The following is a 115,343-nucleotide window of genomic DNA, read 5'->3' as shown; positions in this document are numbered from 1 at the left end:
TCAGATTCCGAACAACTATATTGTCACCGGCTGCCTCATTGCAGTTGCTCCGTTGATCATCGCATTCATGTTCCTGCAGAAGTACTGGCAGTCTGGCCTTTCGGCTGGTGCAGTCAAGCAGTGAACCCTCGCCGCACGGTTATTGACGATCACCCATTCGTTGCTCTAATGACCGTGCGGCATCCACACCCATTTAAAGAATAACAATAAGACAGTAATTCATGACACACAAAGGAGTAATCATGAAGAAGATGACCAGAATCGTCAGTGCGCTGGCGGCGCTTACTATGGTAGCCAGCGTTGCGGCTTGTGGCTCAAGTACCGGTGCCAAGGACACTAAAACTGCAGTCACCGTAGAAGATATTAACAGCGCCCTCACTGATACTTCCAAAAAAGTTGAGCTGAACGTATGGGGTTTCTCCGGAAAGCAGATGGCAGGGCCGATTGAAGCTTTCCAGAAGAAGTACCCGCACATCAAAATTAAATTCACCAACACCGGCGCGGCAAGTGACCATTTCACCAAGTTCCAGAATGTCGTTGCTGCTAATAAAGATGTTCCGGATGTCGTGCAGATGAGTGCTGACCGATTCGAACAGTACGCTATTTCTGGAGCTCTGCTGAATTTCGCCAACGATGATATCGAAAAGGCGTGGAGCAAGCTTTATGCAAAGACCGCTTGGAGCCAGGTGCATTATGCTGGTGGCCTGTGGGGCGTGCCGACTGATGCCACTCCTTTGGCTATGTATGTGCGTAAGGACATTCTCGACGAGCATAATCTCAAGGTGCCAACCACTTGGCAGGAATTCTATGAAGAAGGCGTCAAACTCCACAAGGAAGATCCCAGCAAGTACATGGGTGTCCTCATCAATAACGATATCTCCTGCTTTACGGATTTGCTGCGTTCGGCTGGTGCACGCCCTTGGAAAGTCAATTCTGTCGATGACATCAGCCTGAGCATGACTTCTGGCACTACCAAGGAGTTCATTGAATTCCTGCAAAAGTGCCTTCAAGATGGGGTCATGGAGGCTGCTCCAGGCTGGACCGATGCGTTCAACCGTGCCACGAATGAGGGTACCTATGCCACTTATATTTCTCAGAACTGGCAAGGCAACTCCTACAAGGGACAGAATCCATCTCTTAAGGGTCTGATTCAGGTAACGCTGCCACCTGCATTCGGCGATTCTGCCGATGATTTCAAGTCTTCTTCCGTCGGCTCCATGATGAGTGTTTCCGCGGCATGCCCTAAGGACAAGCAGGCTGCAGCTCTTGCCTTCATCAACTGGCTCGATTCTGACAAGGAAGCAATTCAGTCTTGGCAGGATAACAACCATGGCAACTACTTCATGGCAGCTTCCGCTTACCAAGATAGCGAAGACATCCGCAATATGAAGGAAACAGATGGATACTTTGTCAATACTGACGTGAACTCTGTCTACTTCGAGTCCATGGACAAGGTCAATACTGATTGGGAGTATCTTCCGTTCATGTCTCAGGTTGGAGTCGTATACAAGGATGTCATCACTCCTGAAATGAAGGTTGGCGGTGACATGGTCGGCGCTATGGCCAAGGCTCAGCAGAAGCTCAAGACCTACGCAAAGGACAACGGCTTCAAGGTCACCACCGACGCCGACTGACATCCGGTTGCCCGCCACTGCTAGGGAGGGCGGCCGAATGGCCGTCCTCCCTTTTTGAGATTAAACATTTTTCCAAAGAAGGAAGCGCATCGTGAGCGTTATTACCAAAGTCACCACCTATGATTTCCGATTCCCGACATCGGCCACCTTCTCTGGCTCCGACGCCATGAACCCCGATCCGGATTATTCCTCCGCCTACGTTGTCATCGCCACGGATGCTGGTGATTCCGGCAATGGATTCGTCTTCACCATCGGCCGCGGCAATGATGTCGTCGTCCGAGCCATCGACTCCATGTCCGAAACCCTTATCGGACGTAACGTCGAGGAACTGCTCGACAACATGCGTCTCGCATGGGATCTGTTCGTGCGCGATTCGCAGCTGCGCTGGCTCGGCCCTGAGAAGGGCGTCGAGCATATGGCCATTGGCGCCGTGCTTTCGGCTCTGTGGGACCTCAAGGCCAAGCGCGCCGGCAAGCCGCTCTGGCTGCTCCTTTCCGAGATGGAGCCTGAAGAGCTCGTTGCGACTCTCGACTTCCGCTACCTGACCGATGCCCTCACTCCGCAGGAAGCCATCGAGATTCTGCGTGCCGCCCAGGAAGGCAAGGCGGAACGCATCGCCCACCTCAAGGAAGTCGGCTATCCGGGATATTCAACCGCAGCTGGATGGCTCGGCTATTCCGACGAGAAGATGGTCCGTTTGGCCAAGCAAGAGACCGAGGTCATGGGCTTCAAGCAGATCAAGCTTAAGGTCGGTCAAAACCTCGAAGACGATCTGCGCAGGCTCAAGCTCGCCCGTGAAGCGGTCGGCCCGGACATCGCCATCGCCGTAGATGCCAACCAGGTCTGGGATGTGCCACAGGCCATTGAATGGATCGGCAAATTCAATGACTACGATCTCGCGTGGGTTGAGGAACCGACCTGCCCGGATGACGTGCTTGGACATGCTGCAATCCAGAAGGCCATCGATCCAATTCCGGTGGCCACCGGCGAACAGATGCAGAACCGAGTCATGTACAAGCAGTACCTGCAGGCTGGCAGCTTCAAGGTCATGCAGATTGACGCGACCCGAGTCGCCGGTCCCCAGGAAATCGTCCTCGAATACCTGCTCGCCAAGAAGTTCGGCGTCAAGGTCTGCCCTCACGCGGGTGGTGTCGGCCTGTGCGAAGCCATCAGCCAACTTGCGATGTTCGATTACGTGTCCGTCTCTGGCGAGATGGAGGACCGCGTCGTCGAATACGTGGACAACCAGCATGAGTACTTCGTACATCCAACCGTCATCAAGAACGGACGATACGTTGCACCGCTCGCTCCGGGCAACGGCACGGAGATGAAGCTCGACGAATGCATGAAGTACCTGCACAAGGACTAGTCGGAAGGACCTGAGATGGACCTGCATCTTAAGAACAAGGTGATTATTGTCACCGGAGGATTCAAAGGCATCGGCAAGGGCATAACGCTGCGGCTGGCCGAAGAAGGCGCCATTCCGGTGGTGCTGAATCGTTCGGATGGTGCCGACGACGAATTCCGACAGGATATCGAACAGATCACCGATTCGTATGACACCTATCTGATTGACCTAAACAACACCGACGAGATCGCCCCCATTGTTGAATCGGTCATGAAGAAATACGGCCATATCGATGGTGTGGTCAACAATGCCGGAAGAAACGACAATCTCGCGCTCGAGACCACGTCATGGCGTCAGTTCGAGGAGTCTCTTCACGGCAACCTGACCCACTATTACGAGCTGGTTCATCAGTGCGTGCCAGCGCTCAAGGCCAGCAAGGGCTCAGTGGTCAATATCGGTTCCAAGACCGCATTGACCGGTCAGGGCAAGACTAGCGCCTACGCTGCGGCAAAAGGCGCGATTCTGGGCCTGACCCGCGAGTGGGCCGCTGCCCTCGCCCCGGACGAGGTTCGAGTCAATGCCGTTGTCGTGGCCGAAGCGTGGACACCGCTGTACGCGCAATGGATCAAGACGTTCGGCGACGAGCAGGCGCAGCGTGAGCAGTTGGCGAAGATCACCGACAGGATTCCTCTCGGTCACCGTATGACCGAGACTTCGGAAATCGCGGACACCGTGGTTTTCCTTCTGTCCGACAGGTCCTCGCACACCACCGGACAATGGGTCTTCCCCGACGGCGGATACGTCCACCTCGATAGGGCACTCGACTAGGACGCACGACATGCAGAGGATCATCGACTCGCATTTCCATATCTGGGACCCATCCGTCCAACCGCTTTCATGGCTCGACGGTACGGATGGGTCCATCACCCGCCGTTACGACATGGACTGCCTCAAACGCGCCTATGCCTCATACAATGAGCACCACCCAGACGCTGCGGTCAATTTCATCGGCGGTGTGTATGTGGAAGTCGACACGGAAGATACGTCATTGGAAGATCGGCTGCTGTCCGAAAACCATGATCCTCTGCTGTTGGCAACATCTATGCGGTCCACTGTCGGACCGGCCATGCGCGTGCCGCTGTACGCGCATGGCGTTCGTGAGCCATTGCATACGCCGACATCGCCGCGGTTCCGGTGCCTGCAAAATGACTTCATCCGCGGTTTGCAGCTTATGGCCGATAAGAACATGCCATTCGACGCATGCGTAAGAGTGGATGAGCTTGGCGATTTAGCTCAGGCTTGTGAGCAGGTGCCCGAAGCGACCGTCATCGTTGACCATATGGGCAACATATCCGATCTTCATAATCTCGAATCCTCATCCGATGCCCTGCATAGGCTCGGAGAGCTGCCAAACGTGTACGTCAAGGTATCGGGGTATCCCACCGATGACCTACGATTCGTCTCAACCCTGCTCGATCTCGCACAAGCCGCGTTCTCGAACAAGAGGTTGCTGTACGCGTCGAATTGGCCTGTCGTTGGTTTATATGCCGATTTCGACAGTCATCTGTCAATCCTGCTCAACCGTTTCGCGGGAAACGACGACTTCTTCCTCAATAACGCGCGGAACGCCTACCATATCGTCGAAAGGAAAAAATCATGACTTGCAACGCCCAATTCGAAGGCGTGTTCTGCCCCTCCATCACCATCACGAACGCGGATGGGACCATTGACTACGATAATTGGGGCAAGCACCTTGACCATCTCATCGACGCGGGCATCGACGGTGTGCTGCTGTTCGGCAGCATCGGAGAATTCTACGCCATCGACGTCAAGGCGAAGGCGGAAGCGGTGCGTTTCGCCGTCTCGAAAGTCGCCGGACGCATGAAGGTGCTCGTCGGCGTGGGAGACACCAACCTAGACAATGTGAGAACATTGGCGGCGGAAAGCGAAGCAGCCGGAGCCGATGCATTGGTTGCAGTATCCCCGTACTATTTCGGACCATCCCCGGATTGCGCGAAGCGCTACTTCTCTGCGGTGGCCAAAGCAACGACGTTGCCGGTCATTCTTTACAACTTCCCAGCCAGGACGGGCAACGACCTCACCCCTGAGCTGGTGGCGGATCTCGCAGCGGAGAACCAGAACATCATCGGCATCAAAGACACCGTCGACACCATCAGCCACACCAGGAAGGTCATCGCTGCCGTTCGTAAGGTGAATCCATCGTTCAGCGTGCTGTCCGGATTCGACGAGTACTACACCGTCAACCGAATCAGTGGAGGCAATGGCGTGCTGTGCGGATTGACCAATGTGGAGCCGGAGACTTTCGTCAGCCTGCATCATGCATGGCAGTCCGGTGATTACGCCACGGCCATCAAATCGGCTGAACGCATTTCCTATCTGATGCGCCTGTACGATACTGCCGACCTGTTCATCAGCGCCATCAAGGGCGCGGTCAAGGCGAAGGGATTGCCAATCGACACGTCCATCCATGAACCCGCCGTGCAGCTGACCGACGAACAGTACCGCAATATCCAGAGCATTCTCGGCAAGTAACAATCAAATAAGTCTGAAGACAAGCAGGAGCAGCTATGCTGAAAGGGATACCGTCGATCATACAGCCCGATTTATTGAAGATTCTCAGTGAAATGGGCCATGGCGATACTATAGTTCTCGCGGACGCCCACTTTCCCGCTGAGTCATTGGGGGTTCATTCCCATGTGATCAGATACGACGGTCAGCCCATCGAACCACTTCTCGATGCAGTGATGCAGCTTATACCGTTGGATCAATATACGGAGCATCCGGTGTTTTTGATGGATAAGGTTCCTGGAGACGCCGTCGACACCCCGATATGGGATCGGTATCGTCGGGTAATCGCCAAGCATGAGCCTGACAGGCAAACGGCTATTGGCATGCTGGAACGGTTCGCCTTTTATGATGAGGCCGAAAAAGCCTACTGCATCGTTGCAACAGGTGAGCAGTCACAGTATGCGAACATCATTATCAGAAAAGGCGTTATCCGTTAATTCCTGTGTAGGAGCAAAAATGAGCAATCCAACAAATGATGGTATCAACTTGAATTACCTCGCAAACGTACGTCCCTCGTCGCGGCAACTCGTCTGGCAGCGTATGGAGATGTATGCCTTCATACACTTCGGCATGAACACCATGACAGACAGAGAATGGGGTCTTGGACATGAGGATCCGGCGCTGTTCAATCCACAGAATGTAGATGTGGAACAGTGGATGGATGCGCTGGTAGCTGGTGGAATGACTGGTGTCATCTTGACGTGCAAGCACCATGATGGATTCTGCCTGTGGCCATCGCGTTACACGCAGCATACCATTGCCGCCTCGCCATGGAGGGGCGGGAAAGGGGATCTCGTTCGTGAGGTCAGTGAGTCAGCCAGACGTCATGGACTAAAGTTCGGCGTATACCTGTCTCCGTGGGATCGGACCGAAGACTCCTATGGCAAAGGCAAGTCATATGACGATTTCTACGTCGGACAATTGACTGAGTTGCTCACCCAATACGGACCGATTTTCTCCGTATGGCTGGATGGTGCCAATGGTGAGGGCAAGAACGGCAAGACTCAGTATTACGACTGGGATCGTTACTACAACGTCATTCGCTCACTTCAACCCAATGCGGTGATATCCGTATGCGGTCCCGACGTTCGTTGGGCTGGAAATGAAGCCGGACATGTACGTGACAACGAATGGAGTGTCGTGCCTCGTCGCCTGCGTTCGGCGGAGCTGACTATGGAAAATTCACAGCAGGAGGACGATGCATCCTTTGCCTCCACGGTCCGCTCTCAAGATGACGACCTTGGAAGCCGTGAGGCAGTTTCCGGATACGGGGATGACATCTGTTGGTATCCAGCTGAGGTCGATACCTCCATTCGCCCTGGATGGTTTTACCACAAGTATGAAGACGACAAGGTCATGACCGCAGATCAGCTTTTTGACCTCTGGCTTTCCGCAGTCGGCGGCAATTCGTCGCTTCTGCTCAATATTCCTCCGTCTCCAGAAGGACTGTTCGCAGAACCGGATGTGGAGTCACTCAAGGGGTTGGGAAGCCGTATCAATGAATTCCGCAAAGCATTGGCTTCGTCTTGTTGCGAAGTCAAGACCAGTAGCGCGAACGAAGCTGCAATGCGACTTATCGATGGGAATCAAGACACGTATTGGTCTCCTAGCATCGATGACGTGGCCCCTGCCATCACGCTCACTTTCCCGCAACTGACGACGATCAATGCCGTTGTAGTCGAAGAGGCCATAGAGTGTGGGCAGCGCATCGAACATATGCGCGTTACTGGTGTGCTATCTGACGGCACTGAGTGTGTACTCGGCCAGTTCGGCACAGTGGGATACCGCAGGATACTCCGCTTCGACGATGTCGAAGTATCTTCGGTTACCCTTCATGTGGATGATTCAAGGTTCACGCCAATGATCAGCCGTGCGGCTGTGGTGCGGATATAAGGCGGTACGTCACCATGAAACTCACATTCGATGGAATCTCTTCGTGCTGGGAAGAAGGCATCCCACTCGGCAATGGACGCATGGGAGCGGTCCTGTGCTCCGAACCGGAAACCGACGTGCTGTATCTCAACGACGACACCCTTTGGTCTGGATATCCACATGCGGAAACCTCGCCGGTGACGCCGGAGATTGTGGCCAAGGCACGTCAGGCGTCGTTGCATGACGATTACACCGCCGCCACGCGAATCATCAAGGAAGCCACACTGCAGGAAAAGGACGAACAGATTTACGAGCCATTCGGAACGGCCCGTATTCAGTACTCGACCCCTGCAGGCGGACGTGAGAGCATGAAACGCCAACTGGATCTTGCAAGGGCACTCGCCGGTGAAACATTCCAGATGGGTGATGCCAACGTTCATATCGACGCATGGTGCAGCGAGCCTGATGACCTGTTGGTCTACAGGATGTCATCGGATGCGCCGGTTGATGTGAATATCAGTGTCGCCGGCACTTTCCTCAAACAATCGCGCGCCTCGTTGGAAACGGTATCCGACGGCCATCGGGCCACCCTTATCGTCATGGGTCGGATGCCTGGACTCAATATCGGACTCCTGCCTCATCCTTCCGAAAATCCTTGGGAAGATGAGCAGGATGGAACTGGAATGGCGTACGCCGGTGCGTTCTCCCTTACCGTCACCGGTGGCGACATCAATGTGGGCGACAACAGTCTGCAATGCTCGAACATCACCGGATTATCGCTCCGCTTCCGCAGTATGAGCGGATTCAAGGGAAGCGACCAGCAGCCGGAACGAAGCATGACGGTTGTCGCCGACCATTTGGAGAAAACCATCGACGAGTGGTCGACTGATCTGCAGACCATGCTCGACCGCCACATCGAGGACTACCGCAAATATTTCGACAGGGTGGCTATCCATCTCGGTTCAGCCCATGATGACGATACGGAACTACCGTTCTCGGCGATCCTTCGCTCGGATGAGAAAAAAGAACCGCATCGTCTGGAGATGCTAGCGGAAGCGATGTTTGATTTCGGCCGGTATCTGCTTATTTCCTCGTCCAGGCCACACACCCAACCTGCGAATCTGCAGGGGATTTGGAACCATAAGGATTTCCCGAACTGGTACAGCGCCTACACGACGAACATCAACGTCGAAATGAACTATTGGATGACGGGCCCATGCGCCCTCCAAGAACTTATCGAGCCGCTCGTCTCCATGAATGAGGAGCTGCTAGTGCCGGGGCACGACGCTGCTGACAGGATTCTCGGCTGCCGAGGATCGGCGGTCTTCCATAATGTCGATCTCTGGCGTAGGGCCCTTCCTGCGAACGGCGATCCGATGTGGTCGTTCTGGCCATTCGGCCAGGCATGGATGTGCCGGAACCTGTTCGATGAATATCTGTTCAACCAGGATACATCGTATCTGTCCCGCATCTGGCCGATTATGCGGGACAACGCGCGATTCTGCATGGATTTCCTATCGGAGACGGAGCATGGACTGGCCCCGTCTCCTGCAACATCACCGGAGAACTGTTTCTTGGTGAACGGAGAACCGGTATCCGTTGCGCAAAGCAGTGAGAATGCCACGGCCATCGTGCGTAATCTGCTTGATGATCTAATTCAGGCTTCTTACGATTTGGAAAACCTTGACGAAGAGGACAGTGCTCTGGTCCGGGAAGCGGAATCCGTCCGTTCCCAACTGGCTGAAACGCGATTGGGAGCTGATGGAAGAATCCTCGAATGGAACGACGAATTCATCGAATCCGATCCGCAGCACCGTCATCTGTCCCACCTTTACGAACTGCATCCTGGTGCAGGTATCACGTCTAAGACCCCGCATCTGGAGGAAGCCGCTAGGAAATCCCTCGAAGTGCGTGGCGATGATGGTTCCGGCTGGAGCATCGTATGGCGCATGATCATGTGGGCGCGTCTGCGTGATGCGGAGCACGCCAAGCGAATCATAGGCATGTTCCTGCGGCCGGTGGATGCGAACGCTGAAACCAATCTGCTGGGCGGAGGCGTGTACGACAGCGGATTCTGCGCCCACCCGCCGTTCCAGATCGACGGGAACCTTGGATTCCCGGCGGCCCTATCGGAGATGCTTGTCCAAAGCCACGATGGCTGGATTCGCGTTCTTCCGGCCCTGCCGGAGGATTGGCATGAGGGGAGCTTCCATGCACTCCGTGCAAGAGGTGGAATCCAAGTGGATGCGACATGGACGGATCAGGCAGTGGAATATGCGTTGCGCTGTTCGAAGCCCACGGAGATTACGCTGAACGTTCTAGGGACTGATATGGGACGTGTCGCACTGTCTCCGAATAAGCCATTCAAGGGAACCATTCGGCGTTAACGTACTGCGTTATATCCGTTACGAAATGTTGCGGACCGTCTTTCCTAATAGGGGAGGACGGTCCGCAACATTTTTTGATGGGAAAGGAGATTTCGCCATTTTCCAATGAATTTCTAAGGCGAAACATGATAAACTTGTTACTAAATTTGTTTAGCTTTCATCTGCCAAGAGGAGGCAGATTGTCATGGCTACATCAGGGAGATTGCAGAAAGGGCTGGATTCTCCCTGGCAACCGTATCGAGGATACTCAATGATGATCCCTCGCTGTCGGTCAAGGAGTCTACCCGTCAAAAAGTTCTGAATGCCAGTCTTGAATTGGGATATGAGAATGTGTCGCGATACCAGCGTGTCACCATTCCTCAGGACATCGCCTTGTTGGACTGCTGTTCCGGACAAGAACTTGCAAGATAATATGCCGTCCCTCCTCCACAGGAAGGAGTAGAGGAGGGACACGCTATCCGATCGTCAGATCAGTTCGAGATCGACATCGAGGCTGATCGGCTGATCGGCGGGGATGTGATACTGGGAGTGAACCGGCGACATCCAGGAATCGTCGCCTCCGACACCCATCTGTGCGGCGAGCACGCGGAGGAACATGTGCTTCGGAGCCGGCAACTCGTCTTGGTGCTGGGCTTCTTCGATCATGAAGCTGGAATACGGCTGCAGGCTCACAGCGAACGGTGCGGCACCGTTCGCGCGGCTGACTCGCAGACCGTGTCCATTTTCATCGGTGATCTCCGCCCAACGGACCTCCTCGTGGTTGCCCGTCTCCTGCGGCATGAGATACGGAGCGTGATCCTTGAACGCATCGGTGCTCCACACGCCCAGCTTGGCGTGCTTGCGATCCTGGTACGTTTCCTCGGGACCAGCACCGAAGAACCTCAGGTTCGAATACTGGACCGGCAGAGTCCATTCGATGCCAAACGCAGGAATGGTGGGTAGCTCGCCGGACTCGCCCGGATATTCCACATGCAGGTTCAGACGGCCAGTGGTATCGGCGGTGTATCCGACGGTGACCTTGGTGCACTGTGGCGTGGCAAGCTCATACGTGTATACGGCCTTGAGCGTGTCTTCATCGACCTGTTCGATGACATTGTCCACGCAACGGGCGTAACGGCCGGCCGTCATCCACTGGGCTCGCTCGAATCCATGGCCGGCGCCACGATCGTTGTCCGTCAGCGCGCGGAATGTGGTGATCGCCGGGCGACGCAGCACGAATTCGTGACCGTCGAACGTGTAGGAGACCAAGCCGCCCTGGGTGCGAGAAAGAAGAATCTCTCGTCCGGAACCCTGAACACCCGCATTCCAACGACCAACAGTGACGATGCCGTCCGCAGGCAGGGCCGCGTCTTCGGCTGCCTTCGTTCCGGCCACAATAGTCTGGCCGAAGGCGAGTTCGTACCCGGCAGGAGCCCAATCGGTCGCCTCAGCGAGGCGCTGGGACACTTCAAGCACCAGCTCATCGGCATTGGCGCGGTAGAGATCCACCGGCCATTCGACATCGAACGTGCATGCTGAATCGGCGGGTACGTCGAAGCGACGCTCGGACTGCCATACCGGCTCTCCGTCAGCGAGGATGCGCAGCACGAACTGGTATCCGCCGGTCGAGATGAACAGATTGTCGTTCTTGATGGACACCGAACGATCGGTCACGTCGATATGGACGTTGGAGTACAGCTGCTTGACTTCCTGGGCCTTCGGCGCGGGAGTACGGTCGGCGAAGACCAGTCCGTTGCCGGAGAACTCGTAATCGCTCGGACGGTCGCCGAAGTCTCCGCCATAGCATAGACGGGTGGAGCCATCCGGCTGGGTGGCATAGATCGCCTGGTCGATGAAGTCCCAGATGAAGCCGCCCTGATAGTGCGGGTAACGCTCCAGTGCCGTGTATTCGTCCAGATTGCCGACCGAGTTGCCCATTGCGTGCATGTACTCGCAGGAGATGTACGGCTTCTGCGGATCGTTCTTGAGATATTCCTCAACCGCATCGGCATGCGCGTACATGCGGGTTTCGATGTCGGTCACATCGTCGTAGTCGCGGTTCTTCGTCACACCCTCGTAGTGCACGGGGCGGTTCGGATCGATGTCGTGCACGTGCTTGTACATGGCGCGGAACACATCGCCGGTGTAGGACTCGTTGCCGAGAGACCAAATGACCACGCTCGGGTGGTTGTAGTCGCGGCGCATCATGCTGTTGACACGGTCGACGCAGGCACCTTCCCAATGTGCCTTGCTTCCTGGAACCGCGGTTTCGGCGGTGACCACGTCGCCGGGCAGGCACCAGCTGCCATGGGTTTCGAGATTGGTCTCATCGATCAGGTAGATGCCGTACTCATCGCACAGATCGTACCAACGCTCCTGGTTCGGATAGTGCGAGGTGCGGATGGCGTTGATATTGTGGCGCTTGCAGAAAATCACATCATCGATCATGTCCTGCTCGGTGATGGAACGGCCGCGCTTGGCGTCGAACTCGTGACGGTCCGCGCCCTTGAACACGATGCGCTTGCCGTTAAGGGTCATGATGCCGTTTTCGATGCGGAAACGACGGAAGCCGACCTTCTGAACGACGGTTTCGACAATGTTGCCGGCCTGGTCGATGACGTTGACTTCAAGTTCGTACAGAGACGGGCTTTCGGCACTCCACGGCTTGAGGTCCTGCAAAGAACCGCTTGCGAACGTGGTATTGGCGTCGGCGTTGGTCGAGGCCTCCCATACCACGTTGCCTTCGGAATCCTTCAACGTGGCCGAGATGGTAGCGGCATCGGAGGCGTTGCGCACGGACAATGCGGCGTCAAGAGAGGCGGTGCCGGACTCGGCGTCCCAATCGGCTTCGAGTTGCATGTTCTCGACATGAACGTGGGGCTGCGCCGTCAGTTCGACGGAGCGGAACAGACCGTGCAGGCGCCAGAAGTCCTGGTCTTCAAGCCAGGATGCGCTGGAATACTCGTAGCAAGCGACCGCTACGACGTTCTCTCCGTCATGCAGCAGGTCGGTGATATCAAACTCGTTGGGAGTGAAGCCGTCCTCGCCGTAACCTGCGAACAGGCCGTTGACCCATACGTAGATCGCGGTTGCCATTCCATGGAAGACGATGGAGACGCTTCCTCCGGACTCCTTGGTATCCGCAAGACGCTTGGACACAACGAACTTCCTGCGGTAGAGCGCCACGTGATTGTTTTCCGGAACATTCGGCTCCAGCGGATTCTCGTGGCCGTCCCACGGATACTGGATATTCACATACTTGTTCTTCAGCAGACCCGCCATCTGCAGATGGCCCGGAACCTGGGCGCGGCAGAAAGCGGAATCATCGAAGTTCTCAGCAACGAATGGCTCTTCGCTGAAGTCGATGTCGGAAGCCTGTACGATTTCGACGCGCCATTCTCCGTCAAGGCTTTGCGTGAGATCGGAGTACTCACCACTCTGCGGATCACGCGTGAACCACTTGTGGTTGGAATGGGCCGGCGTACGGTTGACCTCGAACACAGTCGCGTCGGTCAGCCACGTCTCGGCTGCGTGCTCAACACGATTGCTGTTTGCCATGTTTCCTGCTTTCTTTCATTACTTCGTTGTGAATGATGTGGAAGCTAAACTTCCTTTACTGGTAATGATAAATGTTTTTTACTGAAAAAGCAAATCGTATTTACCGCCACGGTTTCCTCTGTTTTTCAAGCACTCCCATTAAACGTGTTTAAGTCGGTGACGGATGGGCTTGGCATTGTGGGAGCTATTGCAACACGCCGGCAAAAGCCTTGATTACTAATGTTTTTTACTTCCGTTTATAAAACGGCGTATAGTTGCACTACAGGATCAATGGGTGATCTCGGCTCCAACTATCTTAGAGGAGAAGAAAAAATGAGCAACGCATCAGCCGCGGACGGTGGAGTCCGCAAGGGAAAGCTCGGTCAGCGCATCGCCTACGCATGCGGTAACTTGGGCCAAGCTGCCTTCTACAACGCCATGAGCACGTACTTTGTTGTGTACGTGACCAGCTGCCTGTTCTCTGGCGTCGATAAGGCGCTGGCGGCCAAGCTTATCGGCGTCATCACCAGCCTTGTGGTGATTATCCGTATCGCAGAAATCTTCATCGACCCGTTGCTGGGCAACATCGTCGACAACACCACCACCAAGTGGGGACGCTTCCGTCCTTGGCAGTTCATCGGCGGTGCCGTCTCGGCCGTGCTGCTCGCCATCGTCTTCAGCGGCATGTTCGGTCTGGTGAATGTCAACACCACGCTGTTCATCGTGCTGTTCGTCATCACCTTCGTTGTGCTCGACGTGTTCTACTCCCTGCGTGATATCTCTTACTGGGGCATGATTCCGGCACTGTCCTCCGACTCCCATGAGCGTTCCACCTACACCTCTCTGGGATCCTTCACCGGTTCCATCGGTTACAACGGCATCACTATCTTCGTCATCCCGATTGTCACCTACTTCAGCTACATGTTCACCGGTAAGCAGGCTGAAAGCCAGAGCGGCTGGACCGCATTCGGCATCATCGTTATGCTGCTCGGCATCCTCACTGCTTGGACCGTTGCCTTCGGCACCAAGGAAAGCACCAGCGCCCTGCGCGCCAAGGCCCAGAAGAACGGCAACCCGCTCGAGGCATTCAAGGCACTGTTCCAGAACGACCAGCTGCTGTGGGTCGCCCTGTCCTACCTGCTGTACGCCATCGCCAACGTGGCCACTACCGGCGTGCTCCTCTTCCTGTTCAAGTTCGTGCTCGACAACCCGGCCGCCTACTCCGCGACCGGCGTCATCGCACTGGTGGCTGGCCTCATCATGGCTCCGCTGTACCCGATTCTGAACAAGCGCATCCCACGCCGCTACCTGTACATCAGTGGCATGATCTCCATGATTGTCGCTTACGTTCTGCTGGGTCTTTTCTCCACCAACATCGTCGTAGTGTTCATCGCACTGGTGCTCTTCTACGTGCCGGGCACGCTCATCCAGATGACCGCCATCCTCTCCCTGACCGACTCCATCGAATACGGCCAGCTGAAGAACGGTAAGCGTAACGAGGCCGTCACTCTGTCCGTCCGCCCGATGCTCGACAAGATCGGTGGCGCCCTGTCGAACGGCATCACCGGCTTCATCGCCGTCGCGGCAGGTATGACCGGCAGCGCCACTGCAGCCGATATGACCCCCGCGAACATCCACACCTTCGAAGTCTGCGCCTTCTGGACGCCGCTCGTTCTGATTGTGCTCAGCCTGCTGGTGTTCGCCTTCAAGGTGAAGATCAACGAGAAGATGCACGCCGAAATCGTCGAGCAGCTCGAAGCCAAGCTCGCGGCCGGTGAGGTCTCCGACGAGGAAGCCAAGACGGTCGAGACGGTTGAAGCCGTCAACGAAAAGGCTAAGACTCTGACTGAGTAAATAACCAATACTTGCCACTCCTTCCTTTCTCTCTGATGGAGGCCCCAATTTCGGTTGGGGCCTCCATTGGTATATGCACTGTTTTATAACCGCTCAAAGTTTGTCAAATGAACAGAATGACAGATGCCCCGGAGCATAATGCAACCAATGTCGTTTCGCTTTTTCGCTCAAGGCATATCTTGCCATGTTCAGAGGTGAACCATGTATTCTCGCGAATGACCAATCGAAGAATCGAATTAGATTTCATTGTTTCGGATGAGAAGATCCCAACTTTACAGGGGGTATTAATGACATTCATCTCACGGGCGGCGCGCTATGTGCTCAGAAAACGGGTGCGCACCGCGGTGCTGTTCATTGTGCTGACCATCATAACGGCGAGTATGCTGTCCGCGACCGCGGTTTCTCAGGCAGCTCAACATGAGGCTGGACAGATTGAGAAACAGGCGGTCGGCGGATTCGTGCTGGCCAGTAACCTGCAAGGCAGCATGCTGACACCTCGCGGAGGCGGAATGGTTCGTCCCGCTGATGTGCAACGAATCTCGAAGCTGTCCGGGGTTGACTCGTACATGGTCAGGCAGAACGCCACCGCCGATCTCGTGGGAGCCAGCGTGGTGAAGGTCCCTGGCGGCGATGATTACGATGCGGAGAAAGAACAGCAGTTCGGCAATACGGCTAACGTCATAGGCACAAACGATTCGTCAAAACTCAATGTGTTCACGTCTCACACACTCGGCATGGTCGAAGGACGTCATCTCAAGGCATCCGATAAGCATATGTCGATGGTCCATGAGGATCTCGCCAAAACCAATGGGCTTAAAGTCGGCGATACCCTCACGCTCAAGGCCAATCCATATGATGCCGACAATGAGTCGCATTCGACGGCAACTGTAAAAACCACCATCGTTGGAATATTCAAAGGGGACAGCGACCGAAAGGTATCCAGCCGCGCGGAACTCACCTCCAACACTGTGTACACCGATTTGGACACTACTAGTACTCTGTACCAGTACAAGGCCGGCAAGGAAATATACCAGGATGCCACTTTCGTTCTGGACAAGGGCGTCGACGTGGAGAAAACCATGGAAGAGGCGAAGAAGCTTCCAGTGGATTGGAACAACTACCAGATCACGCGCAATGACCAATATACGTCGAGCATGCTGAATGCTGCCCGAGGTGTGCGTTCCATGATGCGCAGCGCTTTGATCGGCGTGACTATTTCGGCCGTGATAGTTCTCAGTCTCATGCTCTTACTGTGGATGAACGACCGACGTCAGGAGATGGGCGTATTGGTGTCCCTCGGCATCGGCAAGCCATCCCTGATCGCCCAATATCTAACCGAGATGATTCTGATCGGCCTGCCGTCCCTGGTCCTCGGATGGTTGTGCGCACGAGGAATGGCCCAATGGCTTGGCACTTCGGCCCTCCGTTCCGTGAACGCCTCCGCGGCGAAGGAGCTGAGCAGCATGGGACAGGTCGGCGGCGATCTCGAGTCCAATATGTCGGTTCGCACCTTGGATTCGCTCACGGTATCAATCGACACAACCGCCGTACTGTATGTATCGCTCGGCCTGCTGGCGGTGATGCTGGTATGCGTTGCCATATCGTGCATACCGATGCTGCGCAAGTCGCCACGAAGCCTGTCGGAGCTCCGATGATGGGCATGAACGTGTGGAAGCGTGCCACGCTGGCAATCGTACGTAAACCGGTACGCAGCGGAATCATCGGACTGTTGATGCTGATGGTTTTCACCAGTCTTGTGGCTCAGGTCGGAGTGTCAACGGCGCTTCAGAAAATGTCCGACGATATCGGCAGAAGCATGGGAATAGGTTTTACCGTCGACACAGGCGAGAATCCTGCAAGTCTAAAGGAAGCGAGCCGGTTCTCGCGCATCCCCGGCGTAAGGAAAACCGTTTACGAGCGTAAGACCCTGGCAGGGGTGGATGGCGCGCATCCGGTTGTCCCCGAACATGGTCCTCGACTGGATTCCGGTCTATCTACGCAGGTCAGTGTGCTGGGCACTACTGACTCCTCGTTGTCCGAAGAGTTCCAAAGTGGTCTGTACCGGTTGGAACAAGGACACCACATTTCAAGTAATGGCCGGAATGTACTGATTCACCGGGATTTCGCACGTGAGAATGGACTATCGGTGGGATCAACGCTCCGGCTCAGTCAGGAAGACCGCGATTCCACCGTTCGCGTGGCCGGAATCTTCTCTGGCAATGTACAGGCACAGAGCCCTATGCCATCAGATGCATCGGAGAATCTTATCTATGCGGGTGCCCAAGTGGTTTCCGCGCTGACTGGAGAGGAACGGGTCGGCACGATCCGGTGCCTTTCGGATAGTCCGCAGGCTCTTTCCGCCGCAGTGGCCCAAGCAAAAAAAATCGCTGGAAACAAGTATGACGTCACCGATGACTCGGCGCGTCTTTCCGGCGTGCTGCAGTCGGTGGAAACGGTGCGCGATCTGGTCCGTATGGTGCTGCTGTCCGTTTGCTTGGCTGATGTGTTGGTACTGGGCATGGCGCTTGTCTTCTGGATTCGCTCACGTATCCATGAGATAGGCACCCTTCTGGCTCTCGGCGTCGGCAAGATGCAGATTATCGCCCAGTTCGCAATCGAAACCGGTCTCATGGCTGTAGTCGCCGCCCTGTGCTCGCTGGGCACGGGCTCCCTATTGTCTGGTTACGTGTCCTCGCTCCTGCTGCACGATTCGGGGGTCGCGCCTCTTGAATCATTGCAGGTGGAGGCTCTGCCGCCAGAACAGACGCTGCTCATCCTGCTGCTCGGATGCGCGGTCATCGCAATCGCGCTCGCCGTGTCGTGCGCCGCAGTGCTGGCCAAATCCCCGAAATCCATTCTTTCCTCTATGCGTTAGGAGATATTAATCATGACTATCTGTCTGCAATTGGACCATGTCAATTACTCATATGGCGCGGCGAAGATCCGCGTTCTTTCGGATGTGAACGTAGATTTCGAATCCGGAAAGATGTATGCGATAACCGGCCCATCGGGAGCGGGAAAGAGCACTTTGTTGTCCCTGCTGGCCGGTCTGGATGCCCCCTCTGATGGAGTGGTCCGTTTTGAGGGCGAGGATATAGCTACGACGGGTTATTCAAAGCACCGTCGCGAGCACGTGTCCTTGGTGTTCCAGGACCATAATTTGATCGACTATCTCACTCCCGAAGAGAATCTGCGCCTGGTCAATCCCAAGGCCGATATGAAGATCCTCGAAGATCTGGGGCTGAGCCGTGAGGAATCGAAGCGCAACATCATGCACTTGTCGGGTGGCCAACGTCAGCGGGTGGCGGTCGGCCGCGCCCTGGTGGCACCCGGCCGCGCGATTCTGGCGGATGAACCGACTGGTAGCCTGGATCCGGAAATGACTGATGAGGTGATTGATCTTTTGCGGCAGGCCGCTCATCAACTCGGTAAATGCGTCATTGTGGTGACGCATTCCAAACGTGTCGCCGATTCCGCCGATGCCGTTTACACCCTCAGACGTAAGAAGCTAGCCAAGGCATAGCTCGCTCGCACAGACCGCGTCTTCTGTCCGAATAGCGATTACCATCGATGGCCTCTCGGACTTCCATCGCGGCAGGGGCCCTCTTGACGCGTGGCTGCTGCGCCACGCAATGAACGCGTTGGGCCGCGGCATCGCCGCCGTTGCCCACGTGTTCATGGGCGGGGCGGCATGCTGGTCGGCTTCTACTCGCTGTCCGCGAACAACGTGGGCTGAGACGACGTGCACGGCATCGTGGATGGTTCGTTATTACAACGGCAGTTCTCGATAAACCAAATCATCACGGACTGCAAAGCCTTGACGTTCCCAGAAATCGTTGCCGGCATCGTTGTCTGCGGGCACTCCGACAGCGACTTTCGGCAGGCCGATCGCACGAAGCGTTTCAACCACGCGGTCCACCAAAATCGAGCCAATGCCTCTACCACGCGCGTCGGGATCGACTGCCGTGTGGTAGATGCGCGACCGTCTTCCGTCGTGGCCGGCAAGAATCGCGCCAATGATCCTTCCGCCATCGTCCTCGGCTACGAAACAGGTGTTGGGATTGCGTTCGAGAAACGTCTTTATCGCATCCTTGCAATCGTCTATATCTCTCATAGTGAAACCTGTGCATCGTATCCACAGTTCGTATACCAGCGGATAATCCTCGATTTTCATATGGCGTATGGTCATTGCTATCGGTTCGGTCATATTTCCTTCTTTTTTCTTGAACGTCAACTCCGATTCTCGCATCGTTCACGGTATTTTCTGTGCGGGTATACCATATTTGCGTTGCACGGCCGTTTGCAGCGCGCGTGTCAGGGAAGCCGTGGAAGCATCCTGAAGAATAATCCGCCGATTTTCGGGGATACTCCGGATGTGAACACACGGCAACGGCACGGTGAACTGTGCTTAACTGGAATCATGCATGTGAAGAACGGAAGTATCGCGAGAGCGGCGGCTGTGGTAATCGCAACCGCCATATTGTGCGGCATTGTGCCTATGATTGGCGTCGCACTACGCAATTCGGCAATCGCAACAATGCGTGAAACCAATATTTTGCAGGCTTTAGCGGCGCTACCAGAAGGGTTGCGCGACTGCTCCACGGTACTTGCGTACCTGTTTTCAACAGCAGGCTGCATCGCAATCGTTGCCGCGCTCGCCGCTGTCGATTTGCGTATTACCGGCAGTAGGCGCGTCGTCATCCGCGATGTCGTCGTGTCGGCGGCGCCGATACTGTACGTGACCGGCGTCAAATGGCTGGTCGAACGCCCCCGTCCGATCACGTCTGTCGGCAATGGTCTGTTGCCGGGCGATCCAAGTTTTCCGAGTGGTCACACGGCAGCCGCGGTGATCGTATCGGTCATGATGATTCTTACCGTGCGTAATTTCGCGCACAAATGCTTCCCCGACGGAGAAGATGACGGGCGTGCAAATAGAAGACGGGTGTTTCTCCGCAGGGCGATCGTCGGCGCTGTCGCGCTTGTCGTGGCGGTCGCCTGCTCGCGATTGCTGCTCGGCTTGCACTATCCGACCGACGTGATTATTTCCGCCACCATCTGTCCGCTCATTTCCTACGCCGTATGGTGTGTATGGAACGCATACGAAAGCGCGGGGAAGCGGTAAAAACGTATCTGCCATGTGAGTTCCTTTGATTCCGAAATCAGTTTCGGAATATCCGATTGTGCGGGCAAAACGACAGGTTGTGTAATACAGCAGTGGTGGTGTGGCGAAAGCTGGTTCAATCAAACTAGCGGCGAAAACCTGCGTGCGGCACGGCACGATGCAGCGCAGTGCGGCAGCGGGAAAATCGCAAGAAAAACCACAGTGGAGCCAAGCAATACAGACTTGGCGAAGCGGGTTTGCGACGTGCTTAGTGCAAGGGAGAACCAATGGAACTCGAAGAACTTTCGGTCGTTGAAAAGGCCGCAATGCTTTCCGGTGGATCCGAATGGGATTCGCGAGGCAACGCCCGCGCAGACATCCCCAGCTTCGTGATGAGTGACGGCCCCCACGGTGTACGCCGCCAGCTCGGCGAAGGTGACCATCTCGGCATCGGCGCATCCAAGCCGGCCACCTGCTTCCCGACCGCAGGAACCGTGGCTAATTCTTGGGATCCGGCGCTCGCCGGAGAAATGGGCGAGGCCCTCGGCAACGAAGCACACGATCTTGACGTGAACGTGCTGCTCGGCCCAGGCTTGAACATCAAGCGCAACCCGCTGTGCGGACGTAACTTCGAGTACTACTCCGAAGATCCGATTGTCGCCGGACGTATGGCAGCAGGCCTGATTCGCGGCATTCAGAGCAACGGCATTTCCGCATGCCCGAAGCATTTCGCAGTCAACAGCCAGGAGCTGCGCCGTCAGGCGAGCAACTCCGTGGTCGACGAACGCACCATGCGCGAACTGTATTTGACCGGTTTCGAAATCGCAGTGCGCGAAGCCAAGCCGCTGACCATTATGACCTCCTACAACGAGATCAACGGCGTCTACGCGCACGAAAACAAGCATTTGCTGCAGGAGATTCTGCGCGACGAATGGGGCTTTGACGGCATGGTCGTCTCCGATTGGGGCGGATCCAACTCCGCGGTCGCAGCAGTCAAGGCCGGCGGTTCTCTGGAAATGCCGTCTCCGGGCTTTACTTCCGTACGTGAGCTGGAAGGTGCGGTTAAGGCTGGAACCTTGTCTGAAGCCGACATCAACGCTCGGGCCGCAGAAGTCGCAAAGATCGCCGCAGCGACCAAGCTGGTCGGCGTCGGTCGCAACGACCTGCTCAAGGACGAAGTCGCAGCGGCCCATCATGAGGTGGCACGCAAGGTGGCTGAAGGCTCCAGTGTGCTGTTGAAGAACGATAACGCAACTTTGCCGTTCAAGGCTGGTACTCGCGTGGCCGTGGTTGGCGATATGGCGGCAACCGCACGTTACCAGGGATCCGGCTCCTCCAAGGTGAACGCCACCAAGGAAGAGAATATTCTTGAGGAAGTCAAGAACGCTGAAGGTCTGGTGCTTGCCGGTTACGAGCAGGGCTACGACCGTCAAGGCAAGGCTGATCGCGTGCTTGTGGAAGACGCCGTCGCACTGGCCGGTAAGGATGATGTGGATGTGGTGCTTGCGGTCGTCGGTCTTGATGAGCGTAGCGAATCCGAAGGTCTTGACCGTTCCACCATGGCGATTCCGCAGGTGCAGAACGATCTGGTTGAGGCGCTGAAGGGTACTGGCAAGCCGATCGTGATCGTGCTTGTTGCCGGTTCTCCGGTGGAACTGCCGTGGATCGATGATGTTGCCGCAGTACTTTACGTGGGCCTGTCCGGTCAGGCCGGCGCTTCCGCAACCGTACGTGCACTGACCGGCGAAGTTAATCCGTCCGGCCACTTGGCTGAAACCTGGCCGGTGCGTTACGAGGATTGCCCGAGCGCCGGTTGGTATCCGGCAATCGGCCGCGATGCGATCTACCGCGAAGGCCCGTTCGTTGGCTACCGCTATTACGAAACCGCCGGTGTGCCGGTGCGCTTCCCGTTCGGCTATGGCCTGAGCTATTCCAAGTTCACCTACAGCGCCGCAACTGCCGGTGAAAAGGGCGTTGACGTGATGGTCGGCAACGATTCCGACGTTGCCGGTTCGGCCGTTGTACAGCTGTATGTGCGCGGTCCGCAGGGTGGCGTACTGCGCCCCGATCGCGAACTCAAGGGCTTCGCCAAGATTTCGCTTGCCGCACATGAAAGTAAGAGCGTGCACATTGATTTCGATCGTTATACCTTCCGTCACTTCGACGTTGCCAGCAACGAATGGAAGACTGAATCCGGCGAGTGGACGCTGATGGTGGGCGACAATGTCGAGCATCTGCCTGTTTCGATTCCGCTCACTGTTGCCGGCGATATCGATCCCGTTGCCGCAGATGTTGCGCTCGGACATTACCTCATCGGTCACGTCAAGGAAGTGACCGATGCTGAAATGGCCATTCTGTTTGGTCATGAGGTTGTGGCTCCGGGCAGGCCGGTGACGTTCGATGTGAACGATCCGATTATGTCTTGGGTGGATTCAAAGGGCTTCGTGGCGCGTGCCGTCGCCAAGGCGCTCATCAAGCAGGAAGCCAAAATCCGCCAGAAGACCGGTGCTCCGGACCTTAATACCCTGTTCATCCTGAACATGCCTCCGCGAGCCATGAGCAAGATGACCCAAGGCATGGTCGATTCCGCGATGGTCGACGCCATCGTCAAAATCGCCAACGGCCACACCTTCCGCGGATTGGGCGGTGTTATCGCCGGCTTCTTCCGCAACCAATCCGCAAACAAACGCACTGCAAGGGAGCTGAACAATGACTGACGACAATGCAACGCAGCCGGACAGGAAGGTCGGTCCGATCCGCCAGTGGATCAAGGATCACCCGAACATCTGGGAATTCATCCTGTTCAACCTGCTGTCAAACATCTCCACCATCACCCGTTTCGTGGTGACGTGGATTGGCACCGCCATCTTCATCAGCGGCATGGGCCTGACTCAGCCGTTCCACTTTCTGATTTTCAACTACGACACCCAGGGCAACGGTCTGGGCGGCTTCCTCACCTTCCTGCTTGCCGAGGTGCTCGCCCAGATGGTGAATTTCTTCGTGCAGATGAAGTGGGTGTTCAAGTCTGACTCCAGCTTCAAGGACGCCGCTTGGAAGTATGTGATTCTCGCCGTAATCATCGTGGTTGTGAACCTCGTGCTGCCGGGCTATGTGACCGGTCTGTGCCAGGGTTGGGGCATGGGCGCTGGCATCGCCGGCACCATCGCTTCCGTGGTCAACACTCTGCTCGCCGTGATTGTGAGCTACCCGCTGCTCAAGTTCTGGGTTATGCCGAAGAGCAAGGACTCCAAGGAGGCCACTAAGTAACCTTTCATAGCTGACTTCCTTTTCTTCCCTTCCTCAACCCGCCCGGTCTTCCTTCTTTTCCCGGGCGGGTTTTCTTATGACCTTTTGCTGCTTTCCTGTAGTTTCTTATGATTTCTAAATATCGAAATGCAATCGTCAGCAGTGTTGCCGGCGTAAAATCGAAAACGATATTGGCGTAAAATCGAAAGTCAAGACAGCGTAAAATCGAAAATGCAATTGGCGTAAAATCGAAAGTGCGGAATAATGAGTGGTTTAAAAATGGCGGAATATCGTCCTCGCATTGCAGACCGGCGACTGGAAAAATTGCTGCGTGCTTTTGGTGCCGTTGAAATTGTAGGTCCAAAATGGTGTGGCAAAACGTGGACGGCTTTGGCGCATGCATCCAGTGTGGATCGTCTCGATGATCCCGCTACCTACGACGCCGCGTCTAACGATCCGAATTTGGTGCTCATGGGTGAGGAGCCGCATCTCGTGGACGAGTGGCAGGAGGTTCCGGCTGTGTGGGATGCTGCTCGCCGGCATGTTGACGATAATGCCAATCGTAAAGGGCAGCTAATCCTTACAGGTTCCAGCCAACCTAAGGAAACTGAGAAAATACATCATAGCGGAACCGGTCGCATTGCGAGACTTCATATGCGTCCGATGAGCTTGGCAGAATCCGGTGAATCAACAGGAAGCGTAAGCCTCGGCAAACTTTTTGAAGGCGAATTTGCACCTTCCAGAAACAAGACGGGCATTATGGATGTGGCTCGGTGGTGTTGCCGAGGTGGATGGCCGTCAAATCTTGATGTTGAAGACGAGTTCGCTTTGGAGACTCCGGCTGAATATGTACGAAGCATACTGGACGTCAATATTCCTAAGCTTGGTCTTAACCCGGAAATAATGCGGGTTCTCATGAAGGCACTTGCCATGAATGTGGCTCAGGCGCCTACCTACGAGACGCTGATGAAAGATATGTCATACGGTGATGAAGGCGTCAGCATCAGCGCTCCGACGCTGAAACGATATATGGATGAGCTGAAAAGTCTCTATCTGATTGACGATTTAGAAGGATGGGAACCTTCTCTTCGTGCAAAATCTCGAGTTCGCACGAAGCCGAAACGTTATTTCGTGGATCCGTCGCTGCCGAGCGCGTTACTGGGGGCGACTCCGGCTGTCCTTGCGCGTGACACGCAAACGCTGGGAGATTTGTTTGAAACATTGGTGATTCGTGATTTGCGCGTATATCTCGAATCGATGGGTGGTGCGAATCGAATCGCATATTATCGGGATGAAAAAGGTCTTGAAGTTGATGTGATTCTTGAATTGGTGGATGGTCGCTGGGCTGCGGTGGAGATTAAGCTGAGCGACTTGAAAGTCACGGAGAAAAATGTGGACAAACTACATGCTTTCAAAGAAAAAGTATGCGGAAATCCTCTATCTCAAGTTCGTGAGCCTGAATTCATGGCGTTTATTGTCGGGCGTGGTGATATTGCATACCGTCGTGATGATGGCATTCTGGTGCTGCCGATCGCCACGCTCGGGGCGTAACAGACGAACGCTGCGGCAGGTGGGACAATTGGGGTTGGACTGAACGAAGGAGACGGTGTGCAAGGAGTGCGGCAGATGCGGGAATCGCAGGAATCGCAAAAAACACGAGAATCGCAGGAGTCGCAAAATCCTCAAGGAACGCAGCCAAAGATCAGCAGAATTCCGGCGCTGATTGCGGCGGTGGTGATTGTGGGAGTGGCCATTGGTGCGGCCGCCGGTCTGCTGACGTTGATGCTGTACGGCGTCGAGCATCTTACGCTCGGCTATGTTGAGAATTCGCAGGAATCCGGCCCGTTCAACGTTCCTGTGATTCGTCGACTGATTTCCGTGACCGCGGGTGCGGCCATCGCGGCCGTGATTTGGTGGCTGTTGCGTACGCGCAGTACGAAAGTACCGTCCGTTAAAAAGGCGGTAGATGGCGATATTATGCCGATTTGGCAGACCGTCGTGCATGTGCTGCTGCAGATTTTCATTGTCGGTGCGGGCATGTCGATCGGTCGAGAAGTGGCGCCGCGCGAGTTGGGTGCGATGTTCGGTCAACGGTTCGCGCGTTGGGTGCATCTTGATACGAAAGACACTCGCATGCTGGTGGCGATCACGGCTGCGGCTGGCCTTGCGGGCGTGTATAACGCGCCGCTTGCGGGCACGTTTTTCGCGGTCGAGATTCTGCTCACCGATATAACCCTCGAAACGGTGACGCTCGCATTCGCCTGTTCCGCGCTGGCTTCGTGGGTGGCGTCGCTGGTCAAGGGCACGCACACGTTCTATTTGATCGGCGAAACCGACGGTTTGTTTACCCCCGATTACATGGCGTTCGCACTGGTTGCCGGCATGATTCTCGGCGTTGCCGGCGCGCTGTTCCGTCGCGGCTCGCAGTGGGCTGAGAAATCCAAGCCGTCGGGCGTTGACATTCTGTGGATGCTGCCGCTCGTTGGCTTGCTGACCGGTGTGGTGGCGATTTGGGCGCCGCAGGTCATGGGTAACGGTCGTGCCGCCGCGCAGTTGAGTTTCTCGTCCGACGTTGATTTGGCTGTGCTGCCGATTTTGTTGGTTTCATTCCTTGCGAAGGCGATTGTTACGCTGTTGACGATCCGTTCCGGCGCTTCCGGTGGTGTGTTGCAGCCGGGTATTGCGCTCGGTGCTTCGGGGGGTGCGTTGCTTGGCATTCTATGGATGCAGATATTCCACACGAACTCAATCGGCATGTATGCTCTGCTGGGTGCGTGCGCGCTGTTGGCTGCGTCCCAGCAGGCTCCGCTTATGGCGATTTGTTTGGTGATGGAACTTGCGGATGCTCCGATTAATCTGTTTGCGCCCATTGGCTTCGCGGTTGCGGTCAGTGCGTTCGTCGCAAGCCGTTTGGAACGCAAGTTTGATTAGTCGCTGTTCGTATTTCGGCAGTTTCGACGTCGCTTCGATCGCATTGTCGAGCGCGTTGCCGAACAACGACGCGATATCCATCGACGACATGCCACTTAACAGCGATCCGTCCGCGACCGCGGTGAACGTGATTCCGCGATCGGCGCAGGCGCGTTCTTTCGTGGTCAGAATAACGTCAAGTACCAGTTGGCAGCTTGCGGGGTCGTCCTCGACCACGCCGATTCGAATATTGCGCATTGCAACCTCCCTGTTCTGTCTTTCGCTTCGCACCATTGTCTTGCATGATGGCGATAAATGCGTGTATTTACTACGCTGTTAGCCCCTTTTGCCAGCGGAGACAAACAGCGCGACTCGCGACACGCATTGACAGTTTTAGCGTTGTATGTATCATGGAACGTGGCTCAACGAAGAGAACCTTCGCTAAACCAAAAAATAAATTAATGCTTTGAATTGTGGCTTTGTCGAAGTTGTAAGCCGCAAGGCGAGGCGCCGAAAGAAATCCCTTTACAACGGATCGTGAGGCACGTACCTGCCTCTGAAAGGATGACAAATCATGGCAGAAGTCGTATTCGACCATGTTACTCGTATCTACCCGGGCAACGATAAGCCGTCGGTGGATGATTTGAATATGGACATCAAGGACGGCGAGTTCCTGGTGCTGGTTGGCCCGTCTGGCTGCGGCAAGTCCACCACTCTGCGTATGCTCGCTGGTCTTGAAGAGGTCAACAAGGGCCGCATCCTCATCGGGGGCAAGGACGTCACCACGATGCAGCCGAAGGACCGCGACATCGCAATGGTGTTCCAGAACTACGCTCTGTACCCGCACATGACCGTGGCCGACAACATGGGCTTCGCCCTGAAGATCGCCGGCACCCCGAAGGAAGAGATCCGCAAGCGCGTCGAGAAGGCCGCTGAGATCCTCGACCTGACCGAGTACCTTGATCGTAAGCCGAAGGCTCTGTCCGGTGGCCAGCGTCAGCGCGTGGCCATGGGCCGTGCAATCGTCCGTGAGCCGAAGGTCTTCCTCATGGATGAGCCTCTGTCCAACCTCGATGCCAAGCTCCGCGTGCAGACCCGTACCCAGATCGCTGCTCTGCAGCGCCAGCTGGGTGTCACCACCCTGTACGTGACCCACGATCAGACCGAAGCTCTGACCATGGGCGACCGCATCGCCGTCATCAAGCTCGGCATCCTGCAGCAGGTCGGCGCCCCGACCGAGCTGTATGATCGTCCGGCCAACGTCTTCGTCGCTGGCTTCATCGGCTCCCCGTCGATGAACATCAACACCCACCCGGTGGTCAACGGCAAGGCAAAGATCGGTGAAGACACTGTGGATCTGCCGGCCGAGGCTGTCAACAAGCTCACCGCTGAAGACAACAACCAGATCGTCGTCGGCTTCCGTCCGGAAGACGCTTCCCTGGCTGCCCCGGATGACGCCAATGCCTTCTCCCTCAAGGTCATGAACGTTGAGGATCTGGGCTCCGACGGCTACATCTACGGCAACATCATCACCGATGGCTCCGCTGCTGAGGCATCCACCATGATGTCCGACCAGAACAAGCTCACCACGATCCGCGTGAACCCGCGTGCTCTCCCGAAGGTCGGCGATACCGTCAAGATCAAGATCGACCCGTCCAAGATGCACCTGTTCGCTCCGTCGACCGAGCTGCGTCTGAACTGAGCTGATACCGAGTAACCAACCGTTGGCTGTTTCTTCAGGGGAATATCCTTTGCGGAAATCGGCTGGCGGGTGGCTGAATAAAAGCTTGGCGGAAGCGCGAACTTCCGTCAACCATTAAACGAGACGTACTCTTCCTCTCTTACCGTCTCGTTGGAGAAGCCCCGCGTTGGTGCGGGGCTTCTTTTGTTGTATCTGCAATAGTGAGATTTGTTTTCCTGTAGTGAGATTCCGTTATTGAGATTGCAATGGTGGAATCTCAAATGAAATGCGATATTGGAATTTCAATGGTGATCATCGCATATCGATGGATGGAATATCGATGGATGAAATATCGGCAGGTGAAACGGATTCGTCCATACTTGCTTCTTCGGGTAGGTCAACAGGTAAATTGTTGATTTATGGAATCTCTTGAATTGCCACAGATGGATCCCCGTGTGCTGAAAGCAACTTCCGTGAAGGCCGGAGATCCGGCCGTATCATCTCCGGAGCCGCAGGCGTTGAAAATCACCGCCGCAAGCTCGAATCCGAAGATGTTCACCCTGCCGTGGGAAAAGCCGCTGGCTACTTGGCCGGAAGACCTGCTGGCCAATCTTCCGCGTGGTATTTCCAGGCACGTGGTGCGTTTCGTACACGTGGGTGACGAAGTGTACGCCATGAAGGAAATCACGCGCAATGTGGCGGAACGAGAATACGAGCTGCTGCGTCGCCTGCAGAAGCTGGAACTGCCGACCGTGCAGCCAATCGCCGTGGTCACGGGCCGTCATAGCCGTGAAGGCGAGCCGCTGGAAGCGATTCTCGTTACCAAGCATTTGAAGTTCTCACTACCGTATCGTGCGCTGTTCGCGCGTAATCTGCGCCCTGATACCGCGGAACGACTGATCGACGCGCTGGCTGTGCTGATGGTGCGCTTGCATTTGGCCGGCTTCTATTGGGGCGATGTGTCGCTGTCGAACGTGCTGTTCCTGCGTGATGCCTACGCGTTCTCCGCATTTTTGGTTGATGCGGAAACCGGTGATCTGCAGATTAACCTGACGGAAGGCCAGCGCGAATACGATGTTGATTTGGCTCGTACGAATATCATTGGCGAATTGATGGATCTTTCGTCCGGCTCGCTGCTGCCGAGCGGTGTTGATGAGATTGAGATCGGCAACCGTTTGGTGGATCGTTATCATTCGCTGTGGAGTGCGCTGACTGATACCGACAAGTTCGGTCCGGATGAGATGTGGAAGATTGAGAAGCGCGTCAACAAGCTGAATGAGCTTGGTTTTGATGTGGATGAGCTGGAAATGAAGACCGCCGAAGATGGCAAGCGCGTGCTGGTGCGTCCGCGTGTGGTCGATGCCGGTTATGCGAATCGTAAGCTGCTGCGTTTGACTGGTCTTGATGTGCAGGAGAATCAGGCTCGTCGACTTCTCAACGATTTGGATGCCTACCGTGCTTCCACATGGCGTGATGGTGAGGATCTTGAGATTGTTGCCACCGATTGGATGCGTGAAGTGTTCGAACCGACCGTACGCATGATTCCGCGCGAATATCGTTCGCAGATCGAACCGGCGCAGTTCTTCCATGAGGTGCTTGACCACCGTTGGTTCCTGGCTGAGAGTGCTGGTCATGATGTGCCGATGGCCGAGGCTGTGCAAAGCTATGTGGATAAGGTGCTTCCGCAGTACAAACTCACCACGAAGGATGTGGCCGCCCTGAACGCCGAAGCTGATTCCGGTGTGATCGACGACGAATACACCTATGACGATCCTGACGACGGCTACAACCCCGACGACGATCCCGACGCAGCCGTATGGGCACATTGATAGAAAAAGCTCCAGTGGAGCTTTTTCCAATGTGCCCTGAGATGAGGCGATAGCCGAGTCGAAGGCAATGCTGAGTCTGCGGTAAGCCTAGGATCAATCCAAGTACAGACTTGCATAACAAATGAGCGGATAATCCGTATGGACTATCCGCTCATAATCATTCCAGACGTGCTGCTTTGCCGTATTTGCTTCCGCAGTTTCGCTGTGCTTGCTGTTGCGCGTTATTACTTCGCGTTGGCGGCGGCACCGGCCTCACGACGGGCGCGTGCGACGGAATACAGTGTGATGCCTGCTGCGACGGAAGCGTTCAGTGATTCGACCATGTTCGACATTGGGATGCCGGCGATGGAATCGCATGTCTCGCGTACAAGACGGCTCAGGCCGTTGCCTTCGGAACCGAGCACTACGACCAGCGGATCGGTTTCGAAACCGGTTTCGCCAACGAGGGCGTCACCGCCACCATCGAGGCCGACGCTGTAGTAGCCGCGTTCCTTCAGGCTTTCAATGGCTTTGGTGAGGTTCACCACGCGGGCGACCGGCATGTGTGCGGCAGCTCCTGCGGACACCTTCCATGCGGCTGCGGTGACTGAAGCGGAGCGACGTTCCGGCAGAATCACACCGTTAGCGCCGAATGCGGCTGCGGAACGGATGACTGCGCCCAGGTTCTGCGGATCGGTAACGCCGTCAAGCGCGATGAACAGCGGACGTGCCGCAATGCGTGCGCTTGTGGAGTTGGCCGCTTCCATGGCGCGGGACTTCTTGTCAGCGCGTTCCACCAGCTCGGCGAGCGAGGAATACTGGAACGGCTGCGCCTTCATCACCACGCCCTGATGGTTGGAGGAGCGTGCGATACGATCCATTTCCAAACGGTCGGCTTCCATGAGGTTCAGTCCATGAATGCCGGCGAGGCGAATGATTTCGCGCGTGCGGTCATCATGTTCGATGCGCGCGGCCACATACAGCGTGCTCGCAGGCACACCGCAGCGCAGCGCCTCGAGCACGGCATTGCGGCCGATGACGAGATCATCGGATTCCGAGCTGAACTTTGCCGCGCGACGGCGCGCTGCCAGCCGCGGATCAGCCATCTTACGGCGATTCGTGGCCTGCTTTTCCTTGTAAGCCTTGTGATACACGCGGTCTTCGGCCTTGGGAGTCGGTCCTTTGCCCCTCAGCGAGTTACGATGCTTTCCACCCGACCCCTTGGTCGGTCCTTTTTTCATTGCCATAACTGCCTATTGTCCCAGCACCCCGGGAAAACGGCCGCTTCGCTCCTAACCGATATGATGGATGGAATGGAGAAAAGAAGAGAGATTTTTGGTTTGCCCGTCATGTTCTGGGGTTTGTGGGCCACGTTGCTCATCCTGTGGATGGGCCGTTTCGTCACATCGTTCCTTTCCATGTATCTTGTTTCCGACATGCATGTGAGCGCGGGCGTGGCCGGCACCATCGTTTCCATGTACGGTTTCGGTGGCATTTTCGGCTGCCTGTACGGTGGCGCGTTGTCTGACCGATTCGGGCGGCCTGCGATGATTGTCATCGGCAACTTGGGTTCCGCTGCGATGCTGGTTTTGCTGGCTTTTATCGGCGATCCTTGGATTATGGCGATTGCGTTGCTGATATACGGTGTGATTTCCTCCATGCCGACGCCCGCGGTCGCGGCGTACGTTTCCGACGTTGTCCCGTTCCGTAAGCAGAAGCGCGCGTATTCGTTGCAGACGTGGGCTGTGAATTTCGGTTTTGCGATCGGGCCGATCATCGCCAACCAGCTTGTCAAGATTTCCTATTCGCTGATGTTCTATGTGGAAGCGGCGGTGCTGGTGTTCGCCACGTTGCTGATGATGGTGTTCTTCAAGGAAGCCGGATTGGGTGTGCGCGTTGCCGGACGGTTTGTGAAACGCGTCGTGAAACAACCTATGGAACGTTCTGAAACTTCACAAACTACCCAATCGCAGCAATTCTCCATATGGCGTAGCTATCGTCGCGCGTGCGCCGACAAAGCGCTCATGTCGATGGTGGTGTTGATGTTCCTGTACACGCTGGCGTATTACCAGATCGTCAGCGGCCTGCCGATCTCCATGACGCAGATTGGGCTCGGCACGGACGAATATTCCAGCCTGCTGACCATCAACGGTGGCATTCTGTGCTTGCTGCAGATTCCAGCGATCGCGTTGTTTCAGCGGATGAGCAACACCCGTGTGCTGGTGCTTGGCATGTCCATCACGGCGGTTGGTTACGCGTTCCAAATCGGCGCCAATTCGTGGGTGACATTTGCAATTGCGACCGTGTTGTGGACGCTCGGCGAGCTTGGCACGTTCCCGATTGCCGCCACGACGGTGGCGAACATCGCTCCAAAGGATGTGCGCGGCACGTATCAGGGCCTGTACAACCTGGTGTGGTCGCTGTCCAATGCGTTCTCGCCGCTTGTCGGAGGTTGGATTCTGAACGCGTTCGGTAGCCATGTGCTGTGGACCTGCTGCACGGTGATGTTCGTGATTGTGGCGATTGGTTTCTATGTGACACGCGGTCCCCGTGAATGTGCCGCAGCCCGTAATCTCGCTGCTGAGGAGGTGTAGCCGGCGTACGTGAAAGCGGGAGGCCGCGATTCCGTTTGGAACCGCGGCCTCCCGCTATGTGATTTAAGGATTGGAAAGAAGGGGAGCGGGGTGCTGCCGCGCCTGCGCCTTGCCTCCTGTCTAGGAAGCGGTCTTACTTGTTGAGGACCTTCTTGAAGAGGTCAGCGGAAGCCTTGGCGAGGGCGAACTGGCCGAAACCCGGATCGATGGAGGCGAGGTTGGCGTTGATGATCTGATCGAAAGTGTTGTTCTTCATGATGTTTCCTTTCGGACGGCCGCCTGGTCTCTTTTGTCTTCCGTCTTCTTCACGTCGCGCGGTCGTCGCTGCTGTCTTTGTTCTCTTGTTCTTCGTTCTTCTGTTATTTTTCTGTTGTGCCTTCACTATAGGCACGCCGGTATGCGTTCGTCATTCCGTAATCCTTATTTTTATTGTATGATCATCGGTTCATCTTGAAGAAAATGTAAATAATCTGCCTGCATAACGTTGCTTCCGATGGTTATTTGGGAGTGTTTCGGCTCGGAACGACTCGAATTGCCGCAGAACGAAACCGGTGACGTCAGTCTGTCCGCTTGTTGCGGCCAGACTGACGATGCTACCTGCATTGTGCGTTGGCCGGTTGCTGGTGGGGTTCGTACGAAGTTGGTGAGACGGGTTATTTCCCAGCCAGCCGATACCGCTGTTTTGGGCTGCGCGCCGGTTCCGTCGGCTCCACAATTTCGTTAGCGATCATGGTCCGCAGGTGACTGGTGATGGCCGAACGGGATAGCCCCGATAGCTCAGACAGTTCCTTTGAAGTTGCGGAACTGCGCTTGCTCAGCAGTTCGATGATTGCTTCTTCTACGGATAGTGGGTTAGTATTGGTTTTCTCGCTTTTCGTCATTCTGCGTTTGTTGAAAGTCAATGAGAAAAAAGTCAACGTGTTAAGCGGTTTCGGTGGATTCATGAGCGCAGCTTGGAGCTGCTCTTCGATGACTTGGTAACCCGTTCCGCGATTCTCTACAACATACCCGCCACCGGGATATGGTGTGGTTTCCAGAATGTTGGAAAGGAATTGGTTTCTTGAAGAAGAGATGCCCACGGTGCCCAACGTGTCGATGGTTACGTTGCCGAACAATCCGCCGGGATTAAGGATTTCTAACCGGTCGGCATACAGGTTCACCTGCACTTGTGATCCGCGGGCGTCTGGCGAGTAATCGCGGTGCATGAGTGCGTTGGCGATTGCCTCGCGAACCGCCTTACGCGGATAATCGGGCACATCCTGGCGAAATGCTCCCTCGATTACGGCTCCGGTACGCATGTTTTTGGTGACGGCATTCAATGCGTCTTCAATAATGAAAGGAATGGGGCCGATGATGGTCTGTGCGTCAAGGAATCTGCGGTTCTCGTCCACTATTTCGGCTTTGGTGATACCTGGGAAAGCGGTGAAAGTGATATTAAGCCTCGGGAAGAATTGCTGAGGGAATGATCCGAGTGCCAGCAGGCCGCCAAGCGTTGGCCGGATGGTTCCTTCATCGTCCTTTTTTGCGACGTGCATGCTGATGGTGATGTTTTCGTCACTGCGAGTGCCGAAAATACGTGGATGCAATTCACGTTGACGGTTGATGAATTGGGAAAGCAGATTGTGGTCCAGATCGTCTAGTGTGGCCTGCGCCACAATTTCGTTGTCGAATGTGGGCTGGCTGTGTTCTTCCATGAGGCGGTCGATTTCATATTGGCTGAGCTTGCGATCGCCGTCACCGGTGCGGATGTACGACCCTTGGTAGCGCCCTTTAGTGGTGATGTAGCACGGTCTGTCTTTGAGTGGCATTGCGGGGATGTGCGCCATGAGAACGTTGGTGCCTTCAAAGGGAATTACTTCCAGCGTCGGCCGTACGCGAGGCGTCATCTGCTCGCATTTGGCGCTCAGCGCTTCCTGTATGGCGCGCGCGTCGAAGGATTCCACCGGCGTGAACCCTTCCTTCTCAGATATGCCGAGAATGATGGTGCCTCCGTTACCGTTGGAAAAGGCGGACAGGGTATCGGTGATGCTTTCAGGTATTTTGTTACGTGCTTCCTTGACTTCGCAGGTTTGAGTATCGTTGCCGATTTGACGCATCTGTAGGATGAGATGTTTGAGTTCACTTGCGTTCATGACCGTCTCCCTGGCGCAAATCCATTTACTTGCAACAAGCTTAACATAACTTAACAGCAACTTCGCAGTTGTTAAGTTTGCTGTTAAGTTCGTGCGAAGTTAGGTGGAAAACGATGTATTGGCATGATTGCGCGGAGCGAATGGTGAATATTGCCGGCAGGGCAGGTGCGTGTGTGTATGCGTGCGCATGCGAAAAGCGGGAGGCCGCGATTCCGTTTGGAACCGCGGCCTCCCGCTATGTGATTTAAGGATTGGAAAGAAGGGGAGCGGGGTGCTGCCGCGCCTGCGCCTTGCCTCCTGTCTAGGAAGCGGTCTTACTTGTTGAGGACCTTCTTGAAGAGGTCAGCGGAAGCCTTGGCGAGGGCGAACTGGCCGAAACCCGGATCGATGGAGGCGAGGTTGGCGTTGATGATCTGATCGAAAGTGTTGTTCTTCATGATGTTTCCTTTCACTTGGCTTGGCGGCGCGTCTTTTCTTCTTGTCATTCCTCTGGCCGCTGCCGTAAGTCTGTATTGTGTTTGTCTTTTTCTTCGTTCTTCTGTTGTGCCTTCATTCTAAGCCGGGCAAACCATCAATATCATGCGACGATCGTCACTTCTTTTGTAAAATCATCGGCTAATCTTGAAGAAAAGTAACATTCGTCGAAAATTGGCGGACGTATCTTATAGTCCATATTCTTTGCGTCTCCTGTCGGCTTTGATGTAAGCGTCACTGTCGGAACGAATGCCAACGACGATGATGGTCATGATTCCATCTCGCAGTAACGGTTTGTAAACAACTCGAATGCCGATATCCCTGAATTTGATTTTGCAAAGCCCGGAAAGTTTCGTTCGTTCGGCATTTCGTAACGGGTTGCCATACCCGCCTTGCGAGGTGGGCAGTGGGTTTGTACGAATTTTCTCGATTCCCTTGAGTACTTGGATTTGCTCGGCTTTGCCGAGTTTGCGCATGTCTTTCTTGGCTTCGTCAAGCCATTCAACTTGCCAGTTCATGCAAGTTCCGGCTCAGGTGCCTCGGCGAGGTCGCTTGGGGAAATGCCGAGATCGAACATGACCTCTTCGTTGCTGATAGTTGTGCCAGTGCGGTTGGCGAGTCTTTTTTCGGCAAGAAGCAAGTCTTCGTTGTCTTCGATTCGTTCCATGAGAGCTCGATAGTTTTCGATATTCATGAGAACGTAGGATGGCTTGTTTCGTTTGATCAAAATGACTGGATCATGGTCGGCCCGCTGCAACAATGCGGAAGTACGACCATTGCTGAGATCGCTGATTGGAGCAAGGTCATCGAGTATGTCAAGTGCGCTTGCCATGATAAACCTTTCTTAAAACCGAATTTCATACCCAATTATATACCAGTATTAATACCAAGATTCATGGTTGTGCGACTTTGAATCTTGGTATAAAGAACGATTTTGCTATGAAAAGGGCACCTTGCGGATGCTCGGTGCCCTTGGGAAAACAATAATCAGACTTTACGGCCTGCGCCGTGAAAATTACTTGCGATTGGGTTTACCAAACGTGAATGCGCGCACGATTGCGACGATGCCGATCGCCACAAGCGCGCATCCGCCGAACAGAATCAGCCAGGTTGTGGAGCTGATGGGGGAGAACAGCACGATGAAGCCGGCGATAATCGACAGCAGCGCGTAAATCACGGCCCATGCGGAGCTTGGCATGCGCCATGATTCCACGAGCGCCATCACGCCTTCCAGCATCCAGCCGAGGCCGACCACCATGGTGATGAGCACAGCGAGCGTGGCTCCGGAAAGCGCTGCGTTCTTCAACATGACCACACCGCCGACGGACAGCATCAGGCCGATCAGAATGTCAAGCACGCGCCATCCGCCCGGAAGCCCGAGTTCCACGATTGCGGTCACAATGCGAACCACGCCGGAAACTACGAAGTATGCGCCGAGGGCGATCGCGGCGACTTTCAGTGTGGCACCAGGCCAGATTAGCAGTGCTAGGCCGAGGATGATGGCGGCGATGCCAAGTATTGCATAGGTGCCGCGGATCGCGTTCTTCGCCTTCTTCGGCAGCCATTCCTCCGCAAGTTTGAACGGGCTGATCGGCTGCCAATTGTCGTTGCCGGTTCCTGGTTGGCTGTTCTGCTGTCCGTACGGTTGGCCGGTGGTGTAGCTTGCGTAGAAGAAGCCGTTCTGGTTCGGGTTTTGGTTGGCGTTGGGATCGCCGAAGTAGCGTGGGATCTGCGGTTCGCTCTGATACGGATTACCCGAATTGTTGGGATTGCCGCCCTGCTGCTGGGATTGCGATTGCTGATTTGGCGCGTATGCCCCGTATTCCGGCTGACCTTGCGGTTGCTGTCCGTTGCTGCCGTTCTGATTCGGATTGTTTGTGTTCGGATCGTTCGCATATGGGTTGTTCATTGCGTCGCTCATGACGGCCCCTTTCCTTGAAGAGCTTGCTTCGTGACGTTCGGATGTGCATGAATGTGTTCGCCTGCGCTCAAACGTTTCGGAAGCCCTACCCCTCATTCTAGGCAATCTGTCTAATTTAAGCCATCAACAAAATCTTCCTCATCGTCCATTTTGTAGGGTTGTACCTCACGATTTCATTTTCATCAAGAAAAAACGAATCGTGAAGTTAAATTTGTCGAATCATGCGACGAAAACATCAAATTGTGCGGTGATTTGTCTTACTTCTTGAATTGCTTTTCTACTATGGGGGCTGGTTATTTTGCAGTTGCTTGATTGCAGAAGCATCTTCGGAAACTTGCGGAGACGAAACCGAAACGGTCGGTGTGTAGATTCTTTTGCGGACGGGAGTTGCGCAAGGCGAAGCTTTGTACGTATACAGTGCTGCGCGATGACGTGCTTTGAAGTCGGCAGGGGAGAACGTTTTGTTGTTGGCGATCAGCGGCTGATACGTACCTGTAGCGAACGGCAGTTTAGGGTGCTTGACATATGAAGGTGCAGAGGCGTGAACAGCGGAATGTACGTATCGCATTGTCGCTTCCGTTGAGGCACAACCCCTGAAAATGGGAATTACGGGCACGCCGAATCGTCACCTATACTAGTGCGCTCGTTTGGACGATTGAATGTCCTATAAGCAACTGGAAGGTGTCTGGACGGTGAACGTGTCAGTCTTCGATGTCGTTGACGTAGGGACGCAGCTTGGCGAGGAGTGCTTCGGAGTCAATCGTGGCGGATTCGTAGAGCAAAAGCATCGATGCCGTCGTACTCGTGCCGATGGATTGGAACCGGACGCTTGGACTGGGAACGAAGGCGCCGTCCGAACTGAGTAATATGTGATTCCTGCTACTTGTACAAGGATCAGCCATCCTCTTCGTCGGTTGAATCTAAATAGACAAAAGGTCATTGTAGGGTGGTTGTGAGTGAATACGGCTATTGCTCTTACATAGCAAATCGCAAAGGAGTATATGGATGGGTATCAAAGATGTTGCCGCGAGGGCTGGCGTGTCCATTAGTACAGTGTCGTACGTGATGAGCGGTAAGCGAACCATCAGCAAGGAGACTCGCGATAAGGTTATGCAGGCCGCTGCGGACTTGGGGTATCGGTCCAAGTCGCAGAAGACTCGGGGTGCTGACGACAGACGTCTCAATGATACGGCGGTGGGAGATAGGTCAACTGGTACTGCAGCTGATGGGAGCAGAACCGGGTGGCGAACTCGTCCACGAACCAAAGTGTTGGCGGTAAGCTCGCCTGTTCATTCGTACACCAATTATTCGAATTATGCGCAGTTCTTCTTTGGATTGGCCACCAGCGCCAGGCAGCATGGATATGATCTGATGTTGCTTATGCATGAGTCTGGTGGTGCCGAAATGCGCCGCGTAGCCAATAACAATATGGCCGATGGCATTCTGTTGTTGGATGTACTGATGGACGACTTGCGCGCCGAAGTTGCCAAATCTATCGACCTGCCGGTTGTCTCAGTTGGTTACCCTGAAAATTGCGGCAGCGTCTACTGCGTTGATTTTGATTTTGCTCGTATGGCTCGTGAGGTAGTCGAGCGCGCCTATGAACTTGGTCATCGCCATCTGCTGTTTGTGGGCGCCAACGCATCTGCGTACCGTGCCGGCTCGAACTTCCTCGTCCGATTCCGCGATGCATTGTTGGAGCGTGCGAAGGTGTTGGGAATGTCAGTCGTGTCCAAATATGCCGCCATCGGCGATCTTCATGAGGCGGGACGTATACTTGATGACTCCTTCGCGGAGGATCCCAAGATTTCATTCATTGTTGGTCAGACCAGTGCGGCGCAGATTGGTAATATGCAGACAGTGCTTCGTCACATGGGCAAGAGCATTCCAGCTGATATTTCGATGCTTGCTGCCGGAACATGCGGTGGCGTGATGCAGTTGCCGCAACCAGTTGACGAGATTCCGTTGTCGCCGGCAAGCGTCTGTTTGAGGGCGATTGATCTTATGCTGGAAGTAATCGAAGGTGAGCGCAACGGTTCCGGTTATGTCGAGTTGCTGCCTTATGAATACCAGGCGAGAGGGACGGTGACCTCCAGCGTGCGCGGGAACGTAGCGGCGTTTCGCTAATCGAAATTTCGATAGTTGTGTCGAACACTTTTGCCGAAATTAGTTCATTCGTTTAACTTCAATAATGAAGCCGATGGAGGCTGGAAGGTTCCGGGACTTATCCTGGAAATCTTACTTTAGCAATGGCGCTGAAAAAGGAGAAAACGATGAAGCGATCCCGTAAGATCATGGCAGCCGTTCTGGCTGTAGCAAGCTTGATGGGTATGACATCCCTCTCTGGTTGCGGAAGCAGCAACAATGCTCAGGAGGAAAATCCTAAATCCATCAAGATCTGGCACTACGAGGAAGACAATGGTGCTATGGGCAAGGCATGGAAGAAGGCCATGGATATCTTCGAGAAAGAGACTGGTGTCAAAGTCGAATTTGAGAAGAAATCCTTCGAGCAGATCCGCCAAACTGCCAGCCAAGTGCTCAATTCTGATGACGCTCCGGACGTCATGGAATACAACAAGGGCAACGCCACCGCAGGTCTGCTGGCCAGTCAGGGACTGCTGAGTAACCTCAACGATTACGTCAAGCAGTACAAGTGGGACAAGAAGATTTCTGGTTCTTTGGCCGACACCGGCAAATACAATGACAAGGGCGTGATGGGCTCCGGTGACTGGTACGGCATTACGAACTACGGTGAAGACGTCGTGATGTACTACAACAAGGACATGTTCGACAAGTACGGTATTGAGATTCCGACCACTATGGATGAGCTTGAGACTGCGATGCAGAAGTTCAAGGACAATGGCATCACTCCGCTCTCCGAAGGCGTGGCCGAATACCCACTGCAGCACCTGTGGTGGCAGCTGGTCCTGCAAAAGGCCGACAGCAAGTTCCTGAAGGCCTACGAGATGTACGACGGTGACGTCGATTGGCAGGGCAAGGCCACCACCTACGCAACCAACACCATCAAGAAGTGGGTCGATGAGGGATACATCTCCAAGGACTGCACCGGCACCAAGGCCGAAGACGCCGGACAGAACTTCATCAAGGGCACCTACCCGATGTTCTTCTCCGGCACATGGTGGTACGGCCGCTTCCAGAGCGATATCGCCAAGAACTTCAACTGGACCATCGGTACCTTCCCAGAATCCAAGAAGATTCCCGGTTCCTCTGGCAACATCTGGGTGATTCCGGAGAACTCCAAGAAGAAGGATCTCGCCGCCAAGTTCATCAACATCACGCTGAGCGAGGAAGTACAGGACCTGATGGGCAACAATGGCGGTCTGCCGATCGCGGCGAACGCCGACAAGATCACTGATCCGTCCAACAAGGAGCTCGTCGAATCCTTTAGCAAGGTGGTGAAGGAAGACGGCCTCGGCTTCTACCCGGATTGGCCGACCTCCACTTTCTATGACGAGCTCAACTCATCGCTGCAGGAGCTCGTCAACGGCACCTCCGATACCAAGACGGTACTCAATCAGATGAAGGACAACTACGACAAGGGCGTCGAAGCCGCTGGCGTCAAGAACTGAGCGCCTGAGCCATAACTGAAAATAATTGAACCCAGGTGTGCGGGGTTCTCCCCGCACACTTTTCCTCTCATGTCAGACTTTTCCGGGCCATGGCAACGCTGTCAGGCCCCATGCATCTGCAATCGAAGATTATTGCCGACCGGATGCCATATGTACGTTGAACTTGGAAAGTGACCTGCTATGACTACGACAAAGAACAAGAACCACTCGGTCGTTCCGATGGATGCCCATGAAAAGGGGATGTCTCGAATCCCCGGCAGCCCGTCCAACAGGTTCTGGCTATATTTGATCCCAGGCTTTCTGATGTTGCTGTGGATTATCATCATCCCTGCCGTGTGGAATGTGTATCTGAGTTTCACCAACTACCGTGGTATCAAACCGCCGGTTTGGTGCGGATTGTCAAATTGGACCAAGCTCATGCATGACACCACATTCTGGATCTCGTTCCGCAACTCGATCTGGATGATCATTGCTATGGTGGTCATCCCCATCCTGCTTGGTCTGATTCTTTCCTCTCTTGTGTTTGACGTAGTACAGAAGAAGTTTGGTGCAAAAACCGCCTCAACCATGCGGGCCATCTACTACTTCCCGCAGCTGCTGCCGATTTCCGTCGCGGCTCTGGTCATGGGCTGGATATTCCGACCGGAAAACGGCGCGTTGAACGCGCTGCTCAAGGCGGTCGGTCTAGGCTCGCTGCAGCATGATTGGCTCGGCAAGCCAGACACCTCACTGATCTTCCTGATGCTCATCATGATTTGGATTCAGGTCGGCTACCCTCTGGTCATCTTCATGTCCGGTCTGCAGCGCGTCGATCCGGAACTGTATGAGGCAGCCAGCCTCGACGGCGCTAACTGGTGGCAACGGTTCCGCGCCATCACACTGCCGTCCATCAAGCCCGAGATATTCGTGGTGGCGCTCACCTGCACCATCGCGGCTCTCAAGGTGTTCGGTCCGGTCTACATGCTGACCAAGGGCGGTCCGGGAACCAGCACCATAGTACCGTCGTACTATTCGTACACGCAGTTCTTCCAATCCCAACAGGTCGGCTACGGTGCCGCCATCTCCACGGCATTAACCGTGGTGGTCGTCGTGGTGTCGATTATCTTCACCAACGTGCAGGAGAAGGTCGCGAAAGAAGACGAGGAGTGATCTGAAATGACAAGCGTAACAATGGCAAAAGTATGTGCCCCGAAAGCCAAGAAGAACCGCACTGCCGGCGACTGGTTCATCCTTGCTCTGCTGATCGTGGGCGGGCTGGTGATGCTCTTCCCGTTCATCGTCCTGCTGCTCAACGCATTCAAAACAACCACCGATTACAATGCGGCAGGCCCATTGTCGTGGCCAAAGGGGTTCAGCCTTGACGGTCTGATGAAGTTCTGGAACCGTGTCAACTATCCGGAAAAGCTGTGGAACAGCATTTGGACATCGGGACTGGTCGCCATCCTCGCGGTGATTCTGTCGATGTTCAACGCATTCGCACTCGGCATCGGCCGCGTCAAAGGGCGCCGATGGATTATTCTGCTCATCATGCTTGCCAACATGATGCCCCAAGAAGCCTTGCTGTACCCGCTGTACATCATGTTCAAGAACATAGGTCTATACAACTCCCAATGGGCGATCGTCATCATCTTCACCGTGATTCAGAGCGCTTTCGGCACCTACTTGCTTTCCTCGGTATATGGCACCTTCCCAAAGGCGATTCTAGAAGCGGCGACCATTGATGGTGCAAACCGTTGGACCATCTTCCGTAAGATCGTGTTCCCGATTTCCAAGCCGACACTGAGCGTCATGCTCGTATTCTTCTTCATCTGGACTTGGAACGAATACATGATTCCGATGGCCTTCCTGGTCGACAACTCTACGCAGACCATCCCGATTGCGGTCAGCTCTCTGTCCGGAGACCGCCTGATGGACGTGACCACAACCGCCGCGGCCTCGCTGATCAGCATCGTTCCAACCCTCATCTTCTACCTGATCTTCCAACGTACGCTGTCCCGTGGTATCACCACAGGCGCGGTCAAGTAGCGGATTGCCATACAGCCACGGCCGGTTCCCTTCCCCGGCCGTGACATTAAATCTGTGGCTGTCTCCGCTGTAATCTCCTTCATACGGAGAACAGCCATTTGTATCTGTATGCATCTGTATGCAGGTCGTTTTCAGACAAATCATCACAATAATTCAGGAGCAACAATGAAGTTCACTAATGGTTACTGGCTTACCCGACCGGGTGTGGAAGCCCTGTACGCGCGTGACGCCTATGAGGTTGGCATCGGAAAGGACGGCGAAAGCCTGAATGTGCTCGCACCGGTGGCACCGGTTCGTGAACGTGCGAACACTCTGAATCTGCCGACATTCGAGGTCAACATCACCAGCCCGGCTGAAGGCGTGATCCGTGTGACTGCCGACCACTGGCAGGGCGCGACGGAATACCCGGGATTCCCATTGAACGCTGACGAGCCTGGCGACCGCGATTACATCGCCGTAGTTCAGGATGGCAACGGTGACGGCGAGGTCGGTCAGATTGGCGCCTCGGCAACGCTGACATCCGGTGGGCTGAGCATAAAAGTAGTCAAAGGCTCGCCTTGGAATATGACATTCACCGGCGAGGACGGCAAAGTGCTGACACAGTCTGTCGGTAAGTCCCTCGCCCGATTCAAGATTGAGCCGCGTGCGGCCGTCACTGCGCAGCCTGTAGGCGAATTCGGTGTGAGTATGGACGGTTCCGCATACGACGAATCCGACGTATTCACCGGTATCCAGCTGCATCTGGGAGTGGGGGAGAACGTATACGGTTTCGGTGAGCGTTTTGGCTCGTACATCAAGAACGGTCAGACCATCGATATCTGGAACGAGGATGGGGGTACCTCCTCCGAGCAGGGATACAAGGACATCCCGTTCTACATGACTTCCAACGGTTACGGTGTGCTGGTCAACAATCGTGGGCACGTGTCGTTCGAAGTCGGTTCCGAAAACACTGAGGCTGTGCAGTTCTCCGTGCCTGGGGAGAGTATCGATTTCTGCGTGATTTATGGGCCGACTCCGAAGCAGATTCTTGACCGCTATACCAAGCTGGTCGGCCGCCCGGCCAACGTGCCGGCGTGGAGCTACGGCTTATGGCTCACCACTTCGTTCACCACCAAGTATGACGAGAAGACTGTCAACTCCTTCATCGACGGTATGGCCGAACGCGGCATTCCGCTAAGCGCCTTCCACTACGACTGCTATTGGATGCGTGAATTCCATTGGACTGACTTCGAATGGGATAAGCGCTTCTTCGGCGACATCGAATCTACACTCAAACGCCTGCATAAGGACAAGGGCCTGCATATCTGTGCCTGGATCAACCCGTACATCGGTCAGCATGGTTCCATGTTCAAGGAAGGCAAAGAAAAGGGGTATTTGGTCAAAAAAGTCAATGGCGAGATTTGGCAGACCGATTTCTGGCAGGCTGGAATGGCGTTGGTGGACTTTACCAATCCGGATGCCCGTGAATGGTTCAAGGATAAGGTCAAGCACCTGCTGAACCAAGGTGTGGACGCCATTAAAACCGATTTCGGCGAGCGTATTCCACGCGATGTGGTCTGGTACGACGGCTCACCGAAGCTTTCCATGCACAACTGGTACACCCAGCTGTACAATCAGGCGGTGTTTGAGGCTATCGAGGAGACTTACGGAAAAGGCAAGGCGTGCCTGTTCGCACGTTCCGCCACGGTCGGTGGTCAGCAGGAGCCGGTGCATTGGGGTGGTGATTGCGAATCCACATTCAATGGCATGGCGCAGACCTTGCGTGCAGGTCTATCCCTCACCAGTTCGGGCTTTGGATTCTGGAGCCATGATATCGGTGGTTTTGAGGGCGCATACCCTGATCCGGCCGTGTACAAGCGTTGGATCGCTTTCGGCTTACTTAGTTCGCATTCCCGCATGCACGGGTCCTCTGTGTATCGTGTGCCATGGTTGTTCGATGAAGCGGACGAAAAGAACGGCGTGGTCAACGCACCGGGCCAGACCGCTGTGGATGTGGCGCGTACCTTCACCAAGCTTAAATTGAGTCTGATGCCGTACCTGTATCAGGTAGGTCTGCAACCGCATCTGTACGGTACTCCGGTAATGCGTTCGATGTTTGTCGAATTTCCTGACGATCTCACCTGCCGAACACTCGACCGCCAATACATGTTTGGCCCAAATTTGCTGGTGGCTCCGGTATTCACCTATTCCGGAGATGTAGAGTACTATCTACCGTCCGGCACTTGGACTAATTGGTTCACCGGTGAGAAGGTAACAACCGAACACGGTACATGGCGCAACGAGCGCCACGGTTTCGATACCATTCCGCTGTGGGTGCGTGACGGCAGCGTGTTGGTCACCAAGCCAGATGCCGAGACTCCGGATTACGAGTACGGCAAGGACGCGTTGATCTCAGTATTTCTCGATCATGACGATCGGGCGGAGGCCGTAGTAACAGAAACGGATGGTTCTTCCGTGACATTTACTGCGTGCAGAACACCTATTGGGACAGAAATCGTCAGTTCCGACGGGCGTGCGTTTACTGCACGACTTGGGTTCGGCAAAATAGTTGCTGCACAGAATGGCAAGGTGGTGCTGTGACAATCGATTCAACAAGAATTCGGAATTCAGCGTGAACCCTACACATGGGTCAATATATGTGTAGCACTCGTGCATAATAAAAACTGCGGTGAGGTTGGCTCGGCTATAAACTCGAATTAACCTCACCGCTTTAATGTTACGGCAACATGAAGCTAAAACTTATTGCGAAGGAGCATCGATGAACTACCGGTTTCCTGAAGGATTCACTTGGGGTACGGCAACCGCTTCATATCAGGTGGAAGGGGCCATTCATGAAGGAGGCCGCACGCCGTCCATCTGGGATACGTTTTGCGCCCGGTCTGACACTATATTCGATGGGTCTTCCGGTGAAAACGCATGTGATCAGTACCATCGCTATCCACAAGACATCAGTTTGATGAAAGAACTAGGCATTGGCGCGTACCGCATGTCGATCGCGTGGCCGCGTATCCAACCCGCTCCAGACGGAACCGCTAACGCCGAGGGTCTGGATCATTATCGTCGCGTGCTAGATATGCTGCGGGATAACGGCATCAGGCCCGTTGTCACGCTATACCATTGGGATCTTCCGCAGTACCTGCAGGACCTTGGGGGGTGGCCTCGGCGCGATACAGCGCTGCGATTCGCGGAATACGCGGCCTGTCTCGCCAAGGCTTTCGGAGACCGAGTGGATACATGGACCACGTTGAACGAACCATGGTGCGCGGCATATCTTGGCTATGGTTGTGGCGATCATGCCCCGGGAATCAAGGATCATGCACAGGCATTGGCCGCGGTGCATCACCTCAATCTGGCGCATGGGCTGGGCGTGCGGGCGATCCGCGCGGAACTAGGCGATAAAGCGCGCTGTTCAGTGACGTTGAACCTGTCGGTCACCCGCGCCGCGACGGATTCCAAGGAGGACGTTATGGCCAAGAAACGTGCTGACCTATTCAATAATGAAGTGTTTCTCGGTCCCATGCTTGAAGGCAGATATGATTCTGAACTCCTTACGGCGACGGCGCGGGTCACCGATTGGAATTTTGTGCATGACGGTGATCTTGAGTCCATCCGGCAGCCGATTGACGTGCTTGGCGTGAATTATTATTCCACCAATACCGTGCGGTACCGTGCCGATGCCACCAGTGTTACATCCGATGAAACCGCACCTGCGGCAACGACTCCAGCTGGTCTTGATGTCCATCACAATCCCATTCCAGCGCAGGAGCACGTGGAGACGCTGCCGCCTGAGGGCGAGTTGACAGCCATGGGTTGGAATCAAGATCCTCAGGGACTTACGGATATCCTCTTGGAGCTTACGCGACGATATCCTGGACTGGAACTTATGGTCACCGAGAACGGTTCTGCCTGGGATGATGAGGTTTCGAAGGATGATTCGGTTGCCGGAGTTCCAGGTCCGATGGTGGCGGATGATGTCGCATCCTGGTCTGTGGTACCGGGGAGGATCGTGCATGATCCGAAGCGTGTGGCGTATCTTGACGCTCATATACGCGCTGTGGCCCGTGCCATTGATGCTGGAGCCAAAGTGACGGGCTACTATGCCTGGTCGTTGCTTGACAACTTCGAATGGGCCCTTGGCTATACCAAACGCTTCGGCATCGTACGTGTCGACTATGGTACGCAGGAACGCATCTGGAAGGATTCAGGATTGCGTTATCGCGATATCGCTCATACCAACGTCATTTAAGCTTACTGTTACTGTGGTATGAACTGATTTTTGTTCCGCATTTCCCCTAACTCGATGGGAGATGATGGAACCATGGCAAAAGGCACGAGGCGCCGGCCCACGACATCCTTCTGGTCCACTCGGATTTCTGCATGGCCGTGTACGGGTACCGCAAGACGCATGCCCGGTCGTCGGCGCGGGGCTGGGATCCGGCCGAGATCGGCCGCGACCAGGTGATGAACGTCACGCGGGAATCGGGAATCCGCGGCGTGCGCCGCGGCAGGACGCCCGTCACCGCCAAACCGGCGAAGGGCACGGGCGGCAGGCCCGACCTCGTGGAACGCGGGTTCGAGGCGGAGGCGCCGAACCGGCCGCATGTGGCCGACATCACCTACGTGCGCATGGCCAACGGCTCGTTCGGCCACACGGCGTTCGCCACCGACGTGTTCGCCCGCAGGATCGTCGGCCGGACGCGCGCCACCACCATGGACACCAGGAAGCTGTCGCTGCAGGCGCTGGAACAGACGATATCATTGGGCCGCCTCGCATGGCGGCACGGACGGTCTCGTGCACCGTTCCGGCCATGGCGCGCGGTGCATCGGCCTCGTGTACGCCACCGGGGTCGGGGAATTCGGCATGCCTCCCCCGACCGGCACGGTCGGCGCCTCGTACGACAACGCCATGGCCGAGAGCGCCGACGGCGCGTACAGGACCGAGCTCGTCTGACGGCGCAAGCCCTTCCAGGATTTGAGGGACCTGGAACTGGCGACGTTCCGGTGGGTCTCGTGGCGGGGACTCGAAGCGTCCGCACCGGTCCTTGGGCTGCAGGACACCGGAACGGACCGAAACCGAGTATTATGCGAACCAAGCGGCGCAAGCCGCCCCGCTATAAGGGCGGAACAAAAATCAGGCCATATCATGCTACTCTCGGTACGCTTAACGTGTGTGGTGCGGTGGAATCGGTGTAGCGCCGGAAGTGAGATGAGGTAACATGATCGGTTCGATGAATAATCTGCAACAAAAGGATGTTTTTCAAGAATCGCAACGATCGAAGCAGTCAGTGTCGAAGAAATCTCGCAGCAAGCGAGTGACTCTACAACAGGTGGCTGATGCCGCTGGAGTGTCGCGATCTGCCGCCTCGTTCGTTATGACGGGTCGCACTGATCAGCGTATTTCAGAGGCCACTATAAAAAAGGTGCGTAAGGCGGCTGCGGATTTAAGCTATCGACCTAATCTCACTGCTAAGACACTTCGTACTGGCAAGTCTGGCACGGTCGGCCTTGTCTCGGATTTTATTGGCACAACATCGCATGCCAACTCCATGGTGATGGGGGCGCTGGATGTGCTGAGAGACAAGGGGAAGTTGTTGTTCACTGTGGATACCCAGGGTGACGCAGACGTGGAGAGCAAATCGATTAAAGCATTGTTGGATCGCCAGGTTGATGGCGTCATTTATGCAGCCATGTTTACACGTGAGGCGAAAGTGCCAGCCGTGTTGCGTACTGTACCGACAGTATTGCTGAATTGCCTTGATGAAACTGACGATGGTAGGGCAGATAGTGCGTTCTCCAGCGTGGTTCCTGATGAATATCAGGCTGGGTGCGATGCGTCCCGTTTGCTGTTGGAAGCGGGGCATACTGATCGTATTGTTTTTGCGGGCTGCTTTCCAGAAGGCGTTGTTGGTGGTGTTCGATGGGGGTCTTGGGGTTCATGGGCGTTGCCCCAGCGTCTGCAGGGTATTAACGATACATTGAGGCTGGCGGGTTACGAACTGTTTGCGCATTTTGAGGCTACGGAATGGGAAATCGATTCAGGCAGGACGATCGCACATCAAGTATTGGCTTCCTGTTCGCGGCGTGATGAGCTTCCGACAGCAATTATCTGTGTCAATGATGCTGTTGCGTTCGGCATGATGCAGGTGTTGTTGAGTGAAGGTGTGCGTATTCCGGAAGACGTATCGCTGATTAGCTTCGATGGCAGTGATTGGGCTGCTGCTATGTTGCCTCCGATCACAACATTGCGCTTACCACAGTTAGAGATGGGAAGCGCTGCCGCAAGAATGCTGTTGGAGCAGAAGGAGCCGGCGCAGCGAGTACGCATATCAATGCCATTGGTTCAAGGGGCGACGGTCAGTTCTCCTCGTAAGTAAGATGTGATCGACGTTCGGCTGCGGCACGATCGTCGCTACGTGATGTTTCACGTGAAACAAAGGACGGCTCCAGAGCCTCCTATCGACGCCGATTAACTTCAACACGCCAATAGATTCTTTTTCCTCTGTGCTATACTGATTTAGCAAGTAAGCTATACCGATTTAGCGTAGAGTGACAAGCAAAGTGGCTATCAATGACAACGAGGTGACACATATGGGTTCGGTCGAAGTAGGACAGCTCATTAACACGTCCCTAAGAGGAGATGATCCTTACTGCAGGCTTGACGTTTTCTTTCGTAACCGATTGTCTCTACGTCCCAATGCGACGCCACCTGCTCGGCTCCCAGATAATTTTATGGAGCCTGCCGGCGTCTGGCGCCTGCCTTGGAACGTAACTGTGGAGGAACGCACTATCGGTGACGCACAGAATGCCGTGTCGGTTCGTATATATCGTGACAAATCCTGCGGGGGAAAGAACAACGCTTGGCTGCTGTGGGCGCATGGCGGAGGCTTCACCGAAGGAAGCATCGACACTGCGGAAGCTCATGCGACTTGTGCCGAACTAACTGCACGTACAGGCACGACTTGCATTTCGGTAGATTATCGACTGACTCATGATGGACGGAATCTTTATCCAGCCGCATTGGATGATCTGCTCGATGTGTGGGCGTGGATAGTGGAGCAGACGCAACGCAATGCTCAGCAGACAACGCTGATGATAGGCGGAGCTAGTGCTGGCGGTAACCTTGCCGCTGCGTTATGCCGCAAGTTGGTTGACTCTTCTCGTGAAGGCGGCGTGTTGCTGCCGGTGCCACATGCTTTTCTTGGTGCATACGGTGTTTTTCACGATATGCAGCGTGAATTGGTAAAAGGCTGGGATGGTAATACGAGCATATTGCCAACGCCGTTGCGTTTTACTCCACAGGTCTGCAAAGACATGTATGCGCGTTATGTCGGTCGTGCCACCGATTTTCCAGCATACAGTGTGCCTGGGGAATGCGATGCGCGGCAATTGCATGGATTCCCGCCTTCCGCGCTGATTTGCTGTGAATTCGACGATTTGGCTCCTTCCAGCATGGTGTTTGCCGAGCAGCTTCGTCAAGCGGGCACGCCGGTGCAATTACGTATGGCAGCTGGCGTGCTGCATGGCTTCTTGAACTGGTATCCGTCTGAACGGCTACCGCAGACGTTGGCCGCGATTCGGTTCCTTGCTGCGTTTATAGAAGAGCAGATACAAAAACAGGCGAGGGAAAGGAGAGATGAAAGTTTTATCGACTGACCGTATCAAGCATAACTATGCTTACCCAATCAAACCTGTGGGGTGAGCAATGATGGTTGAATAAATAACTCGCTTATGACGAGATGTCAGCAACGTACAGAGATGTACGGCAGTGCTGAGTAAACGACATTTTATTAAGATAACAATTGAGGAGAAAACAATGTCATCAACAACGAAGTCTGCTGGCATTATCAAGGCGTTGAAGCATCCAAATCCATGGTGGGTTGGCTTCGTGTGCGGCATGGCCACTTTTGTGGACAATGCGGCGACCATGGGTGTTTCCACGGCATTCGTGCTTTATCAATCCGGAGGAAGGCTTACCGGTAACCAGATTGGTATGCTGACTTCATCCGTCACTATTGGCGTGGCCTTGGGCTCATTCCTTGGAGGACGTCTTGGAGACCGTTTCGGACGTCGTCATGTGTTCGTCGGTACTATGCTGATAATCATTTTGGGTGCGTTTATTCCGTTCATCAGCACGGATTTTGCATTCATGCTGCCGGGCGTTTTGCTGCTGGGTTTGGGTATTGGTGCGGATTTGCCAGTGGCCATGGCCACTATTTCCGAAACGGCGACTGATAAGAACCGAGCAAAAATTCTTGTATTCTCCAACCTTTTGGGTGGTTTCGGCATTTTGATGTCAGTGCTGTTGGGTATTTTCTTCGGCAATTCAGGCGTGTTCGGCGGTCACGTTATCTTCGGTGCGTTCGGCGGGGTGGCAGTTATTGTGTTACTGATGCGTCTGACGATTCCAGAAACCGAAACATGGTTGAAGGCCAACGAGGAACGCAAGGAGGGTGTGCACACTCTGCGCGCTGACAACTCCAGCGTTAAGGATTTGATGAAGACCCCGTGGCGCAAGCCATTCGTGACTCTCGTGTGCTATTACTCGCTTGTTGCCATCTCTGTGTCTGTTTCTTCTGGATTCGGCACGTACATCGCTTACAACGTCGCCAATATCTCGGTGTCTACCTACTCCACCGCGTCGCTTGCCTGTATGCCTCTGGCCATTCTTGGTGCAGCGTGGTTCATGGCTGTTGCCGATTCCAAGTGGCGTATGACCTATTATGTCATCGGCTCGGTTTTGGTCGCGGTGAGTGGTCTGATTCCGGTGATCTTTGGTTTTAACCTGGTGACGTTGTGCGCCTTCACCTATATTGTGACTTTCGCCGGTGCGTTCTGCTACGAGACCATCATGAAGGTATGGACTCAGGAGTCCTTCCCGACTATGCTTCGTGGCACTGCCCAGGGTTTCATCTACGGTATTTCTCGTGTACTGACCGCAATCATGAGCGCGGTAACCCCGGCGTTGCTTGTCTTTAACCCCAAGATGCTGTATGTGAGCATTGCGCTGCTGTCGGCTGTTGGTTTCTTCGTTGGCTGGCTTGGCTTCCATAAGAGCACGGGCAATACATTCCAGACTGAGGCTCAGGTTGAGTCGGAAGGAGCGTTGCAATGAACCTCAAACCCATCTCATTCGACGTCGAAGGATTGACGCTACGCGGTTCGGTATATGAGCCGAAAGGTGGTTTTGAACAAGAAAAGCGTTATCCGACGGCACTTCTGTTCCATGGTTTCGGTGGCAATAGAATCGACTTTTCAGGGTTCATGATGCAGATGGCCAGGTCGCTAAGTCAGCAGGGCATTGTCGCGATTACCTATGATCGTGCCGGCCATGGTGAAAGCGACGGAACATTCTTCGACGTGAGCATTAGTCGTGAAGTCCGTCATGCCAAGCAGGTGCTGCAACAGGTTTGCTCACTGGACTATGTTGATGAAAACAATCTGCACTTTGGCGGTATTAGTTTGGGTGCGGTTGTTGAATCAATCGTTGCGTCCGAGACCGCAGCTAAGCCACGCAGTATGGTCATGGTGTCGAGCGCTGCATCTTGCGTTGACGAAATAACGTCGGGGAAAATTCAAGGTAAATCACTGGAAGGGTTGCGGACTCAGTCCTATTTCGATTTCATGGGTGCAAAAATGGGACCAGCCATGGTCGAAGATGTCAAAGGGCTTGATTTGTACGCCAAAGTTACTGGGTGCACCAGTGATGTGCTGCTGATACACGGTACTGCGGACTTTGTGCCGGTGGAGTATGCGCAACGCTACAAAGATGTCTTCGGTGATCGAGCCACGCTGATAGTGAAAGAAAACGGAGACCATGGTTTTTGTTCGGTGCCTGATCGTGAGTTCGTCATGAGTAAGACCGCGCAGTTCATCGCTGAGCACGCTGGTGTCAGTTATCAGGGTGTAGAGATTTTCTGAGAACGATTCGAAGGAGTGAAGATGTGCAATGATGTTTCCGTAATCGCCTCTTCTGACGCTTCTAACGCGAGTCGTGTGCTTAATCTGCCAGAAGGTGGATCGGTGCGTTTGTGCGGTGCCATGGATGTGCAGCGCGTGACTATTGGTGAACGTACTGGGTTACGCCCTATTCGTCTTCCATTGTCTGGCTTGGTGCAACGTTCCCTGTACGAATATGAGACGGTGCGCACGGTGGTATCTGGATGTTCTGGTGTGCATCTGCGTGTTCGCACGGCGGCTGATGCCATACGACTTGCGGTACGTGCTGCGCGCGTGGATTATGGTGAGCTGAATAGTGAGTTCAATGCATTTGCCGCCACAGTTGATGGGCGCACGGTATGCGAGGTGACGTCTCAGCCGGATGCCATTGAGCGGGTGTCGCGCGATGGGCGTACTTGTGTGCGTACAGAGCTTGATGAGTGTTCAGTTGTAGAGTTCACAGGTCTTGGCGCCATTGGTGAAAAGACTGTGGTCATTTGGCTTCCGCAAACGGTAATTGTCGATTTGCTGGGCGTTAGTGGCGTCCATGGTGAGCCGGTCGAGGCTGCGGAGGAATCCTCGACGCCGCGCTGGCTTCATTACGGCAGCTCAATCAGCCACTGCCATACACCGTCCAGTCCGTTGCAGGTGTGGCCAGTGCTGGCGGCTGGTTTGAATGATTTGGAAGTCACCAATCTTGGTTTTGCCGGTCAGTGCATGCTTGATCCGTACGTGGCGAAGGCTATTGCGGCGAGCGATGCAGATGTCATTACGCTGTCGGTCGGTGTGAACATTACTGGTGCGCGTGCCATGAATCAGCGGACATTTACACCTGCCCTGCACGGTTTCCTTGACGTCATCCGTGAGCGGCACCCAGATACTCCAATTGTGCTAGTCTCATCTATTTACTGGCCGGACAGTGACGATGTTCCTGGTCCTTCTGATGTGCGCTTCCATGATGATGGTTCTGTGACCTGCTATTCGTATGGTGACCGTAAGGAAATTGCGGTTGGCGCATTGACATTGGAGCAGTCTCGCGAGGAGCTGCAGCATGTGACGCAGGTTCGTCACGATACGTATGGGGAAAATATTCAGTATCTTGATGGGCTGACGTTGTTTGGTCCGTCTGATGTAGGGAATTTCTGTTTGCCAGACGGCCTGCATCCGGATGCTCAGCTGTATGCGGAGATAGCCCGTCGTTTCTCTTGCCAAGTTTTTGCTGATAATGGCTTGGTCCCACGAGCTTCACTGCATTAGTAGTTTTCCAATCCCTAGCTACTGCTAAATGCTGTGTTGATAGCCTGCGGCTCGCGGCCGCAGGCTTTTCTTTTTGTGATGTTATTAAGATTGCAGATATGCGGCTCATGTTTCACGAATTTGCGAAATTTTGACAAAAGACGGTGTGTGGCAGTCTTGCAAAATGGGCACGGTGTGCAATAATGGCAGGAATGCACCGATGGCGCACGCCCGGTGTCCGCAACCGCGCAGCATTGCCCAGTTCGGCGAGTGGTTGCGAAAATCGCAATTTTCTGCGGTTTTCGTACTATCGCAACGGCAGGGGAGAGCTGACTACTCCGCGGCGCTCCCAAGGAGATCATCATGGTTGATCGCAAGGAAGATCAATCCACCCAATTCCGCGATACCAGTTCGGGAAATTTCGAACAAGCGAAGAATATCGCGACGCAAACGCAAGTCGATCCGTCGCTCGCCGATGCGCAAACCGTCGCACAATCACTTGGCGTCGATTTGAATACCGGTCTGAGCCAGGCGGAAGCCAAGCGGCGACTCGACAAGTACGGGCCGAACGAACTCGCGTCCGCACCACCGGTGCCGAAATGGAAGAAATTCCTCGAACAATTCAAAGATCCCCTTGTCTACCTGCTGTTGGCTGCAACCGGCATTTCGCTCGCCGCATGGTTCATCGAACGGGCTAACGCCGTACCGGGTGCGGAAGGCGGCGAAGCATTGCCGTTCGACGCCATCGTCATCGTGCTGATCCTCATCGTCAACGCGGTGCTCGGCTACATTCAGGAATCGAAGGCGGAAGCGGCCGTCGAAGCGCTCTCCAGCATGACCGCGCCGCAGACCAACGTGCTGCGTGACGGCCAAATCGAACGCATCAATACGGTTGGCGTGGTGCCCGGCGACATCATCGTGCTCGGTGAAGGCGACTCCGTCTCCGCGGACGGACGCCTCTTCACGGCCGCCAGCCTGCGCATCGCGGAAGCCAGTCTCACCGGCGAAAGCGTGCCCGTCGGCAAAAAGACCGACACCCTCGCGCAGGCGAAAGCCCTCGGCGACCGCGCCAACATGGTATTCAACGGCACGTCCGTAACGCAAGGTACCGGCCGGGCCATCGTAACCAGCACCGGCATGGGCACGCAGGTCGGCAAAATCGCGGACCTGCTGCAAGCCACGGAGGATGACGAAACCCCGCTGCAAAAGGAAATGAACTACGTTTCCAAAATCCTCGGCATCGCAGTATGTATCATCGCGGTCGTGGTGCTGGTCGCGCTCGCGCTTACCGAAGGATTCCAAGACGTTCACGATGTAATCGATTCGCTACTGTTGGCCGTTTCTCTGGCTGTCGCGGCCGTGCCGGAAGGTTTGGCTGCGATTCTTACGGTAGTGCTCGCGCTCGGCGTGCAGCGCATGGCCATGCACAATGCGATCGTCAAGAAGCTGCATTCGGTGGAAACGCTCGGTTCCGCTTCGGTGATCTGCTCCGACAAAACCGGTACGCTCACCCGCAATGAGATGACCGTGGAGCGTGTGGTCACGCCGAGCGGCGAAGTGCAGCTCACGGGCACCGGCTATGCGCCGGAAGGCCGCATGGTGGTCGATTCGCAGACCATGGAATATGCGCAAATACGCGAGATCATCGAATCGGAAGCCGTCGCAACCCTTGCCGTGGGTGCGCTGGCAAACGACGGCGAACTGCGCGAAGTCGCCGCTTCTGCCGGAAATGCGGAAAACGTAACGTGGGAAGCGGTCGGCGACCCGACCGAAGTCTCACTCATCGTCGCAGCACGAAAAGTGAAGGCGAATCGCAAGTATGCCAACTATGAGCGCGTCGGCGAAATCCCCTTCACTTCCGAACGTAAGCGCATGTCCATCGTGGCACAAGACAACACCGATGCCGGCCGCTTGACCGTCTTCTCCAAGGGTGCCCCCGATGTGCTTCTTGGATATTGCAGCAGGATTGCGGTCGGCGGTGCCGTTCGTCCACTTACGGAAGGCGATCGTCAGCAGATTCTTGCGACTGTCGAACAGCTTTCTTCCGACGCGTACCGCACGTTGGGTCAGGCCTACCGTCCGCTCGGTACTGCTTCGCTTGCGCAAGTGCCAGGAATCATGCTGAATTCCGCGGGTCATGTTGCCGATATTGCGGAACAAAGCGATGTGCTTGAGAATGATTTGATTTGGGTCGGCATGGTCGGCATCATCGATCCGCCGCGTACGGAAGTGCGTGATTCCGTAGCAGAAGCACATCGCGCCGGTATCCGCACGGTAATGATTACCGGCGACCACCCGCTGACCGCAGCTCGCATCGCTACCGATCTGGGTATTATCGACAAGGATGGCAAGGCCATGACCGGCAGCCAGCTTGACGAACTGCCCGACGAAGCGGCCTTTGACAAGGTGACCAGTGAAGTGTCCGTCTATGCGCGAGTCGCGCCGGAACACAAGCTGAAAATCGTCGAATCGTTGCAGCGGCAAGGTAATATCGTGGCCATGACCGGCGATGGTGTGAACGACGCTCCCGCCGTCAAAACCGCCGATATCGGCGTCGCCATGGGCATTACCGGCACTGAAGTGACCAAACAAAGCGCGAAAATGATTCTCGCCGACGACAACTTCAGCACCATCGTCGCAGCCGTGCGCGAAGGACGAGGTATTTTCAACAACATCCGCAAGTTCCTGCGCTACCTGCTGAGCTCCAATGTAGGCGAAGTGTTCACCGTGTTCGGCGGCGTGATGCTCGCTGGATTCCTCGGCATCACCCAGCCTGGCAGCCAAGGTGTGATCGTGCCGCTGCTCGCCACGCAGCTGCTGTGGATCAACCTGCTCACCGATGCTGCGCCCGCGCTCGCTATGGGTGTCGACCCGTCTACCGATGACGTGATGGCACGCAAACCTCGCAAACTCACCGACCGTGTGATCGACGCCGAAATGTGGGGCGACATCATTTTCATTGGTGTGATTATGGCGGCCGTCACCCTGATTGGCATGGACATGCATTTGGCCGGAGGCCTGTTCACCGACCGCTCCGTCGATGCGATCGGCCACGATGCGCAAATGACCGAAGCGCGCACCATGGGCTTCACGATTCTCGTATTCGCCCAAATGCTGAACGCGATTGCCTCGCGCTCGCACTTGCAGTCGGCGTTCGTCGGACTGTTCTCCAACAAGTGGCTATGGGGCGCGCTCGCACTGAGCACGGTGCTGCAGTTGGCGGTGATCTACATTCCATTCCTCAACATCGCTTTCGGTACGGTACCGCTCAGCGCCGGCGCATGGGTCGAATGCTTGGGCCTTGCCATGATCGTGCTCATCGCCTCCGAACTGCGCAAATGCGTCCTCCGCGCCAGATAGCGTCCGAAAGTGCGCAAGATTTCGGACGTTATCCAGCTTTCCGGAAGGGAAGGGTTTGTGAAGTCAATGATTGATGGGCTTCTCTCTTGCCTAATCCTTTTGGTGAGATAGGGGTGCGCGGGATGCATTCGTTTGTTGACGTATGGCGTCCGATGAAATTTAAGTGTTGTATCTCAATCAGGTACAACACTTATTTTCATATCGGCTATACGCTTCTTTTAGAAAATCTGTCGGATCGCATTGAAGCGCTTCCGACAGACGCCTGGCTGTATTCAGCCGCATGCCTGAGGTCGAGCGATAGCCTGTTTCAAACCAAGAGATGTTCGGCTGGGGAATCCCTGCACATCTCTGACAACTCGTTGTGCGTATAGCCGCGAGTCCGACGAATGTCTCTTAAACCGGATTCAGCGCAGTGGATTCCGCCTCGCCAACCTCCGTCGGGATGGAGCTCCAACACGTTGCAGTGCAATGCTTTGGCAATTTGGCAAGCGGTGTCCAAATGCATATTGCGTACGGTTTCCGGATTGTTTTCGAACATGGCGAGACGATCATGATCCACGCCGGAGAGCCCGGCCAGTTGTTCCAGAGACATTCCTTCTTCGAGCCTCAGGTCCTGTAGCCTCATAAGCTGCGCCTCCATGCCGTTCCCTCCCTTCACGGTATCACTACGGAATATTCGCTCCGTCTTCTATTTCGAGTCAAAAGCCTGTTTATGAAAGGGACCATCCCGTCTTAGCAGGTCATTTTGCTCCGCTGCGCCCCACAGGATAACAGAATCCCCTTAGCGTATCGTTCCGTCAACTCCTGATAAGGCGACTCATACGACGAACATGTTTTCCGGAAGGATAGGCTGGTTTCTGTGGAAAAGGAGAAAGACGATTCAGGTGGACGGAATTTCGACACGCCGGTGGATGCGTTGTTTTCCAATGGTTTGCGGGGTGTCCATGAGGGGCCGGGTTGCGTGGAATCGGATTGTGCTGTAAGTTTGTCTTTCGCTGCCGCTCGGCGAGTGGTTCCCTGGTTGGGGTTCCGTGAGGTGGGTGAGTGGTGGTGGTTTGAGAACTCAAGAGCGTATTTGTACTACTTCTTTATAGTCAATGATTGCCAGTCCGTCTTACGGCCCGCGCGTGTTGTTCGCGTGTGGGTGCCGGGAGGCCGGTCAAACGGGACGGGGTTTTTGCGGACAGTCCGTTTTCCTTATAAACGGATGTCAATTTTCTTATTTGAGAGTCACATGTTGGTTCTCTTCATGAAAGGTTTTTTGTGGAGGGTTCGATTCTGGCTCAGGATGAACGCTGGCGGCGTGCTTAACACATGCAAGTCGAACGGGATCCCAGGAGCTTGCTCCTGGGTGAGAGTGGCGAACGGGTGAGTAATGCGTGACCGACCTGCCCCATGCACCGGAATAGCTCCTGGAAACGGGTGGTAATGCCGGATGCTCCATCACACTGCATGGTGTGTTGGGAAAGCCTTTGCGGCATGGGATGGGGTCGCGTCCTATCAGCTTGATGGCGGGGTAACGGCCCACCATGGCTTCGACGGGTAGCCGGCCTGAGAGGGCGACCGGCCACATTGGGACTGAGATACGGCCCAGACTCCTACGGGAGGCAGCAGTGGGGAATATTGCACAATGGGCGCAAGCCTGATGCAGCGACGCCGCGTGCGGGATGACGGCCTTCGGGTTGTAAACCGCTTTTGATCGGGAGCAAGCCTTCGGGTGAGTGTACCTTTCGAATAAGCACCGGCTAACTACGTGCCAGCAGCCGCGGTAATACGTAGGGTGCAAGCGTTATCCGGAATTATTGGGCGTAAAGGGCTCGTAGGCGGTTCGTCGCGTCCGGTGTGAAAGTCCATCGCTTAACGGTGGATCTGCGCCGGGTACGGGCGGGCTGGAGTGCGGTAGGGGAGACTGGAATTCCCGGTGTAACGGTGGAATGTGTAGATATCGGGAAGAACACCAATGGCGAAGGCAGGTCTCTGGGCCGTTACTGACGCTGAGGAGCGAAAGCGTGGGGAGCGAACAGGATTAGATACCCTGGTAGTCCACGCCGTAAACGGTGGATGCTGGATGTGGGGCCCGTTCCACGGGTTCCGTGTCGGAGCTAACGCGTTAAGCATCCCGCCTGGGGAGTACGGCCGCAAGGCTAAAACTCAAAGAAATTGACGGGGGCCCGCACAAGCGGCGGAGCATGCGGATTAATTCGATGCAACGCGAAGAACCTTACCTGGGCTTGACATGTTCCCGACCGTTCCAGAGATGGGGCTTCCCTTCGGGGCGGGTTCACAGGTGGTGCATGGTCGTCGTCAGCTCGTGTCGTGAGATGTTGGGTTAAGTCCCGCAACGAGCGCAACCCTCGCCCTGTGTTGCCAGCACGTCATGGTGGGAACTCACGGGGGACCGCCGGGGTCAACTCGGAGGAAGGTGGGGATGACGTCAGATCATCATGCCCCTTACGTCCAGGGCTTCACGCATGCTACAATGGCCGGTACAACGGGATGCGACACGGCGACGTGGAGCGGATCCCTGAAAACCGGTCTCAGTTCGGATTGGAGTCTGCAACCCGACTCCATGAAGGCGGAGTCGCTAGTAATCGCGGATCAGCAACGCCGCGGTGAATGCGTTCCCGGGCCTTGTACACACCGCCCGTCAAGTCATGAAAGTGGGTAGCACCCGAAGCCGGTGGCCTAACCCTTCGTGGGATGGAGCCGTCTAAGGTGAGACTCGTGATTGGGACTAAGTCGTAACAAGGTAGCCGTACCGGAAGGTGCGGCTGGATCACCTCCTTTCTACGGAGTTTTTTTTCAGGACGCCGGCTTGGCGTCCGTCGTGCGGCCCATGCGTCGGGAACGGTTCCCGGTTTCGCGTGGGCGTGCTGGTGTGGAAGAGATCGTTGGCTTCGCGGGTTCCTTTTGTGGGTCCGGGGAGTGGTGCGGATATGCTTTTGGGTTCCCGGACCGCCACCCGCGACTTGGTCGCGCGCGGTTTTCCGGGTGTCCCCTTGGGGCGGTCGGCCGGCCGGTGTGCCGTGTCCGGATCGTTTCTTGGGTGCGTGGTGGTTTGAGAACTGGATAGTGGACGCGAGCAATGCGATGGCATGTTTCTTGCCGTCGTTTGCTTTATCGCGATTTCGCCAGGCTCTTCTTTTTGGAGTCTGGTTTCGAGATCGATCGTTTTGTGATCATTGTTTACAGTGTGATGATCTGTCGTCTGGCGTGGAGAAGCTTATCATCAGGTTTTTTCGGGGCGTGTGCCGCCCTGAAGGGCGTATGGTGGATGCCTTGGCAGACAGTACCGATGAAGGACGTTTGAGGATGCGATAAGCCTCGGGGAGCCTCCAACATGGCTTCGATCCGAGGATTTCCGAATGGGGCAACCCGCCGGCCGTCATGGGCCGGCACGGAACCGTGTTGTTCCGGGGGTACGCAGGGAAGTGAAACATCTCAGTACCTGCAGGAAGGGATACTCCGTGAGTAGTGGCGAGCGAAAGCGGATCAGACCAAACCATGGGCGCGTGATACCCGTCGGGGGTTGCGTTCGTGGTGTTGTGGGAGCGTGTGTCCCGGTTCCGACGGACCGGGCGGGAGTCATAAAACGGCTTGCCAGGGGAACAGGCTTGAAGGCCTGGCCGCAGAGGGTGCCAGCCCCGTACCTGGAAGCTTGCCGTCTTCCGATCATGCGTCCCAAGTAGCGCGGGCCTCGTGGAATCCCGTGTGAATCGGCCCCGACCGTGGGGTAAGTCTAAGCATACCTGTCTGACCGATAGCGTACCAGTACCGTGAGGGAAAGGTGAAAAGCACCCCGGGAGGGGAGTGAAAGAGTTCCTGAAACCGTGCGCCTACAATCCGTCGGAGCCTCCTTGTGGGGTGACGGCGTGCCTATCGAAAAATGAGTCTGCGAGTCAGTGGTGCGTGGCGAGGCTAACCCGTCGTGGGGGAGCCGTAGCGAAGGCGAGTCTCAAAAGGCGTTTTGAGTCGCGTGCCCTGGACCCGAAGCGGGATGATCTAGCCCTGGGCAGGTTGAAGCGCGGGTAAGACCGCGTGGAGGACCGAACCCACCTGGGTTGAAAACCGGGGGGATGACTTGGGGCTAGGGGTGAAAGGCCAATCAAATTCCGTGATAGCTGGTTCTCTCCGAAATGCATTTAGGTGCAGCGTCGGTTGATTGCATCGCGGGGGTAGAGCTACTGGATGCTTGCGGGCCCGTGTGGGGTACCAATAGCAGCCAAACTCCGAATACCGTGGATGTGTATTCCGGCAGTGAGTCGGCGGGGGATAAGCTCCGTCGTCGAGAGGGAGACAGCCCAGATCGTCGTCTAAGGTCCCGAAGCGTGTGCTAAGTGGGAAAGGATGTGGAGTCGCATAGACAGCCAGGAGGTTGGCTCAGAAGCAGCCATCCTTGAAAGAGTGCGTAACAGCTCACTGGTCTAGTGGTTCCGCGCCGACAATGTAGCGGGGCTCAAGCACACCACCGAAGACGCGGCAACGGCCTTTGTGGCTGTTGGGTAGGAGAGCGTCCCCCGAGGGGCGAAGCGGCGGCGCAAGCCGGCCGTGGACTTCGGGGGAGTGAGAATGCAGACATGAGTAGCGAGAGACGGGTGAGGATCCCGTCCGCTGGATGACCAAGGGTTCCGGGGCCACGTTCGTCGTCCCCGGGTGAGTCGGGTCCTAAGGCGAGGCCGACAGGCGTAGTCGAATGGATGAACGGGTGGATATTCCCGTACCGGCAGCGAACCGCAAGAGCCGAACGGATGAGTACTAACCTCCGGTCGCGTGGCGTCGTTCCCTTCGGGGTTCGGGGCGCGCGGTCGTTGGGAATGTAGTCCTGGTAGGTTAGCGCACAGGGGTGACACGGAATGGGAGCCGGCCGCGGAGGTGGTTTTCCGTGGTCAAGCACGCAGCCCGTCCCATAGGCAAATCCGTGGGACATGTAGGGTGAGGTGCGATGATGGGCGCCTTTTTGGCGCGATATCCGGTGGTCCAGGCCGTCGAGAAAAGCCTCGGCGCGAGGGGCGTTGCCGCCCGTACCCCAAACCGACACTGGTGGTCAGGTAGAGAATACCAAGGCGATCGAGCGAATCCTGGTCAAGGAACTCGGCAAATCACTCCCGTGCCTTCGGTATAAGGGAGACCCCTGATGGTGATGGAACTCGCTTCCGGAGCTTTCGGGGGTGGCACAGACCAGGGGGTAGCGACTGTTTACCAAAAACACAGGTGCATGCGAAGGCGCAAGCCGCTGTATATGCACTGACGCCTGCCCGGTGCCGGAAGGTTAAGAGGATCCGTCAGCCCTCGGGCGAAGCGGTGAATTCAAGCCCCGGTAAACGGCGGTGGTAACTATAACCATCCTAAGGTAGCGAAATTCCTTGTCGGGTAAGTTCCGACCTGCACGAATGGCGTAACGACTTCCCCACTGTCTCGACCAGGAGCTCGGCGAAATTGCAGTACGAGTAAAGATGCTCGTTAAGCGCAGAAGGACGAAAAGACCCCGGGACCTTTACTATACCTTGGTATTGGCGTTAGGCGCGGATTGTGTAGCATAGGCGGGAGGCTTCGAAGCGGTGGCGCCAGCCATCGTGGAGCCGCAAGGTGAAATACCGCTCTGTTCTCGTTTGACGTCTCACCTCGAACAGTGATCCTGTTCAGGGACAGTGCCTGGCGGGTAGTTTAACTGGGGCGGTTGCCTCCCAAAGAGTAACGGAGGCGCTCAAAGGTCCGCTCAGCCCGGTTGGCAATCGGGTTTCGAGTGTAATCGCACAAGCGGGCTTGACTGCGAGGACGACGGTCCGGGCAGGGACGAAAGTCGGAGATAGTGATCCGGTGCCGGCGCACGGGCGCGGCATCGCTCAACGGATAAAAGGTACCCCGGGGATAACAGGCTGATCATTCCCAAGAGTCCATATCGACGGGATGGTTTGGCACCTCGATGTCGGCTCGTCGCATCCTGGGGCTGGAGCAGGTCCCAAGGGTTCGGCTGTTCGCCGATTAAAGCGGCACGCGAGCTGGGTTCAGAACGTCGTGAGACAGTTTGGTCTCTATCCTCTGCGCTCGTTGGAATCCTGAGGAGGCCTGCCCATAGTACGAGAGGACCTGGGTGGACGGACCTCTGGTATGCCGGTTGTCGCGCCAGCGGCATGGCCGGTTGGCTACGTTCGGGAGGGATAACCGCTGAAAGCATCTAAGCGGGAAGCCTGCTCCAAGATTAGGATTCCTTGACGCTCCTCGGAGCGTCCGAAGCCCGCATGTTGAACACGTGTTCGATAGGCCGGGGGTGGAAGTCCCGCGAGGGATGGAGCCGACCGGTACTAACGGGCGAACGCGGCACACTTTCCGATCCATGTCTGGTGGGTTGGGTCTCGTCCTGTGGTGGTTCTTCTCGTTGGATGGCGGGGAATGCTGTTTCCTGTGGTCACAACGATGATCGGTAAGGCGTTTTGCTTCGCGTCCGTTGTCCGGTTCCCGGACCGCCACGATGGAATCGTGGTCGGTTCCGTTCCCGGCCGATCCGTGGGGTCGGCCGTTCAGAGTGGTTTTGCGGTGGTCATGGCCCAGGTGAGACGCCCGGTCCCTTTCCGAACCCGGAAGCTAAGGCCTGGCTGCGGCGATGGTACTGCACTCGAGAGGGTGTGGGAGAGTAGCGCGCCGCCGCATTCACATGTTGGGGGTTCCCGTCGAGCGTGACGCTCCGGGAACCCTTTTTTTGCTTTTCTTCCGGATTTTTCCGGGCCTTCACGGACCTCCCGGCAACGCCTTTCAGGCTCGTCGAAGGTGTTTTCCGTGGCTTGCGTCCCTCTCGTTCCTCCGGACCTCCCGGCCGGGCATCCATGACTCCCCGAAGGGTTCTTCTCCTATCCGGGGCTTACCGGCGGACGCGGGTCGCGGGAGACCCGTTTTTCTCTCATGACCGTTCGGATTGGATGGTTGGATGCAGCTCGAAGTTGGATGCCTCGTTATTTTCGAATGTTGTCCAAGACCTCCAGCACTCTATCGCGATACTCCTTTTTGCCGATGTAGCGTGCGGGATGCAATATCCTGACCACTTCATACCCTTCCGACCTCATGCGTCTCAGATTTTTCTCGGCGGCGTATCCGAGAGCCACCAACACAGGCTTGCCACCGAGTAGCTCGAGTTCCTCCCTCAATCCCTTGAGGTTCTCATCAACGCGTTTCGGGTCTTTTCTGAGTGTCTTTTCCACTTCACCGGAATTGGTTTCCTGGTAATCCTTGATCGCGTCGGTTATGTAGCTTCCCCAATACCGTGTGCCCTGCAGCGCGTACCGCAGTTTGAAATCGTTCCTTCCCGCATGGAAATTGAACCACGGATCGCCCGGTTCGTCCGGCTTCTTCTCCGTGTTGCCATGGTAGGCCTCGTTTGTAATGATGATGCCACGACCGCCGGTATAGTTTCGTGCGATGCGGATGGCCAGATCATTCGCTTCCGAACCGGTGCACTGATAGGTGATACGATCGATCTCCCTCGGCATCTTCGCGATAAGTGCTTCGGAATAGTCGAGAATGGTCTCATGAAGGTAACGGGTGTGCGTGTTCAGCGTGGCGGCCTGTTTGGCGATTGCTTCAACTACATGCGGATGGCAATGACCGACTGAAACCACATTGTTATAGGCATCGAGATAGTCGTTGCCCTTTTCATCGAAAACGTGGCTACCTTTGCCACGAACGATTTCAACCGGGTCCTTATAGAACAGACGATAGCCCTTGCCAAGGATGCGGCGGCGACGAACCAATTCGCGTTTGTTCTCATCCAGTCCGTCAAGATTGGAATCATCGAATCTGTTCATGTCGAGAATCGTTGTCTTCTCAGCCATGATTCCTTCTTTCGCTCCATATTTTCATGTGATGCGTTTAGGAATAAGTTCGAATTGTTTCTTACTGATGACGGAAAAATTGCCTTAAAGCATTTCAAACCAAAAAACAGACCGAAAGAGCTGCGGACGTTTTCTTGGAGATAGTCACGCAGCCATTCCTTGGCTTTGACGGTATTGTACCGGACTCATTCAACTGAGTGATTGCTTGATGCGCTCATGGTCGTGCCAGTGGATGTAGTCGTCGATCAGGACGAGCACCTCATCGCGGGTACACTCCTTCCAATGCCCGAGATAGACGGATTCCGTCTTCATGCGTCCGCAGCCCCACTACCCTCCGTACCATGCACAAGCGCTAAAGGGCGTTACCAATAGCTGTTGCAGTATCTTTTAACATCATTCGATATTGCTGATATTGCAACAAGAAATCTCAATAGAAGATTGCAAAAAAAGATTGGCTATCATGCGATATGTGATAGCCAATCTTTTTGTATTTTGGAAGATATCAATCGCCCTATATCGACAATATATTGCGATAATCCAAGAATATTTGATGATTAGTCGGTGATGTCGGCTTTGTAGAAGTTCACGTAGGAACGGCTCGGCGTCGGACCGCGCTGACCCTGATAATGCGAGCCGGTGCCTTGCGAACCGTATGGATGTTCTGCGGGGGAGCTGAGCTGGAAAAAGCACATCTGTCCGATCTTCATGCCCGGCCATAACTTCACCGGCAACGTCGACACATTCGACAATTCCAACGTGATATGACCTTCGAAACCAGGGTCGATGAAGCCTGCGGTGGAATGCGTGAGAATACCCAAGCGGCCCAGCGAGCTCTTGCCCTCCAGGCGGGCGGCAATCGTCGGATCAAGCTTTACATACTCCCACGTGGACCCCAACGCGAACTCACCTGGATGCAGAATCCACGGTTCGCCCGGAGCCACCTCGAACTGCTCGGTCAGTTCGCCCTGATTCTCAGCCGGATCGACATACGTGTACGCATGATTGTTGAACAGGCGGAAGAAACGGTCCAAACGCACGTCAATGGAAGCAGGCTGCACCATTTCCGGGGTCCACGGATCGAGTGAAATATGACCTTCGGCCTGCGCGGCGAGAATGTCGCGATCGGACAGCAGCATCGAAACTCCTTATTGCCAGGCACGCGAATGTGCCGGTATGGCGCTCGCCAACGTTCGAACGTTCGCATGGTTGAGCGTGCGAACGTTGGCAATTGCGAAATGATTATTAGCTGTCTCTAGTCTAACGCGGTATCGCTATATCGTGGCTTATATCGGGCTGTAACGATTGCCGTGTGCTTGGTGCGCAAAATCCGTTGCATCGGATTTTCTCGGGATTCTTCTGCAGGATTTCTTACAGGATTCCCGGCGCGATATCATGTGCTGCAAGCCAGTCGCGCAAATCGCTGAACTCGTTGAGACTGACCGCATGATCGAGCCCACGGTAGCTTTTCGACGTGAGGAACGTATGCTCGTCCAGCCAGGCGGCAGTCGCGAAGAGCTCCGGCATCGGAATTACGGTATCGTTCTTGCCATAACCGTAGAACACAGGAATATTCAACTCCGCGACATGACTGTCGGCCGGCGCGCTACCGGCGATGATTCCCGGAGCAAGGAAGCCGGAAAGTGAGATTGATGCGGCGTACCGTTCCGGATGAACACGTAGCAATTGAATCGCCAGCAAACCACCCTGCGAAAAACCGATCGGCACTACAGCGCGATCTTCTGGAACATTGCGCGCAACCCAATCGTCAATGGCTTGGGCGGCAGCATAAGCGTCGCGATCCAGATCTTCGCCGGAAGGCACGCAATCATGGAACCACGAATACGCGCCCTGGCCGAAACCGAATTCACCGGAACCAGCCTCCTGCAGTACGAGCGGCGCGCGCAACGACGCGAAATCGTTGTAGGGAGCTACGTAACGCATCATGTCGGCCAAATCAGCCTCATTGGAACCCCAGCCGTGCAGGCAGAGGAACAGCGGGCGTCGTGGAGCCGCATTGCCACCCCCGCGTGAATACTGAACGTGCGTGACCTGCAGTGGCTCGCCGAACCGCCCCGGAACCACCTGCGATTCGCGCCCGATCAGACCGGTCGGGGTGCCTGGATTGTTGGAGTCGTAGGAATCGCTGGTTTCGTGCTCGCGTATTTCACTCATGCCTCCAATATACCCGTTCCAGCGGGGCAATCCTCCCAGTCACTGGAAGGATTGGGACGTTGGGTGGCTTGCCAGCGGGTGGATTCTCCCACTGACTGGAGGAATCCACCCGTTGAAGGCAAAAAGAAACCCCGGTGGAGAGAAGACCACCGGGGAGAGAAAGGAGAGAGAAGAAGAAAGGGTTCAATTGTCGGGAACTGCTGTGGGTTCCTGGTCGGCTCTTTTGCTGACATCTTCTATATAAGCAGACGATGCTGAGTACATGTCTGGTGTTTTCTGGGAAATATCTGAGAATTTCAATTCCCTCTTGTCTTAGATTGTGAAATGGCCTCCAGTTGCCGCCTTCCACGCCGTATTCCGTTTCCGCAGTTGTCTCGTCCGCCACGTTCCCACAGTTCGTTCGCAAACAAACTCACGGCGGATCGCCGGCTCACGCCAGCTTGCTAACCCCATCAGATCAGCGGATGCTAGATCTGTGCGTCGGCGTCCACGCTCATCACATATACGTTGCGTCGCAGCTGCTTGGATTGCGCACGCGTAATGTCGCCCGCCTCGTACATGTCTTGGATCACACTCAGCTCGATACCGTAGCTTTCGCGCTTCACATCTTCCGCCTGCGTCTGCGCCTCCGCACTCGTGCCCACATTCGGGCGCGACCTCAGCGTAGCCTCGCCTCGTCGGTAATCCAGCAGCAGTGCCGAACAATGTTCCGTATTGTACGTGTCGCGGCCCATCTCCTCATACAGGCGGTCGATCACATGTTCGATGGCATCCACCTGCACCACGCGGGTGTGCGCGAACAGCTCGTCGTCGCTGAACAGCGGGGTAGTGCGGCGAATGCGACTGTTCACACGCTTCAACATGGTGCTCATACGCCTCTGCAACGCCCTGAAGCGGCCTTTGACTCGCCAGATGGTGCGTCCGGAATTATGTTCCGTTTCAATATGGCGCAGCGAGCTCATGATCTGGTCGAGCAGGCGCTCGCATGCTTCGATTTCCAGATCATGCGCTGCCCTGTCGTCGTTCGGCGTCGCTTTGACTTTCGCCAGTCGCGCCTTGACGTATTCCTTCTCCCAGTTGAGCGCGTCGATCTGCAGTTGCATATACCCTTGCGGATCGATTTCTCCGATGCGCTGCTTCAGCCGTGTAATACGTTTCGTATACGAGTCGATGATCATCAGCACCGCACGACGATTGTCAGGTGTGACTCGTCCCGTCAGTTCCTCCACGGTCCGTCGCAGCACTTCGATGGTGATTTCAGTCATTTCCACGGAAGCGTCTTTATTGCGATTCGGCGCCAGCAGAGGCAGCAGGAAGTTGGCGAGCAGCAGGGTTACCACGATTACGCCACCTGCGATGAAGATCAGCTCGTCACGCATGGGGAACCACGCGCCTCCCGTAATGGTGTACGGGATCGTGAACATCAACGACAGGGTGATGGTGCCTTTCGGCCCGCCGAACGTCATGACCGCGGCCGAACGCCAACGTTGCGCCGTCATCTTGCGTCGCTTGCCGGTGACGGTATCTCGCGCGAGACGCAGCATCAATGAAATCCACAGGAATCGCATGACGATCACCACTGCGGAAACCGTAAGAATCGCAACCAGCAGCCGCCAATTGCTGACCTGAGGATCATCCCAGCTTGCGCTCATCGCATTCGGCAGCAGCATGCCAAGCAGAATGAACACCGTGCCATTGAGCGTGAACGAGAATACCCCCCATACGCTTGACGAAACAATGTTGGTGCGAGCTACATTCGGGCCGATGCCGGTGTGGTCGAAACGGATGATCAAACCGGCCGCCACTACCGAAAGAATGCCGGAAACATGCACCGCTTCTGCACCCAAATACAGAATGAACGGCAGGAACAATTCCATCAAAATACGGCTTGTGGTCGTCTCCCAGCCGAAAGATCGCAATGATTCAAATAACAGGTCAGCGACCATGCCTACTGCCAAGCCAAAAATAGCGCCGCCGAAGAACGAGAACACGAACTGTGCGGCCGAATCACCTACTTCGAATACGCCGCTGATGGCCGCCGCAATCGCAAACTGGAAGCCGACGATGCCGGACGCGTCATTGAACAGGGATTCACCCTTGAGCACGCTGGTTTGCCGTTGTGTAAGAGCGGCTTCCTTACCAAGCGAAGATACGGCGACCGCGTCGGTCGGTCCAAGCGCGGCGCCGAGCGCCAAAGCCGCGGCAAGGGGAATTGCGGGCCATGCGGCATGCAGGGTGAAGCCAACGGCAACCATCGTAGCGATCGCTAGTCCAATCGCCAATGAAAGTGACAGTTTAACGGATTTTAACAGCTCGCTTTTGTCGATCTCATGCGCTTCCAAATACAGCAGTGGCGCAATGAACAGCACCATGAACAGTTCCGGGTCGAGTGTGACGTTCGGGAAAAACGGTAATTGCGATGCCAACGTACCCAACGCGATCTGCACAAGAGGCGTGGAAACCTTGGGAATGAAACGGCTGATAAAGGAAGACAGCACAACCGCGGCGATAATACATACAATCAATTCGAATACCGCCAACGTGCCTCCTTTGCGCGCATTTTCCAAACTCTTCCAGCCTACCAAGAGGTATTTATGGGCGTGTTTTGCCTTTTGCTTCACGTGAATGGAACCGTATAGTGGCGGATATGCAGTGGAGTGACGACATGGGACTTGCGATCGAGTTGGCTCGTGAAGCCGCAGCGGAAGGTGAGGTGCCGGTCGGTGCCGTCGTGCTTGACGCTGGGGGAGCGGTGATTGGTCGGGGGCGTAATCTGCGTGAGGCGCATGCCGATCCGTTGGCGCACGCCGAGGTCAAGGCCATGACACAGGCCGCTCGGTCGCTTGGTACGTGGAATCTTGCCGATTGCACGTTGATTGTTACCTTGGAGCCGTGCCCGATGTGCGCTGGCGCGTGCCTGCAAACGCATGTTGGACGAATCGTGTTCGGTGCGTGGGACGCCAAGTTGGGTGCATGCGGTTCGATTTGGGACATTCCGCGTGACCCTCACATCGGCCATGTTCCGGAAGTTATCGGTGGCGTTCGTGAAGCGGAATGCGCACGATTGATGACTGATTTTTTCGCTGGAAAACGGTAACTCGATTTTGCAGTCGCAAGAAATACTTTCCGAAAGAAAGAAACACGCTCGACGACGTCAACAAATAAAGCTTGACATATCATCGAAGGTGACAATACAAGGCAATCGCAATATGTAAAGGATGCTGCAATGACGCTCATTCAGACCTTCCATGGCAACGCTACCAACGGTACCGAACTCACTGCGGTCTACGCCGAACAGCCAGCCGCGAACGTGGCGTTCGCACTCGTATTCCCCGGCAATGATCTGCCGCGACTTGTGCACTGGGGCCGCCCGCTCGCAGCCCCGGCAACCGCGATCGACATGTTCGACGCGCAAATGCCACAGCGCGTTTCCGGCGCGCTCGACTACACCTCATGGCCGAGCGTACTGCCCACGCAATCCGAATCCTGGATTGGCGCAACCCGCTTCGACGTGCGCCGCGACGGCGTGGAACTGTTCTGCAAGTTCGTAGTCAGCAACATCACCGCCGAAACCGTGGCAGCTGGCAAAACCTACGTCATGGGTGAAAAAGACGGATACCCGAGCTGGATCGTGGCCGACGAACCCAAGCAGACCCCAACCGTTACCGTCACCGCAGAAGACGTGGAACAGCATGTGAAACTCATCTGGACCTGCGAACTCGACGAAACCGGCCTCATCCGCCAGAACGCCGAAGTCGTGAACACCGGCGAAGGCCAGCTCGAAGTCGGCAAGATCGAACTCGCATTCACCGTGCCGGCCGACGCCAACGAAATCCTCACCACCACCGGCCACCATCTGCGTGAACGCTCCCCGCAGCGTCAAGACTTCACCCTCGGCCGCTTCGCCAAAGCATCCATGGCCGGACGCCCAGACTTCGATGCCACCCTGCTGCTCAGCGTCGGCGAAAAAGGCTTCGGCTTCACGCACGGCAACGTCTACTCCGCACACGTGGCCTGGAGCGGCAACAGCGTGCTTTCCGCGGAACGCCTGCCCTATACCAGCGGCGTGATTGGCGGCGGCGAAGTGCTGTTCGGTGGCGAAATCAGCCTCGCCAACGGAGAGTCCTACACCACCCCATGGCTCATCGGCTCCTATGGCGAAGGCCTCAACGAAGTCGCAGCCCGCTTCCACGGCTACATTCGCCGCGTGCACCGCGACTGGCTCGCTGAACACAACATCGCGCCCAAGCCGCGCCCGGTCATTCTCAACACATGGGAAGCCGTCTACTTCAACCATGATTACGACACCCTCACCGCACTCGCCGACAAGGCCGTGGAAAGTGGCGTGGAACGTTTCGTGGTGGATGACGGCTGGTTCGGCTCCCGCCGCGACGACACCTCCGGCCTTGGCGACTGGCAGATCTCGCAAGACGTGTGGCCCGACGGGGACAAGTCACTCAAGGCACTCGCCGATTGTGTGCATGGCAAGGGACTCGAATTCGGTTTGTGGTTCGAGCCGGAAATGGTCAACCCGGATTCCGACCTGTTCCGCACGCATCCCGACTGGGTGTTGAAACCCACTGAAGGCCGTCTGCCAATGCAGGGACGTACCCAGCAGGTTGTGGACCTGACCAATCCGGACGCCTACGACTACATTTATGGTGCAATGGACAAGCTCGTTGGTGAACTCGGCATCGACTACATCAAGTGGGATCACAACAAGCTTGTCACCGAAGCCGTCTCTCCGCGCACCGGACGCCCGGCAGTGCACCAGCAGACGCTCGCCGTATATCGCATTTTCGCCGATCTGAAGACCGCACATCCGGGACTTGAAATCGAAAGCTGCTCTTCCGGCGGCGGCCGTGTGGACCTCGGCATTCTCGAAGTAGCCGACCGCATTTGGGGATCCGACTGCGTCGATCCGGTGGAACGCGCCGACATCCAGCGCTACACCTCGCTGCTCGTGCCTCCGGAAATGATCGGCGAACACGTGGGCGCATCACCGGCACACTCCACGCATCGCGCAACCACGCAGGAACTGCGCATGGCCATGGCCTTCTTCGGACACATGGGCATCGAATGGAACCTGCTCAAGGAACCGCAGGAAGACATCGACACGCTCGCCGAATGGGTCGCCGAATTCAAGAAGCATCGCGAATGGTTCGCAGTCGACACAGTCGTGCATTCCGACGCTGCCGATCCGGCCGTGCGCTTGGACGGTGCGGTCATGCCCAACAAGGCGGCCGCCATCTATCGTTTCACCCAGCTCACCACTTCGCAGACCTACCCGGCCGCGCCGGTACGCCTGCCCGGCCTCGACCCCGACAAAGTGTATGAGGTGTCTCCGCTCGACGTGAGCCTCGACCTTGCCAAGCAAGACATCACCAACGGACAGAGCCCGCTCGGCTGGTGGAAGGCCGAAGGTGTGAAGATGACCGGACGTGCGCTCTCCACGTACGGCATCCGCCCGCCGGCACTGCATCCGGCGCAAGCAGTCCTTTTCAAGGCTGTGCTTGCGCCCGTCGAGAGCGCTGAATAGCGCGCTCTCTCCCCTCACCTACGGGAAGCCCACTGGGCTTCCCGCTTAACGGTTCGGCAAGCAGTCCTTTTCAAGGCTGTGCTTGCGCCCGTCGAGAGCGCTAAATAAGCCGTAATCGCATAACAAAAATCCTCCCTGAACACAAGGGAGGATTTTTGCATTAAAAAACAATCAAGTAATCAATCAGCCAACATATTGCCGAATCGCCTGCGCTGCGGCAGCCTTGGCCCACAATGCCCAATCATGGTCGGGAATTTCAAAATCCACTGGCGCGGCCTGGCTATGCCGATACATGTTGATGCCGTTGCGCAAGTCGTCAATGCCGAATTTCGCGATGAACGACGATTCTCCAGCGATCATGATTTTGTCTGGCATGGCAAGATTGGCGATGGTCGCCACCATGGTGCCGAGACGGAAGCAGGTGCGGTTCACCAGATTCGTCGCCTGCGGTTTGTTCGCGCGTGCGTCACGTGCGAAATCGTCGAATGATGTGGGATGTCCGATAATCTGCGAATATTCCGCCGCGATCGAGTTGTCGGACAGGCATTGCGCGCATCCCTTGTGCCCGGAAACACAACGCGGCCCATCCGGATCGACCAGAATATGCCCGACCAAACCGTAACTTTTATCCGGACAGCTCACCAGCTCGCCGTTGACCGTCAACGAATAGCCGACGCCCGCGCCGAACGTCAGCACCGCGAAGCTATCCAATCCAACACCGGACCCAAACATGCAGGCATCAACGACCAACGAATCGATATCATTGTAAATGCCTGTCGGCAATCCGGTAGCCTCGCGAACCATAGCGGAGAGCTCCACGGGCTGCGACCAGTGCATGAACGGTGCGAACGTCACTACGGCATTGTCGACGACATGCCCGCCCAGTGAGATTCCCACGGCGCACGGTTTCGGCCATCCCGCCATCTCCGCCTCGTCGGAACAGTCGATCGTTAGTTGTTTGATCAGCGCGACCACGGCTTGCGGCGACGTGTCTTCGATTTCCAAATCGTGGCATCCGGTGATAATCTGCCCGATTGCGTTGACCGCAACCGCCGAAATATGCGTCGCATTGATTTTCATGCCGACGAAAGATCGCGCGTTCTCGATTATTCGCAATCCCGTTTGCGGGCGGCCGCGACGTTCCGCATTTTCTTTCTGAACGAAACCTTTCGGCAGTTTACCGGCCTTGCCGGACGGCATTGGCGTTTCCTCGATCACGCCCGCATAAATCAGATCGCTGGTAATACGAGAAACCGCGCCTTGCGAAAGTCCTAAAATCTGTGCCAAAGTAATACGCGAAATCGGACCGTATTTCATGACGCAAGTCGCGACTTTATGGGTATATTCCGAGCCTTCAAACCACTGTGGCAGAGGTGAAACCGCCATCTGCACCATCCTTCGTGCTCCTGTCCGCGCACATCGTGCATCAAATTACTTTCTCAGAGTAACAAAATCTCGTCGTTTTTGTTTTCCGCCCCGCACAGGCGCGCTGAGCTGGGAATGAAAACTGCCTCCTTCTACAATTTCCAGTAACGGTGATGCGGTAAGGAAGCTGCTTCACCGTAATGGAGAAAAGATACAAAGGAGTCGAGAATGAAACCTGATTCCACCACTAGTGTAGGTAAATTCAGGAGGATTGTATACCGTACGCTCACAGCCGTATGCGCAGTCGCATTGACTGCCGGTCTTGCCGGTTGCGGCAACAGCACCGCTGGAACCGTCACTTTGGATTTCTTCCAGTTTAAAGCCGAAGCGGCGGACTGGTTCACCGCAAAAGCAAAGGAATTCGAGAAAACCCATCCCAACATCAAAATCAACGTCAACAATTCGTCCGACGCAACCACCGATCTGCGTACTCGACTGGTGAAGAATCGCGAACCCGATGTCATCACTATCAATGGCGATATTAATTTCGGTATGCTCGCCGAAGCAGGTGTCTTCCACGATTTTACCGACGACGACATCGTCGACGAACTCAATCCAGGCATGGTGAACATCGCCAAGAGCCTTGTACAAACCAACGACGAATCCAAGAAGCGCCTGTACGGCCTGCCGTATGCGGGTAACGCATCCGGTTACATCATCAACGCCGACGTGTGGGAGCAGGCGGGCGAGGATCCCGACAATCCGCCGCAGACATGGAGCGAATTTATCGACCTGCTGCAACGCTTCAAGAGCAAGGGTATTGTACCGATCGAAGCGAGCACCGCCGATTCGTGGACAGTTCAGGCGCCGTTGGCGTCACTCAATTCCACGCTGGTGCCGGAATCCGAATATCTTTCCCTCAAAGACGGATCGAAGAAATTCTCCGACCTGTGGGGCACTGTCAGCGATCAGCTGGTCGAGATCTACCAGAATTACACGCAGAAGAATCCGGCAGTCACCTACCAACAGGCCACGCAGGATCTGGCCGCAGGCAAAGCCGCGATTCTGCCACTCGGCACCTACGCGATTCCGCAGATCCGACTCATCAACAGCGATGCCAACCTGCGGTTCGCGCAAATGCCGGCAACTGATAATGCCGAAGAACAGCAGCTCACGGCAGGCGATGACGTGATTCTGACCATGGGTGCGCACACCAAGCACGAGAAGGAAGCGCGCGAATTCATCGACTTCCTGATGAACGACGAAAACATCAAGGACTACTCCAAGCGGCAGTCCGCATTTACCCCCTACAAAGACACGTATGTGGGTGACGAAGCGCTGAATGGCGTGCTCGACTTCTACCGGGCGGGCAAACTGGCCGACTTCTGCGACCATTACGTGCCAGCCAGCATCAATCTCGCAGGCTTCCTGCAGACGCTGATTCAGTCGGGCAACACCGAAAAATTCCTGAACAGCATGCAATCCGAATACGACAAGATCGAAGCCAGAAACTTCAGGTGAGAGGAGGAATGGACATGACTACTGCACATACTGCAAATACTGCGAAGAAATCGGCAAAAACTTCCAAGAATAAGGTTTCGAAATATTCCAAGCGCAAGGTTGATCCGGCATTTTATTGGATGACCGTTCCGGCTGTGATTCTGGTGTCCATCTTCCTGTATTGGCCGTTCCTGCAGGGCGCGGCATACTCGTTCACTAATTCGCAGGGTTACGGTGATTTTAAATTCATCGGATTAAAGAATTATATTGCGATGTTTCAGGATTCTCGCGTCGGTCATGCGTACCTGTTTACTATTTTCATCGCAATTTTGATTACGGTTGGCACGAATTTCCTCGGCATGTTCCTCGCGGTGCTGCTGAATTCGAAAATCGCGTTCAAAAACGGATTCCGTGCGATCTTCTTCATTCCGTACACCTTGTCGGTGCTGGTGATCGGCTACGTGTTCAAGTACATTTTCATGACGCCGCTGCCGGCGATCGGTCAGGCGCTGCATATTGATTGGCTGTCGACGTCGATGATTTCCAATCCGGATTTGGCATGGTTCCCGATTGTGTTCCTGTCGATCTGGCAGGGCGTGGCCTACTCCACGCTGTTGTACTTGGCTGGCCTTCAGACTATCGACAACGAGATTTACGAGGCAGCCGCAATTGACGGCGTGAACGCTTGGCAGAACTTCTGGCAGATCACCTTCCCGCTGATCGGCCCGTTCTTCACCATCAACATGGTGCTGAGCCTCAAGAATTCGCTCGGCGCGTTCGACCAGATAATGGCATTGACCAAGGGCGGCCCGGATTCCAAGACCGAAACCGTCTCGTACCTGATCTTCCAGAACGGCCTTGGTAATGGCGAATACTCCTACCAGATGGCGAACGCGGTCACGTTCTTCATCGTGCTGGCAATCCTGGCCTTTGTGCAGCTGAAGTTCTTCAGCGGCAAGGAAAAGGTCTGAGCAAGGGTCTGAAAGTCTGAAGGTAAAGAGGAAATATCATGACTAGCGCAACTGTTGCAAAGACTGGCGTTCAAGCGCAAGCAAAGCCGGAGAAAATCCGCCGGGATCACAAGGTCAACTGGTGGCTGACCGCGGTTGTGGCGGTGTTGAGCCTCACCGTGCTCGTGCCGTTGTATTTCGCTGTGGTCACCGCGTTGAAGACGCCGGGCGAGGCTGGCACGTTCAGCCTGCCAACCACGTGGGAATGGCATAATTTCGCCGACGCATGGAATAAGGTGAACTATCCGAAGGCCGCGCTTAATTCTGCGATCATCACTGTGTGCGCGGTGGTGTTGACGCTGCTGACGAACACGTTCGTCGCGTATGCTGTGGCCAGGAATATGGATAAGCGATTCTTCCGCTTCTTGTATTACTTCTTCCTTGCGATGATGTTCGTGCCGTTCACGGTGATCATGCTGCCGATCGCGAAGGAAATGGGTTCGCTGCATCTTGATAATCAGCTTGGTCTGATTATTCTGTATACGATTCTCGGCATTGGTACGAATCTGTTTATTGCGATTGGTTTTATTCGTTCGATTCCGATTTCGTTGGAAGAGGCGGCTCGCATCGACGGTGCTTCCACTTGGCGCATTTTCTGGACGATTATTTTCCCGCTGATGGGGCCGATTAATGCCACGATTGCGATTTTGACCGCACTGTGGGCTTGGAACGACTTCCTGCTGCCGTTGATCACGCTGACTGATCAGAGCAATCAGACGATTCCGCTCGCACAGTACGTGTTCCAAAGCCAGTTCACGTCGAACTACCCGATGGCCTTCGCGTCCTACCTGATGGCCATGGCTCCGGTCCTCATCGTCTACATCTTCGCCCAAAAGTGGGTTGTCGGTGGAGTGATGAGGGGAGCCGTAAAGTAAGCAGTCCAGTGGGCTTTTCGTGACCGCGCCGAGCGGGACGGGCCCATCCCACTCCCCAGCGCGGGACGTTCCATCTCCCTTTCTGGAACGTCCTGCGTTGTTCCATTTTCCAAATTCAGTCTGACTTGCAGTTATGTTCCGTGCTCGTCTGTCCTTAATCTCGCGATCTTGGGCTTTTGTAACATGATCCCGAGTTTCCGTCGCACGATTCTGTGATTCTGTCCGCACAACTTTATTTTTTATCCCCGATCTCAAGTTGTGCAGTCAGCAAACACGGGTTGTGCAGACAGAATCGTAATTCATCTCAAGTGTGCGGGCAGCAATCGCAAGAATGTGCAGACAACCGCTACCGCAATCCTGCATTCATGCAATTAACCTAGCGATAAAGCAATAAACAGCAAAAGAATCATGCGAACAGCTGTTCAGCGGAAATGAACGTAACTTGCCCCTCATACTTGCGTTGTGTCGCATCGCTGATCGGATACTTGCTGAAAAACATGAGATGCGTTTCTCCATACCCGCGAATAAGCCCGACGCGATCGCGCAGTGCCTCCACGGCTTCCGTTTCTTTCAGGGTATTGCGCCACTTGCATTCGCACATCAGTAGTTGCTTGGTCTGTGGATTGCCGAGCACGATGTCGATGTCGGTTTGCTCGCGTTTGCGCGGATCGTTGCCCCACCATTTGCCGAATTGCGTTGCAAGGAACGGCACCGCGCATTTTTTTCCATTTTCTCCGTTGTGCTTCAGCAGCCATTGCAGGCAGATCACTTCGAATTGCTGCCCGACGTATGTGGTGAAGGCGTCGTTGAATGCCAGTTGTCGAGCTGCATTCGGCCCTGCATGACTCTCGATCGCACTTTGTGCGGGTGCCACGAACTGATACCAGTAAGCGAAGAATGGATCTTTGATGGAGTACAAGGCTTTTCTGGATTTTTCCGGACGCTCTCCGAATGGTACGTTGCGAGATACGAGCCCGAGTTCTTCCAAAATTCTGAGATATTTGTTGATGCTGTTCGGATCCACTCCGGAATGTTCGGCAATGATTTTTGGCGTGCTGCTGCCACCTGCGATTGCCTGCAGCACTGATGCGTATAGCGCAGGTTCACGCAATTCCTCGCGTAACAGCATCATTGGCTCTTCGTGCAGCAATCCAAGCTGGTTGAAGCACAGGTTCAGCACGTTGGTTTCAAAATCCGCGTCGGGGTCAAGCTGCGTCAAATAGTAGGGGGTGCCACCGAATGTTGCGTAATAGTTGATGCGGTCGAAGACGGATGATTGCGGGACGAATTCTCCTATTGCCGTATAGTTAAGCGGTTGCAAGCGAATTTGGCTGGTCCGCCTTCCGTAAAGTGGGCTTTTGTATCCCAACACTTCGCTTTCCATGAATCCTTCGTTGCTTCCGGAAAGAATGATCATGCAGTTAAGGTCTTTGAATCCGTGATCGATGGCGATTTGCATTTCGGAGGGGAGTGATTCGCTCATAAGTGCGGCATAAGGGAATTCGTCGAAAACAAACACGAATCGTTCGTTGAGTGTTTTTGCTTGGGCGATGATGAATTGCAGTGCCGAGTACCAGTCTGTGAAATCCGGCAATGTCGGCAGTTCAAAGAAATTGGCGATTTGAATAGTGAATAAATGAAGATTGATGGCGCTGCTGCGTTGCAATGCGGTGAAGTACAACGTTTTCTTGTTGGCGACGAACTGGTCGATTAATGCAGTTTTGCCGATGCGTCGACGCCCGTAGATTACCGTCATTTCAAAGCGATGACGGGAGAACTGCTGTTCCAGTGTCGCCAGTTCCTGCTTTCTTCCGACGAACATTACACCCTCCGTATTTGTCTATTTGCCCAGTCTGTGCAAATAACGTACTCATAAGTATGATACTCACAAGTAAGATACTTATGAGTACGTTATTTACGTGCGATATTGATCTGGGCGCTACGATCGAACCACAATATGCGGTTTGAGTAACACATGGCGGTCATTGTGCGTTTTTGCCGAATCGTTGCTTGCGTTCGAGCCCGCATTAAGTTCAGTGATAATCTGTTGCAAACTTTCACCTATGAGGGCAAGCTGTATGCGGCCCCCAAGGATGTTTCCACCCTTCAGCTGGTCATCAATACTGATATGTGGCAGGCCGCCGGATTGATCGACAACGATTATCCGAAGACCTGGGATGAGCTGGGGCGGTGAGGCCTTTGGCACTTAGAAAGCGGCCATGACTATCGAAGGCAATTGGATTACCGGCAGCCTGTCTGCCGACTATCCAGACGTCAATTACACCGTGGTGGAACTGCCGGAAGGCTCTGCAGGTAAGGGCACTATACACTTCACTAATGGTTGGGGCATTGCTGCCGATAGCCCGAATCAGAAGGGTGCCATCGATTTGGTCGAGTATCTCACCAGCGACGATGTGGTCATGGATTTTGCCAGGTCTTTCGGTATCATGCCAGAGCATATGAAAAACTGTTTCTGAACTCCGATTTCCCCGTCTGGTTCAAAAACTCGATTATCGTGACCATTATCGTGACTCTGGGCCGTGTATTTTTCGATTCGCTCGCTGGTTATGCACTTTCCCGCATCGAATTCCGTGGCAGAAATTTGGTGTTCGCATTGCTGATTGCAGTCTGCGGTGGAACGTTGTGGTGCCAGCACGTAATAGCAGCAGTGTGTGCTTTGATGTGAACGTCACCGTACCAGACAACGCAGTTATGGCAGCGAAGTCAGCATGTCCATGGAATGGTGTGCGTGTTGATGCTTCCGATGTGCGCGTACAGCGGTTGATTAACACTTCGCTGCATGATCTGGACGGTCTGCGCATGTCGATTCCAGCTTTGCCGGAAGATAGGTTTCTTGCGGTTGACGATTTCATGATTTGATAGTTGACTGCACGATCTGCTTCTGCTGTTTACACAACCTTGCAATCGCTGTCTGCACAACTCGTTCTCCCTATCCAATCTCAACTTGTGTAGACCAGAAAAGCAAGGTTGTGCAGACAGTATTGCGATTGCATGGCTGCAGAAAATAATCAGACTGTCGAAAGAATATATCTTCGAAAGAAATATATTCGACAGAAACTATTCTTTTCTTGCTTTGCAAAACTCGCCGCGAGAAAGAAAGAAAAACAGGGTTGCATACCATAGGGGAGTAGGCAAAATCGATCTTCTGCATGAAGCTGACATGAGCTGAAAAACAGGCAGAGTCAGTCGCAAACGATCGAACGAAAATCCAACAAATGTCAGGCAAAGGAGCTCCACGACATGACTGATTTTAATCGTTCCATTCTTCCCGACGCCGTGCGTTCCAACGGCGCGACCCCGAACCCGTGGTGGGCCAACGCGGTGGTCTACCAGATCTACCCGCGTTCCTTCCAGGACACGAACGGCGACGGAGTCGGCGACCTGAAGGGCATTACCAGCCGTCTCGATTATCTGGCCGATCTTGGCGTGGACGTGGTGTGGCTTTCCCCGGTCTACAGGTCGCCGCAGGACGACAACGGCTACGATATTTCCGACTATCAGGACATCGACCCGCTGTTCGGCACGTTGGAGGACATGGACGAGCTGCTCGCCGAGGCGCACAGGCGCGGTCTGAAGATCGTGATGGATCTGGTGGTCAACCACACGTCCGACGAGCATGCCTGGTTCCAGGCCTCCCGCGACAAGGATGATCCGCATGCCGACTGGTATTGGTGGCGTCCGGCCAGGCCGGGCCATGAGCCGGGCACTCCGGGTGCCGAGCCGAACCGGTGGGGGTCGTATTTCGGCGGTTCCGCTTGGCAGTATGATCCGAAGCGCGGCGAATACTATCTCCACCAGTATTCCAGGAAGCAGCCGGATTTGAATTGGGAGAATCCGGAGGTGCGCAAGGCCGTGTACAGGATGATGAACTGGTGGATGGATCGCGGCATCGACGGCTTCCGCATGGATGTGATTACGCAGGTTTCGAAGACTGTCGATAAGAACGGCAAACTGCCGGGTGAAGACGGTTCTGAAATTGAGGATTATCCAGTTGGTGAGGAAGGCTATTCCAGCCCGTTCTCATGGTGTTCCGACGGTCCGCGCATCGACGAGTTTCTTGCTGAAATGCGTCGCGAGGTGTTCGAGGGACGCGAGGGCTACATGAACGTCGGCGAGGCGCCGGGCATCACTCCGGACCGCAACGAGTTCATCACCGATCCGAAGAACGGTGAGCTTGATATGCTGTTCCTCTTCGACCATGTGGGCATCGACCAGGAAGGTTCCAAGTGGAACACCGTGCCGTTCGAAGTCAGGAACCTGCGCACTCGCCTAGCCGCGCAGCAGGAGGCCGTGAAGGATGCCGGTTGGGCCAGCCTGTTCTTCTGCAACCATGACCAGCCGCGTGTCGTGTCCCGTTGGGGCGACGACTCTGACCGTGAGTCGCGCGAGTTGGGCGCCAAGGCGTTCGGCATGCTGCTGCACATGCACCGCGGCACCCCGTACATCTACGAGGGCGAGGAGCTGGGCATGACCAACGCCCACTTCACCAGCCTCGACCAGTACCGCGACTTGGAGGCCATCAACGCCTACCGCCAGCGTGTGGAGGAGGCCAGGTGCCAGTCGCCGGAATCCATGATGGCGGCCCTCGCGCTCATCGGACGCGACAATGCGCGCACGCCGATGCAGTGGGACGCCTCCAGGTACGCCGGCTTCACCGCGCCCGATGCGGCGGCGGAACCGTGGATCGGCGTGAATCCGAACCATGTGGAGATCAACGCCGCCGAGGAGTTCGACGATCCTGATTCCGTGTACGGCTTCTACAAGAAGCTCATCGCCATGCGCCACAACAACGCGACCGTCGCGACGGGCGAGTGGAATCTGCTTGCTGCCGATGACGAGCAGGTATATGCCTTCACTCGCACCAACGGTGACGATACGATTCTTGTTGTCGTCAACCTCACCGATAAATCCGCCGGCCTGCCGGGAGAAGTGGCGGAGCTGCTCGGCGATGGCGTCGCGGAATCGCAAATACTGCTCAGCACCTATGATGCCGTGCATGGCGTGAAATCGATCGCTCGTGGCGAGCTTGCTCGTTGGGAGGGAGTCGTGATTCAGCTCTAATCGATCTTTCCCTATAAACTCTCTGCAAAGCGTTCGCACGATTCATCACGGAATCGTGCGAACGCTTTTTATTGCGATTGTTGTACTGCGATTATTTCTGATTGCCTCCGATTGCGTTTATGAGCAATCTCAATTTTGCAAGTATTTGCGCAGATAATCTCACTTTTGATGGCAAAATCCGCATGATCAGGCAGTTTCGGCAGACGTGCGCTTACAATAACGCTCATGGAACAAAACGAGGTTCTCAAAGCATTGCAGCGCAATCACGCAGCTGAACTGAAACTAGCCGCCGAACGGCTCGAGGGCACTGCACGCCATACGGAAATCATTCCGTCCAAGGTGCTGTCCGAGATGACTGGACATGAGATTCTGCTCAAGCCTGAGAATCTCCAGGTTACCGGATCATTCAAGATTCGCGGTGCGTACAACAAGATCGCATCCTTGAGCGATGAGCAGCTTGCTCGCGGCATTGTCACCGCTTCCGCAGGAAATCATGCGCAGGGTGTGGCATATGCGGCTCGCGAACGCGGCGCAAAAGCAACGATCTGCATGCCGCAGATCACCCCGCCGCTGAAGGTTGACGCCACCAAGGCGTACGGCGCAGATGTGGTGCTGTACGGCGAGGTATTCGACGAATCCGCAGCTCGCGCCCAGGAATTGAGCGACAAGGAAGGCATGATTTACGTGCCGCCGTTTGACGATTACGAGGTACTGTGTGGTCAAGGTACTATTGGCCTCGAGATTCTCGAAGACGTGCCGAACGTCACTGATGTGGTCGTACCGCTGGGTGGTGGCGGCCTCGGCGCCGGCGTGGCACTTGCCATCAAGACGTTCAAGCCGGAAGTGCGCGTGATTGGTGCGATTCCGGAAGGCAGTCCCGCGTGGAAGAACTCGCTGGCCGCTGGGCATGTGGTTGCCGCCGACCAGGTGCGTACGTCCGCCGAGGGCGTTGCCGTGAAGCGTCCGGGCGATCTCACGTTCGCGCTGCTCAACGAATTCCTTGATGACATCGTCACCGTGACCGAGCGTGATATCAACGAGATGATCCTGCTCATGCTCGAAAAGCACAAGCTGGTTGTCGAGGCTGCTGGCGCCGTGTCTCTGGCTGCGCTTGAGCATCTCAACCTGCGCTCACGCAAGTTCGCCGAGGCGAAGGGCCCGCATGTGGTGGTGCCGATTCTTTCCGGCGGCAATGAGGACACCGTCTCCATCAGTGCGGTGATTCAGAAGGGCATGATCGCCCGCGGTCGCATCATGAACTTTGAGGTCGAGCTTCCGGATACCCCGGGCCAGCTTGTCAAGGTGGCTACGATTCTGGCCGAGCAGCGTGCCAATGTCATTGCGCTTGACCATGACCAGTTCAAGGCTTCCAGCCATTACACCGATTCGGTTTCCTTGGGCGTCACCGTCGAGACCAACGGTCCCGAGCATATCGACCGCATTCTTGACGCGATGCGCGAAGCCGGTTTCCAGCCTAAGCGTATTTACTGATTTCTTCTGATTTCAGTACCAGCTTTAACAAATAAGGGTCTTGGAAAGCCTTGCGATGATTGTTGATTGTCGCGAAGCCCTCCAAGACCCTTTTTGTTGCTTTGTTGCTTTGTTGCGCGGCCAGCTGTTCCGTCATTCGGATTTCCGTTGTCCGAACATTCGGATTTTGGTAGTTGGAAAATTCGGATTATTGTTGTTGAAGTATTCGGATTTTTGTCATCCAAAAATTCGGATTTTGGTAACACCCAAGCAAAACCGACGCAATGCCAACGAAACTGAGCCAGTGTTGTGAAGTGTGCGGATCTGCGAGGATCTGTACGGAAACTGTACGGAAACTATGCAGAAGTACGGAAGTCATGCAACAGGTGTTGCGTAACGAGTGCGGAGAATGGAAGCGAGATGCGATATGACGAAAAATAGCAATCAGCAGGTCAAGCCGCAAGGTTATCGCCCGCGTATTGTCGATCAGCAGATCGAACGCTACATGCGCATTTTCGGTGCCGTCGAAATCGCAGGAACGAAATGGTGCGGCAAAACGTGGTCCGCACGTCAGCATGCGGCAAGTATCACTTATGTTGACCGCGGTAACAATCTTATGGCCGCGCAATCCGATCCGTCGCTAATGCTGTTGGGTGAACGTCCGCATGTTATTGACGAGTGGCAGCTGGTTCCGCCCATTTGGGACGAGGTGCGCCACAAGGTTGACGACGAGCCGGGGGAGAAGGGGCAGTGGCTGCTGACCGGTTCTTCCACGCCCATGCATGACAAGCGCCCGAAGCATACGGGCGCTGGGCGTATCGGGCATGTTCGCATGAGTCCGATGTCGCTTTTTGAAAGTGGCGATTCCACGGGCGAAGTGAGTTTGTCATCCTTGTTTGAAGGCGATTTCAACCCTGCGAAAGTGGAGACGCCAACGGAGCGTCTGTTCGATTTTGTGTGCAGAGGGGGATGGCCGGAAGCGCAGAATCTGCCGGTTTCCGATGCGCAGATCCTCATTCGTGAATATGTGCACCTAACGCTGAACGAAGGGGTGTCTAGGCAGAGGCGCGATCCTGAAGTTGCTCGCCGTCTTTTGCGTTCTTTGTCTCGCAATGTGAGTCAGTCCGTCACGTTCAAAACGCTTGGTTTGGATATGTATGGTGCCGAGTTGGATTTGGATTCCGATGTCGCGGACAAACAGAATGATTCCCAGAAGAAAGACCTTCAGAAAGACCTTGAAGATTTCATTTCTCCAAGAACGATCAGCGAATATGTGGCCATGTTCGAGCGCATGTTTGTGATTGATGGCGTGCCCGGTTGGGTGCCTCCGTCACGTTCTCCGAAGCGTTTGCAGACTAAGCCTCGCCGTTATTTCGCCGATCCTTCCATCGCGGCCGCCGTGCTTGGCGTGAATCCGCGTGCTTTGCTTGAGGATTGGCAGACGTTCGGTTTCCTTTTTGAAAACTTGTGCGTGCGTGACCTGCTGGTGTATGCCCGTGCGCTGCCTGATATTGGTGATGAGCCGGTCCGGTATTATCACGATGATTCCGGTTTGGAATGCGATGCCATTATTGAGTTGACTGATGGTCGTTGGGCTGGCATTGAAATCAAGTCCAGTCAAAGCAAAGTTGACGATGCTGCGAAGAATCTGCTTCGTTTGCGTGAGAAGTTGCTGAAGAATCCGCAGTCTCGAGTGCGTGCTCCGGAATTTTTGGCAGTGCTTGTTGGTGTGGGAGATTTCGCCTACCAACGCGAAGATGGCATCTACGTGATTCCCATTACTGCGTTGGGTGCATGAATCTTTGAATGTAGAAGATTTCTACATTCAGAAATTATGGAGATCTTCGGCAGTCCTGCGAAATATCAAAGAACTGAAGATGCGCAAATTGTGGGATTCTGGATTTCGCTACTATTTACAGAATCCAGAATCCCATTTTTCATATTTATTGTGCGGCGGCGATGGTTTCGTCGACGAGTTGGGGCAGGGCGACGGCGATATCGTCGTGGATCAGCCGGTCGGCCAATCGGTCATATTGCGTGCGTCCCATGTTCATAATGGTGATCGGCACTCCCGACTGTGCGGCCATAGGCACAATGCTTGCCGCGGGCATGACTTCCAGTGTGGATCCGATGACCCACAGTTCATCGGCTTGCGTCGCGAGGCGATACGATTTTTCGAGCGCGCCGTCCGGCAGTGCCTCGCCGAAATAGACCACGTCGGTTTTGATGAGTCCGTTGCATGGCATATTGCCGCTATATGGCAGTCTGCGATGACAGTGTGGGTCTGGTTCGTTGTCGAGATTCGCCATGATGTCGGCGGTGTCGTATTTTGCATGGCATTTCATGCAGTGCGAAGTGCCGATGGTGCCATGCAGATTGACGATGACGTCGCTGCTATTGCCTGCTTTTTCGTGCAGCGCGTCGAAATTCTGTGTGGCGAGCAGTGTGAGCAGTCCAGCCTGTTCCAGTTTGACGAGCGCCTTGTGCGCGGTGCCCGGCTGCGCGTTCCATACAGGCGATTCCTTCTGCCAACGCCAGGAATACACGCGGTCTTCTTCATTGGCGAGGAATGCGTCGATGTCATACACTTTCGTTTGTTCAGGGTGCTTGGTCCAGACACCGTCCGGTCCGCGGAAGTCGGGAATACCTGCGGACGTGGAAATCCCCGCCCCCGTCAATACTGCGATCTTTTTGCTCATGTATTAGGCATACCACGGTTCATTCCGTCTATGTTGATTGCCGACACGGCTTTGACAGCTTTTTCGGACGTTTTTTGGGCGGTGATGGAGTTGGCTATGCAATTTGCATTGCGTTTGTCGGTTGGTGACGCGTCGTGTGGTGTTTGTTTTTGGTTCACGTGGTCGTTGTTTTCGTGTTCTAGACTGGCCGTGCGGCCGTTCGGAGGCCGTTTTCGACACGCCGAGGGATTGTTGTGTTTCCAACGTTTCCCGGCGGTTTCCGCATGCCCGGGTTGCGTGGGTGGCCGGTTTCGTGTAAATTGACTCTTCGCTGCCGCTCGGCGAGTGGTTCCCTGGTTGGGGTTCCGTGAGGTGGGTGAGTGGTGGTGGTTTGAGAACTCAAGAGCGTATTTGTACTACTTCTTTATAGTCAATGATTGCCAGTCCGTCTTACGGCCCGCGCGTGTTGTTCGCGTGTGGGTGCCGGGAGGCCGGTCAAACGGGACGGGGTTTTTGCGGACAGTCCGTTTTCCTTATAAACGGATGTCAATTTTCTTATTTGAGAGTCACATGTTGGTTCTCTTCATGAAAGGTTTTTTGTGGAGGGTTCGATTCTGGCTCAGGATGAACGCTGGCGGCGTGCTTAACACATGCAAGTCGAACGGGATCCCAGGAGCTTGCTCCTGGGTGAGAGTGGCGAACGGGTGAGTAATGCGTGACCGACCTGCCCCATGCACCGGAATAGCTCCTGGAAACGGGTGGTAATGCCGGATGCTCCATCACACTGCATGGTGTGTTGGGAAAGCCTTTGCGGCATGGGATGGGGTCGCGTCCTATCAGCTTGATGGCGGGGTAACGGCCCACCATGGCTTCGACGGGTAGCCGGCCTGAGAGGGCGACCGGCCACATTGGGACTGAGATACGGCCCAGACTCCTACGGGAGGCAGCAGTGGGGAATATTGCACAATGGGCGCAAGCCTGATGCAGCGACGCCGCGTGCGGGATGACGGCCTTCGGGTTGTAAACCGCTTTTGATCGGGAGCAAGCCTTCGGGTGAGTGTACCTTTCGAATAAGCACCGGCTAACTACGTGCCAGCAGCCGCGGTAATACGTAGGGTGCAAGCGTTATCCGGAATTATTGGGCGTAAAGGGCTCGTAGGCGGTTCGTCGCGTCCGGTGTGAAAGTCCATCGCTTAACGGTGGATCTGCGCCGGGTACGGGCGGGCTGGAGTGCGGTAGGGGAGACTGGAATTCCCGGTGTAACGGTGGAATGTGTAGATATCGGGAAGAACACCAATGGCGAAGGCAGGTCTCTGGGCCGTTACTGACGCTGAGGAGCGAAAGCGTGGGGAGCGAACAGGATTAGATACCCTGGTAGTCCACGCCGTAAACGGTGGATGCTGGATGTGGGGCCCGTTCCACGGGTTCCGTGTCGGAGCTAACGCGTTAAGCATCCCGCCTGGGGAGTACGGCCGCAAGGCTAAAACTCAAAGAAATTGACGGGGGCCCGCACAAGCGGCGGAGCATGCGGATTAATTCGATGCAACGCGAAGAACCTTACCTGGGCTTGACATGTTCCCGACCGTTCCAGAGATGGGGCTTCCCTTCGGGGCGGGTTCACAGGTGGTGCATGGTCGTCGTCAGCTCGTGTCGTGAGATGTTGGGTTAAGTCCCGCAACGAGCGCAACCCTCGCCCTGTGTTGCCAGCACGTCATGGTGGGAACTCACGGGGGACCGCCGGGGTCAACTCGGAGGAAGGTGGGGATGACGTCAGATCATCATGCCCCTTACGTCCAGGGCTTCACGCATGCTACAATGGCCGGTACAACGGGATGCGACACGGCGACGTGGAGCGGATCCCTGAAAACCGGTCTCAGTTCGGATTGGAGTCTGCAACCCGACTCCATGAAGGCGGAGTCGCTAGTAATCGCGGATCAGCAACGCCGCGGTGAATGCGTTCCCGGGCCTTGTACACACCGCCCGTCAAGTCATGAAAGTGGGTAGCACCCGAAGCCGGTGGCCTAACCCTTCGTGGGATGGAGCCGTCTAAGGTGAGACTCGTGATTGGGACTAAGTCGTAACAAGGTAGCCGTACCGGAAGGTGCGGCTGGATCACCTCCTTTCTACGGAGTTTTTTTTCAGGACGCCGGCTTGGCGTCCGTCGTGCGGCCCATGCGTCGGGAACGGTTCCCGGTTTCGCGTGGGCGTGCTGGTGTGGAAGAGATCGTTGGCTTCGCGGGTTCCTTTTGTGGGTCCGGGGAGTGGTGCGGATATGCTTTTGGGTTCCCGGACCGCCACCCGCGACTTGGTCGCGCGCGGTTTTCCGGGTGTCCCCTTGGGGCGGTCGGCCGGCCGGTGTGCCGTGTCCGGATCGTTTCTTGGGTGCGTGGTGGTTTGAGAACTGGATAGTGGACGCGAGCAATGCGATGGCATGTTTCTTGCCGTCGTTTGCTTTATCGCGATTTCGCCAGGCTCTTCTTTTTGGAGTCTGGTTTCGAGATCGATCGTTTTGTGATCATTGTTTACAGTGTGATGATCTGTCGTCTGGCGTGGAGAAGCTTATCATCAGGTTTTTTCGGGGCGTGTGCCGCCCTGAAGGGCGTATGGTGGATGCCTTGGCAGACAGTACCGATGAAGGACGTTTGAGGATGCGATAAGCCTCGGGGAGCCTCCAACATGGCTTCGATCCGAGGATTTCCGAATGGGGCAACCCGCCGGCCGTCATGGGCCGGCACGGAACCGTGTTGTTCCGGGGGTACGCAGGGAAGTGAAACATCTCAGTACCTGCAGGAAGGGATACTCCGTGAGTAGTGGCGAGCGAAAGCGGATCAGACCAAACCATGGGCGCGTGATACCCGTCGGGGGTTGCGTTCGTGGTGTTGTGGGAGCGTGTGTCCCGGTTCCGACGGACCGGGCGGGAGTCATAAAACGGCTTGCCAGGGGAACAGGCTTGAAGGCCTGGCCGCAGAGGGTGCCAGCCCCGTACCTGGAAGCTTGCCGTCTTCCGATCATGCGTCCCAAGTAGCGCGGGCCTCGTGGAATCCCGTGTGAATCGGCCCCGACCGTGGGGTAAGTCTAAGCATACCTGTCTGACCGATAGCGTACCAGTACCGTGAGGGAAAGGTGAAAAGCACCCCGGGAGGGGAGTGAAAGAGTTCCTGAAACCGTGCGCCTACAATCCGTCGGAGCCTCCTTGTGGGGTGACGGCGTGCCTATCGAAAAATGAGTCTGCGAGTCAGTGGTGCGTGGCGAGGCTAACCCGTCGTGGGGGAGCCGTAGCGAAGGCGAGTCTCAAAAGGCGTTTTGAGTCGCGTGCCCTGGACCCGAAGCGGGATGATCTAGCCCTGGGCAGGTTGAAGCGCGGGTAAGACCGCGTGGAGGACCGAACCCACCTGGGTTGAAAACCGGGGGGATGACTTGGGGCTAGGGGTGAAAGGCCAATCAAATTCCGTGATAGCTGGTTCTCTCCGAAATGCATTTAGGTGCAGCGTCGGTTGATTGCATCGCGGGGGTAGAGCTACTGGATGCTTGCGGGCCCGTGTGGGGTACCAATAGCAGCCAAACTCCGAATACCGTGGATGTGTATTCCGGCAGTGAGTCGGCGGGGGATAAGCTCCGTCGTCGAGAGGGAGACAGCCCAGATCGTCGTCTAAGGTCCCGAAGCGTGTGCTAAGTGGGAAAGGATGTGGAGTCGCATAGACAGCCAGGAGGTTGGCTCAGAAGCAGCCATCCTTGAAAGAGTGCGTAACAGCTCACTGGTCTAGTGGTTCCGCGCCGACAATGTAGCGGGGCTCAAGCACACCACCGAAGACGCGGCAACGGCCTTTGTGGCTGTTGGGTAGGAGAGCGTCCCCCGAGGGGCGAAGCGGCGGCGCAAGCCGGCCGTGGACTTCGGGGGAGTGAGAATGCAGACATGAGTAGCGAGAGACGGGTGAGGATCCCGTCCGCTGGATGACCAAGGGTTCCGGGGCCACGTTCGTCGTCCCCGGGTGAGTCGGGTCCTAAGGCGAGGCCGACAGGCGTAGTCGAATGGATGAACGGGTGGATATTCCCGTACCGGCAGCGAACCGCAAGAGCCGAACGGATGAGTACTAACCTCCGGTCGCGTGGCGTCGTTCCCTTCGGGGTTCGGGGCGCGCGGTCGTTGGGAATGTAGTCCTGGTAGGTTAGCGCACAGGGGTGACACGGAATGGGAGCCGGCCGCGGAGGTGGTTTTCCGTGGTCAAGCACGCAGCCCGTCCCATAGGCAAATCCGTGGGACATGTAGGGTGAGGTGCGATGATGGGCGCCTTTTTGGCGCGATATCCGGTGGTCCAGGCCGTCGAGAAAAGCCTCGGCGCGAGGGGCGTTGCCGCCCGTACCCCAAACCGACACTGGTGGTCAGGTAGAGAATACCAAGGCGATCGAGCGAATCCTGGTCAAGGAACTCGGCAAATCACTCCCGTGCCTTCGGTATAAGGGAGACCCCTGATGGTGATGGAACTCGCTTCCGGAGCTTTCGGGGGTGGCACAGACCAGGGGGTAGCGACTGTTTACCAAAAACACAGGTGCATGCGAAGGCGCAAGCCGCTGTATATGCACTGACGCCTGCCCGGTGCCGGAAGGTTAAGAGGATCCGTCAGCCCTCGGGCGAAGCGGTGAATTCAAGCCCCGGTAAACGGCGGTGGTAACTATAACCATCCTAAGGTAGCGAAATTCCTTGTCGGGTAAGTTCCGACCTGCACGAATGGCGTAACGACTTCCCCACTGTCTCGACCAGGAGCTCGGCGAAATTGCAGTACGAGTAAAGATGCTCGTTAAGCGCAGAAGGACGAAAAGACCCCGGGACCTTTACTATACCTTGGTATTGGCGTTAGGCGCGGATTGTGTAGCATAGGCGGGAGGCTTCGAAGCGGTGGCGCCAGCCATCGTGGAGCCGCAAGGTGAAATACCGCTCTGTTCTCGTTTGACGTCTCACCTCGAACAGTGATCCTGTTCAGGGACAGTGCCTGGCGGGTAGTTTAACTGGGGCGGTTGCCTCCCAAAGAGTAACGGAGGCGCTCAAAGGTCCGCTCAGCCCGGTTGGCAATCGGGTTTCGAGTGTAATCGCACAAGCGGGCTTGACTGCGAGGACGACGGTCCGGGCAGGGACGAAAGTCGGAGATAGTGATCCGGTGCCGGCGCACGGGCGCGGCATCGCTCAACGGATAAAAGGTACCCCGGGGATAACAGGCTGATCATTCCCAAGAGTCCATATCGACGGGATGGTTTGGCACCTCGATGTCGGCTCGTCGCATCCTGGGGCTGGAGCAGGTCCCAAGGGTTCGGCTGTTCGCCGATTAAAGCGGCACGCGAGCTGGGTTCAGAACGTCGTGAGACAGTTTGGTCTCTATCCTCTGCGCTCGTTGGAATCCTGAGGAGGCCTGCCCATAGTACGAGAGGACCTGGGTGGACGGACCTCTGGTATGCCGGTTGTCGCGCCAGCGGCATGGCCGGTTGGCTACGTTCGGGAGGGATAACCGCTGAAAGCATCTAAGCGGGAAGCCTGCTCCAAGATTAGGATTCCTTGACGCTCCTCGGAGCGTCCGAAGCCCGCATGTTGAACACGTGTTCGATAGGCCGGGGGTGGAAGTCCCGCGAGGGATGGAGCCGACCGGTACTAACGGGCGAACGCGGCACACTTTCCGATCCATGTCTGGTGGGTTGGGTCTCGTCCTGTGGTGGTTCTTCTCGTTGGATGGCGGGGAATGCTGTTTCCTGTGGTCACAATGACGATGATCGGTAAGGCGTTTGATTTGCTTCGCGTCCGTTGTCCGGTTCCCGGACCGCCACGATCGGAATCGTGGTCGGTTCCGTTCCCGGCCGATCCGTGTGGTCGGCCGTTCAGAGTGGTTTTGCGGTGGTCATGGCCCAGGTGAGACGCCCGGTCCCTTTCCGAACCCGGAAGCTAAGGCCTGGCTGCGGCGATGGTACTGCACTCGAGAGGGTGTGGGAGAGTAGCGCGCCGCCGCATTCGACTGTTTGGAGGACCTTCCGGTCGAGTCCCTGATGGGATTCCCGGAGGGTCCTTTCTTTTTCGTATTCGCGTGGGGGTTCCCGCCGGGCGCAACGCTCCGGGAGCCTTTTTTTGTTTGTTTCCGTGGGGTGTTCCTGGGCGTGGCGTTGCGGTGGTCCCGTCGCGTGTTGGTCTGTCGTTGGTCTGTTGGCGTGCGCCTCCCCACAACACACGAAAGAATCCTCCAGTGGGTGGAGGAATTTGGATGCTGGGAGGCCCGTTAGTGGGGGTCTTCCTCCAGTGAGTGGAGGTTTTCGGACCGTAGAAGGCCTGTGGGTGTACTGATTGTTCCAGTGGCTGGAGGAATTTGGTCTGTGAGAAGCTTGGTGACAGGCAGATTCCTCCAGTGAGTAGGAGATTTGAGACGTTGCGACACGCCGATTTGGGTTTTAGGAGAAACTGTTGTATCCTAATCGAGTTGCGTTTCGCGGATAGATACTGTGAGACGTTGCAGAATTGGAGAATTCGCCTAGTGGTCTATGGCGCACGCTTGGAAAGCGTGTTGGTGTAACAGCCTCACGAGTTCGAATCTCGTATTCTCCGCCAGTAGGGCTTTCGGATGATTCCGGAAGCCCTTTTTCATACCCAGAACGGCGGAATTTCAACGTTTTTGGCGGTTTTTCAACGATTACCCCTCTCCTTCATCATCCTTTTCGACTTGTCTTTTACAGTAAGATAGGCGGCAAGATAAGCGGTGCCGCTTAAGCACTTGAGCGGCAGACTTCAGAGTCGCCCGCTTGGCAGCTTTTATGTCGGTTGAAATTGATTATCATGGCACGCACTTCACAAAGCACACGGCCAGCCAGTCGACGACGCCGGTTCGGCAAGATTGAGAGAAAAGTCGGTGCCAACGGGCAGATCTCCTACGACGCCTCATACATCCCGCCCGTCGAAGCCCGATCCCAGTATCCGCATCTTCCTGCGCGCATTCACAAGCGATTCGACGAAGGCTATGAGACCTAGGCGGAGGCATGGCTCAACGAGGCAAAGCGGTTGATTGACCTGAACGCATGGGCTCCGGCGGAAGTCACGGACAATGCTGATGCCGGCAGCAAGGTACTGTTCCAGCGTGTTCGCAGCCGACTATGTGGAAAAGCGTCGCAAGGCGAACAACGAGCCGATTCAGCAGACCACCAAGGAAAAGTACCAGCAGTATCTGCGCGACTATCTGAACCCGGTTCTGGGCAACAAGCCCATGGCTGCCATCAGGCCTGCGGATATTCGCCAGCGGTACGACAGCATGCACGTCACCAAGGATGGCCGCGGCGAAAGCATTCGCCGGCATGTGTTCGAACTGCTGGACGGCATCATGTCGCACGCGGCCAATGCGCCGCTGGACGATTCCGGCACCACGTTGATCAAGCGCAGTCCAGTTCAAGGTTCCGCGCCCTGCCACGAAGCATGTGCACAAGATTGCGACTTATGCACAGGTACAGGCCATCGCCGATCAGATGCTGCCGAGCTTGGCATTGGCCGTGACGCTATCTGGCTTTCTGGGACTGTGCCAAGGCGAAGCATTGGGCCTACAACGCCATGCGTTTGAGCTAGACGAGCAACCGCCGATTGTGCATATTCACCGAGCCGCCAAGGAGATTCTGCACAACGGGCACAAGGAGCAAATACTCGGCTCCACGAAGCCCAGCAGCGTGCGCGATATCGCGAGATCCCCGCTCCCCTAGTGCCGGTTATCAAGCGGCATCTGGAGATCTATGTGGACGACAAGCCGACCGCCTTGGTGTTTACCGGAACCCGCACGCACGGTATCGTTCGCGGCCAATCGTTGCGCAGTACGTTCGTCCGCGCGGTCAAAGCCGTTGGCGACCCTGACTTGCAGGGTATGGATTTCCACGAATTGCGGCATTCCGGTTTGACACTGATGGCCGAAGCCGGCGCTACCGTCGGCCAGCTGATGCAGCGCGGCGGACACACGAACATCAAAACCGTTGCCGTATATCAACACAGTCCAGCGCCGAAGCGGAGGCCAAGCTGCGCTCGAAGATCGAGTCGAACATCAATGCCTCAGCAGGATTATCCTGCGAGATGACAGATGCCAATACGCTCGATACGGCAGATGCAACGTCTACTGTCAACGCAGCCGCCGCTTCAGCATCCCAAACACCTGCGAGCGCCGATCCTGAGACTGCAGCGCTTGCTAAGAACGCCGTAACACCGAATGCCACGACGTCCGAAGAGAGCGCACAAAGTTCAGCCAATACGTCAAGCACTCAGAAGGCTGCTTCACCAGACACCATTCCTTCTGACGCCAAGAACTCCGCTCTTCAAGTATTGGCGAACACCATTGCCGTCATGCCTTCCGATGCCCGGCTGAGCGTGCTGAAGGCCTTGGACGACAGTCAACGCGTGAAAATCCTCAAGCTGTTACCTCTGGATGTGCAGGTGGATACGGTTCAGCGACTTATTCAGGCGCTCGCCTGAATGGCGCACTCAATAAGCACGGAGAAATCCACTTAACAAATTCAACCAACTTCTACCAGAAGCCAACAAACTCCAAGGCCACTGGACTCAACCAAGACAAACGGTCTCATCAAAGGCAACATGCCATAAGCCAATCTCATTGCAACCAACAAAGCCTATTCGTCTTATTCTGAACATCTTATTTCACCGCAGAATCACTTGTTTTCGTTGAAATTCCAACGATTTCACGACCACACATCTAGTTCAAGTTTCAGCCGTTTTCAGCCTTTGCGCTCCTTGGAATAACGTCATATTCTGAATTCCAGCTTCCCGGGGGCCGGCAAAAACCTGGGGAACATGCACCGGTGCAGCCAACAACCACAACAGAATCATCTAGGGCGAAGTGCGTCCGAATTCGACGGAAGCGCTTCGCTCCTCAGGCTCTGTTCCGCACGAGAGCAAGGAAACATATGGCTGCAATTCCAACGAAGAATGACTACCCGCGCCTCACCGCCAAGCCAGCGCAAGTGGCAGAGATGCTGGGCTACGAGGACGTGAAAAGCGTTTACAGATTGATCAGAACCGGAAAGATTCGCGCTCGCAAGGTAGGCAACACGTTTCTGGTGAATCTCACCAGCGTGCGCGAATTCGCAGGTGAGGAGTGAGCATGGCAACCTCATACGAGCGAGTGCTCGAAGCCGCGAGACGCTATCCTCGAGATCTCAGGCTCCAAGAGCTTCCGCGCGACACCTCCGGAAGACAACACGCTCAGTGCAGCTGCTCCGCCCATGACGGAGACAGCGGCACTTCACTGCACATCACCTACGACCAGTCCAACGGCAAAACCATGCTGCACTGCTTCGGAGCGGAGCACTGCGATACCGCTTCCATTGCCGGTGCACTTGGATTGAAAATCATCGACCTGTTCGATCAACAAAGCGGACCTCAAGGCCATGCCGATTACAGCGGCTACAACAGTTACAGCTGCGATAGCCGGCTCACTGCCGCCGATTTGGCGGCCATACGGCATGCGAATGTCACGAACGCTCCGCTTCTCAGCAGAAATGAGACAACGACGATTACACCTGCACACACGGAAAATTCTGCGGAAATCAGACAGCGGTACGAGATGCCCGAACCATACTTGGAACCATTGGCCCTAGGCCGATCCCCTATGTTCGCCGCCGTCTGCGCAGCTATTGCAGTTCAGCCAAACACCGGCCTGCTGCACGGCACTTGCCCAAACTGCGGCGCAGCTGACTCGCTCACTGTGTTGTATTCCCCACTGGAAAGCGCCACATTGCTCCGCTGCAGCACTTGCCAAGCCGACGATGTGCTCAACGCGCTGAACGCTCCCGCTACGCTGGCTCGTTCCAATGGCTATGAAGCAATGATCTACGACAGCGAGCGCGGCACGGCATATGAATATGCGGACGGTCTGATTGTTCGTCGCTCTCCCACCAAGCGAATCTCGCAAAGCGGCAACACCGCCGACAAGCACCCGTTGTGGATGGCCGCCGACGCGAAACGTGCCATGGCATCGGGCGAGCCAGTGTATCTGATAGAGGGAGAAAAAGATGCCGGCACATTGCGAGCGCTCGGCTATGCCGCTGTAACCGCAGCGGGAGGTGGCGGCAACTTCGCCGCGAAACTGGATCTTGATTCAGCGCGCTTAGCCCTTAGTGGGGCTGATGTGGTTGCCATTGTGGATAAGGACGACACCGGCACTCGCTGGAAGGAGTAAGTGGCGCAGACGCTGACACCGTTCGTGCGGTCGTTGACGTTTATCCAGGCGGCTGGGTGAGGCTCACAACGCTTCCAACGCGGCGATGAGCGGCTTGGAGTTTGAGATTTTGCCAAGCGAAAGCAGCCAGCCTGAGTCTGAGCTTAAGACTGAACTGATGCCCCGCACCTATTTGCTGACCCGTTTAGCTGATGTGAAACCGGAGCGACCGTTGTGGTTGCGGCCGGGCCATATTCCCAAAGGAAAGATCGTACTGATTGACGGCGATCCGGCGACTGGCAAAAGTACCTTGGCCTTAGATATCGCAGCTCACGTCACCACGGGAACAAGTATGGCCGGATGGGTCTGCTGGATGCGACCCCGCAAACGTGCTGCTGCTGACTGCGGAAGATGGACTGGCGGACACCGTGAGCCCACGCATTCGCGCCGCACAAGGCGACGCATCCAAGATGTTCGCCCTATCGGAAGTTTTCAAGGATGGCAAGGAGGTAGCGATTACGCTCACCGACGCACTGCCACAGAGATAGCACAGGCTGTGCGTGAGCAGCATATCGGCCTGATTGTCGTGGATGTGTTGATATCGTTTTTGGGCAGCGACACCAACAGCTACAAGGGTCAGGATATCCGCGCGCAGGTGATGGCTCCGCTCAAAAGGCTGTGTGAGGAAACCGGCTGCACGGTTATCGCGCTGCGACATCTCAATAAGGGCCAAGGAGCGGCGATATATCGCAGAGGCGGCAGTATCGGCATCGTCGGCGCAGCGTGAGCCGCTTTTCTGATGGCAAAGGATCCGGAGAATGGGGGGGGGCAGCGGCTGTTCGCACCGGTCAAGTTCAATCTGGGTTCGATGCCGCGAACCCTGGCCTACCGGTTGGAGGATAATCCGCTGCTTGGCTGCGCACATGTCCGCTGGCTGGGCGAAACGGACGATACGGTGGAATCGCTCAACCAGAGCGCTTACGGCACCAGCGAGCGCGAGGACAGTGACGTGCGTACGTTCATCCAAGACTACTTCGACCACAACAAGGAGCTCACACCGGATGGCTTGTATGGGGGTGTGCCGTCGTACAGAGTAATCAACGAAGCGAAAGGCGAGTTCAGCAAGCAGCAAGTTCTGGACGGCAGACGACGCCCAAAGCCACTGCTGGCAAGCAAGAAGTACGGCAACATGTGGTGGTGACTGTCGCCGGATTATGCGGATCATCCGAATCAGGAAAGCTCTGAAGATTTGAGTGCGGAAGCCACGGACACCCTCAGCGGTGAACAAACTGAGACTTCAGAAGCAACTGTGCCGGATCCGGTCGCTGTCACAAGAGCTGCTGCCATCTTGCCGCCTTCGTCAAAACCAAGCTATTGCAACGTTCCGCACGAACCAGACAAGACGGTGTTTCCCACCTTGTCCGACGATGCCGATCCGTGGGCGATCCGGAGAAAACGCAAGATTTGCAATGCCTTACGGCAAACGAACCGACATCTGAACTGGTAAGACGGCAAGATGGCGCGAGCGAGAACGCCACTCATCATCCCGCAACAGGCGAAGCCGACGGTTCCGTCACAGACATTGCCGGATGGAAGGCGAGTCTCCCTCCCTACGCAACAGACCTGCACTACCAACAGCTCAACGCCACGCAATTGAATGAGCTCATCGGTAAGGGGGGCCTGTGGGCCAGCAAAGCCCGTCGCGAGATAGCCCGGCGAGAGTGCGAATAGCAGCTGATCCTAGAAACTGCTGCAGCGAGTTCACTCAGCAAGGCGTGAGGCAATTCAATCCACAGCGAACTGCCCCGCGCCTTCTCAAATACGCTCATTAATCCAGTGCAAAAAGACCATCTTTGATTGCAAGATCTATATACTGTCGAACAGTCACCACACCCTTGCGTCTCTCAACGTTAGACTCATATAAGGCAAGGCACTGTGCCGTAATTGGCCATCTAGCAAGTCTCTGGATCCTATCAGGATCTCCATGCAGGGTAATTCCATAGAGAACATCAAAAAGTAAATCCACACCGCTGGAGTAACTACCATCAGCATTAGAAAACACAATCTGGCTCTTATTCCCCTGGCTAGGCGTATCTTTTTCCAGCGGATCTACTGTATGCAGCACATCTGGAGACGCGTCGTCTGGGATAAGACGCCTAAACGAATCAATCACTTTCGCCAATTGAACTTCATCCGAGGAATAATATTTGCGCAATAGCATCCCTTCAACAATCAGCTGACTATACCTTTTCTCAGTTTTTTCTCCAGAGCCGCCAATCGTCACTGCCTGAGGGCGACCGACATTCTTCATAATTAGCTCGTATTCGTCAACGCTATCCAGAAATAATTGGAGACGAAGTCGGTCATCCAGCTTTTCCGCCTCGCCGTCCTCCGCCGCATCTTCCATGTAATCTTCAATACGGCCTCCGAGAGCATTAGCAATAGCTACGGCGTCTTCTAGAGGTGCCCGGCTAAACGAATGTCGACCCGACAGATATCCATTTAGTCTTTTCTCACTCACGTTGGATCTCCGGGCTAATTCATGAAAATCCAAGTTCGACGCGTTAACAGCATCACTAAGCTTCGTCATACGATCCTCTTTCCTTCACGACACTTATTCGAACACTTGTTCTATATATAGAGTATCATGGTTAGGACGACAGTCAGGCACGAGGTAAGGTGGGAGCATGAACGACAATCACACGCACGCGGCTACCGGCAAGGCATGCCCACAAGCCCTCGAATTCTTTGCCGGAATAGGCCTCGCACGCCTTGGGCTCGAAGAATCCGGCTTCCAAGTCGAATGGTCGAATGACATCGACTCCGCCAAGTGCGAAATGTATCGCAATAACTTCACGGATACGCCGGGCCACACCCTTGTCGAGGGGGATATGAGCGAGCTCTCCGGCGACGACCTGCCCCATGATGCTTCCATCGCTTGGGGATCCTCTCCTTGCACGGATCTCTCCCTTGCGGGCACTCGTACGGGCCTGAACGGCAAACAATCCGGCGCTTTCTGGCAATACGTGCGACTGCTCGAAGAACTTGGGGACAGCCGTCCTCCGATTGCCATTCTCGAAAATGTGAACGGATTGGCCACTTCTCACTCTGGGGAGGATCTCGCCGCAGCGGTGCATGCTTTCAATGTACTGGGCTACTCCGTAGACGTATTGTCCATCGATACCCGTCGATTTATCCCTCAGTCCCGACCGCGACTCTTTTTGGTTGGCCTGCAGAACCCGCCGTCCGCCGAACAATTCGATTCTTCGTTGCGCCCTGACTGGCTGCAGCAGGTCTTTGCGGACACCTCTCTCCGCACGCATCGCGCACCGCTGCCTGAGCCGCCGTCTCCTCTGATGTCCGGCCTCAATATGTACGTCGAGAACATGGCTGATGACGACGAACGCTGGTGGGACGCCGAAAGAACCGCCAAATTCCTTGATTCGCTGTCGCCGGTTCAGACTGCCCGCGTGGAAACGTTGCGTAACGAAACAACCGTTTCCTACCGGACCGCTTATCGCCGCACCCGCAACGGTAAAGCCGTATGGGAAGTTCGCGCAGACGACATCTCCGGCTGCCTGCGCACTGCACGAGGCGGCTCATCTCGCCAGGCAATCATTCGCATGGGCAATGGTCAAGCCGCTGTCCGTTGGATGACGCCACGCGAATACGCTGCTCTTATGGGTGCGGCCCACTACAACATTACGGGCCTGCGCTCCAATCAAGTGATGTTCGGATTCGGCGACGCTGTCTCCGTCCCTGTCGTGGAATGGCTCGGCAAGCATTACTTCATGCCTGCTCTGAACAACACCCTTGGCAAAGACCTGTACGTGGAGCAAACTCTGCTCTCGAATCACACTGCATAAGCGAGGCAAACAATGGATCTGACTCCCATCGATGATTTCCGAAAGTCCCATCAGGTAAACACCAAGGGCGCTTTGGCTGCCGCCATCCAGCTCAATCGCTTCTTTTCCGCAGACACGCTTCCCATTGACGCCAGCGACTATCACACGAACAAGGAAGGTCAAGTCAAGGGAATCAGCAAAGACAACTGCCAGAAAATCCTTGCCGAATATGGCATCACACGACTCCTCGCAGCAGAGGGCGGACGAACCAGCCGCGGCACCATGGCATTGATGCACGACTATGCCGAGCTCATTAACGAATTACGTCCAACAGCGGAGCAATTCACCGAGATCGAGCAATACTGGGTCAAACGAATTCAGGCATTCTTCACCAGCAAACCATTCAAATTGGAATCCGACAACTCGCTTTCCGTCGATGCGGCTGTGGAACATCTGCTGCAGCAGGCAGCGCAGCGACAAAAGGAAAATCCGGGCACTATGTACGTCGGTACCGTTCTGCAACATCTTGTCGCAGCGAAGCTCACCATCGTTGCCCCAGAAGTAGAAATCAACGGCGCGTCCGTTGCTGACGATCCGACTGGGCGGGGAGGCGATTTCAATGTCGGCGACACAGCCATACACTGCATCACTGCCCCAGCATCCCTACTCATGAATAAATGCCAGCGCAACATCAAGGCCGGGCTGCATCCAATCATCATCACTGTACGCGACCGCGTCAAAACCGCATGGGACTTAGCCTCCGACATGGGCTTCGAAAACCGCCTTGAAGTTTGGGACCTGCAATCGTTCCTTTCCAGCAATGTGCACGAGCATGGCCACTTCACCAACGCAGCACGTCACGAAACCCTTTCGCGTCTGGTCAAGGCTTACAACCAAATCATTGACGAACACGAAAGCGACCCCAGCCTACATATCGAATATAACGGCTGATTAGTTTTATCCGCCCTGCATCCCGCAACCAGCTCGATACCCAATCGCTCTTTATAATGCATGCGTTCAGTCAGGCAAAAGCTTGCTAGTATCAGTCAGCCAAGGGCTGAGCGCACGCATCATGCGCCCACTGACTGATGCAAACTGATTTCCATGTAGGCACTGTAAATTTCCATGTAGGTTCCATGTTGCCGCAGGATGGTGCCAACCGGCGTCCTTGGAAACGTTGAAATCATTGAGATTCCGACATACATCTTCGCCTGCCACTGAATTTCCATGTTGGCTCATTAGGTTCACTCTAGTTCCCACTAGATTCCCAGTAGACGCTGTATACACGAAGGATCAAAGCTAATCAAGCTCTTCCGATGGGTTAATAGTCCTTGAAAACACTAGGATTTCAGCACTCTTGCCCCCCTCCGACCATCCACTTCCCACTAGATTCCCTCTTGTCGCTGTAGAGCACACAACCAACACGCAAGGCAAACCCAAAAAACAGTGAAGGAAAGTCCTTACAACAACTTCAAGAACAATCTGTCCGCTTATCGCTAAGCTTCCACTCCTTCCCACAAGATTTCAGACACGAAGCATCGAATACAAGCTAAGACTCACAAGACATACCGCATACAAAGCACAGGCATGTATCATTCCGCAATATCCTGGATTTATGGCAGTAAATGTCAATGCATCAGCACCTCGCCGTAATTGGTCACGCGAGGAAACAATGATGGCGTTCGCCTTGTACATCGTGCTCGAGCCACGTGAATGCGACGACAAAGGGCTTGACGTGCAACGTCTTGCATCGTTCCTGCACCGCACTCCCAGCTCAGTGGCATTGAAAATCTGGAACATCGCAGCTTACGACGACAACCGCAAGGCCCGCGGGCGCGTAGGCATGAAGCATGGAAGCAAACTCGATTCCCAAGTCTGGCAATGGTACGCCGAAGACCCCGATGCTTTCATGGAGCAATGCCTGGATCTGCTTCGGCACGCGCTCCTGCAAGCGGACGCGAACGACTTCAGCCCGGTGCCACTGGCTTCCGACCGTTATTCTTCTCTCGAAACCGCAACGTTCCTGCTCATCGCCGAACGCGCACCCGCCGGAGAGGAACGACCGACAACCACGCTTCAGCGGGTCAACCAATCCTATTTCCGCAACTCACTATTGCAGAACTACCACAGCACCTGTTGCATTACCGGTCTGCAGCTTCCCACACTGCTGATCGCCAGCCACATCAAACCCTGGAAGGCATCGACCCCCACTGAGAAGACCGCGGCATCGAATGGCCTGCTGCTCAACGCCTTCCACGACCGCGCCTTCGATCAAGGCCTCATCTCCATCGATAACGACTATTGCATCATGGTCAACCACGACAAGGTGAAGCACTCTGACATCAACGACAAATGGCTCTATGACTTCGAAGGGCGCGAAATCTCATTACCGGCAATCAGTCAGCCTTCACATGAATTCATCGAATACCACCACAAACACGTATTTCTCGCCGACGCCGCATAACAACACCGGTGAGGACCCCCCAACCATCCCACGCTACCCCAGAGTATTAGGCAGATTTCTCCCCGTTATTTTTCACACATAAAGCATGTACTCAACATAACTACGGCGGTTGCCACAAACACTTTCTTTAGGAAGGGCCGTAGAGTCCTTCATCCCAATCGTCGCACCCGAAAAATGAAGTACAATGATTGGCATTAGGTAGATATGACCTACTAAGCAGGTGAACGACTTGACAAGCGTGATTCAAAGAACAGTGCAGTTCTACTGGCTCCGGCTGAGGTCTCGTGATGGTATCAGCAATGGAACCACGGGACATATCAATTGGATGAAGCGTCTCAGTGAATTTCGTGAATTCCCTTGGGAAAATAAAATACTCGATAATATTATTTTTGATTCTGCAACAGACAAGCATTATCCAGTACTTACAGTTTTTGAACAATTCCAGCCAAATTTTATGCAGCTCATTGATCAGGAACACAAGAGAGTCACTGATTTCATGGACAGCGAGGCATATAGCAACACAAACAATTTAGCAAAATCGTCAGCGTTCGCCTTCTTCCCAAAATATTCTCTTGTCAGCAGAGTAAGTGGCAATGCTGGTAAAAGCGTAGACCCCCTCAAAAAAGCACTAAACTATTACTGGCCTGAAGAAGATTATGAATGGGATGTTATTCCCGTCATCACAGCAGATAGCATCGAGCGTTTCAAAAAAGAACTTCGCGGAATAGATTCCCTCACAGCATCATTCACAACAAAAAATTTTATTGATAAAGCTTATGAAATAAAAGGTAACGCAGGAGAATTTTATCAAGAAATTGCATAAAAAGTGGGAGCCGATCTTGATATCGACATTAGGATTAGCCTGACAGACGATACAGCATATGGAAAAGCTCGTCGCGTTTTTAAAGATATAATGCAAGATTTCATCATATCTGCAGTAAATCAGAACAAAAAAGTTCAAGTAAGTGGACCTGATTTCGCAGACAAACTGTTGGAATTAAATTTAGTATCCCATCCTGTAGTAGAACAAAGCGAGATTACAATATCCAATGACGAACCCCGATTATTTACTGGACTAATCAATCATTTAATTGCTGTTTCAGTCGATAAAGAGACTTATTTATACGATATTTCAAAGAGTAATTAATGCCACATTTAACATTAATAAATGGAATTATGGCGCATCCCGCCACTGACATCCTAGGCGCAACCATAATAACCGCTACTTGGTGGCTTCTCAGCAATCCAGTACCTCAACTACCTGGAGATGGCAGTCCCAATGATTTATTCATCGGGCTATCGACCCTCTCCGGATTAGTCATGGCTACAGCAACATTTATATGTACGATGCTATACCAGTCAAATTCACCTTTGATGATAGAAGCACGAAAGAGATTCCCCGAAGAATTATCAAGAAACTGGCTAAGTATTATCATCTGGACTTTAACGACGGCCATTTTACCTTTATTTTCACTTTGCCTATGGGGAATAGATCGCATTACCTCATTCGGAATCGTAATCTTTAGCACATCGCTGCTGTTGGCAAAGGGAGGCCGTTCTATATACTGGTTAAACTACACGCTCTTCATGGAAAAAGCATCCTCAATACTCTCCCCTGTTTCGCGCAATCCAAAAAGCACCCGTTCATAACCACCCGTTTCGCCCCATTGCGACACGCCGTAGGGGCGGCGAGTTAAGCGGCGAAACACTTAATCAGCAGCCCAGAAACGTTGTAATTACGCCGAAAACAGCAAGTCGCTGCCGGAATCTCGTATTCTCCGCCAGCAGGGTTTTCAGATGATTCCGGAAGCCCTTTTTTCATTTTCATACCAAAACGGCGATTTTACAATGGCCTGTTGCGTAGATAGATGTTCGACGAAAAAGTTGCGAAACAGTGGGGGAGTTGCGCATATCGATGATTTCGTTCGCAGCGGCCTGCTGCCTTGCATTACGCTCGGAACGGTGACCGTTACCAGCGGAGAGAGATTACCGGCGGAAATTGCCGGAAAAGAAGGAGGACGGCGATGGCTGAATCCGACGATGAGCTAGATATTCAGCGTGAGCTCGATACCCGCGACTCCCTGGCTTCGATGGCCCGCTATCATGCATCATCGCCGAGCGCCATTACCACGCAAGTGCTGCCGCCAAGCTTCATTCCCACTGCGACCGGTCGTGTTCGCCCTGTGACCGGTGCGTTTCCCGCAATTCAGTCGAATGAGCAGGAAAAGCAGTCGCAGCTTGGCCGTTCCGTTCGATCCATACGTTCATTGGCTGCGGGATCGCTTCGTAAATCGCAAGATTCCACTGCGGACGGTAATGACGATGACAATGACAATAACGGTGTTACACCCCGCATGGCGTCCAGCGCCCCGCACTACGTCGACTGACAGTCAACATTGCTTCGACTTAAATTCGAGAAAAACATGCCTGATTTTCAGGATAATCCCTATCTCGCTTTGTCGTGTCCTTCGCTGCCGACGAATAATATTCCGATTATCAGTTGGCCGGCCTACTCAACAACCGCAATAAACGGACTTGCTGGCAATCCAAGATCGTTATAGAGCAAACTGGAAATAGCCGGATTTCCGCTCCACCAATAACGCACTTGAGTTACCGCGTTAAGATTCGAACTTCCATCAGCGGCACTCAGCACAATCTGCTTACCTTTGATTACAGCCGTTGCCGGAACCCATTTTCCGGAATCGTTGGCAATTTCAAAACCTTGCAATGATGCGGAAGTCGGCGTTGCGACATTAGCAATACCATCCAAAGGAGTCGCGTCCGAATTGGCCGTGTAATTAGGTACGGTCGCACTAGCGGTTTTGGAATAATTGGGGTTTTCTGCCTGCAAACCAGTTGCGGTGCCCTTTTGGAATGACAATACGATCGTGCCATCGGAAGCATGCTTCGCATGTGCGATAAGCGGTCCGTTGGGAACGGCCTTGCCTTCCGACATTGCCAGATATTGCGCGGCCATGCGTGCGCCAAGAATATCTTTGCCAAGCGGATGTATCAACGTTGAAGTGCCCTTGTCCGTATCAAGCGACACGGTCATTGCAACGTTGGAGGCATTGTGCAATCCGACGTTGTTCAACGTGCTCAACTGTGCGAATCGCACGTTCTGAGTGTACTGATAGCCAGGCCAACGCGCCAACTGCACATACAGGAACGGCAGATCATCCTGGTCAAACACTGCACGATACTGGTTGATCAGCGACGTCATCTGAGACTCGTATGCCAATGCAGTCGCCTCGTTCGCGGAATCATTGCACCCTTGGTACCACAGCACGCCCGCCACATGGAAACCCTCCAATGGCGCGATATGGTTCGCATAAATGGAGCCACCCTTCACATGGTTTCGAATCGGCGTGCCGCCCCACGCGGTCTGAACAATACCGACGGGCACATTCGGATGCGCGGCGCGAAGCTGCATGGCGAACTGCTGTGCCAAATAGCTGAAATGCTGCGAATTTTCGGCGGTCGCATCAAGCCAGGAATCGGCCTGCTCGTTCACGTCGCGTAGCGGGAAATCAGCACCTTCCGTGGTGTTGGCGCTCGCAACGAAATGCACGTTCTTGTCGGAAAGCTGTTTCGGTAGATCGTTGGTTGTTACTAGACCTCCGCCGAAATTATAGTCATTGCCGGGGCCCTCGTAGTATTGCGAATAATTCAATTCCATATTCGACTGTCCGGCAGCAATAAAAACGTCGCCGACATACACGTTTTTCAGAGTCAACAAAGTGGCTTCGTTGTACGAAATCGTTAATGAATATGGCTTAAGACTTGCTTTCTGCTTAGGTAAAGTGCAAGTGAAATCACCGTTCTTGGAAATTTTTGCTTGCGCTGATGATGATTTCTTACCTTGGGAAATCGTTGTAACCAGTTGTGTTGGGTCAATGGTTTTTCCACGCTGCGAAGTAGTGACGGTTCCCTTGACTGCCAGCGTTTTGCCACGTTGGAAAACCATGTTCTCCATGTAGTAGGAGGGGAGTTGTACCGATGCGCGGGTCGCATAGTTTGCGGATGAATCGTCGCTTGTGCCGGAGGAGCTGCTGGCGTTACTGGCGTTGACATTCGCCGAACCGTCGCCCCATTTCGGCCCGCAGCCAACAATAATCGCCACAAGTATCGCCATGGTCACTACAGCGGCAATAATCACGCGTGCCAGTCGTTTCTTATTCAAATCAGCCCCTTTCGGTCGCGTCGGTCACGACGGCTGCGCCGGATTGGTCGACAGTGCCGTCTGTGACGGGCACGACGCCGACAACTCCAGCATCGCCTTCTACGGCTGCAGCTCAGTCCGTTCCAGTGGTGCTGTTATCGCCACTGGTCGTTCCATCAGTTCCGTCACCACCATCGGTGGCCGCGGACTCGTCGGCCTTCTGCAGAGCCTGCTTGAACTGCTTGGCCTGCTTGTCATACTCGGCTTTTGCGGCGTTGGCTTTGCTGATAGTGGCGGAGGCGTCGGTGGCACAGCTCAGTGTTTTCGGAGCGGTGACTTCCGTCTGATGAAGTTCGGCAAGCTTGTCGAGATCGTAAGATTTGTCAAAACTGGTGAACGCTTCGGAGATTTTTGCCTTCAGCTGGAACGCCTTCGAATAGGAGGTGTTCATGGCCGTGACGGCTTCCTTACAGTCATTCAGCGCAGCCAGGCCACGCATTTGCTGCGATGCGCGTATGCCTGTGAATCCGAAGATCGCACCCAAAACGACCACCACGACGACTACGGTGATAATGATCTGGCGATAGAAGCGCTTTACATGCTGGTTCGTCCAAGCGTCGCCATCGCTGATGCCTTGCGCTATGGCCGCGTCGAACGGGTCTTGCGGTCGACGGGATTCGTTGGATTTAACGGCTGTGTCTGCTTCGAGCGATTGCCGATTGCTGGTCTCAGCCGTGTCTCCACTGACGATTGTGCGTGTTCCGGTTGTGTTGGTGTCGATCGCGTTGGTGCCGGCTTCGGTTGCGTCAGCTTCATTGGAAGCGCTGTTTGTATGCGCATTTCCGGTACTGCTGTCGGTACTGCTGTCGATATTACTGGCGGTGTTGTTATCGGCATTGCTGGCAGATGTGTCGTTGACGGTCGAGCTGTCGGCTGTGCTGCTGCTGGTAGCGGCGTCAGTACCGTCGGCAGAAGTGTCGGTTGTTGCGCTTCCGGCAAGTGTTCTCGGTGCGCGTGACGAGGTGTTTTCCTCGCTTGGCTTCTTGCCGTGCCGTGCCATAACCCCTCCAGAATCTGCCTGCTATTCTGTGATCCCTGGTGCCGGCTTCCGGTCCCGGTCAATGCTGACCGTGCCGAGTGCCCACCTGAAATGCCAATATACAGCGTACGATACCCGTTCGTCCCCGATGTATCGCTTCCGTGTTGCAGAGGTTAATGTATTCGGTCTTGCGGAAACGTTGCGCGCTGTTGACGAAATGAGATGCGGAGATTGATCTCTGGGATTTGACGAACGCATCGCTCTAATTATGGGGGTTGTTAAGCGGTGAATGGGTAAATTACTTCAGATATTTCATTTGGAGTTCGATACGATCGTATGGCGAAAGTGTTCCCATGTAGTTTTCCAACTGATCGATTGGGATTTTCAACATCTTTCTATAGCGGATGGCTGAAGCCTTTGTGAGACCTGCTTCATCCCAATTGTGGATAAGCATGAAGTCTGGAAAATGCGTTTTTTCAACTTGGGACGTAACGTAGATTACTACGCAATTATCTTCGGTGACTTCTTTGATAACAACGGGCCGATATTTTCCTGTGGAAGGGTTTTCTCTGAATGGGAACCAAACTTTCCAAATTTGCCAAGGACGCGGCTGCATCAGTCATCCTCCCAACCCTCGGGGAGGAACGGACGCCCTTGCGAGTCAAGCTCGGCAACGATGATGTTTTTATCGGGTTCGGGCTGCATGTCGATAGGCAAAGGCTGTTTTTGGACCCATTTTTGGATGCTTTCAACTGGGATGACTTTGTTCTCATTAGGGACATAAGTTTCCGACCAAGGGGTGTCAGGCTGGTGTGTTTTGCGCATGAGTCCCATTGCGGAATAATCCCGTGCGTATGTGCGGTATACGTCGCACAGCAGATCCAAAGTTTCCGGTGGAATCGTCTGCCAGTCGAACGGTTGGGCGACTTTCGCGATGGAATCGCGCTGACATTCCTTAAACGTCCGATATACGCTTTTGACGACAGGGCCATATTTCCAAGCTTCGAGGGGTGCGTCGAACAAGGGTTTGCCGAATCGTTGCAGGCTTGCTGCCTGTGCAAAAAACAGGAGCTTGTTGAGTTTCATATTGGTCATGCCGTCATCTTCTTCCGGATCGCCTTCGTTGGCGGTTGCGATGAAGAAATCGGCAACGTCCATAACGTTCAGCATGACCACCTCTTTCTGATTGGATTGGGTAAATGAACATTTCAGTATAGGGGAATCATTGATGAATGACAAGTGGAAAGTGGCGGCTATTTAGATTTGCGGTTGTTTAAGTTGGTGGAACACGGCGTGGGAGCTTATGCAATATGTATGGGGACCAGGATGATTTTGGGGATTTGGGATATGCAGGGTTGCGGGGTGCGGTTAGAGTTGGCGATTAGGGCGTTCGCGCCGAATATTTGGGGCTGATGACTTTATTCAAGAGAGGCTGACGAATGGTTTCGCCACATCATGTTTTGAAGATTGCGACTGCGCTGTCTGCGGTTGCGTTGACGGTTTCCGTTGCGGTTACGCCGGCTTACGCATTGCAGGATATTGCGATTGAGGATGCTGTTACGCAGAGAGGTGCCGTTACTGCAGATAATGGCGTTGTTGTGCAGTCTGACGATCAGTCGGATGATCAAACGGGCGACCAACAATCGCAAGACAGCATGCCTGACAATCCGAATGCGAAACTTCCGGATGCCGTCAGTGACGAGATTTCCGACGATGCCACCGTGGTTTCGGAAGACCTAGCTGTCACCCCCGAAGGTGAGGTCAAGAACATCGAAACCGGCGAAACCGTGACCGATGCGACACTGGTCGGTACGCAGGATCAGCAGCCGGATCCGCTCGCTAAAACCAATGGCGAATCCTTCATTCCGGTAAGTGCGGAAGATGTCAAAAATGCTGTAGCCGACGCGAACGTACAGCTCTCCAAATTCGAAAGCAATGAATACGGCGCGCACTGGGGCACCTACAACAATTCGAAAGCCTTCTTCGACTATCAGAACAACCTGTTCGTGCAGCAAGCCAAAGGCGTGATCGACGTTTCCGAATGGCAAGGCGATATCGACTGGGCCAAAGCGAAAGCCGACGGCGTGGAAGGCGTGATCATTCGCCTTGGCTATGGTTGGGGCAACAATGCCGACAAGAAAGCGCAACGCAACATTTCTGAATGCAAGCGACTCGGCATCCCGTTCGGCATCTACTGGTATTCCTACGCGGATACGCCGTCGCTTGCCAAAGAAGAAGGTGCCGACGTGGTCGCCAAACTCAAGCAATTCGGTGTGAGTCCGAGCGACTTGGCGTACCCCGTGTACTACGACTTGGAAAGGTGGACGTGGGAGGGGCATCAGCCGCCCACCGACCCGAACGTGTACAACGATATCGTCAACAATTGGTACAGCGCACTGCAGTCCGCCGGATACAAGAATCTGGGCGTCTACTCGTACACCAGCTACCTGCAAGGCCCGCTGAAACATGCCGACATTTACGCCAAAACCGCGTGGGTGGCGCAGTACGGCGCTCGCATGGGATTCGACTCGTTCCCGACCAACAGTCGCGGATGGCAATACACCAGCTCCGGCAAAGTGGACGGCATCAGCGGCAATGTGGACATGAATGCGTTTGGGAATAAGGAGTATGCGAATGGCGGGAGTGGCAATGATTTACAAGCGGCCATTGATGTACGCAAAATGACTGCAGTTGCCATTCCGAATGGCAATTATTACATCAATGTTCGTTCCAAAGTCGCGTCCAGCGTTGATATTCCTAGTGGAAGTGCCGCAGATTCCACCGCCATTCAGCTGTATTCCGGCAATAATTCCAAGGCGCAGCAATTCACCTTCACCAGGCAGTCCGATGGAAGCTATGAGATCGTCAATGTGAATTCCGGTAAGGCTTTGGACGTGCGTAATGGTGTTGCCGAAAGCAATGCTGTAGTGCAACAGTATTCTCGAAATAATTCTCAAGCTCAGCGATGGTTTATTCGTGATTCCGGAGCAGGATATTATTTGCAGTCCGCTCTCGGTAATTGGGTTCTGGATTTGAGCGGTGGAAATACTGCGGATGGTGCTGCGATTCGGCTGTATACGCCAAATGGCACTGCTTCACAGTTGTTTGTTGTTTCGTCAAGCGATGTCAATATAGCTACTAGAGTGTCGATGATTATCACTTCGGTTGCGAATAAAAAACTTGTCACGGATGTGACGAGTGCATCGACGACGAACGGGGCACGAGTTCAACTTTATTCAAGTAATAATACAAACGCCCAGAAATATCGATTTGAATCAATTGGCAATGGAACTTATAAGATTGTCAATATTAATTCTGGCAAGATGCTGGATGTGGCTGGCGGATCCACTGCTAATGGAGCGGCATTGCAGCAATATACGAGTAACAATACTGTTGCTCAGCAGTGGACGGTGCGGAATTACGGCAGTGGCAAGATTGCTTTGGTGTCGGTAAACGCCAACAAAGCTGTCGATATTCCAGGTGGCAATGCTGTGCAGCAGGCTCAGCTGCAGCTTTATTCGCCGAATGGCACTGTTGCTCAGCAGTGGTTGGTCGCAAAGGCGCCGTTGACGTTGCGCGAACGTTTGAACGAAACCGCAGCCAAGCATAGGCAAGATCTGCCGGATGGAACCTACACGTTCGGATCGAAGCTTAATACGTCTATGAAGGTGGATGTAAGCGGCGCTTCCCGTTCAAATTATGGAAACGTGCAGATTTGGGCCAATAATGGTACCAATGCTCAGAAATGGAAAGTGACGCATGATTCCAGCGGGTATGTGACGTTGACCAGTGTGAACTCCGGCAAAGTTTTGGATGTGAATGGCGGCGTATCTGCCAACGGAACCAACGTGCAACAGTACGATTCCAATGGAACATACGCTCAGAAGTGGATAGCTGTCAAAAACTCCGATGGCTCATACACGTTCCAGTCGGCGCTCGCGGAAAACGTGGTGCTGGATGTGAATGGTGGTTCCAGCGCAAACGGCACTAACGTGCAGTTGTATACTTCCAACGGAACAAATGCCCAAAAGTGGGTGAAATAGCAGAATAAAACGAAGGCTTGATTCCGCATATTCTGCTGGAATCAAGCCTTCTTAATGACGTTGAGAGATCACTTTCCCCGACGCTTCATCAACGCAAAATGATTGGCGTCAACGATGAAGGCTTTGCGATCGTTTTTGGCTATGACGTCGAGAATAATTCCTGCGACAATCAAGAGCAGGCCTGCAATAACGAGCATTACCGCACCGATGAGTGTGGGGAAGCGTGCGACCATGCCGGTGCGCATGAAGTCGATGCCTACGCTGCCGCAAAGAATTAGACCGACGATGCCGACGATTAGGCCGAGACCGCCAAAGAACGGCAGTGGCTTGTATTCGCGGATCATGCGGAAGATGGTGCTCATCACTTTGATGCCGTCTCCGACGGTATCAAGTTTGCTGACGGAACCTTCAGGGCGATCGCGGTACTGAATCGGCATCTCATAAAGACGGAGATTGTTGTTCAGCGAATGAATAGTCATTTCGGTTTCGACCTCAAAACCACGGGACAACACTGGGTAGGTCTTTGCAAAAGTGAAGGAGAACGCTCGGTAGCCAGTCATGATATCGGTTACGTGAGCTCCGAACAGTCCATTGATGGATCCGCGCACGAGCCTATTGCCGAAGTTGTGGAATGGGCGTTTGTTTTCTTGGAAGTACGTGGAGCTCAGACGATCTCCAATCACCATGTCGTAGCCTTCAAGAATCTTGTCGACCATAGCAGGTGCTGCGTCAGCTGGGTACGTATCGTCGCCGTCAGACATGATGTACACGTCAGCATCGATATCTTCGAACATGGCTCGAATGACATTGCCCTTGCCCTGACGTGGCTCCCTACGTACGACAGCACCTTCTGCGGCAGCGATCTCTGCAGTGCGATCAGTGGAATTATTGTCGTAAACGTAGATGTCTGCTTGTGGCAAAGACGCTTTGAAATCACGAACGACCTTGCCGATGGTCACTTCCTCGTTATAGCAAGGAAGCAGCACAGCAACGGAGGGGTTTGGATTCTTTTCGAGCATGTAAGACACTATAGCCTCTGCTATGGTCGGAGAAAGGTAGGACTCTGCTAAATGGCGGTTTAAACACTGATTGTCTTTTTGGAGATGAAGCCCAGTACGGGGATTCTTTATTCAGAGAGTCATGTGTGTAGTCTAAATTTTGTTTTTGCAATAGTGGATTGATCGGTACTAAGAAATGATTCTATATGGGAAAACGTATAGTTGGGTATGATGTTGCGAAGAGCATTGCGATGTTTTTTGTGGTTTTGTTACATTTCGCTTTTTATACCAGATACTATTCTGGCGGACTTGCGGGCACTGCAGTAACCACACTGTGCGTAATCTGTGTGCCACTTTTCTTCGCTGTCAATGGCGCACTTTTGTTGCCGAGGACTTTTGATGTTAAAAAACATTATAAAAAAACATGCACCGTTGTTGCGATTGTGAGCATATGGAAACTGCTTATTGCAGCTTTCTTTGTTTATGTGGATGGCTCTCATTCTGTTGGAGTAAAGAATTTAGTCGTTTTTCTATTTGGTGGAGGGTTTGGGGAATACCCAGTTGGGTATTTTTGGTTTATGAACGCTTTGATTGCGGTCTATCTGATATATCCACTGATTAAAATAGCTTTCGATTCGAATGATAAATCTGCTATGGGTTGCCTATTGGCGGTTATTTTTGTTTTTTCTGTCGGGAAAGATACCGTACGAGTTATATTGCAGATGTTAGGTTCAGTCAGTCATCATGATTTTGCGTCAGTCCTTGATGGTGTGGGTCAATTTTATATTTTCGGCGATTATGGATATGTGCTTATGTATTTCGTAATTGGTGGTCTTATAGGCGCATCTGTAAGTCGTTCTGGGGGACATTGTCTTGATAGGTTTAGGTTGCAGCCAACGGTTGCATTGTTAGCTGTTCTTCTGTGTTATATTGTAACTTTTGCTATTCAGAGATATCAGCATGCTGTACAAGGAACGAATTTAACGGTGGATCATGGTTATTGGCTTTTCCCAACGTTTCTCGCCACTATCTTAGTGCTGCAATTGCTTGTCAATGTGAAAATGGAGGGTGGTGTAGCAGCTGTATCGAAAGTTGTAGGTGCGAATACTTTTGGTATTTATATGCTTCATATGATTGGACTAGTTCTGATGAGTCGACTGCAAGTTTTGCCTGTTTTCTCGTGTTTGGGCAATATGAATTCCATCCTTGTGACGCTGATGAATATTGTCATGGCGCTGTTTGTTTTTCTCGGGTGTCTTATTGTTTCCGTGTTATTGAGGCGGATACCTGTCGTTGGACGTCTCTTTTCTCTATAAAAAAAAATTGAATGGGAGTCTCATGATTAAAAACAATCGTATAGGTCTTCGAATCGTTATTCCTGTGATACTGGGCATCATGTTTGCCTTCGGGGATGATGCGTCCAACTCCGAAGGGAAGATTCTGACTTTAAAAACCGCCTTCTTTTACAAAGCTTTACTTTTCTGCCTGCTTTTTGTGTTTCTTTTTATTGCTGTTGACTCAGCAGTGGAAAAGATGAAATGGAACGCTCTTGAGGAGAATCGCGAAGCGAGGTTTCTGAGGTATGAGTGGACAATCAGAAGTGTTCTGAAGAATGCGGTAATTATTTTTATCTGCTGGTTCCCTTATATCTTTTTTCTTTTCCCTGGAGTGTATTGGTCTGATACTTCTAAGCAATTGTTGATTCATTATGGTGTAGAAGAGTTTACTGATCATCATCCGTTTGCCTTGACATACCTGTTTGGGGCTTTTGCAGATTTTGGAGAACAAACTTTCGGAAATCCAATATTGGGACTGTACTGCCTAATCGTATTACAACTGATTACTGCGATTATGCTTCTCTCTGTGACTGTGCTGTATACGCATAAGATGGG

General features: G+C 54.7%; 90 protein-coding genes, 1 tRNA gene, 6 rRNA genes and 2 pseudogenes (2 of these 99 only partly in view). 72 read left to right on the top strand and 27 right to left on the bottom strand.

All coding sequences use genetic code 11. From position 1 onward, the window contains the following. The 10 genes from BBKW_RS09270 to BBKW_RS11210 form a co-directional block, all read left to right on the top strand. Positions 1-124 carry the 3' portion of a carbohydrate ABC transporter permease gene (locus BBKW_RS09270; RefSeq protein ID WP_033501883.1) on the top strand. It extends 854 nt beyond the left edge of the window, so the window shows 124 of its 978 coding nt (coding positions 855-978); its start codon lies beyond the left edge, outside the window; it ends in the stop codon at positions 122-124. A gap of 118 nt (positions 125-242) precedes the next feature. Then, on the top strand, positions 243-1,634 hold the full coding sequence (locus BBKW_RS09265; RefSeq protein ID WP_033501882.1) for an ABC transporter substrate-binding protein: 1,392 nt from the start codon (positions 243-245) through the stop codon (positions 1,632-1,634). A 91-nt stretch (positions 1,635-1,725) separates the two neighbouring features. After that, positions 1,726-3,003 carry an enolase C-terminal domain-like protein gene (locus BBKW_RS09260; protein ID WP_033501881.1) on the top strand — a complete coding sequence of 426 codons (1,278 nt, stop codon included), beginning with the start codon at positions 1,726-1,728 and terminating at the stop codon, positions 3,001-3,003. A gap of 15 nt (positions 3,004-3,018) precedes the next feature. Further along, complete coding sequence (locus BBKW_RS09255; RefSeq protein ID WP_033501880.1) at positions 3,019-3,810, top strand: L-fucose dehydrogenase; 792 nt, start codon at positions 3,019-3,021, stop codon at positions 3,808-3,810. 10 nt (positions 3,811-3,820) lie between these two features. Continuing rightward, positions 3,821-4,642, top strand: coding sequence for an amidohydrolase family protein (locus BBKW_RS09250; protein ID WP_033501879.1), 822 nt, complete (start codon positions 3,821-3,823; stop codon positions 4,640-4,642). Continuing rightward, a complete protein-coding gene (locus BBKW_RS09245) occupies positions 4,639-5,535 on the top strand; it encodes a dihydrodipicolinate synthase family protein (RefSeq protein WP_033501878.1) in 897 nt (298 codons plus the stop codon). Before BBKW_RS09250 ends, BBKW_RS09245 begins: the two co-directional genes overlap by 4 nt. Before the next feature lie 35 nt (positions 5,536-5,570). Beyond that, positions 5,571-6,008, top strand: coding sequence for an L-fucose mutarotase (gene fucU / locus BBKW_RS09240; RefSeq protein WP_033501877.1), 438 nt, complete (start codon positions 5,571-5,573; stop codon positions 6,006-6,008). Continuing rightward, entirely contained in the window at positions 5,971-7,464 is a 1,494-nt protein-coding gene (locus BBKW_RS09235) for an alpha-L-fucosidase (protein ID WP_231858487.1), read from the top strand. The genes fucU and BBKW_RS09235 overlap by 38 nt, the downstream gene beginning before the upstream one ends. A 14-nt stretch (positions 7,465-7,478) precedes the next feature. Then, positions 7,479-9,830, top strand: coding sequence for a glycosyl hydrolase family 95 catalytic domain-containing protein (locus BBKW_RS09230; protein WP_033501875.1), 2,352 nt, complete (start codon positions 7,479-7,481; stop codon positions 9,828-9,830). 144 nt (positions 9,831-9,974) lie between these two features. Beyond that, the gene (locus tag BBKW_RS11210) at positions 9,975-10,241 is read left to right on the top strand and encodes a LacI family DNA-binding transcriptional regulator (RefSeq protein ID WP_082139062.1); all 267 of its coding nucleotides are present in this window, start codon (positions 9,975-9,977) and stop codon (positions 10,239-10,241) included. A gap of 54 nt (positions 10,242-10,295) precedes the next feature. On the opposite strand, the gene lacZ is transcribed toward BBKW_RS11210, so the two are convergent. Then, positions 10,296-13,367 carry a beta-galactosidase, LacZ type gene (gene lacZ / locus BBKW_RS09225; RefSeq protein WP_033501874.1) on the bottom strand — a complete coding sequence of 1,024 codons (3,072 nt, stop codon included), beginning with the start codon at positions 13,365-13,367 and terminating at the stop codon, positions 10,296-10,298. A gap of 312 nt (positions 13,368-13,679) precedes the next feature. Between lacZ and BBKW_RS09220 the strand changes: the two genes are divergently transcribed. The 4 genes from BBKW_RS09220 to BBKW_RS09205 all read left to right on the top strand — a co-directional run bounded on the left by BBKW_RS09220 (position 13,680) and on the right by BBKW_RS09205 (position 18,723). Then, on the top strand, positions 13,680-15,200 hold the full coding sequence (locus BBKW_RS09220; protein WP_033501873.1) for a glycoside-pentoside-hexuronide (GPH):cation symporter: 1,521 nt from the start codon (positions 13,680-13,682) through the stop codon (positions 15,198-15,200). 287 nt (positions 15,201-15,487) lie between these two features. Further along, the gene (locus BBKW_RS09215; RefSeq protein WP_033501872.1) at positions 15,488-16,855 is read left to right on the top strand and encodes an ABC transporter permease; all 1,368 of its coding nucleotides are present in this window, start codon (positions 15,488-15,490) and stop codon (positions 16,853-16,855) included. Then, positions 16,852-18,075 (top strand): ABC transporter permease, encoded by a 1,224-nt coding sequence (locus tag BBKW_RS09210; protein WP_033501871.1) that lies wholly within the window; start codon positions 16,852-16,854, stop codon positions 18,073-18,075. Before BBKW_RS09215 ends, BBKW_RS09210 begins: the two co-directional genes overlap by 4 nt. 12 nt (positions 18,076-18,087) lie before the next feature. Further along, positions 18,088-18,723, top strand: a complete 636-nt coding sequence (locus BBKW_RS09205; protein WP_033501870.1) for an ABC transporter ATP-binding protein — start codon at positions 18,088-18,090, stop codon at positions 18,721-18,723. Positions 18,724-18,969: 246 nt separating this feature from the next. Here the strand turns inward: BBKW_RS09205 and BBKW_RS09200 are convergent, their stop codons facing one another. Next, positions 18,970-19,407 (bottom strand): GNAT family N-acetyltransferase, encoded by a 438-nt coding sequence (locus BBKW_RS09200; protein WP_033501869.1) that lies wholly within the window; start codon positions 19,405-19,407, stop codon positions 18,970-18,972. A 213-nt stretch (positions 19,408-19,620) separates the two neighbouring features. Here BBKW_RS09200 and BBKW_RS09195 point away from each other — a divergent pair, with 213 nt between their 5' ends. From BBKW_RS09195 to BBKW_RS09175, 5 genes are all read left to right on the top strand, one after another. Then, positions 19,621-20,322, top strand: coding sequence for a phosphatase PAP2 family protein (locus tag BBKW_RS09195; protein WP_033501868.1), 702 nt, complete (start codon positions 19,621-19,623; stop codon positions 20,320-20,322). Positions 20,323-20,588: 266 nt separating this feature from the next. Further along, positions 20,589-23,018, top strand: coding sequence for a beta-glucosidase GluB (gene gluB, locus BBKW_RS09190; protein ID WP_033501867.1), 2,430 nt, complete (start codon positions 20,589-20,591; stop codon positions 23,016-23,018). Beyond that, positions 23,011-23,568 (top strand): GtrA family protein, encoded by a 558-nt coding sequence (locus tag BBKW_RS09185; protein WP_033501866.1) that lies wholly within the window; start codon positions 23,011-23,013, stop codon positions 23,566-23,568. Before gluB ends, BBKW_RS09185 begins: the two co-directional genes overlap by 8 nt. A gap of 243 nt (positions 23,569-23,811) precedes the next feature. Then, on the top strand, positions 23,812-25,098 hold the full coding sequence (locus BBKW_RS09180; RefSeq protein ID WP_033501865.1) for an ATP-binding protein: 1,287 nt from the start codon (positions 23,812-23,814) through the stop codon (positions 25,096-25,098). A 75-nt stretch (positions 25,099-25,173) separates the two neighbouring features. After that, a complete protein-coding gene (locus BBKW_RS09175) occupies positions 25,174-26,478 on the top strand; it encodes a chloride channel protein (RefSeq protein ID WP_048349549.1) in 1,305 nt (434 codons plus the stop codon). On the opposite strand, the pseudogene BBKW_RS10360 reads toward BBKW_RS09175, so the two are convergent. Beyond that, positions 26,464-26,661: pseudogene (locus tag BBKW_RS10360) on the bottom strand (GHKL domain-containing protein); the annotation flags it as partial. The gene BBKW_RS09175 and the pseudogene BBKW_RS10360 overlap by 15 nt on opposite strands. Before the next feature lie 370 nt (positions 26,662-27,031). Between BBKW_RS10360 and BBKW_RS09165 the strand changes: the two are divergent. Together BBKW_RS09165 and BBKW_RS09160 are read left to right on the top strand one after the other, a co-directional pair. After that, positions 27,032-28,159, top strand: a complete 1,128-nt coding sequence (locus BBKW_RS09165; protein WP_033501863.1) for an ABC transporter ATP-binding protein — start codon at positions 27,032-27,034, stop codon at positions 28,157-28,159. 398 nt (positions 28,160-28,557) lie between these two features. Further along, positions 28,558-29,967 (top strand): DUF4032 domain-containing protein, encoded by a 1,410-nt coding sequence (locus tag BBKW_RS09160; protein WP_033501862.1) that lies wholly within the window; start codon positions 28,558-28,560, stop codon positions 29,965-29,967. Positions 29,968-30,191: 224 nt separating this feature from the next. Here the strand turns inward: BBKW_RS09160 and rlmB are convergent, their stop codons facing one another. Next, entirely contained in the window at positions 30,192-31,193 is a 1,002-nt protein-coding gene (gene rlmB, locus BBKW_RS09155; protein ID WP_003835826.1) for a 23S rRNA (guanosine(2251)-2'-O)-methyltransferase RlmB, read from the bottom strand. Positions 31,194-31,259: 66 nt separating this feature from the next. Between rlmB and BBKW_RS09150 the strand changes: the two genes are divergently transcribed. After that, positions 31,260-32,540, top strand: coding sequence for an MDR family MFS transporter (locus BBKW_RS09150; protein WP_033501861.1), 1,281 nt, complete (start codon positions 31,260-31,262; stop codon positions 32,538-32,540). Positions 32,541-32,673: 133 nt separating this feature from the next. Here the strand turns inward: BBKW_RS09150 and BBKW_RS11165 are convergent, their stop codons facing one another. From BBKW_RS11165 to BBKW_RS09130, 6 genes are all read right to left on the bottom strand, one after another. Continuing rightward, on the bottom strand, positions 32,674-32,796 hold the full coding sequence (locus tag BBKW_RS11165; protein ID WP_260847255.1) for a hypothetical protein: 123 nt from the start codon (positions 32,794-32,796) through the stop codon (positions 32,674-32,676). Between the two features lie 397 nt (positions 32,797-33,193). Further along, the gene (locus BBKW_RS09145) at positions 33,194-34,672 is read right to left on the bottom strand and encodes an ATP-binding protein (protein WP_033502016.1); all 1,479 of its coding nucleotides are present in this window, start codon (positions 34,670-34,672) and stop codon (positions 33,194-33,196) included. A gap of 314 nt (positions 34,673-34,986) precedes the next feature. Further along, on the bottom strand, positions 34,987-35,109 hold the full coding sequence (locus BBKW_RS11160; protein WP_260847255.1) for a hypothetical protein: 123 nt from the start codon (positions 35,107-35,109) through the stop codon (positions 34,987-34,989). A 225-nt stretch (positions 35,110-35,334) separates the two neighbouring features. Beyond that, positions 35,335-35,664 (bottom strand): type II toxin-antitoxin system RelE family toxin, encoded by a 330-nt coding sequence (locus BBKW_RS09140; RefSeq protein ID WP_033501975.1) that lies wholly within the window; start codon positions 35,662-35,664, stop codon positions 35,335-35,337. Beyond that, positions 35,661-35,978: a type II toxin-antitoxin system Phd/YefM family antitoxin gene (locus tag BBKW_RS09135; protein WP_033501974.1), complete on the bottom strand. Its 318-nt coding sequence runs from the start codon at positions 35,976-35,978 to the stop codon at positions 35,661-35,663. Before BBKW_RS09135 ends, BBKW_RS09140 begins: the two co-directional genes overlap by 4 nt. Positions 35,979-36,161: 183 nt before the next feature. Beyond that, positions 36,162-37,067, bottom strand: a complete 906-nt coding sequence (locus BBKW_RS09130; protein ID WP_033501973.1) for an HdeD family acid-resistance protein — start codon at positions 37,065-37,067, stop codon at positions 36,162-36,164. Positions 37,068-38,072: 1,005 nt separating this feature from the next. Between BBKW_RS09130 and BBKW_RS09120 the strand changes: the two genes are divergently transcribed. The 13 genes and pseudogenes from BBKW_RS09120 to BBKW_RS09060 all read left to right on the top strand — a co-directional run bounded on the left by BBKW_RS09120 (position 38,073) and on the right by BBKW_RS09060 (position 57,214). Then, positions 38,073-39,194 (top strand): LacI family DNA-binding transcriptional regulator, encoded by a 1,122-nt coding sequence (locus BBKW_RS09120; protein WP_033501971.1) that lies wholly within the window; start codon positions 38,073-38,075, stop codon positions 39,192-39,194. 146 nt (positions 39,195-39,340) lie between these two features. Further along, complete coding sequence (locus BBKW_RS09115; protein ID WP_033501970.1) at positions 39,341-40,657, top strand: ABC transporter substrate-binding protein; 1,317 nt, start codon at positions 39,341-39,343, stop codon at positions 40,655-40,657. A 180-nt stretch (positions 40,658-40,837) separates the two neighbouring features. Beyond that, positions 40,838-41,806: a carbohydrate ABC transporter permease gene (locus BBKW_RS09110; protein ID WP_033501969.1), complete on the top strand. Its 969-nt coding sequence runs from the start codon at positions 40,838-40,840 to the stop codon at positions 41,804-41,806. A 6-nt stretch (positions 41,807-41,812) separates the two neighbouring features. Further along, the gene (locus BBKW_RS09105) at positions 41,813-42,682 is read left to right on the top strand and encodes a carbohydrate ABC transporter permease (protein WP_033501968.1); all 870 of its coding nucleotides are present in this window, start codon (positions 41,813-41,815) and stop codon (positions 42,680-42,682) included. Between the two features lie 165 nt (positions 42,683-42,847). Then, the gene (gene yicI / locus BBKW_RS09100) at positions 42,848-45,262 is read left to right on the top strand and encodes an alpha-xylosidase (RefSeq protein WP_033501967.1); all 2,415 of its coding nucleotides are present in this window, start codon (positions 42,848-42,850) and stop codon (positions 45,260-45,262) included. Positions 45,263-45,395: 133 nt separating this feature from the next. Continuing rightward, positions 45,396-46,928, top strand: coding sequence for a glycoside hydrolase family 1 protein (locus tag BBKW_RS09095; protein WP_404980131.1), 1,533 nt, complete (start codon positions 45,396-45,398; stop codon positions 46,926-46,928). An 80-nt stretch (positions 46,929-47,008) separates the two neighbouring features. Continuing rightward, positions 47,009-47,825 (top strand): annotated as a pseudogene (locus BBKW_RS09090) (IS3-like element ISBlo10 family transposase); the annotation flags it as partial. A gap of 73 nt (positions 47,826-47,898) precedes the next feature. After that, positions 47,899-49,056: a LacI family DNA-binding transcriptional regulator gene (locus BBKW_RS09085; protein WP_226594532.1), complete on the top strand. Its 1,158-nt coding sequence runs from the start codon at positions 47,899-47,901 to the stop codon at positions 49,054-49,056. A 184-nt stretch (positions 49,057-49,240) separates the two neighbouring features. Continuing rightward, on the top strand, positions 49,241-50,335 hold the full coding sequence (locus tag BBKW_RS09080; RefSeq protein WP_144242157.1) for an alpha/beta hydrolase fold domain-containing protein: 1,095 nt from the start codon (positions 49,241-49,243) through the stop codon (positions 50,333-50,335). 160 nt (positions 50,336-50,495) lie between these two features. Further along, positions 50,496-51,794: an MFS transporter gene (locus tag BBKW_RS09075; RefSeq protein WP_048349548.1), complete on the top strand. Its 1,299-nt coding sequence runs from the start codon at positions 50,496-50,498 to the stop codon at positions 51,792-51,794. Beyond that, entirely contained in the window at positions 51,791-52,600 is an 810-nt protein-coding gene (locus tag BBKW_RS09070; RefSeq protein ID WP_033501964.1) for an alpha/beta hydrolase, read from the top strand. The genes BBKW_RS09075 and BBKW_RS09070 overlap by 4 nt, the downstream gene beginning before the upstream one ends. A gap of 21 nt (positions 52,601-52,621) precedes the next feature. Then, on the top strand, positions 52,622-53,875 hold the full coding sequence (locus tag BBKW_RS09065) for an SGNH/GDSL hydrolase family protein (protein WP_048349547.1): 1,254 nt from the start codon (positions 52,622-52,624) through the stop codon (positions 53,873-53,875). Between the two features lie 342 nt (positions 53,876-54,217). After that, entirely contained in the window at positions 54,218-57,214 is a 2,997-nt protein-coding gene (locus tag BBKW_RS09060) for a cation-translocating P-type ATPase (RefSeq protein WP_033501963.1), read from the top strand. Between the two features lie 307 nt (positions 57,215-57,521). Here the strand turns inward: BBKW_RS09060 and BBKW_RS09055 are convergent, their stop codons facing one another. Further along, positions 57,522-57,854 (bottom strand): helix-turn-helix domain-containing protein, encoded by a 333-nt coding sequence (locus BBKW_RS09055; protein WP_228429023.1) that lies wholly within the window; start codon positions 57,852-57,854, stop codon positions 57,522-57,524. 620 nt (positions 57,855-58,474) lie between these two features. Between BBKW_RS09055 and BBKW_RS09050 the strand changes: the two genes are divergently transcribed. The 3 genes from BBKW_RS09050 (at position 58,475) to rrf (BBKW_RS09040) (ending at position 63,862) form a co-directional block, all read left to right on the top strand. Continuing rightward, a 16S ribosomal RNA gene (locus tag BBKW_RS09050) occupies positions 58,475-60,001 on the top strand. 460 nt (positions 60,002-60,461) lie between these two features. After that, a 23S ribosomal RNA gene (locus BBKW_RS09045) occupies positions 60,462-63,539 on the top strand. Positions 63,540-63,744: 205 nt separating this feature from the next. Further along, a 5S ribosomal RNA gene (gene rrf, locus BBKW_RS09040) occupies positions 63,745-63,862 on the top strand. The 16S, 23S and 5S rRNA genes sit together here, the layout of an rRNA operon. Before the next feature lie 299 nt (positions 63,863-64,161). On the opposite strand, the gene BBKW_RS09930 is transcribed toward rrf (BBKW_RS09040), so the two are convergent. From BBKW_RS09930 to BBKW_RS09015, 5 genes are all read right to left on the bottom strand, one after another. Further along, positions 64,162-65,037, bottom strand: a complete 876-nt coding sequence (locus tag BBKW_RS09930; RefSeq protein WP_051920323.1) for an aminotransferase class III-fold pyridoxal phosphate-dependent enzyme — start codon at positions 65,035-65,037, stop codon at positions 64,162-64,164. 189 nt (positions 65,038-65,226) lie between these two features. Continuing rightward, positions 65,227-65,349: an IS3 family transposase gene (locus tag BBKW_RS09985; protein WP_128832406.1), complete on the bottom strand. Its 123-nt coding sequence runs from the start codon at positions 65,347-65,349 to the stop codon at positions 65,227-65,229. 242 nt (positions 65,350-65,591) lie between these two features. After that, positions 65,592-66,173 carry a dCTP deaminase gene (gene dcd / locus BBKW_RS09025; RefSeq protein ID WP_004223871.1) on the bottom strand — a complete coding sequence of 194 codons (582 nt, stop codon included), beginning with the start codon at positions 66,171-66,173 and terminating at the stop codon, positions 65,592-65,594. A 232-nt stretch (positions 66,174-66,405) separates the two neighbouring features. Next, on the bottom strand, positions 66,406-67,209 hold the full coding sequence (locus BBKW_RS09020) for an alpha/beta hydrolase (RefSeq protein ID WP_081962308.1): 804 nt from the start codon (positions 67,207-67,209) through the stop codon (positions 66,406-66,408). 467 nt (positions 67,210-67,676) lie between these two features. After that, complete coding sequence (locus BBKW_RS09015; RefSeq protein ID WP_033501947.1) at positions 67,677-69,749, bottom strand: cation:proton antiporter; 2,073 nt, start codon at positions 69,747-69,749, stop codon at positions 67,677-67,679. A 107-nt stretch (positions 69,750-69,856) separates the two neighbouring features. Between BBKW_RS09015 and BBKW_RS09010 the strand changes: the two genes are divergently transcribed. Both BBKW_RS09010 and BBKW_RS09005 read left to right on the top strand, forming a co-directional pair. Continuing rightward, the gene (locus BBKW_RS09010) at positions 69,857-70,306 is read left to right on the top strand and encodes a nucleoside deaminase (RefSeq protein ID WP_033501960.1); all 450 of its coding nucleotides are present in this window, start codon (positions 69,857-69,859) and stop codon (positions 70,304-70,306) included. 129 nt (positions 70,307-70,435) lie between these two features. Beyond that, on the top strand, positions 70,436-72,748 hold the full coding sequence (locus BBKW_RS09005) for an alpha-galactosidase (protein WP_033501948.1): 2,313 nt from the start codon (positions 70,436-70,438) through the stop codon (positions 72,746-72,748). Between the two features lie 183 nt (positions 72,749-72,931). Here BBKW_RS09005 and BBKW_RS09000 read toward each other — a convergent pair whose 3' ends face one another. Further along, positions 72,932-74,134: an ROK family protein gene (locus BBKW_RS09000; protein WP_033501961.1), complete on the bottom strand. Its 1,203-nt coding sequence runs from the start codon at positions 74,132-74,134 to the stop codon at positions 72,932-72,934. Positions 74,135-74,341: 207 nt separating this feature from the next. Here BBKW_RS09000 and BBKW_RS08995 point away from each other — a divergent pair, with 207 nt between their 5' ends. Genes BBKW_RS08995 through BBKW_RS08985 form a run of 3 tightly spaced genes read left to right on the top strand, consistent with a single transcriptional unit; the run spans position 74,342 to position 77,498 of the window. Further along, positions 74,342-75,634 carry an ABC transporter substrate-binding protein gene (locus BBKW_RS08995; RefSeq protein WP_033501949.1) on the top strand — a complete coding sequence of 431 codons (1,293 nt, stop codon included), beginning with the start codon at positions 74,342-74,344 and terminating at the stop codon, positions 75,632-75,634. 14 nt (positions 75,635-75,648) lie between these two features. Further along, entirely contained in the window at positions 75,649-76,584 is a 936-nt protein-coding gene (locus BBKW_RS08990) for a carbohydrate ABC transporter permease (RefSeq protein ID WP_033501962.1), read from the top strand. A gap of 38 nt (positions 76,585-76,622) precedes the next feature. Further along, the gene (locus tag BBKW_RS08985) at positions 76,623-77,498 is read left to right on the top strand and encodes a carbohydrate ABC transporter permease (protein ID WP_033501950.1); all 876 of its coding nucleotides are present in this window, start codon (positions 76,623-76,625) and stop codon (positions 77,496-77,498) included. A 406-nt stretch (positions 77,499-77,904) separates the two neighbouring features. On the opposite strand, the gene BBKW_RS08980 is transcribed toward BBKW_RS08985, so the two are convergent. Then, positions 77,905-79,320, bottom strand: coding sequence for an ATP-binding protein (locus tag BBKW_RS08980; protein WP_033501951.1), 1,416 nt, complete (start codon positions 79,318-79,320; stop codon positions 77,905-77,907). A 225-nt stretch (positions 79,321-79,545) separates the two neighbouring features. Here BBKW_RS08980 and BBKW_RS11095 point away from each other — a divergent pair, with 225 nt between their 5' ends. The 6 genes from BBKW_RS11095 (at position 79,546) to ilvA (ending at position 84,071) form a co-directional block, all read left to right on the top strand. Continuing rightward, positions 79,546-79,692, top strand: a complete 147-nt coding sequence (locus tag BBKW_RS11095) for an extracellular solute-binding protein (protein WP_231858486.1) — start codon at positions 79,546-79,548, stop codon at positions 79,690-79,692. A gap of 25 nt (positions 79,693-79,717) precedes the next feature. Then, a complete protein-coding gene (locus tag BBKW_RS11090; protein WP_033501953.1) occupies positions 79,718-79,975 on the top strand; it encodes a type 2 periplasmic-binding domain-containing protein in 258 nt (85 codons plus the stop codon). A gap of 38 nt (positions 79,976-80,013) precedes the next feature. Next, positions 80,014-80,184 carry a hypothetical protein gene (locus BBKW_RS10350; RefSeq protein ID WP_231858485.1) on the top strand — a complete coding sequence of 57 codons (171 nt, stop codon included), beginning with the start codon at positions 80,014-80,016 and terminating at the stop codon, positions 80,182-80,184. A 26-nt stretch (positions 80,185-80,210) separates the two neighbouring features. Continuing rightward, entirely contained in the window at positions 80,211-80,378 is a 168-nt protein-coding gene (locus tag BBKW_RS10645) for a hypothetical protein (RefSeq protein ID WP_154304303.1), read from the top strand. Positions 80,379-80,759: 381 nt separating this feature from the next. Beyond that, on the top strand, positions 80,760-82,580 hold the full coding sequence (locus BBKW_RS08965) for a glycoside hydrolase family 13 protein (protein ID WP_033501954.1): 1,821 nt from the start codon (positions 80,760-80,762) through the stop codon (positions 82,578-82,580). A gap of 225 nt (positions 82,581-82,805) precedes the next feature. Continuing rightward, positions 82,806-84,071, top strand: coding sequence for a threonine ammonia-lyase (gene ilvA, locus BBKW_RS08960; protein WP_033501955.1), 1,266 nt, complete (start codon positions 82,806-82,808; stop codon positions 84,069-84,071). Here the strand turns inward: ilvA and BBKW_RS10640 are convergent. Continuing rightward, entirely contained in the window at positions 84,055-84,207 is a 153-nt protein-coding gene (locus BBKW_RS10640) for a hypothetical protein (RefSeq protein WP_157872378.1), read from the bottom strand. The two genes, ilvA and BBKW_RS10640, sit on opposite strands and share 17 nt — an antisense overlap. A gap of 270 nt (positions 84,208-84,477) precedes the next feature. Between BBKW_RS10640 and BBKW_RS08955 the strand changes: the two genes are divergently transcribed. Next, positions 84,478-85,848, top strand: a complete 1,371-nt coding sequence (locus BBKW_RS08955; protein WP_033501956.1) for an ATP-binding protein — start codon at positions 84,478-84,480, stop codon at positions 85,846-85,848. 145 nt (positions 85,849-85,993) lie between these two features. Here BBKW_RS08955 and BBKW_RS08950 read toward each other — a convergent pair whose 3' ends face one another. Next, positions 85,994-86,749, bottom strand: coding sequence for an SIR2 family NAD-dependent protein deacylase (locus BBKW_RS08950; protein ID WP_033501957.1), 756 nt, complete (start codon positions 86,747-86,749; stop codon positions 85,994-85,996). A gap of 575 nt (positions 86,750-87,324) precedes the next feature. On the opposite strand from BBKW_RS08950, the gene BBKW_RS08945 reads away from it, so the two are divergent. The 12 genes from BBKW_RS08945 to BBKW_RS08905 all read left to right on the top strand — a co-directional run bounded on the left by BBKW_RS08945 (position 87,325) and on the right by BBKW_RS08905 (position 98,101). After that, positions 87,325-88,851, top strand: a 16S ribosomal RNA gene (locus BBKW_RS08945). A 460-nt stretch (positions 88,852-89,311) separates the two neighbouring features. Further along, positions 89,312-92,389: ribosomal RNA gene (locus BBKW_RS08940) — 23S ribosomal RNA — on the top strand. Positions 92,390-92,602: 213 nt separating this feature from the next. Then, positions 92,603-92,720, top strand: a 5S ribosomal RNA gene (gene rrf, locus BBKW_RS08935). Between the two features lie 500 nt (positions 92,721-93,220). Then, positions 93,221-93,308: transfer RNA gene (locus tag BBKW_RS08925), tRNA-Ser, on the top strand. Positions 93,309-93,533: 225 nt separating this feature from the next. Next, on the top strand, positions 93,534-93,725 hold the full coding sequence (locus tag BBKW_RS11085; protein ID WP_231858484.1) for a hypothetical protein: 192 nt from the start codon (positions 93,534-93,536) through the stop codon (positions 93,723-93,725). Between the two features lie 79 nt (positions 93,726-93,804). After that, positions 93,805-94,305, top strand: coding sequence for a tyrosine-type recombinase/integrase (locus BBKW_RS11080; RefSeq protein ID WP_231858483.1), 501 nt, complete (start codon positions 93,805-93,807; stop codon positions 94,303-94,305). A gap of 135 nt (positions 94,306-94,440) precedes the next feature. After that, positions 94,441-94,806: a site-specific integrase gene (locus BBKW_RS11075; protein WP_231858482.1), complete on the top strand. Its 366-nt coding sequence runs from the start codon at positions 94,441-94,443 to the stop codon at positions 94,804-94,806. Further along, complete coding sequence (locus tag BBKW_RS11070) at positions 94,803-95,198, top strand: RodZ family helix-turn-helix domain-containing protein (RefSeq protein ID WP_231858481.1); 396 nt, start codon at positions 94,803-94,805, stop codon at positions 95,196-95,198. The genes BBKW_RS11075 and BBKW_RS11070 overlap by 4 nt, the downstream gene beginning before the upstream one ends. A 449-nt stretch (positions 95,199-95,647) precedes the next feature. Then, the gene (locus BBKW_RS08915; RefSeq protein WP_033501495.1) at positions 95,648-95,842 is read left to right on the top strand and encodes a helix-turn-helix domain-containing protein; all 195 of its coding nucleotides are present in this window, start codon (positions 95,648-95,650) and stop codon (positions 95,840-95,842) included. Between the two features lie 2 nt (positions 95,843-95,844). After that, the gene (locus BBKW_RS10345; RefSeq protein WP_081962281.1) at positions 95,845-96,921 is read left to right on the top strand and encodes a hypothetical protein; all 1,077 of its coding nucleotides are present in this window, start codon (positions 95,845-95,847) and stop codon (positions 96,919-96,921) included. Between the two features lie 85 nt (positions 96,922-97,006). After that, positions 97,007-97,687 carry an AAA family ATPase gene (locus tag BBKW_RS10340; protein ID WP_081962280.1) on the top strand — a complete coding sequence of 227 codons (681 nt, stop codon included), beginning with the start codon at positions 97,007-97,009 and terminating at the stop codon, positions 97,685-97,687. 12 nt (positions 97,688-97,699) lie between these two features. Next, positions 97,700-98,101: a hypothetical protein gene (locus BBKW_RS08905; protein ID WP_033501494.1), complete on the top strand. Its 402-nt coding sequence runs from the start codon at positions 97,700-97,702 to the stop codon at positions 98,099-98,101. 627 nt (positions 98,102-98,728) lie between these two features. On the opposite strand, the gene BBKW_RS08895 is transcribed toward BBKW_RS08905, so the two are convergent. After that, positions 98,729-99,490 (bottom strand): helix-turn-helix domain-containing protein, encoded by a 762-nt coding sequence (locus BBKW_RS08895; RefSeq protein WP_033501492.1) that lies wholly within the window; start codon positions 99,488-99,490, stop codon positions 98,729-98,731. Positions 99,491-99,587: 97 nt separating this feature from the next. On the opposite strand from BBKW_RS08895, the gene BBKW_RS08890 reads away from it, so the two are divergent. Further along, positions 99,588-100,766 (top strand): DNA cytosine methyltransferase, encoded by a 1,179-nt coding sequence (locus BBKW_RS08890; protein ID WP_033501491.1) that lies wholly within the window; start codon positions 99,588-99,590, stop codon positions 100,764-100,766. Between the two features lie 12 nt (positions 100,767-100,778). Further along, on the top strand, positions 100,779-101,696 hold the full coding sequence (locus tag BBKW_RS08885) for a DUF4928 family protein (RefSeq protein WP_033501490.1): 918 nt from the start codon (positions 100,779-100,781) through the stop codon (positions 101,694-101,696). 119 nt (positions 101,697-101,815) lie between these two features. Here the strand turns inward: BBKW_RS08885 and BBKW_RS10635 are convergent, their stop codons facing one another. Continuing rightward, entirely contained in the window at positions 101,816-101,974 is a 159-nt protein-coding gene (locus tag BBKW_RS10635) for a hypothetical protein (protein WP_157872376.1), read from the bottom strand. Positions 101,975-102,360: 386 nt separating this feature from the next. Here BBKW_RS10635 and BBKW_RS10875 point away from each other — a divergent pair, with 386 nt between their 5' ends. The 5 genes from BBKW_RS10875 (at position 102,361) to BBKW_RS08865 (ending at position 105,596) form a co-directional block, all read left to right on the top strand. After that, positions 102,361-103,209, top strand: coding sequence for an HNH endonuclease (locus BBKW_RS10875; RefSeq protein ID WP_231858480.1), 849 nt, complete (start codon positions 102,361-102,363; stop codon positions 103,207-103,209). A 229-nt stretch (positions 103,210-103,438) separates the two neighbouring features. Continuing rightward, on the top strand, positions 103,439-104,032 hold the full coding sequence (locus BBKW_RS08875) for a hypothetical protein (RefSeq protein WP_144314079.1): 594 nt from the start codon (positions 103,439-103,441) through the stop codon (positions 104,030-104,032). Between the two features lie 3 nt (positions 104,033-104,035). Next, on the top strand, positions 104,036-104,356 hold the full coding sequence (locus BBKW_RS08870) for a hypothetical protein (protein WP_033501488.1): 321 nt from the start codon (positions 104,036-104,038) through the stop codon (positions 104,354-104,356). After that, complete coding sequence (locus BBKW_RS10625) at positions 104,356-104,859, top strand: Na+:H+ dicarboxylate symporter (RefSeq protein WP_126016617.1); 504 nt, start codon at positions 104,356-104,358, stop codon at positions 104,857-104,859. Before BBKW_RS08870 ends, BBKW_RS10625 begins: the two co-directional genes overlap by 1 nt. Positions 104,860-105,233: 374 nt before the next feature. Beyond that, the gene (locus BBKW_RS08865; RefSeq protein ID WP_033501487.1) at positions 105,234-105,596 is read left to right on the top strand and encodes a hypothetical protein; all 363 of its coding nucleotides are present in this window, start codon (positions 105,234-105,236) and stop codon (positions 105,594-105,596) included. Between the two features lie 122 nt (positions 105,597-105,718). Here the strand turns inward: BBKW_RS08865 and BBKW_RS08860 are convergent, their stop codons facing one another. The 4 genes from BBKW_RS08860 to BBKW_RS08845 form a co-directional block, all read right to left on the bottom strand. Then, positions 105,719-107,392, bottom strand: coding sequence for a sialate O-acetylesterase (locus tag BBKW_RS08860; protein ID WP_231858479.1), 1,674 nt, complete (start codon positions 107,390-107,392; stop codon positions 105,719-105,721). A 112-nt stretch (positions 107,393-107,504) separates the two neighbouring features. Further along, entirely contained in the window at positions 107,505-108,431 is a 927-nt protein-coding gene (locus BBKW_RS08855; protein ID WP_034255162.1) for a hypothetical protein, read from the bottom strand. 277 nt (positions 108,432-108,708) lie between these two features. Beyond that, positions 108,709-109,026, bottom strand: a complete 318-nt coding sequence (locus tag BBKW_RS08850; protein WP_033501486.1) for a type II toxin-antitoxin system PemK/MazF family toxin — start codon at positions 109,024-109,026, stop codon at positions 108,709-108,711. Beyond that, positions 109,026-109,580: a Panacea domain-containing protein gene (locus BBKW_RS08845; RefSeq protein WP_051920327.1), complete on the bottom strand. Its 555-nt coding sequence runs from the start codon at positions 109,578-109,580 to the stop codon at positions 109,026-109,028. Before BBKW_RS08845 ends, BBKW_RS08850 begins: the two co-directional genes overlap by 1 nt. Positions 109,581-109,849: 269 nt before the next feature. On the opposite strand from BBKW_RS08845, the gene BBKW_RS08840 reads away from it, so the two are divergent. Further along, positions 109,850-112,453, top strand: a complete 2,604-nt coding sequence (locus tag BBKW_RS08840) for an RICIN domain-containing protein (RefSeq protein WP_033501485.1) — start codon at positions 109,850-109,852, stop codon at positions 112,451-112,453. A gap of 68 nt (positions 112,454-112,521) precedes the next feature. Here the strand turns inward: BBKW_RS08840 and BBKW_RS08835 are convergent, their stop codons facing one another. Continuing rightward, on the bottom strand, positions 112,522-113,472 hold the full coding sequence (locus BBKW_RS08835) for a glycosyltransferase family 2 protein (protein WP_033501484.1): 951 nt from the start codon (positions 113,470-113,472) through the stop codon (positions 112,522-112,524). Positions 113,473-113,657: 185 nt separating this feature from the next. On the opposite strand from BBKW_RS08835, the gene BBKW_RS08830 reads away from it, so the two are divergent. Both BBKW_RS08830 and BBKW_RS08825 read left to right on the top strand, forming a co-directional pair. Then, on the top strand, positions 113,658-114,767 hold the full coding sequence (locus BBKW_RS08830) for an acyltransferase (protein WP_033501483.1): 1,110 nt from the start codon (positions 113,658-113,660) through the stop codon (positions 114,765-114,767). Between the two features lie 22 nt (positions 114,768-114,789). After that, positions 114,790-115,343: the 5' portion of a DUF6020 family protein gene (locus tag BBKW_RS08825; protein WP_048349546.1), read on the top strand. It continues 1,102 nt past the right edge of the window; only the first 554 of its 1,656 coding nucleotides appear in the window; the start codon lies at positions 114,790-114,792; its stop codon lies beyond the right edge, outside the window.

It is taken from the genome of Bifidobacterium catenulatum subsp. kashiwanohense JCM 15439 = DSM 21854 (genome assembly GCF_001042615.1).
GTDB lineage: Bacteria > Actinomycetota > Actinomycetes > Actinomycetales > Bifidobacteriaceae > Bifidobacterium > Bifidobacterium catenulatum.
The sequence above is the reverse complement of the archived record's forward strand: the minus strand, read 5'-3'. Positions and strand labels throughout refer to the sequence as shown.

Bases quoted from the DNA above. Each gene is read 5' to 3' on its own strand.
- BBKW_RS09140 (WP_033501975.1), bottom strand. From the start codon at position 35,664: ATGAACTGGCAAGTTGAATGGCTTGACGAAGCCAAGAAAGACATGCGC.
- BBKW_RS09250 (WP_033501879.1), top strand. From the start codon at position 3,821: ATGCAGAGGATCATCGACTCGCATTTCCATATCTGGGACCCATCCGTC.
- BBKW_RS08985 (WP_033501950.1), top strand. From the start codon at position 76,623: ATGACTAGCGCAACTGTTGCAAAGACTGGCGTTCAAGCGCAAGCAAAG.
- BBKW_RS09985 (WP_128832406.1), bottom strand. From the start codon at position 65,349: ATGAAGACGGAATCCGTCTATCTCGGGCATTGGAAGGAGTGTACCCGC.
- BBKW_RS09095 (WP_404980131.1), top strand. From the start codon at position 45,396: ATGTTACGGCAACATGAAGCTAAAACTTATTGCGAAGGAGCATCGATG.
- BBKW_RS09105 (WP_033501968.1), top strand. From the start codon at position 41,813: ATGACAAGCGTAACAATGGCAAAAGTATGTGCCCCGAAAGCCAAGAAG.
- BBKW_RS09180 (WP_033501865.1), top strand. From the start codon at position 23,812: ATGAGTGGTTTAAAAATGGCGGAATATCGTCCTCGCATTGCAGACCGG.
- BBKW_RS09230 (WP_033501875.1), top strand. From the start codon at position 7,479: ATGAAACTCACATTCGATGGAATCTCTTCGTGCTGGGAAGAAGGCATC.
- ilvA (WP_033501955.1), top strand. From the start codon at position 82,806: ATGGAACAAAACGAGGTTCTCAAAGCATTGCAGCGCAATCACGCAGCT.
- BBKW_RS11165 (WP_260847255.1), bottom strand. From the start codon at position 32,796: ATGAAGAACAACACTTTCGATCAGATCATCAACGCCAACCTCGCCTCC.
- BBKW_RS11090 (WP_033501953.1), top strand. From the start codon at position 79,718: ATGACTATCGAAGGCAATTGGATTACCGGCAGCCTGTCTGCCGACTAT.
- BBKW_RS09055 (WP_228429023.1), bottom strand. From the start codon at position 57,854: ATGGAGGCGCAGCTTATGAGGCTACAGGACCTGAGGCTCGAAGAAGGA.
- BBKW_RS10645 (WP_154304303.1), top strand. From the start codon at position 80,211: ATGGCAGCGAAGTCAGCATGTCCATGGAATGGTGTGCGTGTTGATGCT.
- BBKW_RS09020 (WP_081962308.1), bottom strand. From the start codon at position 67,209: ATGAGTGAAATACGCGAGCACGAAACCAGCGATTCCTACGACTCCAAC.
- BBKW_RS09150 (WP_033501861.1), top strand. From the start codon at position 31,260: ATGGAGAAAAGAAGAGAGATTTTTGGTTTGCCCGTCATGTTCTGGGGT.
- fucU (WP_033501877.1), top strand. From the start codon at position 5,571: ATGCTGAAAGGGATACCGTCGATCATACAGCCCGATTTATTGAAGATT.
- BBKW_RS10345 (WP_081962281.1), top strand. From the start codon at position 95,845: ATGGCAACCTCATACGAGCGAGTGCTCGAAGCCGCGAGACGCTATCCT.
- BBKW_RS11160 (WP_260847255.1), bottom strand. From the start codon at position 35,109: ATGAAGAACAACACTTTCGATCAGATCATCAACGCCAACCTCGCCTCC.
- lacZ (WP_033501874.1), bottom strand. From the start codon at position 13,367: ATGGCAAACAGCAATCGTGTTGAGCACGCAGCCGAGACGTGGCTGACC.
- BBKW_RS09145 (WP_033502016.1), bottom strand. From the start codon at position 34,672: ATGAACGCAAGTGAACTCAAACATCTCATCCTACAGATGCGTCAAATC.
- BBKW_RS09200 (WP_033501869.1), bottom strand. From the start codon at position 19,407: ATGACCGAACCGATAGCAATGACCATACGCCATATGAAAATCGAGGAT.
- BBKW_RS08830 (WP_033501483.1), top strand. From the start codon at position 113,658: ATGGGAAAACGTATAGTTGGGTATGATGTTGCGAAGAGCATTGCGATG.
- BBKW_RS09245 (WP_033501878.1), top strand. From the start codon at position 4,639: ATGACTTGCAACGCCCAATTCGAAGGCGTGTTCTGCCCCTCCATCACC.
- BBKW_RS08990 (WP_033501962.1), top strand. From the start codon at position 75,649: ATGACTACTGCACATACTGCAAATACTGCGAAGAAATCGGCAAAAACT.
- BBKW_RS09060 (WP_033501963.1), top strand. From the start codon at position 54,218: ATGGTTGATCGCAAGGAAGATCAATCCACCCAATTCCGCGATACCAGT.
- BBKW_RS09065 (WP_048349547.1), top strand. From the start codon at position 52,622: ATGTGCAATGATGTTTCCGTAATCGCCTCTTCTGACGCTTCTAACGCG.
- BBKW_RS09110 (WP_033501969.1), top strand. From the start codon at position 40,838: ATGACTACGACAAAGAACAAGAACCACTCGGTCGTTCCGATGGATGCC.
- BBKW_RS10340 (WP_081962280.1), top strand. From the start codon at position 97,007: ATGAGCGGCTTGGAGTTTGAGATTTTGCCAAGCGAAAGCAGCCAGCCT.
- BBKW_RS09195 (WP_033501868.1), top strand. From the start codon at position 19,621: ATGCATGTGAAGAACGGAAGTATCGCGAGAGCGGCGGCTGTGGTAATC.
- BBKW_RS11080 (WP_231858483.1), top strand. From the start codon at position 93,805: ATGCCGGCAGCAAGGTACTGTTCCAGCGTGTTCGCAGCCGACTATGTG.
- BBKW_RS09130 (WP_033501973.1), bottom strand. From the start codon at position 37,067: ATGAGCGACGCAATGAACAACCCATATGCGAACGATCCGAACACAAAC.
- BBKW_RS08885 (WP_033501490.1), top strand. From the start codon at position 100,779: ATGGATCTGACTCCCATCGATGATTTCCGAAAGTCCCATCAGGTAAAC.
- BBKW_RS09235 (WP_231858487.1), top strand. From the start codon at position 5,971: ATGCGAACATCATTATCAGAAAAGGCGTTATCCGTTAATTCCTGTGTA.
- BBKW_RS09010 (WP_033501960.1), top strand. From the start codon at position 69,857: ATGCAGTGGAGTGACGACATGGGACTTGCGATCGAGTTGGCTCGTGAA.
- BBKW_RS08980 (WP_033501951.1), bottom strand. From the start codon at position 79,320: ATGTTCGTCGGAAGAAAGCAGGAACTGGCGACACTGGAACAGCAGTTC.
- dcd (WP_004223871.1), bottom strand. From the start codon at position 66,173: ATGCTGCTGTCCGATCGCGACATTCTCGCCGCGCAGGCCGAAGGTCAT.
- BBKW_RS08895 (WP_033501492.1), bottom strand. From the start codon at position 99,490: ATGACGAAGCTTAGTGATGCTGTTAACGCGTCGAACTTGGATTTTCAT.
- BBKW_RS09070 (WP_033501964.1), top strand. From the start codon at position 51,791: ATGAACCTCAAACCCATCTCATTCGACGTCGAAGGATTGACGCTACGC.
- BBKW_RS10640 (WP_157872378.1), bottom strand. From the start codon at position 84,207: ATGACGGAACAGCTGGCCGCGCAACAAAGCAACAAAGCAACAAAAAGG.
- BBKW_RS10875 (WP_231858480.1), top strand. From the start codon at position 102,361: ATGGCAGTAAATGTCAATGCATCAGCACCTCGCCGTAATTGGTCACGC.
- BBKW_RS09215 (WP_033501872.1), top strand. From the start codon at position 15,488: ATGACATTCATCTCACGGGCGGCGCGCTATGTGCTCAGAAAACGGGTG.
- BBKW_RS09000 (WP_033501961.1), bottom strand. From the start codon at position 74,134: ATGGCGGTTTCACCTCTGCCACAGTGGTTTGAAGGCTCGGAATATACC.
- BBKW_RS08995 (WP_033501949.1), top strand. From the start codon at position 74,342: ATGAAACCTGATTCCACCACTAGTGTAGGTAAATTCAGGAGGATTGTA.
- BBKW_RS10635 (WP_157872376.1), bottom strand. From the start codon at position 101,974: ATGGAAATTCAGTGGCAGGCGAAGATGTATGTCGGAATCTCAATGATT.
- BBKW_RS09185 (WP_033501866.1), top strand. From the start codon at position 23,011: ATGACTGACGACAATGCAACGCAGCCGGACAGGAAGGTCGGTCCGATC.
- BBKW_RS11085 (WP_231858484.1), top strand. From the start codon at position 93,534: ATGGCACGCACTTCACAAAGCACACGGCCAGCCAGTCGACGACGCCGG.
- BBKW_RS11070 (WP_231858481.1), top strand. From the start codon at position 94,803: ATGACAGATGCCAATACGCTCGATACGGCAGATGCAACGTCTACTGTC.
- BBKW_RS08850 (WP_033501486.1), bottom strand. From the start codon at position 109,026: ATGCAGCCGCGTCCTTGGCAAATTTGGAAAGTTTGGTTCCCATTCAGA.
- BBKW_RS09075 (WP_048349548.1), top strand. From the start codon at position 50,496: ATGTCATCAACAACGAAGTCTGCTGGCATTATCAAGGCGTTGAAGCAT.
- BBKW_RS08915 (WP_033501495.1), top strand. From the start codon at position 95,648: ATGGCTGCAATTCCAACGAAGAATGACTACCCGCGCCTCACCGCCAAG.
- gluB (WP_033501867.1), top strand. From the start codon at position 20,589: ATGGAACTCGAAGAACTTTCGGTCGTTGAAAAGGCCGCAATGCTTTCC.
- BBKW_RS08835 (WP_033501484.1), bottom strand. From the start codon at position 113,472: ATGCTCGAAAAGAATCCAAACCCCTCCGTTGCTGTGCTGCTTCCTTGC.
- BBKW_RS09930 (WP_051920323.1), bottom strand. From the start codon at position 65,037: ATGGCTGAGAAGACAACGATTCTCGACATGAACAGATTCGATGATTCC.
- BBKW_RS08845 (WP_051920327.1), bottom strand. From the start codon at position 109,580: ATGCTGAACGTTATGGACGTTGCCGATTTCTTCATCGCAACCGCCAAC.
- BBKW_RS08855 (WP_034255162.1), bottom strand. From the start codon at position 108,431: ATGGCACGGCACGGCAAGAAGCCAAGCGAGGAAAACACCTCGTCACGC.
- BBKW_RS09120 (WP_033501971.1), top strand. From the start codon at position 38,073: ATGGGTATCAAAGATGTTGCCGCGAGGGCTGGCGTGTCCATTAGTACA.
- BBKW_RS08865 (WP_033501487.1), top strand. From the start codon at position 105,234: ATGGCTGAATCCGACGATGAGCTAGATATTCAGCGTGAGCTCGATACC.
- BBKW_RS09220 (WP_033501873.1), top strand. From the start codon at position 13,680: ATGAGCAACGCATCAGCCGCGGACGGTGGAGTCCGCAAGGGAAAGCTC.
- BBKW_RS08950 (WP_033501957.1), bottom strand. From the start codon at position 86,749: ATGAGCAAAAAGATCGCAGTATTGACGGGGGCGGGGATTTCCACGTCC.
- BBKW_RS09175 (WP_048349549.1), top strand. From the start codon at position 25,174: ATGCGGGAATCGCAGGAATCGCAAAAAACACGAGAATCGCAGGAGTCG.
- BBKW_RS09210 (WP_033501871.1), top strand. From the start codon at position 16,852: ATGATGGGCATGAACGTGTGGAAGCGTGCCACGCTGGCAATCGTACGT.
- BBKW_RS09115 (WP_033501970.1), top strand. From the start codon at position 39,341: ATGAAGCGATCCCGTAAGATCATGGCAGCCGTTCTGGCTGTAGCAAGC.
- BBKW_RS09205 (WP_033501870.1), top strand. From the start codon at position 18,088: ATGACTATCTGTCTGCAATTGGACCATGTCAATTACTCATATGGCGCG.
- BBKW_RS09255 (WP_033501880.1), top strand. From the start codon at position 3,019: ATGGACCTGCATCTTAAGAACAAGGTGATTATTGTCACCGGAGGATTC.
- BBKW_RS09085 (WP_226594532.1), top strand. From the start codon at position 47,899: ATGATCGGTTCGATGAATAATCTGCAACAAAAGGATGTTTTTCAAGAA.
- BBKW_RS09005 (WP_033501948.1), top strand. From the start codon at position 70,436: ATGACGCTCATTCAGACCTTCCATGGCAACGCTACCAACGGTACCGAA.
- BBKW_RS08890 (WP_033501491.1), top strand. From the start codon at position 99,588: ATGAACGACAATCACACGCACGCGGCTACCGGCAAGGCATGCCCACAA.
- BBKW_RS09135 (WP_033501974.1), bottom strand. From the start codon at position 35,978: ATGGCAAGCGCACTTGACATACTCGATGACCTTGCTCCAATCAGCGAT.
- BBKW_RS09160 (WP_033501862.1), top strand. From the start codon at position 28,558: ATGGAATCTCTTGAATTGCCACAGATGGATCCCCGTGTGCTGAAAGCA.
- BBKW_RS08905 (WP_033501494.1), top strand. From the start codon at position 97,700: ATGGCAAAGGATCCGGAGAATGGGGGGGGGCAGCGGCTGTTCGCACCG.
- yicI (WP_033501967.1), top strand. From the start codon at position 42,848: ATGAAGTTCACTAATGGTTACTGGCTTACCCGACCGGGTGTGGAAGCC.
- BBKW_RS08965 (WP_033501954.1), top strand. From the start codon at position 80,760: ATGACTGATTTTAATCGTTCCATTCTTCCCGACGCCGTGCGTTCCAAC.
- BBKW_RS10625 (WP_126016617.1), top strand. From the start codon at position 104,356: ATGCCACATTTAACATTAATAAATGGAATTATGGCGCATCCCGCCACT.
- BBKW_RS08840 (WP_033501485.1), top strand. From the start codon at position 109,850: ATGGTTTCGCCACATCATGTTTTGAAGATTGCGACTGCGCTGTCTGCG.
- rlmB (WP_003835826.1), bottom strand. From the start codon at position 31,193: ATGGCAATGAAAAAAGGACCGACCAAGGGGTCGGGTGGAAAGCATCGT.
- BBKW_RS09165 (WP_033501863.1), top strand. From the start codon at position 27,032: ATGGCAGAAGTCGTATTCGACCATGTTACTCGTATCTACCCGGGCAAC.
- BBKW_RS09265 (WP_033501882.1), top strand. From the start codon at position 243: ATGAAGAAGATGACCAGAATCGTCAGTGCGCTGGCGGCGCTTACTATG.
- BBKW_RS08955 (WP_033501956.1), top strand. From the start codon at position 84,478: ATGACGAAAAATAGCAATCAGCAGGTCAAGCCGCAAGGTTATCGCCCG.